The following is a 112295-nucleotide window of genomic DNA, read 5'->3' as shown; positions in this document are numbered from 1 at the left end:
TGGCCCGGCCGGTGACCTCCGCCTGGATGCCCTCCTCGGCGAGGCGGGCCTTGATGCGCTCCACGATCTGCTGGATGTGGCGCTCCCGCTCTGCCCGGCGCTCATCGATGGCCCGGGCGATCTCCCGGTATTTCTCCGGCTCCAGATAGCGGAAGGCCAGGTCCTCCAGCTCCCACTTCAGCTGCCAGATGCCCAGGCGGTTGGCCAGGGGGGCATAGATCTCCAGGGTCTCCCGGGCGATGCGCTTCTGCTTCTCCGGGGGCAAGGCTCCCAGGGTGCGCATGTTGTGCAGGCGGTCGGCCAGCTTGATCAGCACCACGCGGGGGTCCTCGACCATGGCGAAGAAGATCTTGCGGATGTTCTCCGCGCTCTGCTCGTCCCGCGTCGTGCGCCGGGCCTCCCCGTCCTCCGGCTGGGCCCGCAGCCGGTCGATGTATTTCAGCTTGGTGACCCCATCGACCAGGCGGGCGACCTCCTCCCCGAACTCGCGGCGGATCTCCTCCAGGGTCACCCCGGTGTCTTCCACCACATCGTGCAGCAGGGCGGCCGCGATCACCGGGGGGTCCATCCGCAGCTCGGCCAGGATGCCTGCCACGGCCAGGCAATGGTAAAGATAGGGTTCCCCGGAGGCGCGGGTCTGGCAGCTGTGGGCCCGCTCCGCCAGCGCATAGGCGCGCTCGATCAGCGCACGGTCCGAAGGGCTGAGGGGATCGCGGATCTGTTCCAGCAGGAACTCCAGGGTGGTCGGGTTCTGCACCCCTACCATGCCGCCACCGCCTTTCCGTCCCTTTCCCCAATTTTAGCACGGATCCGGCAAGGGAACCCACGGGGCTCCGTTACGGGTGTGTCCCAAAATCGTAGGACAACTGCTCGCAGTTGTCCTACAAAGCGGCCAGGCCCGACAAAATCGGGACACACCCTCCGTTACCCTTTGTGACGTCGCCGGTCGCTTCTGGCAGGGGGGCTTCCATCCCGAACCTCGGCCTTCGATGGCGCAACGGTTGCGGCGAAAGTCGCTCCGAAAATCCCGAACCGCTGGTTCTCGATGACGCAAAGGGTCGCGGCTAAAGCCGCTCCTACGAAAAAACGGTTTTGTAGGAGGGACTTTAGCCCCGACACCCTCTCTTCGATGACGCAATGGATGCCGAAATGAATTTCGGCCTACATAGGGGGCTTCAGCCCCGAACTACCAGGGCGCTCGGTCGCGGCGGAACCGCTCCTGGGGAAGGCGGATCAAGGCGGATCTGTTTTTCACGAGGATGGGAGCTCCTGCCAACCCGCCTGAGCGGCGGCCTCGGTCAGGGCGCGGCGGAGCAGCACCGCCACCATCTCCCGCCGATATTCGGGAGAGCCCCGGAAGTCCCCGGGCGGGTTCACCCGGGCCCGGGCTTTCTCTGCGGCCGTGGCGAAGCGCTCCGGATCCGGCGGCCGCCCCTCCAGGACCTGCTCGGCCTCGATCAGGCGCACCGGCCGCGGCGCGGCTCCTCCGGCGGCGATCCGCACCCCATAGCAGGCGCCATCCACCCCCCGGAACAACCGGACAGCGACCCCTACGATGGGGGCATCGGCAGGCGTGCGGGCGACCTTGTGGAAAGCAGTGCCCATAGGGGCAGCGGAAAGGGGGATCCGGACCTCCGCGACGATCATCCCCTCGCGCCGGAGGGCCTCCCGGTAGTCATAAAAGGCCTCCAGGCGCAGCGCCCGCGGGGCCTCCGGCTCCGTGAACACCACCAGCTCGGCGTCCAGGGCCAGCAACACCGTTGCCAGAGGTTGCTCCGGGGAGGCGCCGACCACCGCCCCGCCGACGGTGCGCTGGTTCCGTAACGGGAGGGGCGCGGTCTCCCGGGCGGCGAGGGCGAGGATGCCCCCGCCGAGGGATGCCGTCTCAGGCGTCTCCACCAGCGCTTGCAGCGGGGTGGTCGCCCCGATGCGCAGCCACATCCCTTCCTGTCGAACGAAGGACAGGCCCAGATCCTGGAGATCCACCACGGCCTCCACCTCCCGGGATCCCTCCGCCAGGACCTGGGTGCCCCCGCCGATGGGCACCGTGCGGATGCCGGGGCGTCGCAGCAACGCCAGGGCCTCCGCCAGGGTCTTCGGGCGATGGTATTCCCGCAGGTTCAGCCGCATCGTCCGCGCCTCCTTCGCCAGGGTCCTCATCCCGTCTCCTCCGGATACACGCGCCAGAAGGGCCGTTCGGCCTCGAAGGTCGCCTGGATTTCCGCCGGAACCTGAACCAGGATCGCCTCGGCCTCCGCGCACAGGGTGCCATCTTGCCGACGCAGCGACGCCTGCGCCCGGGCGACGCGGGATCCGATGCGGAGGGGGCGGGCGGTGAGGACCAGAGGCTGCCCCGTGGGGGCCGGACGATGGTAGCGCACCCGGAGCTGGGCGGTCACCATGAAGCGCATGGGATCCCCGATCATCAACGCCCGACCGGCCGCCTCGTCCAGCAGGGCGGCCACGATGCCACCGTGGGCCACACCCGGATAGCCCTGATAGACCTCGGGGATCACCACCTCCGCCCGCACCCCCTCGGCCCCTTCCTCGTAGAAGCGCACCTTCAGGCCGACCGGGTTCTGCATCCCGCAGACGAAACACATCCGGGAGTTCGGCTGGAGAGATGCGCGCATCGGCGCCCCTTACGCCTGGGCGAAGATGTCGATCATCAGCTTCACATCCCCCAGCGGGTAGAGGACCGGGCAGGTGCACCCGGCGGCGCGATATTCGTCCACCTTGCGGCGGACCTCCTCAGGCGACCCGCTGGCGGTGATCAGCTGGACGATATCGTCGGGGACCAGCTCCATGGCCCGCTCGATCTGCTCGGGGGTGGCCGGCCATGTGAGGACGCGCCCGATCTCGTCCAGCAGCTCCTGGGGCACCCCGCTGGCCTTCATGATGTGAGGCTGCTGGCCCAGATACTGGGTCACCAGCTTGCGGGCGCTGTCCAGCGCTTTCTTGCGGTCGTGGTCGACGGAGCACACCACCAGCTGCGGGCGGTCGATGTCCTCGATGCGGCGGCCGGCCCGCTTCGCCCCGATCTCCAGGTGATGGAGGGCCAGTTCGTTGTATTTCGGGGAGACCAGATAGTTGAGCAACACGCCGTCGGCGATCTCACCGGCCAGCTCCATCATCTGCATGCCGGTGGCCCCGATGTAGATGGGGACGTTGCGAGGCTCCCGGCGTCCATACACCACATCCAGCTCCACGTCGGTCAGATGGACGAACTCGCCGTGGAAGGTCACCCGCTTCATGGCCAGGAGGTCGCGCACCACGGTGACCACCTCGCGCATGGCCTTAAGGGGCTTCTCCCGCTTGATGCCGACCTTGGAGGCCAGGGGATCCCACCAGGCGCCGATGCCGAGGATGATGCGGTTGGGGGCGAGGTCATCCAGGGTGAGGAAGGTGGCGGCGATCAGGGCCGGGTTGCGGGTCCAGTTGTTGATCACGCCGGAGGCCACTTTGATCCGTTCGGTGACGGCGGCGTAGGCGGCCATGGGGACGATGGCGTCGCGGACCAGCCGGGATTCGGCCTGCCAGACGGCCTCGAAGCCGCGCTGTTCGGCGTATTGCACGTAGCGCATGGCCTCCCGCAGATCGTGGGCGTCCTGAAGGTAAAGGGCGACGCGCTCCGGCATGGGCGCCTCCGTGCGAGGTGTTTTCCCCCATTTTAACCGGAAGGCCGGGCGTTTGCCGGGATGGGCCATCGCTCCCCATATGGGTTTCAGGGTTCGAACGGAGGGAGGGGAGGGCAGAGAGATGGATCGCGCTCCGGGTCGGCAAGGCCGGGCGCGATGGGTGGCGCATGGGCCGATTCACCCCCGGCCGGGCGAGGCCATGGATGGCACCACTCAAGCGAAGAATTTCCCTAAGGCATCCATAGTCGAAGAGAAGCCGGGCCTCAGGGTGTGAGGGGGAATTCGACCGCGACCTGGCGTGGGAAGAAGGAGAAGGCATCCACGGGGTGGGCGGTGGGGGCGGGGGGTGCGTAGGACCAGATTCCCACCTCCCCTTCTGCGAAGGTGTCATCCTGGGCCTGGAGCACGGGCTGCCCGCCCACGGTCACCGTCATGGTGGTTCCCACGGCCTCCACCCCCAGGGTGAGCCAGGCGCCGGGGGTGAAGCCGGGCAGGGCCGTCTGGCCCAGGAGGGTCCAATCGCTCACCCGCCACAGCTGGACGGCGCCCTCGGGGCTGACCTCGGCCAGGTAGCCGCGGGTGGGCCGGCCCTCTTCCCCGTAGCCGCCGAGGCGGATGCCCAGGCCCAGGATGCCGGTGGATCCTTCCAGGCGGAGGCGGGCTGCTGCCCGACCGTCCCGGAAACGCCAGCCATTGAAGGTGAGGAGGTGTTCTCCGCTGGCGGTCTGGGGGAGGAGGGCGCCGTTCTGGCGGCCCCAGTCGCCCATCCGCTCCGTCCAGGCGGATCCGACGAAGGTTCCGGCTTCTCCCTCAAAATCATCGGTCTGGCAGAAGGCGAACATGTTCTCCGGGTCTTCGCAGGACCATTGGAGGGCTTCCCGGAGGAGGGGGTGGTTGCCCCAGCCGCCGCCGAAGTTGTCGATGGCGGCGTTGGCGAGCTCGAGGCCGATCCAGCCGCCGCGGCCGATGAAGAAGGGGGTGGTGGGAACGCGGCCGAGGCGCTGGTCGTTGTAGAAGACTTCGAGGGAGCCGTCGGCCCAGGCGCGGGCGCGGAGGCGATCGCCGGGTTGGGGGGAGAGGGGCCAAGCGGCGTGTTCGACCCATCCGGTTTGGGGGTGGAAGGATTGCACGTGCAGGCGGCCGGATTGGGGGTTCAGGTGGAGGGCGAGGGTGCCGGCGCCGGTCCAGTGGGGGCTTTGGGATTTGAGGAGGAGGTGGACGGAGGCGCCGGGGTCGAGGCGGGCGAGGGTGAGGCAGGCTTCCTGGTTGGCGGGGAGGGGGTCGGCGGTGCCGTGGGGGTTCCAGAAGGCCCAGCCGCCCTGGCGGGCGGTGAGGGTGCCGTGTTCGAGGGCCAGGTGGGTGGGGTGGGTGAGGCCGGACCAGTGGGGGCCGAGAGGGCCGTCGGGGCGGTTGAAGTCGTCGCGGGGGAGGCAGTCGAGGAAGCGGCGGGTGGCGAGGTCGAAGTAGAAGCGATCCTCCACCGGATGGCCAGGGTCGGTGTAGGGGTTGGGGGTGGTGATGGGCTGGAGGATGAGGATGGAGTTTTCCACATCGACGATGAAGACGGGCCCCACCGCCCGGGGGGTGGGGTAAGTGACCGCCTCCACGAGGGTCCCGCCATAGACGCTCTCAGGTTGGGAGGGGTCGTAGACGGTGACCACGAGGTGGAGCTGGCCCTGGGGGGAGGGGAGACGAGTGGTTGTAAGAGGATCCCGTTCCATTTCGGATCCGGCGAAGACGATGGTTTGGCGGCGGCCATCGGGGGAGACGGTGATCCATTCATTCTCGGGCCAGCCGCCGGCGAGCATGGCGATGGGGAGGCCGGTGAGGTTGAGGAAGCCCTTGCCCAGAGGGGTGCCGAAGACACGGAAAGAATAAGCGGGCGTGGGGCTGGGGCCGGGGGTGGGCCGCCAGACAGGGGTGGGGGAGGGATAGAGCCAGAATGGAATAGCGGTTTTGGTAGCAGCTAGGCGGGTGAGGGGGAAGACCTTGGTGGCGTCCGCTGGATGGAGGGTGGGTTCCTGGACGCTCTGGGCAGGGCCGGTGCGCCTGAGGTGAGGGGGCTGGGTCAGGAGCGCCCACAGTCCGATCCCCAGCATGAGGAGCAAGCCTCCCTGGAGGAGGGGAAGAAGCCATCGCCGTTTGGGGAAGGGAGAACGCGCCATCGCTCACCTCTCCCACGAGATGTCTGATGAAAAGCGAGGGTAGGCTTGCGATAGGATAGGATGAGATGACAGGATCCGATGCATCTGCAGGTAACCTTCCATGGGCTGGTTATCGATGCCCGCCCGCCTTTCCGTGGTTTGACATTGTTCATCCCTTGTCTCCTGACAGGCGGTCCTGGTGGTCAGCACACCGGTGAAGATCATCACGCGTTGATGGGTTTCCAGGCCGTAGCGGGCGACGTGGAACCATTGTTCTGCGTTCACTCCATTTGTGAGGTAAATTTCAGGGAACGGCTCCGCTGCCTCTGCGCCCCAGGAGATATACCAGAGATCCTCCAGGGTCCACCCATTGGAAGGCTGACAGGAAGGGCATCCCCGGAACGGGCAGCCATCGCAGGAGCCGAAGTTGAGCAGGTAGGAGCCGAGGTCGAGGAGGTCGGCGACCTCGGTATAGCCCTCCACCCACTCCCGGGTGGCCTGGGAAGAATTCCAGCCCGGCTCCGCATCGATGGCGCCCAGGACCCAGAAGCGCCCCAGCCAGTGGGGGTTATCCCAGACGTCCTGGTTAAGCCGGTTGATCATCTGCGCCCATGCTCGCCCGTGCGCCCGGGTCACGGCCTCGCTGGCATTGTTAACGCCCAAAGCCAGATAAAGCCGGGCGGTTCCATTACACTCCGCAAAGCCATCCAGAAAGCTTCGGGTCAGAGTGACGATGGTCGTAGTGGAAACAAAAGTGAAATCAACGAGGGTTGCTGCTCCATATTCTCCATTCTGCATCCGGGGATATCCGAAGTCCAGGATGACGGTGCCCCAGCCCCACGGGGGGAGGGATTCTCCTCGGGCGCAGCCCCAGGCCCGGAAGGTTTCGAGGGAGAGCTGATCTTTTCGCGCCACATAGCGGGAGAGGGTGGTGAGGGGATCGATCCACTGAAGGCGAACGGTGCCCCAGGAGGGATAGTTGTGATTGGCCGCGGGCAGGGTGGCGGTGTCCAGCACCACATTGAGGAAGTTGGGAGCCCAGGGCCTGGCCTCCAGGAACACTCGCTCGCTTCCCATCCGGGTTTCCAGGAAGCCGTCTCCGTAGGAGGTGCCGCCCCACAGGAAGCCCAGGCGCAGGGGGTCGTTGTCTCCCAGGGGATCGGAGAGTGGGAGGGCCCAGTAAGGGGCGTTGGAGAGGCTCACGGAGAACGAATCCCAATAACCGGTTCCACCGTTGTAAGGGGGGTTGGGGGTCCCCGGGGCGTTATAAGAATCCCAGGTGGCGAGGGTGAAGGTGAACGCCACCCGATAGCCCCAGGCGGGGGGCAGGGGGAGGGAGGCTCCGTGGATGCTGGTGTTCTGGCTGGCCCTTTCTGGAACCTGAGGGTGTCCCAGGTGCAGGATATTGGTTACGGCGGTCCCTCGCCAGAGGGGGGCGCCTGAGAAGGCGATTTCGGGCGGCTCCGGGCATGCGCTACAGGTTTGCCAGGTGAGGGGGGGTTCTGAGGTCTGGGCCTGGGCCAGGGCCTGGGTCAGGGCCAGGCTGCCCAGCGCGCCGAGCAGGAGCCATCGGAGCACCCCGCGTTTCCGGTTGTTCATATATTGTTTCCTCCGGATAGCGGGTTTGAGGAGGGGCTTTCTGAGTCCAATCATAGAGAGTTTGGGGGGCTGTGTCCAGCTCGGAGTGTTCATGTTTTTGACATGCGGGTGTTTCGATTTTTGACAACGGGCGGGTCTCCGGCGGCGCGGAGGAGGCGCCAGGCCTGGAGGGGAGGGGCCAGACGGGGGGCACCGGGAGGGCCCACCCAGATCCCGAGGACGAAGCCCCAGGAGCGTAAATCCATCAGGCTTGGTGCCCCCAGCCGCGCTGCGAGGCGGTGGAGATAACGGCTCACGCCAGCAAGGGAGAGACCCCAGCGGGCCGCCAGGGCCTTGAGGGGAAGCCCGGCGGCCAGATCCCGCCAGCGCCGCCAGTCCCGGGCGGAGAGGCGACGCAGCCGCCGGCCCCAGGCGCGGTCGAAAGCGATCGCTTGATCCACCAGGTCTGAGGACCAAGCCGCTTGGCCGCGGGCCAGATGGGAAAGGGTCTCCGCCCATTCTTCCGGGGTTCGGGTGAGATCCAAGATGCCGTTCAGGCTGATCTCCCAAGCGATCCAAATGGACAGAGGGGCGCATCGGCTCTCCAACAGGGCTATGGGCCGATATGGGTTTCGTTCTCGCAAGAAGGTGGCAAGGAGCCACCCGGAGGGGAAGATCCCCTCGCCGGCCAGCAGCAGGGGAAAGGCGTCGGAGCAGGCGTCCAGCTCCTCCACGGTGCAGAGCGGACGCAGGGTGGGAAAGAGAGTCCGGAGCGCTGCGCGGAGTAGCGAGGGTGCCCACAGGCCGATCCCATCTATCTGTTGAGCCCTCCTAATTCTTTGGACGGCCTAAGATTATCGTTCGCTTTCCCGAGGGTCAAGTTTTCAAGGCTCCCGGAAAGCAGGCGCGGAGGTTTCAGGGGGCCTCAAGCTCATCCGGTTCGCGTTCGACGAACCGCTCGATCACGCGGCCGACCGCTTCCAGGGTGGCCGGGGAGATCCGATCCAGGGTGTCCGCGGTGGTGTGCCAGGCCGGGTAGTCGAAGTCGATGATGTCCACGGCGGGGATGCCTCGCTGCAGGAAGGGGAGATGATCATCGATCAGCGCCCAGCGGGGCTCGGGGATGAACCAGGACCTATAGCCCAGCTCGGCCGCGATCCGCCACAGCTGCTCCCGCAGGGCGGGATCCGAGTGCTGTTCGTAGTAGAACTGGGGATCGGCATCCCCGACCATGTCCACCAGGATCATCGCCGTGGGGGTCACCGCCAGGGTGGCGGCGAAGTGGGTGGAGCCGAGGATCCAGGGCCGGCCCTCCAGGCCTCCCTGATCCTCGGCGTCGAAGAAGACCAGCCACACCTCCTGGCGCAGACGGGGACGGTCCAGGACCCGGGCCAGCTCCAGGAGCACGGCCACCCCGCTGGCCCCATCGTTGGCCCCCGGCACCGGATCATCGGGACGCTCGGGATCCCGATCCGCCCGGCGTCGGGTGTCGTAGTGGGCCCCGATCACGAGGACCGGCCCTCGACCGGCCCGGGCGATCAGGTTGCGGCCGGGGAGCCCCGCGGCGGCGAAAGGCTGAACCTCGAAGGCCCAGCCCTCGCGGGTTACGTGTTCCTCAATGTAACGCTGCACCGCTTCCCATCCCGGGCTTCCGGGATAGCGGGGACCCAGGGCCAGCTGGGCCTGCACGTGGCGGAAGGCCTCCCGGCCGTCGAAAGTCCGCCCCCCGGCCGGGGCGGAAGGACGGCAGGCCCCGATCAGAAGCAGGATCAGCAGCCCGAGCCGGGGCGATGATCCCCGAAGCATCTTCTTCCCTCACGCGCCCAGGCGGCTCAGGCGTCCGGCGTGGGCGAGGATCAGCGGCATCAGATCCGTGGCCATGAAGATCCCCAGCCCGCCGGTCCGGCACGCGCGCTCTCCGAAGCCGGGGGCTCCATCCGGCCGCGCCGTCCGCGGCGCCCACAGCAGCACCGGCACCGGATGCCAGGTGTGGGTGCGCAGGGCCGCCGGGGTGGAGTGATCCCCTGTGATCACCAGGACATCCGGGCCGCGCTCCAGCAGGATGGGAAGCGCGGCGTCCACCGCTTCGATGACCCGGACCTTGGCGGCGAAATCGCCGTCTTCCCCCCGGCTGTCCGTGGGCTTGATGTGGATGAAGAAGAAGTCGAAGTGCTCCCAGTGGGCCGCCGCTTCTTGAAAGAGCGCCTCGGGGCTCTCCCCGTGAACCTCCAGGACCTCCATCCCCACCAGACGGGCGACCCCGCGATACATCGGATAGGCGGCGATGGCGGCGGCCCGGAGCTTATACACCTCCGAAAAGGGAGGAAGATGCGGGGGACGGTCGAACCCCCGGAGGGTGACCATGTTGGCCGGGTGGGCGTCGGCCAGCAGCGCCCGCGCCTGCTCGATCCACCGGTTGACCAGGGCGGCGGTGCGCTCCGCCTCGGGCTGGAGGGGGCGGACCGGAAGGGGCGGCACACCGGTTTTGCCGGGGTCCGTCTCCGTGAGGGCCGGGGAGAGCCCTTCCCCACGCAGGACCAGGACGAAGCGGTGCTCCTTGACCGGCTCGATGCGCACCTCCACGCCCTCCAGCCGGATGGTCCGCAGCCGCTCTACGAGGCGGGCGTTCACCTCGGTGGGGATCCGGCCGGCCCGCCGGTCGACGATGCGGCCCTCCGCATCGACGGTGACGAAGTTGCCCCGCGCGGCGATGTCGTGAGGTTCCAGGGGGAAGCCGATCCCGAGGGCCTCCAGCACGCCCCGGCCCACGGGGTAGCGCAGCGGATCGTAGCCGAAGAGGGCGAGATGGGCGTAGCCGCTCCCCGGGGCCAGCCCCGGCCGCACCGGGATGTGCAGCCCCAGCGTCCCTTCCGCGGCGAGGCGGTCCATGTTCGGCGTGCGGGCGGCCTCCAGCTCCGTAGGCCCGCCCGGTTCCACCGGCATCCCGCCCAACCCATCCATCACCAGCAGGACGATCTTCGTCGTCCCCTCGGTCGCCAGCTCCGCGATGAGAGAGAGATCCGCCATGGGAACTTCCTCCGTGCTTCAGGGTAACGATTCCGGGAATAGGGGCACCGCTCATTCCTCTTGCAGCGCCTGGATCCGCTCTCGCAGCCTGCGGGCCAGCGGGAGCACCGCTTCCGGCGGCGCTTCAGCGGCCGTCAGCGCCTGGAGCTGTTCGAAATCCGCTCGCCCCTGTTGCACCTCCGCCGGGCGGGTGAGGGACAGGTGCCCGGCCGCCTGATCGAAAGCGGAGCGGGCCCGTTGCAGCGCTCCCCGAGCCTCGCCGGGGGCGGTCGGATACGTCTGCAGGAACAGGTCCAGCTGGTGGGTCGCCTCCCGCAGCGACCGACGGGCCAGCGCAGCGGTCTCCGCCTCCGCCCGTGGCCGCAGCGCCCAGGCCAGCCCGCCGATCAGACCGAGACCGGCGGCCGCCAGGGCCAGGGCCAGCGGCCATCGCGTCCGTTGCCATGGCATCATGGAACCTCCGGGGTCCTCAGGATCTCCGAGCCTTCATCTTAGCGGGACCGTGAGCGGGTGTCCAGCACCGTCCCGAGGTCGGGGATGACGTCGATCCCGAGCGGAGAGGGCGATGCGGCCGATCCATCTGCTCCTGCTTTCCTTTGCCCTCATCGGGGGGCTCTTTCAGCTTGCGACGCCGCTGTTTGAGACGCCCGATGAGCTGTGGCATGTGGGGATGGCGGCCCACCTGGCGCGAGGCGGGGGATTGCCGGTGCAGCGGCCCGGCGAGGAGACGCCCTGGCGACAGGAGGGCAGCCAGCCGCCGCTCTATTACGCGATGCTGGCGGCTTTCTCCCGCCTTCTCCGCTGGCCCCTGGAGGACCTGGAGGCCGTGCGCATAGAGAACCGGCATCCGTCCCCGGGGAACGCGGAACTGCCGGACAACAAGAACATGGCCCTGCACGGCTCCTGGGAGCGGTTCCCCTGGCGGGGGGCGGTGGGCACCCTGCATCGGTGGCGCTTTCTCTCCTTGCTCCTTGGGCTGATCACCGTGGAAGCGATCTACGCCGCGGTCCGGACGGTGGCTCCCGGCCGCCCGGGCTGGGCCCTGGGGGCGGCTGCGCTGACCGCATGGAATCCGATGTTCCCCTTTGTGATGAGCGCGGTCAACAACGACACGCTGATCAACGCCATGTCCGCCCTCGCCCTGTGGGCGCTGGCCCGCCTGTGGCGATACGGGATGACGTGGCCTCGCGCGATCCTCCTCGGGCTCCTGCTGGGGTTGGCCGCCCTGAGCAAACTCAGCGGCCTGGCCCTCTGGCTCTTCACCGCCGGCGTGCTCTTCGCCCTCGTCCGGGAAAGGCGCCTCCGTGCCCGTTCGCTGCTCTTCCACGGAATCCTGATCTATGCGATCGCCGGTCTCCTCTCCGGGTGGTGGTTCCTGCGGAACTGGATGCTGTATGGGGATCCCACCGGGCTGAACGCGATGCTGGAGATCTTCGGGCGCCGTTCGGTCACGCCGGCGCAGCTGCTCGCCGAGGCCCGGGGCCTCGTCTGGTCCTTCTGGGCGGTCTGGGGCTGGTTCAACATCCTGGCGGACCCGCCGGTGTATCTCTTCCTGGAAACCTGGCTGCTGCTGTCCGGGATCGGAGCGGCCTTCGCCATACACCAGGCATGGCAGAGGCTGGATCCGGAGGCCCGGGCCCTCTGGGCGGGCGCCCTGGGCTATACCGGCCTGATCTTCGCCGGGCTGGTGCGATGGACCTCCATGACCTCCGCCTCCCAGGGTCGGTTGATGTTCCCGGCCATCGGCCCTATCTCCTGGATGCTCTGGGTCGGCTGGGAGTCCATCGTGGAGCGCGGGATTCCCTGGGGGCGGACCGTCGGGCGATGGGCCCCGGCGGTGATCTGGATGGCGGTGGCCTGGATCGCGCCGATCCGCTACATCGCGCCGACCTATGCGGGCCCCACACCGATCCGCGAGCTCCCTCCGCAGGCCCGACGGGTGGAGGCCGTCTTCGGCGATCGCTTGCGCCTGCTGGGCTACCTCCCCGGCGCAGCAACGCCCGGCCGCGCGCTCCGCTTGACGTTGTTCTGGGAATGCCTGGAGTCCACCGCCCGGCCGTGGAGCGTCTTCCTGCATCCGGTTCGAACCCCTCTGGTTCAGGATGTCCGGCAGGTGGATCGCCATCCCGGCCGCGGCCTGTTCTCCACCACCGATTGCCGCCCCGGCTTCCGCTTCGCCGATCCATACTGGGTGCCCATCGGAACCGGCAACACCCCGCCGGCGGTGATCCGCCTGCATGTGGGGCTCTATGAGGCGGACACCGGCTGGATCGCCCCGGCGCGGGACGGCCGGGGACGGCCTGTCGAGCATGTGATCCTGGAGGCGGGGAAGCTGCAGGGGACCTCCGTGTTGTCCCCCGCGGCGCCCCTGAATGTGCGGGTCGGGCCCGCCCGCCTGATCGGCGTGGACCGGCCGGCGGAGGTCCGACGCGGGGAGGTGGTGACGGTGACCCTCTACTGGCAGGTCGAGGCGGTCCCTTCAACGGAATGGCGGGTCTTCCTCCATTTGGGGGATCCCGATCAGCCGCCCCGGGCTCAGCACGATGGCCCTCCGGCCCGGGGGGAGCTGCCCTCCACGTGGTGGGAGCCCGGCGATCGCTTCGCCGACCCGCATCCCCTCCCGATCCCAATGGATCTGCCGCCGGGTCTCTACGGCCTGCGCGCCGGCCTTTATCAGCCGGGCGGCGAGCGCGCGGAGGTCATCATGCCGGACGGCGAACGCCCGCCCCATCGGGCGGTGGAGCTGGGGGAGATTCGGGTCCTCCCCTAAGCCCGCAGGAGCGTGGTGTGGGAGATCGGGGATTCGGCTATAATTTGGGGCAACCGGACATCCTGGGAGAGGATCCGAAGCCTATGGATCTCACCGATCTGATCCTGTTGCCCATCGCCTTCCTGGGCGCGACCGTCGCCGCCTTCTGGCTGAGCATGGTGATCTGGACCTTCCGGGACATCCGGTCGCGCACCCGGGATCTGCCGACCCAGTTTCTGGCCACCCTGCTGGTGGCGGTGCTGAACGTCCCGGGCCTGTTGATTTACCTGATCCTGCGCCCTCGGGAGACGCTGGCGGAGGCCTATGAGCGGGCCCTGGAGGAGGAGCTGATCCTCCAGACCCTGGAGGAGATCGAACAGTGCCCGGCGTGCGGCCGCCGGGTGAAGGCTGAGTTCATCGTTTGCCCCTACTGCCACACTCGTCTGAAGCAGCGCTGCCCGCGGTGCCAGCGGCCGCTCCGCCTGGAGTGGACGCTCTGTCCCTACTGTGGGGTCAGCGTGAGCGGGGCCGCGCCCTCCCCGGCTCTCGCCGCCCCCGCCCGAGGAGGCTCCGCCGGCCCGGAGTGAACCGGATCGTCGATCGTTTCCGGAGGAGAAGAGGGGATGGGGCGATATCAGCCACCGGACGCGCTGGCTTTCCCGCGGTTTGCGGGGATCCGCACCTTCATGCGCCTGCCCCACGTTCAGAACCCTGAGGGGGTGGATGTGGCCATCCTGGGGCTCCCGTTCGACACCGGGGCGACGTTCCGGGTGGGCGCTCGCTTCGGCCCGGAGGCCATCCGCAGCGCCTCGGTCCTCCTGCGTCCCTATCATCCGTTTCTCCGGGTGAACCTCTTCGAACACCTCTCCGTGGTCGACGCCGGGGACGCTCCGGTGGCCCCCGGCTTCATTGAGGATTCCCTGCGGCGCATCGCGGAGTTCCTGACGCCGTGGGCCGCCGCCGGCGTGATCCTCATCGGGCTGGGCGGGGATCACTCGGTTCTTCTGGGGGAGCTGCGGGCAGTGGCCGCGGCTTACGGGCCGGTGGCCCTGGTTCAGCTCGACAGCCATCCCGATACCTGGGACGCTTATTTCGGGCATCGGTATACCCACGGCACGGTGGTGCGACGGGCCATCGAAGAGGGGCTGATCCTCCCCCAGCGGTCCATCCAGGTGGGACTGCGCGGGCCGATCTACAGCCCGGAGGACTGGGAGGCGGCCCGGGCCCTGGGCCTGGAGATCGTGACCGCCGGGGAGGCGCGCGCTTTGGGCCTGGAGGGCACCGCCCGCCGCATCCTCCAGCGGGTAGGAGATCATCCCGCGTTCCTTTCCGTGGACATCGATTTCTTCGATCCGGCTTATGCGCCGGGCACCGGCACGCCGGAGGTGGGCGGCTTCGCTTCGTGGGAGGGTTTGACCCTCCTGCGGGGTCTCATCGGCCTGCCGCTGGTGGGGATGGACGTGGTGGAGGTGCTGCCGGCCTATGATCCGGCAGGGATCACAGCCCTCCTGGCGGCCAACGTCGTCTACGAAGGCCTGGCGTTGCTGGCCGCCCGCCGGCGGGATGGCCTTCCCGCCGTCGCGTTGCTCGGCGCCCGGCCGGAGGGCATGTGAGGCCGGGATCGGATCCATCTTGGAAGGAGGGGCTTCCGGGATGGTTTACGCAGTAGAGCTGCGGGAGGTGAGCAAGCGCTTTGGAGAGGTGGAGGCCGTCCATCAGGTCTCCCTGCAGATCCGGGAAGGGGAGTTCTTCTCGCTGCTCGGCCCTTCAGGGTGCGGGAAAACCACCACCCTGCGCATGATCGCCGGCTTCGAGCGGCCGGATGCCGGCGAGATCCTGATCCGCGGCCAGCGTATGAATGAGGTTCCTCCGTTCCACCGCCCGGTGAACACCGTCTTCCAGCACTACGCCCTCTTCCCCCATATGACGGTCTTCGAGAACGTCGCCTTCGGCCTGGAGATGAAACGTCTCCCCCGGGAGGAGATCCGTCGTCGGGTGGCGGAGGCCCTGCGTCTGGTGCGCCTGACCGGGCTGGAGAACCGCTATCCTCGCCAGCTTTCCGGCGGCCAGCAGCAGCGGGTGGCCCTGGCCCGCGCCCTGGTCAACCGCCCGGCGGTCCTGCTCCTCGACGAGCCCCTGGGCGCCCTGGACCTCAAGCTGCGCAAGGAAATGCAGCTGGAATTGAAGAACCTCCAGCACCAGGTCGGCATCACGTTCATCTATGTCACCCATGATCAGGAAGAGGCCATGACCATGTCCGACCGCATCGCCGTGATGAATCAGGGGCGGGTGCTCCAGGTGGGCACGCCGGTGGAGATCTACGAGCGCCCCGCCACCCGCTTCGTGGCCGATTTCATCGGGGAGACCAATTTCCTGGAGGGTCGGCTGGTCGCCTTTGAGGAAGGATACGCCCGGGTGGAGGTGGAAGGATTCCCCCTCCTCGCCGCGCGGCCGGATGGGATCTCCCCGGGCCAGTCGGTCACGGTCGCCATCCGCCCCGAGCGGATCCATGTGAGCCTGGAGGAGCCCCTCGCGTTCCCCAATCGCTATCCCGGCCGGATCGAGGAGATGATTTACATCGGGACGGACACCCTCTTTCGGATCCGCTTGAACGAGCGCCTCGCCCTGCGGGCGCGCATGCAGAACCGGGAGGGCATCGCGCCCCTGGCCGGCTATGCGCCGGGGTCCGCGATCTGGGTCGCCTGGATCCCGGAGAGCGCCCGGGTGTTGCGGGAGTGAGGCGGGGGCGCCGGCAGGCGGAGCCATCGCGCGCCCGGACACCGTCGGACGAGGGCCGGAGGTCGTCGCATGGCAGGCGTGTTGCGTTTCGGAGGTCGAACAGGGACCGCGCTCGGCGTGTTCGGGGTCCTGGTGGGGAGCGGGGTGGCGCTCCTTCTCCTGGCCCAGAACACGGAGCCTCCTGGGCGGATGATCCTGGGCGGGCTGGGGCTGGTGGACGGGGTCCTGGCGGCCGTCTGGATCCTGGGTCTTCCGGGGGTCTCCTCCCTGATCCTCGCCCGCGCCGGGGCGGGGCTCGTCGGAGGGCTTGGGGCGATGTTCGCCCTGGGCCTGGAGCGAGGTCTGGTGATCGCTCTCCTTAGCATGGTCCTTCTCATCGCCGCGCTCCCCCGGGCCCGGCTTCCCATGCTCCTCATCCTCCCCGGGACCTTTTACCTGCTGGTCTTCTTCTCTTTCGCCGTCGGCATCATCGCCGTCATCAGCTTCATGAAACGGGGGCCTTATGGGGGGATCCGCTGGATTTTCACCCTGGAGAACTACCAGCGGGCCCTGGATCCCCTCTACATCCAGATCGTTCTGACCTCCCTCTGGATCGCTCTCGTCACCACGGTCCTCTGTCTGCTCATCGGCTATCCCGTCGCCTACGCCATGGCCCGGGCGCCGGCCCGCTGGCGCAACACCCTGCTGGTCCTGACGATGATCCCCTTCTGGACCAACTTCCTGGTGCGCACCCTGGCCCTGATGTTCGTGCTGCGCTCGGATGGTCCGATCAACGGTCTGCTGATGGCCATGGGCCTGATCCCGGAGCCTCTTCCTCTCCTGTTCACGCAAAACGCGGTGATCCTGGGCCTGGTATACGGGGAGCTGCCCTTTATGATCCTTCCCCTCTATGCCACCCTGGAGCGGTTCGATTTCTCCCTGGTGGAGGCGGCCCAGGACCTGGGGGCGAACGAATGGCATGCCTTCCGGCGGGTGATCTGGCCCCTCACCCTCCCGGGGGTCCTGGCCGGCTCCACTCTGGTCTTCATCCCCTCCGTGGGGGCCTTCATCACCCCGGATCTCCTGGGCGGGGCCAAAACGATCATGATCGGCAACGTCATTCAGTATCAGTTCCTCACGGTGCGCCACTGGCCCTTCGGGTCTGCCCTCTCTTTGATCTTGATGGCCATGGTCCTGGCGGCGACGATGATCTACCTGCGCGTCGGCGGAAGGGAGCGTGTGCTATGAGCGTCCCTGCGGTCACCCGGCCGGAGCGCGCGGCGGCGCGCGTGTGGCCGCCCCTGGTGCTGTATCTGGTGGAAGGGCTGGAGTGGACGGCCGTGGGCCTGGTGCTGCTGCATCTGGGGAGCGCCCTCGGGACCCTCATCCCCTGGCTGACCGGTCTGGGGGTGCTGGGCGACCTGCTCCGTCTGGCCCGGATGTGGACGGGCCCGGAGGGTCCCGGATGGGTTTCGCTGGCCAGCGGCTGGCTGGCCCTCTATGGCCTGCTGTTGCTGTGCGGCTACCTGTGGCGTCGCCCCGGCCGGATGGGGCGGATCCTGCGGCATCTGTTGACCTGGGGCTCTCTCACCCTGGTCTTCCTGTTCCTGGTCCTGCTGGATATCAACCGCGAGCATGTGCTGCGCCGCTTCCTGCGGGTGGAGCCCTGGCCGGTCCCTGTCTTCCGTTTCGCCGCTGAATGGCGGGCAGGGATGATCGGGCTGACCTTCTTGTTTCTGTATGTGCCGATCTTCATCCTTGTCCTCTTTTCCTTCAACGCCTCGCCGATCTCCACGGTCTGGCAGGGTTTTTCCACGGTCTGGTATCAGCGGGTGCTCCAGGATGAGCTGGTGCGAGGGGCGGCCGGGCGCAGCCTCCTCATCGCCTTCCTTGCCACGTTGATCTCCACCATCCTGGGCACGATGCTGGCCCTGGGGCTGGATCGCCATCGCTTCTTCGGAAAGGCCTTCCTCGAGGGCCTGCTCTATCTTCCCATCATCATCCCCGAGATCGTGATGGGGGTGGGACTGCTGCTCTTCTTCGTCCTGACCCGCACGCCTCTCGGTCTCTGGACCATCCTCATCGCCCACGTGGCCTTCTGCATCCCCTTCGTGTATGTGATCGTCCGCGCCCGGCTGGCCACTTATGATCGCACGCTGGAGGAGGCGGCTCAGGATCTGGGGGCGAACGAGTGGGAGACTTTCCGCCGGATCACCCTGCCTCTGCTGATGCCGGGGATCCTGGGCGGGGCGCTGATGGCCTTCACCCTCTCCATCGATGATTTCGTCATCACTTTCTTCGTCACCGGGCCCGGTTCGACCACTCTGCCGGTGTTGCTCTATTCCAAGGTGCGGCTCGGGATCACCCCGGAGCTCAACGCGGTCTCCTCTCTGCTCTTCGGCGCCTCCTTGACTTTTGTGGTGCTCTCCCTGATCGCTCAGCGTCGCTCGTGACGGCGGAAAATGAAAACACGGGAGATCCGCTCGGCTCCGAAAGGCCCCCATCGGCGCGCCCGACCGCCGATGGCCCTTCCTCGCCCGGAGCGCTCCGCTGGGCGGTCGAGGAGGGCCCTGCCCGGCCTCGGATGGATCGCCCTGCTGATCCTGGGCGCTCTCCTAAGCGGCCTGGGGATCGTCCGGGGCCTGCGGATCGTCCCCTTCGGCCCCGAACCCTACCTGGCGCCCCAGCCCGCCTCCTCCGCCCGAACCCCCCGGGTGGGTCTGGTGGCCGGACATCTGGGGCATGACAGCGGGGCGGTCTGCGCCGACGGGCTCACCGAGGTCGAGGTCAACACTGCCATTGCCCGGGAGGTGGCCCGCCGCCTGGAGGACCTGGGGTATTCGGTGGACATCCTGGAGGAGTTCGACGAGCGGCTGAACGGCTATCGGGCGGCGGCCTTGCTCTCCATCCACGCGGACTCCTGCGAATACATCAACGATGAGGCGACCGGCTTCAAGGTGGCCCGGGCCCAGGCCGACGCCGTTCCGGAGCAGAGCGATCGCCTGGTGGCTTGCCTGATCTCCGCCTACGGGCAGCGCACCGGGCTGCGCTTCCACGCAAACAGCATCACCTACGACATGACCGATTACCATGCCTTCCGGGAGATCGATCCCCGCACCCCCGCGGCCATCATCGAGACCGGGTTTCTCTACCTCGATCGGAGGATCCTCACCGAGGGGCGGGAGCGGGTGGTGGAGGGCATCGTGGAGGGTCTGCGTTGCTTTCTGGAAGGCCGGTAGGAGGGGGATCCGCCGGGGAGGCCATCTGGGGAAGGCCCCCCCGGCGTTTCCAAAGCGCATCGTTCTTACGGGACCGGCTGCTCCGCCGGCCGGCGGAACCACGTCCGCCACTCCCGTTTCTCCCAGACCACCAGGATAGGGGCCGCGTTGAAGATCGAGGAGTAGGTCCCGCTGATCATCCCGATCAGCAAGGTGGCGATGAACTGCCGGATCGTCGTCCCCCCGAAGAGGAGCAGGGCGACCAGGGTGAAGATCAGCGTCAGCTGGGTGTTGATCGAGCGGTCCAGGGTCTGCAGGATGCTGTGGTTCACGATCCGCTCATAGGGCTCGCCGCGGTAGCGGAGCAGGTTCTCCCGGATTCGGTCGAAGACCACGATGGAGTCGTGCACGGAGAAGCCGATGATGGTGAGCACGGCGGTGAGGAAGAGGGCGTCCACCTCCCACCCGAAGACTTTCCCGAAGATCGAGGCGGTGCCCACCACCACCGCCACATCGTGCAGCAGGGCCAGGACCGCGGCCACGCCGTAGCGGAAGGCGTGGGGGACCTGGCGGAAGGCGAAGGTGAGGTAGAGCATGATGGCCAGGGAGGCCATGGCCACCGCCACCAGGGCGCCTCGCGTGACCTCCGCCCCCACCGTGGGGCCCACGGATTCGAAGCGTTCCAGGACGACGTCGCCGTAGCGGGCGCGCAGGGCTTCCATCACCCGGGCCTGGGTCGCCGCATCCATCTCCCGGGTGCGGATGATCAGCGTCCCCTGCAGGGAGGGCTGGGCCCGGATGTCGGCCGTGGGGAAGCCGGTCGCCTGCCCCACGATCCGGATCACCTCCTCGCTGGAGGGCGCCGCCCCCGCGGGGAGACGGAGCTCCAGCATCGAGCCGCCGGTGTAATCGATGGCCAGGGGCAATCCGTAGAGGGCCAGGGAGATCAGGCCCGGCACGATGACCAGCAGGGAGAGGGCGAAATACCAGTATCGCTTGCCGATGATGTCGATCATCCCTTCGCCTCGCTGTCAGAAAAGTTCATTTTGGGCGTAACCTTGGTGTCTGTGCGAACGTTTCAGATCCCAAACCACCCCTGATGGACCCGTGCGCTGATCCGATCCAGCAGCGCATGCAGGAAAGTTCGGGTCACCCAGATGCCGGTGAACAGGCTGGCGGCCACCCCGATGGCCAGGGTCAGGGCGAACCCCCGCACCATGCTGGCCCCGAAGTTCAACCCGAAGATATAGAGGATGGCGCAGGTGATCAGGGTGGAGATGTTGGAATCCCGGATGGAGGGCCAGGCCCGCTCGAAGCCGTAATCGATCGCCATGGACAGATCCCGCCCGGCGCGGAGCTCCTCCTTCAGTCGCTCGAAGATCAGGATGTTGGCGTCCACCGCCATCCCGATGGAGAGCACAAACCCGGCGATCCCGGGCAGGGTCAGGGTCACCGGGAGCAGCTTGAAGATGGCGAAAACCAGGGCGGTGTAGAGGCTGAGGGCCAGCACCGCCAGCACCCCGGGGACGCGGTAGTAGAGGATCATGAACAGGGCGACGGTGGAGAACCCGATGATGCCGGCGATCAGGCTGCGACGGATGGACTCCTGCCCCAGCGTCGGGCCGATGTTGCGGGTATCCACGATCTTGAGCGGCACCGGAAGAGCCCCGTAGCGCAGGGTCACCGCCAGAGCCTCCGCGTCTGCCAGCGTGCTCCTGGAGCCCATCCGGATCACCCCCTGGCCCTGGGTGATCGGCTCCTGGATCACCGGGCAGGAGATGACTTTCTTGTCCAGCACGATGCAAAGGTAGCGCCCCACGTTCCGGGAGGTGTATTCGGCGAAGAGCCGGGTGCCCTCCGCGTCCAGGGTGAAGGCCACCTCCGGCTGCCGGAACTGATCCAGCTGGGGCCGGGCGCTGCGCAGGTTCCGGCCGGTCATGATCGTCCGGTAAATCGGCTCCGTCGGGCTGAGGGGCGCCGTTCCGGTCACCTCCGCTGTTCCGGTCAGGGAAGGGGTGGGGGCAAGGGACGGCGTGGCGGTAACCGGCGCGGTCCCGGTGATCGGAAGGTCCAGGCTGGTGCGGATGGTGGTGCCCTCCGGGATCGGGGTTGCGCCGGCGTCCACGAACTCCAGCAAGCCGGTCTGCTTGATCGTGTTCACGGCTTGCTCCAGGTTCGTCACCCCGGGCAGCTCCACCACGATCCGACGCGTCCCCGCGATCTGGACGACGGGCTCGGAGACGCCCAGGGCGTTCACCCGGTTCTCGATGATCCGGCGCGTGTCCTCCAGGTTGCCCCGGTCCACGGGCTGGTTCGGCGGGACGTCCGCCTCCAGGAGGATCTGGATGCCTCCCTGGAGGTCCAGGCCGAGCACGGTGCGGATCTCCCGCTGCAGCCCCAGGAAACCGATCTCAATCCGGGTTTCCGTGAAGTCCACCCAAAGGGCGAGGACGGCCAGCAGGCCGATCAACGCCAGCCAGAGATTCCGGTTGCGCATCGGGAAATTCACCCTCGGATCAGGTTGACCTTGTTCAGGCGACAGGAGGATGCGGCGGGTTTTCGCCCTTTCCTCCCGGCTCTCCCGGTGATCGGGCTTGGGGAGCGGTTCGATTATATGAATCCAGAGGAGGGAAAGCAAGCACCCACACCGTCCGAGGTTGCTCCTTCCTTCGATGGGATGTTCACACGGCGTTCACAGAGGACGGGTAGATGAGGGGAGGATCCTTCATCGAGGAGGCGCGAATGCTGGGACAGGGTTTGACGTCCTCTTCGTGGAAATGGTGGGCGGTGATCGGCGGCCTCGTGGCGCTTCCCATGTGTCTCTGGGCGTTCTGTATGGTCAGCGGCCTGGGCGTCGCGCTGCTGGGGACCGTCGGCTTGATGGCGGGAGAGGTCCGGCCGGCCCGGGAGGTCGCGGAGCAGTTCCTCTCCGCCTTGCGGGATGAACGGTGGGAGGACGCCTACGCCCGTTGCGCTCCGTCCTTTCAGGGGCAGCTGGGCGGGCCGGAGGAGCTGGCCCGGCGGCATGGGGGCGATCGCCTGCCGGTCGAGTGGTCTTTCTCCCGCTGGAGCGTGGAAGTGAAGAATGGGGTCCGACAGGCCCATCTGGAAGGAACTCTCACGACGGCGAGCGGGGAGAAATACGCCTTCTCCATCGAGTTGCGCACGCGCGCGGTCGGGTCCGGCGAGGCGTGGGAGATCCACGCGTTCACGATGGACTAAAGAGGGACGTCGAGGGCTTAAGGGGCCTGAGGGGATGGGGACAGGCTCCCTGCCCCGGCAGCTCGGCCGGAAGGTATGTCCCAAAATCGTAGGACAACTGCGAGTCGTTGTCCTACAAAGCGGCCGGGCCTGACAAAATTAGGACATATACGCTGCCCGAAGTTGCTCCTTCCTTTTCAAGAGGGCGGGTAGGTCCGGGGAGGATCCTTCATCAAGGAGCAGGAGTGTGGAAGGCATGGCGAATTGACCCATATGGGCTGGCGGGGTGTTGCGGAGTGCGGCGATCCCAGGCTTTGTGTTGTGGGTGGACGAACTGTGGCAAAGGGAGCGGCTCATCCCCATCCGGGAAGCCCTTGCCCGAATCAAAGCTCAGAAGGGACGGCCTTTGGGATGAGCGGATGCGGGCCGCCGGATTGGGGGCGGCCCGGATGTGTCAGGCCAGGTAATCCTTCAGCTTGCGGCTGAACTGGGGATGGCGGAGCCGGCGCAGGGCCTTGCTCTCGATCTGGCGGATCCGCTCCCGGGTCAGCCCGAACATCTGCCCGACCTCGTCCAGGGTCCGCCACTGGCCGTCCTTCAGGCCGAAGCGAACCTCCAGCACCTGCCGCTCCCGCTCGGGCAGGGTGTCCAGGATCTCCCGCAGCTGCTCCCGCAGCATCTTCAGGTGGGCCTCCTCCAGCGGGCTGAGGGTCCCGTGATCCTCGATGAAGTCCCCCAGCTCGCTGTCCTCCTCCTCGCCCACCGGCGTCTCCAACGACATGGGCTCAGCGGCCCAGCGCAGCGCCTGCTCCACCTTCCGGGTGGCCTCCCGGAGGCGGCGGGCCAGATAAGGGGGCAGGGGCTGGTTGGCGTTCCACGCGGCCTGGATCTCCAGCACCTCCTGCGGGGACAGCAGATCCAGCTCCAGGGCCAGCTCCTCCGGGGTGGGGTCCCGCCCCAGGGTCTGCTGGAGCTTCTGCTGAGCGCGCAGCACCCGGCTGAGGAACTCCGCCAGATGCACCGGGATCCGGATGGTACGAGCCTGATCGGCGATGGCCCGGGTGATGGCCTGACGGATCCACCAGGTGGCGTAGGTCGAGAATTTAAAGCCCCGCCCGGGATCGAATTTCTCCACCGCCCGCAACAGCCCCAGGTTCCCCTCCTGGATCAGGTCCAGGAAGGAGACGCCCCGGCCCAGGTATTTCTTGGCCACGCTGACCACCAGGCGCAGGTTGGCGCGGATCAGATAGGAGCGGGCCTCCGCCGCCTGATCCCGCACGTGCTGCCACCATCGGCTCAGCCGCTCCTCCGAAGGCAGATGGGCCCGGAGGGCCCGCTCCCCCGGCCACTGGACCGCGGGCGAGCGCCCGGAGCCGGGTCGGGCGGGATCCGAAGCCGCGTGCTCCGCGAGATACGAGAGCACTTCGGGAGGCAGCAGCAGCAGGTCGGCGTAGATCCGGACGAGCAGGCGCAGCAGCTCGGCCAGGCGGCGGCCGCCCCGCTGGCGCTCCAGGTAGGGCTCCAGGGAGGTGGCCCGCGCCTCCGGGATCGGGCGGCTGAGGTCGGCGATGAGGTCGGTCAGGCGCGGCATCGGGCGGTGAAGACGGGCCGCCGTCGCTTCCGCCTGGGCCCAGGTGGCCACCAGGTCCCGGTAAACCGCCAGGGCCAGATCGGCCTGGGAGGGCTTGCGGAGCGAACTGCGGAGGGCGTCGAGGACCCGGGGGGCCTGGAGGCGGATGGCCAGATCCAGCTCCTGGGTGGGCTCCAGCAGGGGAACCCGGCTGATCTCCCGCAGATACATCCGCACCGGGTCCTCGGCCAGCTCCGGACCCCACCATTCGCCCAGGGCCTCGATCTCCTCCTCGATGGGTTCGCTCTCGATCTCCTCCAGCTCCGTTTCCTCGGGCTCCTCCGGGAGTGGCTCCTCAGGGATCCCCTCTTCCTCTTCTTCCAGGATCCCCTCCTCTTCCTCCAGCCACTCCTCCTCGAGGCCCCGCGGCTCTTCGTTCTCCCACGATGGCTGAGTCATTCGCATCCGCTCCCTTCCCATAGCCTCAGACAAACGGGCGGTGGTCGCGACCCCTGCAGTCGAGCACCTTAGAAAGGTGCTACACGAATCATTCATGGAGTGCCTTAACAACAGGCCCTTCGAGGGCGAGCCCTGCGGGCCTGCATCGCTGGATTCCCGATCAACGCTCCGTTGTGGACAGTCGATCCTCCGGGATCGCGCGCCGGTAGCGGAAGCGCTGGATCTGATTCAACGCCTCCGTCAACCGTTGCCATTTTGCCATGAATTCCTCTTGAGGCCAATCGGGCGCGGAGTCGGCCAGGGCGTGCAGATCCGTGAGAAGCTCCTTCAGGCGCTGCTCGCGGACCCAGAGGGCGAGGCGCAGCGTCTCCTCCGCCCATCGTTCGTCCTCCGGGTCGAAGCCCTGCAGCAGGGCCCTGCGGCGCTCCAGCAGCCTCGCCCAGGCCGCCCGCAGGAACGGCTCCCCTTCCTCCTCCGGCCACTCCTCCACGGGCCCGAGCTCCGCGATGTTTCGGAACAGCGCGCGGAAGGTGGAGTCCATGAAATCCTCTTCGGAAAGGGGATCCAGCCCCAGCTCGGCGAAGCGGACGTGCAGGTAGGGCAGGAGATCTGGGGCCAGGCCCAGCATGACCAGGAGCGTCGCCTCCGCCTCCGCCCCTCCGCCCCGCTCCTTCTGCGGCGCGAGGGAGGGCGCAGGGGCTTTGCGGAGGCGCCGTTCCGTCTCCTCCATCCGGCGGCTGGTCACCTGTTCCAGCAGCACCCGCTCGTTGAGCCGGGCCATGCGGGCGGCCTGCTGGATGTAAACGTCCCGCTCCACCGGATCGGGGATGGCGGCCAGGATGGGCACCACCTCGCGGACGAAGGCCGCCTTCCCTTTGGGATCCTCCAGGGGGAAGCGGGCAGCCAGGTAGTCCAGCAGGAAGGCGATGACCGGGCGGGCTGTCTCCACTGCTCGGGCCCAGGCCTGGGGGTCGCGACGGATCAGCTCGTCAGGATCCATCCCTTCGGGCAGGGTCAGCACCCGCAGGTCCACTCCGAGCTGGCCGCTCAGGCGGATCAGCCCTCGCGGCCCGAGCTCCAGGGAGGTCTCGGCGAAAGCCTCGCGGGCGGAGGCGAGCCCCCGCAGCACCGCATGCATCCCCGCCGGGTCGGCGTCCAGGGCCAGCACCAGGCGCTGGAGTCCACGGTGCAGCTGCCGCAGCTGCGCCTCGCTCAGGCTGGTCCCCAGGGCGGCCACCACGTTGGTGAAGCCGGCCTGATGGGCCATGATGGCGTCGAAGTAGCCCTCCACGATCACCGCCACCCCTGTCCGCCGGATCTCCGCCCGGGCCAGGTCCAGGGCGAAGAGCACCGCGCTTTTGTCGAAGAGGGGGGTCTGGGGGGAGTTCAGATACTTGGGCTCCTCGCCGGAGAGGGCGCGGGCCCCGAAGCCGATCACGTGGCCCTGGGGATCCCGGATGGGGATCATCAGGCGTCCCCGGAAGCGATCGAAAGCCGTTCCGTCCTCCCGCACCACGATGAGCCCGGCGGCCTGGAGCTCCTCCGTGGAGAAGCCGCGGCCCTTCAGGTAATCCAGCAGGGCATGCCAGGCCCCGGGGCTGTAGCCCAGGCCGAAGCGCTCGATGGTCTCCGGGGTCAACCCCCGGGCGGCCAGATACGCCCGCGCTGGCTCCGCCTCCGGCAGCTGGCGGAGCTGGCTCTGGTAAAAGAGGGCGGCGGCCGCCAGCGCCTCCCGCAGGCGGGCGCGCTCCCGCTCCCGGGCCTCCATCTCGGGCGTCTTCGGCGTGAGGGGGACACCGGCCCGCTCCGCCAGAACCCGCAGGGCTTCGGAGAACGACAGGCCGTCCCGCTTCATCACGAACTGGAAAACATCCCCACCGGTGTTGCACGCCCCGAAGCACCGCCAGGTCTGGGTGTCCGGGAAGACCACGAAGGCCGGCGTGCGCACGTTGTGGTGGAAGGGGCAGAACCCGATGTAGTTCTTCCCCGACCGCCGCAACGGGACGGTCTCCCCGACGATCTCCACGATGTCCAGTCGGGACTTGATCTCCTCGATCACGGAATGGCCGGGCGGGACGTTTCGGGTCATCGGCACCGTTCCTTCCGGGACGTCCGCGCAAGGGGCTTCCGCTCCGCCCCCTCTCCCTCGCGCGCAGGAGCCGCGACAGGGGATAGGCCTGTGTTCGCCCGATGGTGATTTCCACCATAATTGGAGGAGGGTCGGCTGTCAAATCCACGCGGAAGCCTGGAGGAACCGATGCGCCTGGTGGTCTTATCCGGAGGCGTCGGCGGAGCCCGCATGGCGGATGGGTTCGCCCGCATCCTCCCGCCGGAGTCGCTCGCGGTGGTGGTGAACACCGGCGACGATTTCGAGTGGCACGGCCTGCGGGTGTGCCCGGACCTGGACACGGTGATGTATACCCTGGCTGGGATCGCCAACCCGGAGACCGGGTGGGGGATCGCCGGGGACACCTGGGGAGCCCTGGAGATGCTGGGGCGATACGGCGGGGAAACCTGGTTCCGGGTCGGGGATCGGGATCTGGCCACCCACGTCTACCGCACGTTCCTGCTGGGGCAGGGCCTGCGGCTGAGCGAGGTCACCGCTCGCCTCTGCCACGCCCTGGGGGTGCGCGTCGCCGTCTGGCCGATGAGCGACGAGCCGGTGCGCACCATCGTGGACACGGAGGAGGGGCCGTTGCCGTTCCAGGAGTATTTCGTGCGCCGGGGATGCCAGCCCCGCGTGCGAGGGTTTCGCTGGGAGGGTCTGGAGCGGGCGCGCCTGGCTCCGGAGGCCCGGGCGGCCCTGGAGCAGGCGGACCTGGTGGTGATCGCCCCCTCGAATCCGTATGTCAGCATCGGCCCGATCCTGGCCCTCCCGGGCGTTCCGGAGCTCTTGAAGGAACGGACGGTGGTGGCCGTCTCGCCGATCCTCGGGGGGCGAGCGCTGAAGGGGCCGGCGGCGAAGATGATGGCCGAGCTGGGGGAAGCTCCTTCCGCCCTCGCCGTCGCCCGGCGCTATCAGGCCTTCCTGGACGGCTTCGTGCTGGACCGGACGGATGCGGCGCTGGCCCCGGCCGTGGCGGCGATGGGGATCCGCCCGCTGGTGACGGACACGGTGATCCTGGATCCGGAGGCGCGGGCTCGCTTGGCCCGGGAGATCCTGCAGTGGGTCGCCGCCGGCCTCCCCGCCGAAGGTTGAGGCGCTTCATGATTCGGTGGGGCGCCTGAGCAGGATCCCTACGCTGACGCGCTCCCGCCCGCGCCGGCCTGCGCGGCGCGGGCGCGGAGCTCCGCCCGCAGCGCCATGATGTCCCGGGGAGCGGACCAGATGGCCAGGGCGAAGAGGAAGCCGCACAGGAGCCAGGTCCCCACGCAGATCGTCAGGATGGCGGTGTGCAGCGAGGTCCGCACAGCCAGCAGGCCGGTGAGGAAGGGGGCCAGGGAGGCCCCGCTGCCCTCGATGAAGGACTCCAGGGCATGGGCCGAGCCCCGGATCTCCGGCGGGCTGATGTCGAAGACCGTGGCCAGGACGTTGGGGGCGGCCAGGGGGATGGTGAAGGCGGTGAGGATCACCATCGCCCAGAAGGCCCCGAAGGCCTGCGGCGGGATGGACATGGTGATCGCCAGCAGGACCGCGCCGGCCAGCACCCCAGCCATGGAGACAATGAGCCGTCCCCGCAGGGTGCGTCGGAACAGCCAGTCGCCCATCGCCCCGCCGGCCAGATACCCCAGGGACATCACGATCACCGCGGAGGCCATGACCACGAAGATCTGGGCGTTGCTGTAGCCCCGCTCCACCTCCAGGTAGCGGAAGAACCAGAAAGAGATCACGTTCCAGGGGAAGACCCCGAAGAACCCCTGGGTGACCAGAAAGAGGAAGGTGGGCTTGCGCAACAGGGCGCGGACCTCGTTGAGGTTGAAGCGGTAGGCGGGGATCTCGGCCAGGGCGGCCAGCTCCGGCTCGCTGCGCCCCCGGGGGACCTCGCGGACGGTCCGCCAGATCAGCAAGGCCATGACCAGGCCCAGGGAGCCGGTGATCAGATAGATGGCGCGCCAGCCGATGAGGTCCTTGAGGCCGAGGGCCAGGGCCACGCCCATGAGGTAGCCCACGGGGCCGGTCATCTGCAGGAAGCCGTAGATGCGGCTGCGGAGCTGGGGCCCGAAGTAGTCGGAGATCAGGCTGTAGAGGCTGGGGTAGGCGTTGTCATCGATCCCGGTGGAGGCGCGGGTGAGCAGGAAGAGGGGATAAGTGGGGGCGATGGCGCTGAGCCAGGTGGTGGCCCCCCAGATGAAGGAGGCCAGGGCGATGAGGGCAGGCCGGGCGAAGCGATCGGCCAGGTAGCCCCACAGCGGATAGAGGAAGAGGCCCACCAGCAGCGCCGCCGTGGAGGCCAGCCCCATGAGATCTTCCCCGATATGGAAGGTGTTCATGATCTCCGTGGTCAGAGGGCCCAGCAGGAGCTTGTCCGTCTGATGCAGCAGCATGAAGGCGAACAGCACCGCCACCACCGCCCACGGCCCGCCCATGGTTTCCTCCAAGGCGAAGGATCGTGTTTGCCGCCATTGTAACGCGAGGATGCGAATGAGGGGGATGGCCTCCTCCCCCTCGGCCCTCAGCGCCCTTTGTAGCGGGCGGCCCACTGGGCGGTGAGCTGCAGGTAGAGATCGCCGAAGCGGACGCTGGGCTCGATGTAGGAGCCCTCCACCCACTCGTTGAAAGAGTGGATCAGGATGAAGTCGGGTCGCGTGGGCAGCACCGCCTCCCACGTCCGCGCGTAATACGCCCCGTTCTCCCGGTCCCGGGCGAAGGGAGCGCTGCTCACCCGCAGGTCGGCGCATTGGGGCTGGGCGGAGTTCAGGTCGTCCCATCCGGGCATCACCGTGCCCACCCACAGCTTGGGCCGGCCGGTCCGCCGCTCCCAGTCCCGCACCCATCCGGCCCAGCGGGAGGCCCCCCGGTAGGCGTTGGGGCAGCAGGCGTGGTCGATCTTGTAGACATAGAGCCCGTCGAAGACGGAGAGATAATCCGGCTGCAGGCCCTCCGCGATCCACCAGGCCGTGTGGTTCGGATCCACCGCCTCCCGGATCGCCGCCCAGCGGGCCACGGCGGTGGCCACGTCCTTATCGGAGGCGGGGCGGTTGCCGGCGGGATCCGGGACCCGATACATGTCGCTGAACAGGATCACCGGCCGCCCGGCGATGCGGAGGAAGCGGGGATGGGCGGCGTAGCGGCCCATCACGTAGCGCAGGGCATCGATGACCCCCTGCTGATTCGCCCCGGGAAGGATGTGATAGAGAAAAGTGATGGTGGATTGGAAGCCTTCGGGGGAGAGGTTCAGGACCTTCTCGAAGTTGGCGTCGGTGCGGTTGCCGGGGGCGAACCAGTGGACGGCGAAGCCGTCGATGCCGGCGGCGCGGGCCTGGCCGATGTGGCGGGCGATCACGCCGGGATCGTCGGAATGATACACCCCGTCCCGCGGCTGATCGCTGTCCGACGTGCAGCCGGTGGACCAGGTCCCCGGATCATACCAGGGGAAATAGTTGGCCAGGACCATCGGGGGGACCGCAGGGTGGATCCCCGAAGCTCCCGCGGCGGGCGTCCGGGTGGGCGCGGGAGTGGGGGATGGGCGCGGCGTGGCCACGGGCCCGGGCGTTCGGGTGGGGCGCGGCGTCTTCGTTGGGCCGGGGGTGCGGGTCGGGCCCGCGGTGGGCGTGGGACGCGCAAGGGTTGGCGTGGGAGAATACGCCCGCGTCGGCGAAGGCGTCGCCGAAGGAGAAACGGTCGACGAGGGGATCGGCGCCGCTTCTCTGTGGAGCGGGAGCGGAGGGGTCGCCGTTCCGGGCGGCGTGCTCGTGGATCCCCCCTCGCGGAAGGGGAACGATGGAAAACAACCCGCCAGAAGGATCAGGATCAGCGTCCCCCACAGGCCTCTGCGCATGGACGATCCCTCCGGATTCAGAGTCGGCACGCTCGGCGGATCAGCGCTCGTGGTCGTCCCTCCGGGTTGGGTGAATTATACCCTGGCGAGCCCGGAGAGAAGCAGGGCCCTTCGAAAGAGGACCCGGCAAGGCGGCTGGCCGCCGGCCATCGTTGTGAGGAAAATGGGAAGAGATGATGGGCCCAGCGTTCGGGATGGCCTCCGGCGAGTCTGCGGATGGAGGGGAAGCGATGACGCTGCCTGCCACGGCGGACGTGGTGATCGCGGGGGGTGGGGTGATGGGCCTGAGCACGGTCTATCATCTCCTCAAGAAACAGCCCGGCCTCCGCGTGGTCGTCCTGGAGAAAGGCCCCTTCTTCGGCTGCGGCTCCACCAGCAAAGCCGCCGGCGGCTTCCGCCATCAGTTCGCCACGGAGATCAACATCCGCCTCTCCCTCCTGAGCGTCGCGATGATGGAGCGCTTCGCCGAGGACCCCGGGGCGCCGCTGGCGATGCGTTTCTGCGGCTATCTCTTCCTGCTCACCCGGGAGGAGGATGTGGCGGTCTTCCGGGATCAGGTGGCCCTCCAGCGCCGCCTGGGGGTGCCCACGGAGTGGCTGGATGGCGAGGAGATCCGCCGCCGCCTTCCGATGATGCGCCTGGATGACGTGATCGCCGGGACGTTCTGCCCTCGGGATGGGCTGCTCAGCCCGATGGATCTGGTGAACGGCTACGCCGCGGGGATCCGCCGCCTGGGGGGGATCCTGCGGACGGACACGCCGGTGACGGGCGTGCGGCTGCAGGGCGGGCGCATCGCCGGGGTGATCACTCCTCTGGGGGAGATCGCGGCGCCGGTCCTGGTCAACGCCGCTGGGGCCTGGGCGGCGCAGATCGGCGAGATGGTGGGCATCTCTCTTCCGATCCGCCCCTATCGGCGTCAGTATCTGATCACCACGCCCATTCCGGAGATCCCGGAGGACTTCCCCATGGTCATCGACTTCGCCCGCAGCCTTTATTTCCATCGGGAGGGGGAGGGGATCCTGACCGGGATGTCCAATCGGGACGAGCCTCCGGGCTTCCGGGAGCAGCCGGATCCGGAGTGGGAGCTGATCCATATGGAGGCGGCGGTGGCACGGATGCCGTTGCTGGAGCGGGCGGGGGTGCGGGCCCGGGTGGCTGGCCTCTACGAGGTGACCCCGGACGCGCATCCCATCCTCGGGCGCATCCCGGGGGTGGAGGGCTTCTATGTGGTGGCGGGTTTCAGCGGGCATGGGGTGATGCACGGTCCCATCGCCGGTCTGCTGATGGCGGAGGAGATCCTGGACGGCCGGGCCCACACCCTGGACATCGCCCCGCTGCGTTACGAGCGGTTCCTGGCCTCCCCTCCTCCTGCGGAATACAATGTGATTTGACAAAGCCACAAGAAATCCGGGGCCATCACATCCTTATTAAAGCGAAAAATAAGCCATCTGTTAGGAGCTAATGGGGGTGAAGAGAAGTTTATTGACAGACAGTGGGTCGAAAGATCAAGGAAAGAGCTGTCCTTTAAACCACTCTACCAGCCGAGGGTGGATTCGAAGAGGGCTGTTTGCGAGTTTGTCCACTGCTTCTTCTGCCTCTCTCCGTGAGAGGAGGCCCGCGTGGTAAGCGGCCAACAGTATTCCTAAGGTTCCTTTTACCTGGAGTCCCAGGGCGCGGGCGAATTTTCTACCCAGCCTCTCGTCCATCACCACCCAATCGGCCTTGACTTCTTGAGCCAGCAAGATCACATCCACCTCGCCTTGATCCAGACCAAGGAGCATAGGAGGAAGGGGCAGGCTTCTTTCAGGCTCCCGGACCACCAGCCAGCCTGCTTGCCTAACCTCCTCCTCGCCCGGTCGCCCATGTCCCTGAGCGACCACCTCCTGGTAGACGGAGGCAGGGACGATCACTTCATCAAAGAGGGCCTTCAGGAGATCGAGACGTCCGATGAAAGAAAGCGCGATCAGAGGAGTGCTGTCTACAACGATCCGGATCACCGTGAACGGATCCTTTCTGCGAGCTGGCGGCTGGTTTCCGCCTCCTGTTCCAGATCCTCAGGAGGATAATCGATCACCGCGAAACCGTTCTCGGAGAGAAGCCGGTAGAATTCCCAGCGCGCACAACCCAGGATCTGAGCGCCCAGCCCTCCGGAGATCTGTCCTGTTTCATAGAGCTTGCCGAGCGTATAAACCAGGGCCTGCTTCCGAAAAGTCTCAGGCTCCATCTTGAGCGCGATCAGCAATTCTTCCGGGAAGACCACATTGATCCCCATTGCGATCCCTCCAATCCTTGCGATCACCAAACATCATATTCCTGGACCATGCATGCGTCAATTTCAGACCAGAGGTCTTCCATCGCCTCCCAATGATGTGCCGGGACAACGTGATCGCCGGGACGTTCTATCCTGGGGAGAGGCGAGAGCCCCGCTGGACTTCGTTCGGCGCGAACAGGCTCGGGAGATCCAGCGGAGAATCCAGGCGGGTTGGGCGGAGGCGATGGACGCCTGCCCAACCCGCTGTTTGAAGGTCGGGTTGTCGCTTATCGGCCCCGGGCCTTCTGGAGCAGCTCGTTGGTGAAGACCCGCTCGAGCTCCACGGGTTTCGTGATGGCGTTGTAGCGCCGCAGGACCTCATACAGGGCTTCCCACTGCTCCCGGGTCTGCCAGCCCAGGCCGTGGGCCCGCGTCACCTCCGACTCCGCATCCTTGAGCTCCGTCTCCAGCATGAAGCGCATGTGGCCCCGGTCCGCCTGAGGCGCGTATCGGAGCACGATGTCCACCGCCTCCTCCGGGTTCGCCCGCGCGTCCTCAATCCCCTTCAACGCCGCCCGCAGGAAGCGGACCAGCAGGTCCGGATCCTGCCGGATCTGCTCCTCGCTGGTCACGTAGGTCAACCCCAGGGTCGGCACCCCATAGTCCGCGGCGTCCCAGATCACCAGCTCGTAGCCCATCTGCCGCAGCAGATAGGGCTCATTGGACTTAAAGAGGGGATACACATCCACCAGCCCCTGGACCAGCACCCGCGGGTCGAAGCCGACGTTGACCAGCTCCACCCGATTTCGATCCACCCCGGCCGCCTCCATGATGGCGAACAGGTCGGGGGGAGGCGTCCCCTTGTAACCCACCTTCTTGCCCTCCCAATCCTTAGGGGTCCGCATCCCCGAGGACTTCAGGGCGGCGAAGGCCTGCTGCCCCCGCTGGCCGATGAGGGCGATAGAGACCAGAGGGAGCCCCGGGTCCGCCCGCCGCTGGAGCAACACCGCCGCGTCCTGGGTGGTCACCTGAACGCCCCCGGCCATCAGCAGCTGGAGATGCTCCCCGCGGCCGGTGGAATGCTGGATCTCGACGTCCAGCCCTTCCGCGGCGAAGTAGCCTTTCTCCTTCGCCACATACACGCCGACGAAGGGCAGGTTGGCCTGGGGCTTATAGCCGGCCATGAAGACCATGTGCCGGAGGGCCGGGGTGGGGGTCGCCGGCGGCGCCGGCGTGGCGCACCCCGCCATCAGGATCAGCCACAGAACGAACCCCGCGCGAAGCCGTGTGCCGATGGAACCGTTGAAGAACCGCATCGCCACCTCCGGGATGAATGGGATGAAAGGCATCGGGCCTTTGCGCGCAAGGTGCCACGCGGATCATCCGTGGAGCGCCTTTTGAAGGCCCGAGGACGCGCGGCTTTAGAGGCGGGCCTCCTCCGGGCTCCACCAGCGGGCGCGCCGCTCCAGGAGGGCGGCCCCGCTGTAGCCCGCCAGGCTGACCGCCGCCAGGATCATGGCGGCGGCGAACAGGCGGGGCATGTCCAGGTTGGTCTGGGCCAGCCACATGGCCCGCCCCAGCCCGCCCGAGGCCCCGGTCCATTCGGCCACCACCGCCCCGATCAGAGCCAGGGGAACGGCGGTCTTCAGGGCGGCGAAGGCGTAGGGCCATGCCGAGGGCCATCGCAGATGGACGAAGATCTCCCACGCCGAGGCATCCCACGCCCGCAGCAGCTCCAGCGCCGCCGGGTCCACCGCCCGCAGCCCGGTCATCAACGGGACGAGCGCCGGATAAAAGGTCAGCAGGGCGGTCATCAGCACCTTGGGGAGCGGCCCGAAGCCGAACCACAGCGTGAGAATGGGGGCGATGGCCACCAGCGGGATGGCCTTCAGCAGCAGCACCAGGGGCATGATCGCCCGCTCCAGGGGCGGCCAGAAGGCCGTGGCGACGGACAGGGCCAGGGCGACGCCCATCCCCAGCGCCAGGCCGGCGGCGGCCTCCCCCAGGGTCACTCCCGTCGCCTGGAGATACAGCCCCCGCTCGGCCCAGAGCGTGGCCAGGATGCGGGAGGGGGCGGGAACCAGATACACCGGCACCCGGGCCTCGCGGACGATCAGCTCCCACCCCGCCAGGGCCAGTGGGAGGGCGAGGAGGGGCACCCATGGGGCCAGCCGCGCCCCCGAACGCAGGCGAGGAAGCTCCATTCCCATCGGGCTCATCCGGCGCCTCCCATCAGGGCTGCTCGAACGCGCTCCACCCACTCCCCAATCCGTCGCTCGTCCGTCCGCGGACGCGGATCCGGGAGGGGGATGCGGGCTCGGATCCGGGCCGGTCGGCCGGCGAGGACCACCACCTCATCCCCCAGGCGGACCGCCTCATGGAGGTCATGGGTCACCCAGAGGACGGTGGCGCCGAAGGCGCGCCACAGCCACTCCACCTCCTCCAGCAGCTGCGCTCGGGTCAGGGCATCCAGGGCCGCGAAGGGCTCATCCATCAACCAGACAGCGGGGCCGGCGGCCAGGGTGCGGGCCAGGGCGACCCGCTGCTGCATGCCCCCCGAGAGCATCCGGGGGTAAGCCCGCTCGAACCCCTTCAGGCCGACCATCGCGATGAGCTCCTCTACCGTAAGGGGCGGCCGGAGGGCGCGGCCGTTTACCTCCAGGGCGAGGCGGATGTTGCCTTCCACCGTGCGCCAGGGCAGCAGCGCCGGCTGCTGGCCCATCCAGCCGATGCGGCGGGCCGCCCGGGCCTGGGCGGGGGAAAGGTCCCCGATGCGGATCCGACCGGCGGTGGGCGTCAGCAGGCCGGCCGCCAGGCGGAGCAGGGTGGACTTGCCGCATCCGCTGGGGCCCACGATCACGGTGAAGGAGCCCGGGCGGACCTCCAGGTTCAGATCCTCGAAGATCACCCAGCGGCCCGAGGGGGCCGGGAAGGCATGGTGAACGCGTTCCATCCGGATCTCCAGCATCCCGGGCCCCCTATCGATCGGCGGGAGGGATCACGCCGCGGCGGCCTTCCATCCGTTCCGGGAGGATGCGGAAGATCTCCCGAAGCCCGGGGGGCGGGCTTTCGAGCCGGTAGCGGGCGGCCAGCCGCGCGGCCAGGCCGTCGGGGCCTTCCGGGAAGATATCGGGGACGGCCCGGCCTTCCACCCGGACCCGTCGCAGGGGCGGCCAGGGCTCATCGATGAGCAACGTGACCTGGGGGTGAGCCCGGATGTAGCCCGGCCATCGGGAGCCCGGGAGGGCGGCGATCCAGAGCGCCGGGCGCTCCCAGAGATACCACACCGGAACCGCATACGGCCGGCCGTCCGCTCGCAGGCCGACCAGCCGGGCGATCCATGGCCCTTCCAGGAAAGCGGCGATCTCCTCGGGGCGAAGCCGCCGCAGGGAGAGCCCTTCCGGCTCGGCGGCGTAGGGCTGATACGCGGGGGCGCCCAGCCGGAGGGAGAGGCGGGCGGCCGCCGCCCGCAGGGCCTCATAGAGGGCCGGGCGGGCCCGGGAGGCGGGCAGACGGACCGCCAGGGCGGCGACCGGGTGGCGGCCGTCGGGGCAGATGGGGACAGCCGCTTCGATCAGCGCGCCCAGGCGCCGGCGGGCGATCCCCTCCCGTCGGATCCGCCCCCAGCGGGGGCCGGTTCGATGGGCAGCCAGGAAAATCCATCCGGGGGCGCTCCCCTCAAGGGGAAGGCGGTCCCCCACGGCCCAGCGGCCCACCAGGGGATAGGCGCCCAGGGCGGCTTCCAGGACCACCACCTCCCCTCCGGCCGGGCGCAGCAGCGCGAGGCTCTCGGCGAACCCGCGGGCCTCGGCCCGGAACAGCTCCCGCAGCGCCTGTTCGGGATGCGCTTGGGCGGCCAGCGCCCACCATCGGGGGCCCAGGCGGTAGGGCCCGCGAGGGCCGGCCTGCTCCAGGTAACCGTGGGCCTTCAGGGTGTTCAGCAGCGCGAAGAGCCCGGTGCGGGAGAACCCGAAGCGTGCCTGCAGCGCCGCAGGGGAAACCCCCTCCGGCCGGTCGGCGATCCACTCCAGGATCCGCAGCGCCCGCTCCACCGCCGGCACCCGATGGATATAGGCCAAGGGACCCTCCGGTTCATTAAAGAAAACTATGATTTACTATAGCAGATTTCGAGGATCCGTCAAGCCCGCATGGTCCGGGGAGGCGGGAAAGCCCTGGGGGGTTGGGGCGTGCTTCAGGGCGGATCGATCGGGGGGAAGAGGATCAGGGTCAGGCGGACCTCTGCCTGACCCTGATCGCCCTTCGGTGCCCCTGAGGGGCTCAGGACGGGTGGGATGGGCTGACGATGGGGATCAGGCGGTAGGCGGCCAGGAAGATCAAGGCGGCGGCGGAGACGATGCCAACGGCCAGCAGCCATTCGGTGAGGGTGGGGAAGTAATCGAAGCTCAAGCCCGGGCCAGTGAAGGCAAGGCGCAGGGCTTCGAACTCAGGCACCACCAGCGCGGGGATCACCAGGTTCAGCTTGGCGCTGAGGCTGGTGAAGGCCACGAGCCCGCCGGCGGCCGCCAGGACGGCAGGCCGAGCCCCGGGCAGGAGCAGCAGGATCAGCGGAAGGACCAGCCCCAAGGCGATCTCGAAGATCCAGAAGACCCAGGAGAACGGCCCGAAGAGGATCAGGCGCAGGGCCTCCACCCGGCTCGGGACCCCCGCGTAGAGGGTGGTGGAGTATTCCGCCCAAAGCAGCACGAGGGTGAACAGGAGCAGACCCAGCACCAGGCCTCGCAGGAAGCGGAGGGCTTCGGCGTCGGCGTGGCCCAGGAGGATCGAGAGGAAGAGAACCAGGGCCGCTCCGCCCAATGCGCCATCGGCCAGGAAGCGGATGGGAACCAGAGCGGATTCCCACAGGCCCTGGGCGCTGACCACTCCGAAGAGCGCCCCCTCAGCGCCTCCCATGATCACGGCCAGGAGCAGACCGAGGCCGAACAGCGGCCGGATGGCCGGGCTCTCCGGCTGGGCCTTCTTGAGATAAATCAGAGCCAGGAGGAGAAGCCCGTAGATCAGGTAGAACCAGGCCATCCAGGCCATAAGCGAAGCGGGCTGGGTCGAAAGGTAAAGCTTCCAGAAGCGGAGAGGATGGCCGAGATCGAGCCAGATGGCCAGCAACCCTCCGGCCAGGGCGGCCAGGGCGGCGAAGAGGGCGATCCCGCTCAGGGGCTGCAAGGCTTTCACCCGGAAACTTTCTCCGAGAGCAGCGACGGCGAAGGCCCCGATGGAGATCCCGGCCAGGGTCGTGTAAACGGCCACCCACAGCCCCCAGGGGACGTAGGTGTTATAGGCAGCGACCGTGTGCCCGCCGGTGAGGCGCTGAATCAGGCCCACCGCGCCGGCCACCAAGCCAGCGATGGCGATCCCCCACAGGATCCTCTCGACAGCGCTCATCCCCCGCGTGATCTTCTCCGCTCGGCTCATGAGGACCTCCCGGTGCGTTCGTCGGATGGCAGCGAATCAGAGTGCTCTGCAAGGACAGCGTCCAGCCATTCCAGATCCAGCCGGACGGCCTCGTGGGTGAAGGCGGCCAGCCCGATGAAGAAGGGATCGGTGGTGCTGGAGGCCAGGGCTTCGCAGAAGCGCGGCAGCCATGGTAAGACGTGGCGGCGGAGGAACTCCCGGCTGGCCTGCAGGATCCGCCAGCGCTCCGCGTCATGGGTTGCCTCAGCAGCCCGTCGAGCCAGGTAGGCCAGGAAACCCAGCTCCAGGGCGATGTGGTCGGGCGGGATCCGCCATTCCGTCTCCGGCATGGCGGACCACTGCAGGTAGAAGCGACGGGCGGCCGCCGCCGCGGGGCCCATCAGCCGCTCCCCGTGCAGATAGAACGAGGCGAAAGGGGGGGCGGGGACGCGGCCGGGGCCTTCCATCAGCCGGGTCATCTCAACGTTGAGAGCCTCGACCAGAGCCCGGCCGTCGACGGCCTCCCGGATGCGCTGCTGCAGCTGCCGGAGCCCTGGGGCCATGGGCGAGCCTGGCTCCAGGGCCAGGCTCGCCACCGCGCCCAAGACCGTTTCGGTTAAGGGATAGGAGAAGAGGGCCCGCAGCAGGCTGTAGAGACCTTCGCGTTCTTTCAGCTCACGCTCCATCACCGGCTCTCCTTAGCCGATCTTGCGGACCTTGACGATCACATCGCAATAAGCGGGCTGCCCCATGATGGGCGACAGGTTCTCGGGATCCACCAGGGCGTTTTGGTTCGGTGTGATGTCATGGAAGGCCCACGTCTTGCCCAGGCCAGGGCTGAAACGCCCGCCCCCGCCAAACGGCAGCCGCAGCACGCCGGGCCGGATGGTCTCCACCAGGACGACCTTCCCGCGCGTCTTGAACCCCTGCGGCGTCTCCAGCTCCACCAGATCCCCGGTCTTCAGCCCAAGGCGCTCCCCATCGGCGCGGTTCATCTGGATCACGCCGATGGACCAGGTTCCGCGGGGGATGCGCACGCGGCGGCCGGTCGGCGTAGGCCCGTTCTCCCCGATGATCACCTCCTCCACCACCCGTTCGTCGTTCAGCGGCATCCAGAGGTCCTCCGTGGGCAGCCGTCCCAGCCAGTCCACCATCTGGGTGCCGGACATGGCGTGGTGGATGCGGCCGGAGATCACCTGGAAGGGATACTCCTCCCGATACTTGGCGTAATCCGGGTTGGTGTAGGGGTTCCAGCGGGTTTCGAACCAGTAGAAGGTGGAGGGATACTTCTGCCAGCCGAGGCGCGCGATGCCGGGCGGCGTCTCGCCGGCCTCCTCGATCAGCTTGTTGTATTTGGCGTAACGGCCTTTGCGCTGCACCTGGCCGTCTTTCTCCACCGTGTAATCCCAGACGAACTCCACCTTCTTGCTGTCGGTCTGGAGCACCCCGCCGCCGTGGAACCGCTTCCAGCTCATGGGCCACACCGCCACGCCGTGGTGCTCCCGCAGCCACTGGACGGTGAGCGGCTCCCCGCGGATCTCCTTCTTCTCGTCATCGATCTGCACGCGGCCGGCCTCCAGGGAGTCCGGTGTGCCGAGGAGCTTGTAGCCTTTGGGCAGGTTGGGGTAGGGGAGCGGCTCTCCGGTGTTGGGCCGCCCGGGGGCCACCCGCAGGGCTTCGTTCCAGAAGTCTTCCTCGGTGGGGTATTTCTCCCAGAAGTCCTTCGGCTGGATGTCGGGATCACCCTTTTCGTGGAGTTTGCGGGCCAGCGCCCAGCAGATCTCATACTGGGTCTTGGATTCATACATCGGGCGGATGACGAAGTCGCGCAGGTAGAGCACGGGATGGACCGGATAGATGTCCGAGAGGCTCATGCGCTCCATATAACTGGCCTCGGGGAGGACCACATCGGCGTAGAGCCCCGTCTCGAGGAAGACTGTATCGATGTAGACCACCAGCTCCACCTTGTAGTTCCCCGTCTCGTCCTTCGCCGTCAGGGCCTCGATCCATTTCCGGGTGTTGGAGCCGGTGATCACCGGGTTCCCGGTGCGGATGAAGTAGGCTTTGATGGGATAGCGGTGGCCGCGGAACGGGCCGTAGCGCAGGGTGACCCCTTCGATGAAGCGGCGCGGGTAGTCGCCCACCACGTCATCCCACGCCGCCGGCCAGTCCCCGTAGCCGTCCATGTGGAGCTCCTCGATCTTCCCCTTGACCTCCCGGCCGTTGACGATGCGGGTGACCTCGCGCTTGAGGAAGTCCCCGCCGGAGGCCTTGCCGCCCTTGCTGCTCTTGACCAGCTCCGTGTCGATGGCCCCGCCCGGGACCTCCATGTTCCCGGTGATGACGTTGAGGGCGGTGCCCAGGATGGAGGCCACGTAGCCGTTGTAGTGGTGGCCGATGCCGTTCATCCCCCACACCAGGGCCGCCGGCTTGGTGATCCCGAAGGTGTGGGCCAGCTCGGCGATGGTCTGGGCGTCGATGCCGGTCCGCTCCGCGGCCCACTCCAGGGAGAAGTAGGGCAGCCCGTTGAGGGGATCCTTGCGGTCCCACCAGCTTCGGAAGGCGGCCTCGAACTCCTCCCAGCCCTGGCTGTATTCCTTGAAGGACCAGTCGATGTAGCGGCGGAACGGATCATCGTCCCGGTGGTTCTCCAGGATGTAGCGCAGCATCGCCGCGAAGAGGTCGGCGTCCGTCCCGGGCCGGATGGGGATCCAGCGATCCGCCTTGGTGGCGGTGTTGGAGAAGGCGGGGTCGATGACGATGATGCGGGCTCCGGCCAGCCTGGCCTCCACCGTTCCCCGGGATTCGTAGTTGATTCGAGTGGCGGTGAAGGGGTTCCAGCCGACGTAGATGATCAGCCGGGTGCGGTAGCTGTAATCGTTCTTCAGGCTTCCGTCCGGCTGGCGAACCAGCACCGGGCGCATGATGTCGGGCTCGATGCGCTTGCCCCCGAACATGAGCTTGGGCCCGTGGCGGCGCGGGGTGTCGCAGATCGAACCGTGCTCCACGGTGTGAGGCGTGCCGAAGGCGCGGAAGAGATAGTAGTAAGGATCACGATCGGTCACGTCCCCGCAGTCCATGATCACGGACTCGGCTCCGTATTTCTGCTTGATCTCGATCAGCTTCGTGGCGATGTAATCCAGGGCCTCCTCCCATGAGACCCGCTTGAATTTGCCCTCTCCTCGCTCGCCCACCCGGATCATCGGGTATTTGATCCGGTTGACGTTGTAGACCAGTTGCAGGCCAGCCACCCCTTTGGCGCACACGGTCCCCGAGTTATAGGGGACGTGGATGTTGCCGTAGATGTTGGAGATCACGCCGTTCTCGACCTCGACAGCGAGGCCGCACTCGGCGGGGCACATCACGCAGGCGGTGTAGACCACCCGCTTGCCGGCCTCCTGTTGCTGTCGGGCCTCGCTGGCGCTGAGGGTTTTGAAGCCGTGGCCCAGGGCGGCCATGGCCGCCAGGCCTCCGGCGGAGGCCCCGGCCAGTTTCAGGAAATCCCGACGGGAGATAGCTTTGGTCGCGATCATCCCGGACCTCCCTCAAACCAGGTAAAAGACCTTGGGCTCCGTGCCCAGCTCCTCTTTCAGACGGATGACGTTGGGCTGGCTGACCAGCTCCGCGACCAGGCTCTGGGGATCGTTCAGATCCCCGAAGTAAGTGGCCCTCCCCATGCAGGAGAGCACGCACGCGGGCAGCTGCCCTCGCTCGATGCGATGGAGGCAGAAGTGACACTTCCGCACGTTGCCGATGGGAGAGGCGTCCCGGCGTCGGACGCGGCCCTGGCCGTATTCTGGGGAGGGGAGCAGCTCATAGGGTTGTGGCTGGCCGCCCTCAAAATCGCTGTAGAAGTATCCGGCGTCGAAGGAGCGGGCTGCGTAGGGGCATGCGGTGATGCAATAGCGGCATCCGATGCACTGGTCATAGTTGATCACCACGATCCCATCGGCCCGCTTCCACGTCGCCCCCACCGGGCACACGGAAACGCAGGGCGGGTTTTCGCACTGCATGCACGGCCGCGGGATGAAGCGCCGGGAGACGTGCGGATAGGTCCCCCGGGTCTCCGTCAGCACGGGCCGATAGGCGATGCCGGGCGGCAGCTTGTTCTCCGAGATGCAGGCCACCGTGCAGGCATAGCATCCCACGCATTTGCGCAGGTCGATGACCATCGCCCAGCGCCGCTGTTCCACCGGTTTCTGCAGCGCCCGCCGGAGATCCTCCATCATGCGCACCACGGGGTGTTGCCCGCTCATCGCCTCCGGGAGCTCAGGGGGTGGCTCCAGCTCCCCCACCGGGGCGCCCGGTGGAGCCGCCTCGACCTGATCCAGGATCCCCTGTGCGGCAGCAGGGGCGATCAGGGAGGCGAAGATCCCGCTGGCGAACCGCGCCAGGAACGCCCTCCGCGTCGCCAGGTCCGGCTTTCGAGTGCGGGTTTCTTGAACCATCGCATGCGCTCCCGAGCGAAGCTTTCCTTCGATTTCGAGCATAAAGGACCTGTGCCCTCCATGGGCCTGGGGCTCCTCCGGAAAGGAGACCTGGGGATTTTCCCAGTTCCGGACCCGGAAGGATCCTGGGACGTAGCCACTCATCTTCATCCCCGTTACAATGGAAACGGGGCCAGGGCGCATAGCGTCTGATCCTGCGGAGGCTCTGATGCGGGGGATGCCCTGGCAGATCTTCCTGGTCTTCGTGCTGGTTGCCTGTCAGAGGGAGCCTGCCATCCCGGTTCGCCTCTCCGAATCCCTCCTCCCTTCGACGGCCCTCCGCGTCTCCCTGGAGGAGGACGGACCATGGATCTGGGGCTTCGATCGGCGGCTGGAGCCCAAGGAGGACATCCGGATGAACGCCTCCCTCCTCCGCTGGCTGGAGAGGCAGACGGGGCTCCGCTTCCGCCTTCGGATCGCGCCGCGGGGGCAGAGCGTGGCGGATGAGATCTGCGCAGGCCGGGTGCACTTCGGGATCGTCGGCACGGTCACCTACCTGCAGGCGTATCACCGGTGCGGGGCGCGGATCCTGGTGCGGGGCCGCAACCGGGAGGGTCAGGATACTTACCGGGCGGCCATCGTGGTCCCGCCGGATAGCCCGGTCCGGGATCTTGCGGATCTGCGAGGGCGGTCCTTCGCCTTCGGCTCCCCGAACTCGACCCAGGGTCATTTAATCCCTCGCCTTATGTTGCAGCGCGCAGGCCTCACCTTGCGCGACCTCCGCGCGTATGCCTTCCATGACTCCCACGCGGCCACCGCCAACGCGGTGATCAGCGGCCGCTACGACGCGGGGGGGCTGCAGGACACCCTGGCGCTGGCCCTCGCCGAACGGGGGCTGGTGCGCATCCTGGCCCTCTCAGAGCCGTATCCGTCCAGCGGCATCATCGCAGGGCCCGGGGTGCCGGAGAAGACAGCCCAGATGGTTCGGGAGGCGCTTCTGACCCTGGATCCCGGGGGGCGCGATCGGGCCTTCCTGTATCACTGGGAGCGGTCCGAGATGCCCATGGGATTCGCCCCGGCTCGGGATGAGGAATACGCGGATCTGTATTGGATCGCCCGGGAGATCGGCTTGCTGGAGCCATGAGATGAGTCGTTTCTGGTTGTGGCTGGACCGCTATCTGCCCCGGCGCCTGACCACGCGTCTCATCCTGGCGCTGGTGATCCTGGTGGTGTCGGCGGGGGTCATCACCACGGGCATCATCCACGCGCTGCTCACCCGCGCCCTGCGGGCGGAGCTGATCCGCAGCGGACAGTCCCTGACGCGGGCGCTGGGGGAGAACCTGGCCAACGCCCTGGCGGAGATGGATCTGGTTACGGTCCAGGAGCTCCTGAACGCCGTCGTCCGGGAGAACGGCGATGTGATCTACGCCTTCGCCGTCGCCCCGGATGGGCGGGTGGTGCACACGTTCCCGAATGGCTTCCCGGCCGATTTGCTGCGGCTGATCCCCGCTCGCCCCGAGTCGGCCGGTGAAGGCCTCTTGTTGGAGACGGAACGCGGCCTGGTGCGGGACTTCGCCTACCGGCCGCTGGACGGGATCCCGGCGGAGATCCATGTGGGCCTCAGCGAGGCGCGCATCGTCGCGTTGCAGGCCTGGGTGACCCGCTTTCTGGTTGGGTTGACCGCGCTCGGCTGTCTGATCGCAGCCGGGATGGCCTACGGTTTCGGCCGCGTGGTGGTTTCTCCCCTGGTGGAGCTGGCCCGTCAGGCTCAGCGCCTGGGCCAGGGTCACCTCGATGAGCGGGTCCGTCTGCCGCCCGGGGGGGAGATCGGGGATCTCGCCTGCGCCTTCAACCAGATGGCCGATGAGATCCAGCAGGCGATCCGTCGGCTGCAGGATTCCGAGGCGGGCTATCGTAACCTCTTGATGGCGGCCAGCGCGGTGGGCGAGGGCATCGCCCTGATCGGGGCGGAGGGCCCGGAGGAGGGGAAGCTGCTCTTCGTCAATGAGGCCTTCGCCCGCCAGCTGGGCTGCCGGCCGGAGGAGCTCCTCGGGTTGAACGCGGCCAGCATCCTGCCTCCCCGTTCGGTGGGGATCGCCTCCCGGCTCTGGCAGAGCCTCCGCCAGGGGCAGCCCGTCGCCCCGGTCGAGCTGGTGGTGACCGACCGGGAGGGTCGATCTCGTGTCCTGGAGACCATGGGGACCCGCATTCGCTATCAAGGCCGATGGGTCCTGGTCTGGTTCGCTCGGGACATCACCGAGCGCAAGGCGCGGGAGGAGGCCCTCCGCCGCCGGAACCGCGAGCTGATGGCGCTGAACGCGGTGGCCCTGGCCATGGGGGAGTCCCTCCCGCCGGACCGCCTTCTGCGGCGCGTCCTGCAACAGGTTCTGAACGCCCTGGAGCTCCAGGTCGGCTGGATCTGCATGCTGGGGGAAGGGGATCGGCCCTATCTGGCGGTCTGGCACGGCCCGGAGTTGCCGGTATCCCTTTCCGTGGAGTCGTTGTTCAGCTTCCCGGAGTGCCGTTGCGGCCAGGTGTTAAGGGATGGGCAGCCGGCGGTGGTGAGGGCCTCGGAGTCCAGCTGCGCCATCTATCGCATCCGTTCGCTTCTCGGGATGCCCCTGATCTGCCACGCTGCGGTGCCGATCCCGATCGGAGGACGCGTCCGCGGGGTTCTGGGGGTGGCCGCAGGGGATCCGGAGGCGTTCAATGAGGCGGAGATGGCGCTGCTGGTGACCGTGGGGCAGCAGATCGGCCTGGCCCTGGAGAACGCCCAGCTCTGGGAGGAGCTGCGCCGCAAGGAGAGGATCCGCGGGGAGCTGCTGGCCCGCCTGATGCGCGCCCAGGAGGAGGAACGCCTCCGCATCGCCCGCGAGCTTCACGATGGGATCGGCCAGTCCCTGAGCGCGCTGGTCTTCGGGCTGAACACGGTCAGCCTGGCCATCACCCAGGCGCCCTCGGAGGTGCCCCGGTTGCTGGATCGTCTGAAGATCTCCGCCAGCGAGACCATCCGGGAGCTTCAGACGATCATCTACGATCTGCGCCCCACGCTTCTGGACGACCTGGGCCTGATCCAGGCCCTGAAATGGTATACCCGGGAGCGCCTTGAGGCGCGCGACGTCCGCGTGATCTTCGAGATCCCGGAGCACGTTCCGCGCCTCCCCCCTGAGATCGAAACGGCGCTCTTCCGGATCGCCCAGGAGGCCATCACGAACATCTGCAAGCACGCGGAGGCGACCGAGGCGCGCATCCGCCTCGCCCTGCAGCCGGAATGGGTCGAGCTCGAGATCGCGGACAATGGGATCGGCTTCATCTGGTCGGAGGTCCAGAAAGGGAACGGCGCCCGCCGAGGGTGGGGGTTGCTCGGGATCCAGGAACGGGTGGAGCTGCTGGGCGGGGAGATGAAGATCGAAAGCGCGCCCGGGCAGGGGACACGCCTCTGGGTTCGTCTGCCGATCGGAGGGTAAGAGATGGGGATCCGCATTCTGATCGTCGATGACCACGCGATCGTGCGCGCCGGCATCCGGGCGCTGCTCCAGCTGTATCCGGATTTCGAGGTCGTGGGCGAGGCGGCGGATGGCCATGAGGCCATCCTTCAGACGCGCCGGCTGCAGCCGGACATCGTCCTGATGGACATCGGGATGCCGGGGATGGATGGCCTGGCGGCGACCCGCGAGATCGTCCGCGTTGCCCCCCGCACCCGGGTGCTGATCCTGAGCCAGCATGAGAACCGGGAGTATGTGATGCCGGCGCTGCGAGCGGGGGCCTCTGGCTATGTGCTCAAGCGGGCCCCGGATGAGACCCTGATCCGGGCGATCCGAGCGGTCTACGCCGGTGAAACCTACATGGATCCTCGCCTGACGGACCTCCTGGTGGAGGAGGTGCGGCGCTCCGGGGAGGGGCCGACAGATCCCCTGGAGACCCTCAGCGAGCGGGAGCGGGAGATCCTGGTCCTCCTGGCCCAGGGGAAGAGCTATCAGGAGATCGCCCAGACGCTGTTCATCAGCGTGAAGACGGTGGATTTCCACCGGGCGAACCTGATGCGCAAGCTCGGCCTGAAGAACCGCGCGGAGCTCGTCCAGTTTGCCATGCGCCGGGGCTTGATTTAGGCGGCCCGTCCGGGATGTCGGCTTCCCAACGGGCCGGTCAGGGCGACCCCTGGCAGCGCTGGAAGTTCCGGAGGTGTTCCTCCTGGGTGCGGGCGAACCAGTGGCTCCCGTCTTTCTTGAGGCAGTCAGCCATGAAGTAGAGATAATCCGTCTGCGCCGGGTTGAGGACCGCCTCGATGGACGCCAGGCCCGGGTTGGCGATGGGCCCGGGAGGCAGCCCCGGATAGCGATAGGTGTTATACGGGGAATCCACCTGCAGGTCGTCTAAGGTGAGGGGGCTCTTCCACCACGTTTTCTGATCCGCCTGATACCCCAGGGCATACTGCACCGTGGGATCGGCGTCCAGCTTCATCCCGATGGCCAGCCGGTTGAGGTAGACGCTGGCGATGAGGGGACGCTCCGCGGGGAGGACGGCCTCTCGCTCCACGATGGAGGCCAGGGTGACGACCTGATGGAGGGTGAGCCCCCGGGTCCGGGCGGCGGCGATCCGCTCCGGCGTCACCTTGCGCCCGAAGTTCTCCAGCATCCGCGCGATCAGATCCTCCGCCGTGGCGTCCCGGGCCAGCCGGTAGGTGTCGGGGAACAGATAGCCTTCCAGCGTCGCCCCGGGCGGCAGGTCGGCGAGGAAGGCGAAGCGGGCGCGCCAGCGCATCCCATCCCGCGCGGCGGACAGGACGGCGGAGGCCGAAAGATGGGTCTGGGCGGCGACGGCCTCGGCCACCTCCTCCAGGCGCAGGCCCTCCCGGATGCGCACCGTCCATTCCGACTTGCGGCCGGCGCGGAGGGCTTCGGCGACCTGCGGGATGGTCATCGTTTTGCGGAGCGTGTATTCCCCCGCCTGGATCTCCCGATCCAGGCCGTGGTAGCGCACATAGGCCCGGAAGAGGAAGGCGTCCCGGATCAGGCCGGCCTCCTCCAGGGCCTGGGCGACCTCGGTCACAGACTGGCCGGGCTGGATGACGAAGGTCACCGGGGTGGGATCGTTGCCGGCGGGCTGTTGCAGGTCGTCCCGGCGCAGGAACAGGTAAAGGCCCAGCCCCCAATCCAGGGGAGAGCCCGAGAGGGTCGGACCGGCGCCCGCGTCCGGGCGTCCGAGGCGGGGGAGGAGGACGGCCCCCAGGGCGCCGCAGAAGAAGACCACGGTCCCGATCATCAGGACCCATCGCCAGAGCGAGCGGGAGGCGCGTCGTCGGGCCATGCGGCTTCACTCCGATGGGAGATCTTCGCGGGGCGCGGGGGCCCGCTGCGCTTCCAGATAGTCCTGAAGGATCACCGCCGCCGCCTCGGCGTCCAGAGGATCCCGGCGTCGGGCGCCCCGCAGGGCGCGATAGGCGGCGGCGGTGACCGTGGAGAGGCGTTCGTCCCACAGCACCACCGGGACCGGCAGCTGGCGGGCCAGGGCTTCGGCTTCCCGACGGACCCACCGGGCCTGGGGTCCCTCCGCGCCCGAGAGGCTGCGGGGGAGGCCGATGACGATCTCTTCCACCTCATGCTCGGCGATCAGGCGGCGCAGAGCTTCCACCACGGCCCGCCGGGAGGCGCGCGGGAGGATGGTCAGGGGGCGGGCGATGGTGCGGGTGGGGTCGCTGAGGGCGACCCCGATGCGCTTCTCCCCGAGATCCAGGGCCATCACCCGTCCCATCCGGCCGGCTCCATGGGCAGGGGAGGCTGGGCGGCCTCGCCAGGGTAGGGGAGGCCCAGGTGCTCGTAGGCGCGGCGGGTGAGCACCCGGCCGCGGGGCGTGCGATCCAGGAAGCCCAGCTGCAGCAGGTAGGGCTCCACCACATCCATGATCGTGTCCGGCTCCTCAGAGAGGGCCGCGGCCAGGGTCTCCAGGCCGACCGGGCCGCCGCCGAACTTCTCCGCCATGGTGCGCATCAGCCGGCGGTCCAGCTCATCCAGCCCCAGGGGATCCACGTCCATCAGCCGGAGGGCCTCGGCGGCCACGGCGCCGGTGATGACGCCGTCGGCGCGGACCTGGGCGTAGTCGCGGACGCGGCGGAGGAGGCGAATGGCCACGCGGGGGGTGCCGCGGGCGCGGCGGGCGATCTCCCGCACGCCCTCCGCGTCGATCTCCACCCCCAGCACCCGGGCGGCGCGGCGGACGATGGTTTCCATCGCCGGCAGGTCGTAGAAGTCCAGGCGGAAGATGGCGCCGAAGCGGGCGCGCAGCGGGGCGGTGAGCAGGGCCAGGCGAGTGGTGGCGCCGATGACGGTGAAGCGGGGGAGGCTCAGGCGGATGCTGCGGGCGGCCGGCCCCTTCCCGATGACGATGTCCAGGGCGAAGTCCTCCATCGCCGGGTAGAGGATCTCCTCCACGGCCCGGGGGAGGCGATGGATCTCATCGATGAAGAGGATCTCGCCGGCCCGCAGGTTGGTGAGGATGGCGGCCAGGTCCCCCGCCCGCTCGATGGCGGGGCCGGAGGTGATGCGGATGGGGACGCCCATCTCGGCGGCGATGACGGTGGCCAGGGTGGTTTTGCCCAGGCCGGGGGGGCCGTAAAAGAGCAGGTGATCGAGGGGCTCCCCGCGGGCCCGGGCGGCCTCGATCAGGATGCGCAGGTTCTCCTTCACCCGCTCCTGGCCGATGAACTCCTCCAGCCGCTGGGGCCGGAGGGCGAGCTCGATCGCCTGCTCCTCCGGGCGGCGATAGGGAGCGATCGTCCGCTCCGGCTGGGCCGGCTCGGACGCGGGCGGATGCTCCGGCGATGGGCGATCCACCGTCTCCTTCCGACGCGCCACTTCGCGCCTCCTGAGCGGCGGGTCTGGGCATCCCGACCGCTCCCGGATTCGATTATACCCCCCGCCAGGGCCTCCCGGCCCTCCTTCGCACCGGGCTTGCGCGTCGAAGGAATTCGCCCTGGGGAGGTCTATGGCCGACGGTCGGCCATGTGTGCCGAATGAATTCGGCCTGTGGAGGCCTTCGGCCGGCGGTTGGCCTGCGCCGACCGAAGGGATGGTCTTTGCGTCGGCGGAGGCCGACGCCTGGCGCGGAGCGCCTTGGAAGGCCGATTTCGATCGGCGTGGAGGCCTTCGGCCGGCGGTTGGCCTGCGCCGACCGAAGGGATGGCCTTTGCGTCGGCGGAGGCCGACGCCTGGCGTGCAGCGCCTCTGAAGGCCGATTTCAATCGGCGTGGAGGCCTTCGGCCGATGGTCGGCCTGCGCCGACCGGGAGGTGTCTTTTGCGTCGGCGGAGGCCGACGCCTGGCGCGGAGCGCCTCTGAAGGCCGATTTCAATCGGCGTGGAGGCCTTCGGCCATGTGTGTCGAATGAATTCGGCCTGTGGAGGCCTTCGGCCGGTGGTCGGCCTGCGCCGACCGGGAGGGGGTCTTTTGCGTCGGCGGAGGCCGACGCCTGGCGCGTAAGCGCCTCAGAAGGCCGATTTCCAATCGGCGTGGAGGCCTTCGGCCGACGGTCGGCCTGCGCCGACCGAAGGGGCAGCTTTTGCGTCGGCGGAGGCCGACGCCTGGCGCGGAGCGCTGATCCGGGCGAGGGCGGACAGGCGATTCAGGTATTCGGGCCCGGATTCGCAGATGGTTTCTGTCCCCTGTAACGGAGGATTCGGGCAGGTCATGATCGAGGTTATAATCCCAAGGGGAATCGGTGATCATCGTTGGGGCCACGGATCCTCATGAGGGATCGATAAGGCAAACGAATCTCCGGTGGGGGGAAGATCATGAAGACGCTGGAGGAAATCCGGGCGATCCTGATTGAACACCGGCAGATCCTCCGAGAGCGCTACGGAGTTCGAGATCTGGCGATCTTTGGCTCTTATGCCCGGGGAGAGCAAACGGGGATGAGCGATGTGGATCTTCTGGTGCGGCTGAAGCGGCCGATTGGGCTGAAGTTCTTCGAACTGTGGGATTATCTGGAGGAGATCCTGGGTTTGAAGGTGGATCTTCTGACCTCTGGAGCACTTCCGCAGAAGCCCGACCTCTGGAAGCACGTTCGGGAGGATCTCCTTTATGCTTGGGATTAAGTGATTGGGGGGATCTGCAGGAAGTGTCAGACAAGTGAAATTTCGGCCTCCCTGGGTTCGGGGCGAATCGGCCTGGCATGCCTGAGGGTGGGAAAGATCCGGGATGGCCTGAGCGATGAGTCAGAGAGGGATCCTGAGGGGGCTCACCCCGGCGCGTCTGCTGGCGTTCACGGTGCTGGTGGGGATCTTCGTCTTCCTCAACACCCACCCCATCCGCCCCCACGATTTCTGGTGGCATCTGGCCGTCGGCCGCGAGATCGTGCGGACCGGGCGCATCCCGCTCGTGGACACGTTCTCCTACACGCGGGCGGGGACGCCGTATCCCTCCTACGCGATATTCTGGCTGGCGGAGGTCCTCTACTACGGGCTTTACGCCGCCGGCGGCCCTGCCCTCATCGTGTTCTTCCACAGCTTGCTGATCACAACGGCCTACGGGCTGATCCTGTGGGCGGCGTGGGAGGCGGGTGGGCCGCGGGCGGCAGCGGCCGGGACGTTGCTGGCGGCGGCCCTGGGGATCGACGACTGGAACGTGCGGCCGCAGGCCTTCGGATTCCTGGCCGGTGCCATGTTCCTGCGGGCGCTCTCGGGGCTGGGGCGCTCCCCGCGCTGGCGGTGGGCTTTCCCCCTCGGGATGCTCCTCTGGGTGAACACCCACGGCTCCTTCCCCATCGGGTTGTTGATGGCCGGCCTTGCCGTGGCGGAGGCAGCATGGCGGGTGTTCCGCAAGGAAGCGGGGAAAGAGGCCCTGGGGCTGCGGGCGCAGGCCTTCGCGCTGGCCCTGCTCAGCACGGGGCTGAACCCGCGGGGCTTCGGCGTCTATGAATACCTGGCGATGATGGCCCGCAATCCGATGCTCCGGAGCCTGGTGCCGGAGTGGGCGCCGCCGGGGCTGGACCGCCACGGGCTGCTGTTCTACATCGGTCTGGCAGGGGTGGGGGCGTTGCTGCTCCTGCCGCCCCGCCGGACGGATCCGGGCCTTCTGTTGCGGCTCGGCCCCTTCGCCGCCTTAGGGCTCTGGACCTCCCGGGGGATTGTGTGGTTCGGGATGGTCGCCGCGCCGGCCGTGGCGGAGCGGCTGGCGGGGTGGCTTCGGGGGCGGGCGGGGGCGGGGATCCCGTGGATGAACGGAGTGTTCGTGGGGGTGCTGGGGGTGATGGCGGCGGCCTCCCTGCCGTGGTGGAAGGGGATGTGGCCGCTGCCCCCGGCCAAGGCGGGGCTGATCTCCGCCGAGACGCCGGTGGCGGCGACGGCGTTCCTGTTGCGGGAGCGGCCGCCGGGTCCGCTCTTCCACGCCCTTTCCTTCGGGAGCTATCTGATCTGGGCGGCCCAGCCGGACTATCCGGTGTTCGTGGACCCGCGGCTGGAGCTGTATCCGATGGCGATCTGGGAGGATTACCTGGCCATCAGTGGGGCGGCGCCGGATTGGGAGGCGCGCCTGGCGCGCTACGGCGTCCGGCTGCTGATGCTCAGCCCGGCGGAACAGCCGGCTCTGATGGCCGCCGTGGCCGGCTCCCCCCGCTGGGAGCGGATCTACCGGGACGACGCCGCCGAGATCTGGCGGAGGCGGTGAAGCCGAACTGTTGGGCTATTTCTTCTCCCGCACCAGGAGGCTCAGGCCGAAGCTGACGATGGAGAGCAGGATGGCGCCGATGAGGGCCTGGAGGAAGCCGCCGACCTCCAGAGGGGTGAGGGCGGCGACCAGATAGAGGATGAGGGCGTTGACGACGAAGGTGAACAGCCCCAGGGTGAGAAGGTTCAGGGGGAAAGTGAAGAAAAGCAGGAGGGGACGGATCAGGGCGTTGGCCAGGCCCAGCACCAGCCCGGCCAGCAGGATGCCCTCCAGCCCGGCATCCGGCCGGAAGGACACCCCGGGGTAGATCCGGGAGACCACCCACAGGGCCACCGAGTTCAGCGCCCAGCGGATCAGAAAGCGTTGCATCGAACACCCCCCGGCGATGGAATTCCGCGAGCCTCAACATCTGCTTGGCGACCGACCGACTCATCCTTCCGGCTTCTCCTGCGGGCCAGGTCCTTCCATCGGGTTCCCCCCGGTTAACCGCTCCATCAAATCCACAGCCAGGGAACGAAAGCGATCCTTCAGGCGCTTCGGCTCGAAGGGCCGGACCATCCGGACCGGCCATCGTTGGGGATCGTCCGGGAATCCCTCGGCCCGGCTCAAGGCCACGGCAAACCCGTAACGGTCAAACCCCGGATCCTTCCGAGCAGCCAGCTCCATCAAATGTTCCAGGGAATGCTCTTCAAGCAGAAAGTAAAGGTCGACCGCATCCCGAGGTTCTGCGCGTCCGTAATAGGCCAGGGTTTTTTCCGCTTTTAAGTCCTCCCAAGCGTTGACCAGAACCCCGTATTCTGATAGAAGAGGGGGAGCGAATCGAAAGGGAGCATCCAATGCCAGATCCAGACGGATCTCCTCCCCGGCTTTCTCCAGGAGCATCTCCACGAACGTGGCGAAGCGCCGGATGATTTTCACCCCCCCATTCCTTTTCCCGGAATCGCCTTTCCAGCACTTGGGAGAAAGGCCCCACCAGGCCTTCTTGCGTGGTGAACAGATCCAAATCAAACGAAATCCGATGTCCGAGATAGAACTCCGCAAGGGCCGTTCCGCCCGTCAAATAAAAGTGCTCCTGGTCGGGCAGGGTGGCCAGGAGGATGAGCGCTTCCTTCTGGGCCGGGGTGAGGAGACCTTTATCTTTTAACAAGACCCTTCCTCTCCAGAAACATCTCCCAGAGGCGGTGGAGCGGAGATGGCAGGTTCAGCTCCTCGAGGATCTCCGCCACTTCTTTCAGGTCCAGCGTCCAGAGGTCCTCCTCCCGGCCGTGAAGGAGGACTTGGCGGATATACCATTTGCGCTGGAAGGGATCCCGGAGGTCCAGGCGGTCTGTGCTCCAGACCAGGTGGCGCGGGGGCCGTCCGGGCTCCGCGGGCTCCGCCTCCGCCCCGGATCCTTCGGGAAGCTCCTCCGCAGGTTCTTCGATCCTCATCGGTCCCTCCCGCATCGGATTCGAAGGCTGCGCGGCCCTTCTCTGATTTTCGCAGATTCAGGGATTCGGGGCCAGCGGCCGCTGTCCGAAGGAGGGCTTTCCAGTTTTTCGGAACGTAGGGCAACTGCTTGCAGTTGCCCTACGTATCCTGTGGCCGAGAGGGATCACCTGCCCACAAACTTAGAAGGCCTCGCACCCCACCATCTCCTCAAGGCCTTCTGCTCAGGAAGAGAAGGGCCTAAGCTCAGAAAACTGGAAAGCCCTATGTCCGAAGGAGGGGGATCGGATGAGGGGCGCGGGAAGGCGCCGGCCTGGAGCGGCGCTTCAGCCTGAAGGATCCTCCGCCTGAAGAGGAAGGGAAAGCGAAGGCTCCACGCCCAGATCCTGGCGCATGCGGCGGCGGAAGCGCTCCAGGGTGCGGAGGGCCAGGGCGCGGCGCCCTAAGGCCCACCAGGCCTGGACCAGCAGCTCGCAAGCGGCCTCGTGATAGGGATCCCGCTCCAGGAGGGCCTGGGCCAGGGCGGCCACGTCTGCCCAGGCCCCTCGCTCGGCCAGGAGGCGGGCGGCCCGCTCGGCGGCGTTCAGGTAGAGGGCGAGCAGCCGCTCCCGCTCCGGGGCAGCCCACTCCTCATAGCGACATTCCTCCAGGAACTCCCCCTGATAGAGGGCCAGCGCCTGGCGGAGCCATCCCAGGGCGAGCTCCGGCCTCTCCGCGATCTGTTGCTGGGCCCGGTCGATCAGGCTCGTGAAGAGATCGGCATCGATGTGGAAGGAGGCCTGGGGGTTCAGGCGAAGGAACTCCCCCTCCCGGATCACATAAAACGGCGGCTCCCCCGGCTGCCGGGTGGGCTCCAGGGCCCGGTGGAGGGCATGGAGGGTCACCCGGAGCTCCAGGGCGGCGCTGGAGGGATCGCGCCCCGGCCAGAGGGCCTCCATCACCTCCTCCCGGTGCACCGGGCGCCGGCGGTGGGCGATGAGGAACTGGAGGAGGCGGCGGGCGGGTTTGCGCTCCCATGCCTCCGGCGGGATCTCATACAACCCCCGCCAGACCCGGAAGGGGCCCAGGGTTTGCACGTAGAGGGGCGGATGGCGCCCCCGGCTCCCCTCGGGGACCGCCCAGGGGCCGAAGGGCACCCCCGAGGCAGTGGCCTGGAGAACCCGGGGGAAGAGGGCCTGCAGATAAGCGGGGAACAGCCCGGCGGAGAGCGCCGTCTGCAACAGGGCCATCCGCGACCCGGCGTCGTGGAAGCCCAGGAAGGGGGTTCCGGCGAGCATGAAATCATAGCCTTCCGCCTGGACGACCCGGAGCGCCTCCTCCAGCCACGGCCGCGCGGCCTCCGGATCTCCCTGGCGAAGCCACGCCCATGCCCGCCAGAGCCGTCCCAGGGTGCACAGATAACGCTCCCCACAGCGGATGCCCATCCGGATCGCCTCTTCCAGCCAGCTCGGGCCCCGGGGATCCTCGTTCTGGACGGCCGCGATCCCCTGGGCCAGCCGCATGGCGGCGGTCAGGTAGGCATCCCCTGCCTCTTGCAGGATCCGCGCGCCCTCCTCGGCGTGGGCGTACGCCAGCCCGGGCCGCCCCTTCATGCCCTCCACCCGGGTGAGGCCGAGATGGGCCTCCGCTTCGAAGCGGGGGACCCGGATCTTGCGGGCCACCTCTAAGGAGGCCCGATACGCCTCCTCCGCCCGACGGAGATCGTAATCGGGGCCGGAGAGCCAGCCGTGGCCCAGGCGGGCCAGCGCGACGCACTCCACGATCGGCGAGCGGAGCTCCCGGCCCAGCTGCAGGCCGTGCTCGGCGTAGCGACGGGCCGCTTCCCCTTCTCCCGTCATGGCGCAGATCCAGGCGAGCAGGACGGTGGCCTCCCGATGGGAACGAGGGATCCGCTGCCGATCCGGTCCCCAGGGGGCGGTTTGCAGGAGGCCCTCGACGAGGAGGCGGGCCTGGGCCAGCCGGCCCTGGCGGATCCGCAGCCGGGGCTCGACATCCGGGAAGAGGGCGCCGGGATCGTGCTGGCGCACCCGCTCCAGGAGGAGGTCCGCTCGCCTCAGCCGTCCGGCGTTCAGGAGGTTCTCCACCATCAGCCCGAGCAGGCGGATCCGTTCGCCCGGATGCGGACGGATCCGACGCCAGGCCTCATGCAGGAGAGGGGCGGCCCGGGCGGGCTGGACGGTGTCGAGGAAGACCATGACTTGGCCGATGAGGGCCTGGACCTCGGCGGCGGCGTCGCCCCGGCGGGCGGCCTCATGGCGGGCCCGGGCGTAGCCCATCAGGGCCTCGTCGAAGCGGCTGAGGAGACGGGCGGCATCGGCCCGGGCGATCCGGAGGCGAGGGTGCGCCGCCAGGACCGAATCCGGCAGGCGATCCACCCACTCGGCCAGCTGAAGATATCGGCCCTGCCGGATCATACGGTCCGCCAAGGTCTCCAGACGGCCTGCGGCTTCTTCGAAGGCGCCGGCCATCAGCAGGTGGGCGATGGCGGCCTCGAGCTCCCCGTGTTGCTGGTAACAATCGGCGGCCCGCCGATGGAGCGGCCGCAGATCCCCCAGGCGGAGCTGGGCCTGGCGTTGCAGGAACTCCTGGAAGAGGTGATGGTAACGCCAGCGGCCCTCGCCGGCGCTGATCAGGAAAAGCCCCCGCCGCTCCAGCTGGGGAAGCAGGCGCCCGGCCTCCGGGTCCTCCAGCATGGCCGCGCAGATGGATGGGGTCAGCTCGTGGAGGATGCTGGTTCGCACCAGGAAGCGCTGGACCGGCTCGGGCTGGCGGTCCAGGACTTCCTCAGCCAGATACGCGAACAGATCGGGCAGGGCCTCCGGCAGGCGATCGAGCAGGACCTCCACCGCCTGGGGTCCGCTCTCCCGCAGGTGGTGCAGGATCATCCACAAGGCGATGATCCAGCCCTCGGTCTCCTCGGCCAGCCGGCGGGCGGCCTCCGGGCTCAGCGGGAGCCCCTGGGCGGCGAACAGCTCCCGCACCTCCTCTGGGGCGAAGGCGAGGTCGGCGGCGGTGATCTCCCGGAGCTCTCCGTGCGCCCGGGCCCGCGCGGCGCCCCGCAGCTCGGGATCGCGCCGGGTGATGAGGACCAGGCGAAGGGCCGGGGGGAGCTGCTCCAGCCATCGCTCGAGCAGGGCCCGGATCTCCGGGCTGTCCGCGAGATGATAGTCGTCCAGGACCAGGACGACCTCCCGGGGGAGGCGATCCACCAGCTCGTTGGCGAGGGCATCCAGGGCGGCGAAGCCCCCGGGTTCATGGAGCCGCTCGGCCGCGGAGCGACCCAGCCGGGGGTCCAGGGAGCGGAACGCGTAGATCCAGTGGGCGAGGAAGCGCTGGGGGTCGCGATCGGCTTCCGTCAGGCTATACCAGAGGTAGGGCCAGGGGCCGTGATGGAGCGTCTGGGCCACGGCGGTGCTCTTGCCGTAACCCGGCTCGGCCTTCACCACCACCACGGGGGCCTCCAGGGCCTCCCGAAGGCGGGCCTCCACCCGGGGACGGCGCACCCAGGTGGGCCGGGGGCGAGGCGGGATCAGCCGGCTGCGCGCGATCCGATCTTCCAGGGCCATCGCCGGAGGCAGGGTGGGCCCCGGCCCGGCCGGGGCCCACCCCGGGATGGATCACCAATCTCCCTCCCGAGTATAAAGATAGCACCAGAGGGCCACCTGCATGATGACCGACTTGGTCCAGGCCTGGTGCATCTTCTCCACATCCTCCGGGGAGTGGCCCTTCTTGGCCAGGAAGGGCTTGATGGTGGCGGTGATGGGGTAGATGAAGGCGACGAGATACCGCATCGGGATGTGGGGGACGGAGCGGACCCCGTCGGTCTGGTTCTTCTTGGTCCGGTGGTGGCGCAGGCCGATCTCGTGCTGGTAGTTCAGCCAGTCCCGGTCGTAGGGGCGGTTGCAGGTGTCCAGGATCCACTGGCCGAAACGCCGGCGGACGGCCTGGAGGTAGTTCATGTCGGGCTGCCCATCGGGCCCCGAGAAGTAGTAGACCAGGTGCGGCTGGGAGCCCACCCAGCCATACCAGAGGTCCAGGATGTCCTCCACCTGGTCGGCCAGGACCTCCCCGGCCATCCGCAGGTAGCGGACGTCCTCCTCGGTGAACATGGTGGCCTTCTGGAGGTCGGCGAACTCCTCCATCGAGACGGGGGAGCGGGCCGCTTCGGCCGTCCCATAGGTATAACCGGGGATGGTCTGCACGGACATGGCGGACCTCCTTTTGGGATTTGGGATCGGATTCGTGAAAGGGGAGCTTTGAGGCTCCCCCCTATCCGACTTATGGGATCACGTTGAGCGTGCCGCGCAGGTGGATGTTCTGGGGGTGCAGCTGGCACCAGATCGTGAAGGCGCCGATCTTGTCCGCCTTGAAGGTGATGGTTTTCGTCTCCCCGGGCTTGATCACCTCCCGGATGTTGAAGGGGTCGATGGAGAAGCCCTCGCTAATAGGGGACTTGTTGGTCACCCGGAGGGTGACCTCGCTCCCTGCCGGGATCACGATGTCGCTGGGGGAGTTGATCACATTGAAGGCGCGGACGTTCTTGATGGTGACGCCTTCGATGGTGGCCTCAGGGATTGTGGTATCGAAGGCTTCGATCACGATGTCGTAGCTTAAGGATCGCGGGCGGCTGGCGCTGGGGGCGCATGCGGCAAAGAACATCGCCCCAAAGGCCAGCGCAGTGAGAAGGCCAGCGCTGAACTCCCAGACAGCGCGTCGCATAGGTTTCCCTCCTTCCCTGAGGTTAGGGGGCTGAGCAACTGCTTCCCTGCAGCAGATCCCCTTTCCAGATCACCTGAGCCTGTCGTTCGACCAGCGGCATGGCGTTCTCCTCTTTTTGAAGATCTCATGGCGAGCGGATCGGGATCTCATATCCGGCCCGTCGCAGGGCCTCGTCCAGCTGCTCCACGGTGGGCTCCACGATGTAGAAGGCCTCGTCCCCGAACACGATGGTGGGGGTGCTGCGGAAGCCGCGGTTGAGGCGCTCCACGTAGCGGGCGGCCTCCTCATCCTCGTCGATGTTGATCTCGATGAAAGGGATGCCCAGGGCCCGCAGCCGTTCGCGGGCGAGCTCGCTGTCCTCGCAATCCGGTCGGGCATACATCCGGATGGGCAAGGGGCCTCCATGGGTCATGCCGGCACCTCCTCGCGGGGGATGAAGTCCGGGCATTCGGTGTAGGTGTCCGCGTCCCGCAGCGGGGCGTCCATGAAGGCGCAGTGGTGCGGGGCGGCGGGGTTCTCCGGGTGGGCGTAGGGGCGGAAGAAGGCGCAGCCCCAGCACATCTCGTAGACCACGATGGCGCCGGAGGCGGCCAGGCGGCGGACGATCTGCTGCAGGGCGCGGTGAAGGGCCTCCTGATCGGAAGGGGAGAGGGCTTCCACCGCCTCCTCCAGATCATCCAGCAGGCGCTCGAGGGCGGCCACCCGCCGCCGGCCGGCGACGGTGAGGCGGAGGGTCACCGTGCGGCGGTCCTCGGGGAGGGGCTCCCGGGCCACCAGGCCCTTGCGCTCCAGGGCGTCGGCGACCTCGCTGGCGGTGGCCATGGTGGCCTGCAGGCGTTGGGCCAGCCCGCCGATGGTGCGCACCCCCGGCCGGGCATAGGCCAGGAAGAGGAGGGCCTGGACCTGGGCCGGGGAGAGGCCGTGGGCCTGGCCGGCCCGGCGCAGCATGAGCTGGATGGCCTGGGCGATGCGGTAGAGGGCGATGGCGATCTGCCCGGACGTCCGCTCCGATCGCACGCGCGGGTTGAAGGGAGACATCGGCGTCGCTCCATTGCTTAGGAGTCCGAAGTAATTATAGCGAGGGCGCGGGGATCTGTCAAGGGGGTGGGGGAGCGCGGGGGCCAACCGGCGATCCATCGGTTGTGGACGCTTCGCCTCGAGGGGGCGGCCCGGCCCGCGCGCCGCCTCCCTCGGCCCCAGCCGCCGAACCGCGGTGGACCCCTCTTTCTGTAACCCGGCTGTAACGTCCCCGGAACGGTCTTCCGGGAAGACATGGCCAAAGCCTGGCGGATGGGCGGCGTTTCCGACAGGCGGGAGGATCGGGGGGCCAGGATGGATCTGTTGATCCGGTATCTGGCGGGAGGGCTTTCGGCGGGGGCCCTGTATGGGCTGATGGCCCTGGGGCTGGTGCTGATCTATCGGGCGTCGGAGGTGGTGAACTTCGGCCACGGGGATCTGGCGATGGTCAGCACCTTTGCGGCCTACACCCTGCTCCGCGCCCATGCCCCGCTCCCCCTGGCGCTGGGAGGCGCTGTTCTCTTCGGCGCGGCGCTGGGCGCCCTGGCGGAGCGAGGGCTCCTGCGGCCCGCGCGCCGCCGGCGGGCCACCCCCCTCACCCTGGTGGTTCTCACCCTGGGCCTGGCGCTGGTCCTCAACGGGCTGGCGGGTCTGTTATGGGGCCATGAGATCCGCACCTTCCCGGGGCTGGTCTCCGGCCCTCCGCTGCGGCTGGGGCCGGCGGTGATCACCCGGGAGCAGCTCTTCAACCTCGCGGTGGGGTTGCTGCTCGCCCTGGCCCTTTACGCCTTCCTCCGGTTCACCCGCACCGGCCTGGCCCTCCGGGCGGTCACCCAGAACCCCGAAGTTGCCCGGCTGATGGGCATCCCGGTGGACCGCATCCTGATCCTGGCCTGGGGGGTGGGGGTCGGGCTGGGGGCCATCGCCGGGATCCTGGCGGCGCCGCTGATCTATCTGGAGCCGAACGCCATGCTGCCGCTCCTGATCAAGGGCTTCGCCGCTGCGGTGCTGGGCGGGATGACCAGCCTGCCCGGCGCGGTGATCGGCGGGTGGCTCCTGGGGATCCTGGAGAACCTGGCGGCCGGATACATCGCCACCGAGCTCAAGACGCCCCTCGCCTTCGCCCTCATCGTGGCCGTCCTGGTGGTGCGGCCGGCCGGGCTGTTGGGCCGACCGATCTCTCATCGGGTGTAGCCGGGGAGGGCGGGCGATGGCGCGGCGGATCGTCTGGGGGGCGCTCATCGCGGGGATCCTCGGGGTCACCGCTTTCACGCTGCCGAGCTATTTCCTCTACATCCTCAGTCTGGCCGGGATCTGGGCGATCGCGGCCATCGGGCTGGATCTCCTGACAGGCGTGGCGGGCCAGATCTCCATTGGCCACGCCGGCTTTATGGCCATCGGCGCGTATACGGTGGCCCTGCTGAGCCTGCGCCTGGAGGTCCCCTTCTGGCTCGCCTTGCCGGCGGCGGGCCTCCTGAACGCCCTGATCGGGCTGGCGCTGGGGCTACCGGCCCTTCGCCTGAGCGGGCCGTATCTGGCCATCGCGACCCTGGGGTTCGGCGTGGCCGTGGTGGAGATCCTGCGGCGCTGGGAGCCGGTCACCGGCGGCTTCATGGGGCTGAAAGTTCCGCCGCCGGCCCTGGGCCCCTGGAGCCTGCGCAGCGACGCCGCCCAATATCTCCTGATCGGGACCCTCCTGGTCCTCCTCGCTGGGATCGCCATCCGGCTGATCCGGAGCCCGTTCGGCCGGGCCTGGATCGCCCTGCGGGATCGGGAGGCGGCGGCCCAGGCGGCCGGGATCTCCCTGGCCCATTACCGGACCCTGGCCTTTGCCGTCAGCGCCTTTTACGCCGGGGTCGCCGGCGGGCTCCTGGCCTACCGGGTCGGCCGCGTGGACCCGGATGGGCTGACCCTCACGCACTCGATCTTCCTGGTCAGCGCCCTGATCGTGGGCGGCCTGGCCTCGGTGCCCGGCGCCATCCTGGGGGCCGTCTCCTTAACGGTCCTGTTCCATCTGCTCAGCGGCCTGGGGACCGCGCTGGGCTGGCGGACGGAGGTGGGAGATGTCCGCAACGTGCTGTATGGGGCCGCCCTGATCCTGACGGCGATGTTCCTCCCCGGGGGCCTATGGCGTCTCCCGATGCACATGCGCGGACGCCGATGGATCCCCATGCCCTCCAGGGCCCCGGCGGGGGAGGAAGGATGGGAGCGCCCCCTGGTCTCCGTGCCCCAGATCCGCCTGGGGAGCACCGCAGGCGGGCGGCTGGAGGTGGTGGAGGTCTCCAAGCGCTTCGGGGGGCTTCAGGCCCTTGACCGGGTGAGCTTCACCGTGGAGCCCGGGGAGATCGTGGGGCTGATCGGGCCCAACGGGGCCGGGAAGACCACGATGCTGAACCTCATCAGCCGCTTCTACGACCCGGACGCCGGCGCCATTCGCTTTGAGGGCCATGATCTCCTGCGCCGTCGACCCCACGAGATCGTCCGGCTGGGGATCGCCCGCACCTTCCAGAACGTAGAGATCTTCCCCGCCCTGACGGTCCGGGAGAACCTGCTGGTGGGCCAGCATCCTCAGACGCGGGCGGGTCTGATCGCCGTGGCGGCGGGCTGGCCCTCGGTGAGGCGGGAGGAAGCGCGTCTGCGGGAGCGGGCGGAGGAGGTGCTGGAATGGCTCGGGCTGTCGGCCCTGGCGGATCGCCCGGCGGGGAGCCTGGCCTTCGGCCAGCGCAAGTGGGTGGAGCTGGGCCGGGCGCTGGTGGCCCGGCCGCGCCTGCTCCTCCTCGACGAGCCGGCGGCCGGCCTGCATCCCGCGGAGCGTCAAGCCCTGCAGGCGCTGCTGCGCGGGATCCGGGAAGCGTTGGGCTGCTCCATCCTGCTGATCGAACACGACATGAACCTGGTGATGGGGCTGTGCGATCGGGTTGTCGTGTTGAACTTCGGTCGGGTGATCGCCCAGGGGACCCCCGCCGAGGTGGCGGAGAACCCGCTGGTGATCGAGGCCTATCTGGGGGAGCGGGAAGAGGAGGATGCGCAGCCGACGGCGCTCCAGAGCGGGGAGGGCAGGGCATGAGCGTGGTCCTCTCCCTTTCGGCGGTCACCGCCGGATACGGCCCGATCCTCGCCCTCCGGGAGGTCTCCCTGGAGGTCCGGGAGGGGGAGGTGGTGGCCTTGCTGGGGGCGAACGGGGCGGGGAAGACGACCACCCTGCGGGTGATCGCCGGCCTCTTGCCGCCCCTGGCCGGTTCCATCGCCTTTGAAGGGCGTCCCCTTCATCCCCTGCCGCCCGAGGAGCGGGTGGCGCGGGGGATCGTGCTGGTGCCGGAGGGCCGGGGGATCTTCCCGGAGCTCACGGTGGAGGAGAACCTGTGGCTGGGAGCGTGGCGCCGTCGGGATCTGCGGGCGGCGCGGGCGGATCTGGAGCAGGTCTTCCACCTGTTCCCGATCCTCCGGGAGCGCCGGAGGCAGCTCGCCGGCACCCTTTCGGGCGGGGAGCAGCAGATGCTCGCCATCGGGCGGGCCCTGATGGCCCGGCCGCGCCTGTTGTTGCTCGACGAGCCCTCCCTGGGGCTGGCGCCGCTGGTGGTCCGTCACATCTTTGAGGTCCTGCGGGCCATCCACGAGGCCGGGACCCCGTTGCTGATCGCCGAGCAGAACGCGCATCTGGCCCTGACCCTGGCCCATCGGGCCTACATCCTCCAGAACGGAGAGATCCGTCTCCAGGGAGAAGCCCGCGTCCTCCGGGAGAACCCCGAGGTCAAAGCGCTGTACCTCGGCCGTTAAAAGCGAAAAAGCGGTTTCCGAAATCTTTCAGGAAAGGAGGTGCGCGATGAAAGGTTTCCGCCTGCTGTGGATCGTGGCATTCGTGCTGGCGGCCTGCGCGCCGGCGGCGACCCCCACGCCCACCGCCGCGCCCTCTCCGACGCCGGCGCCGGCCACGCCGACGCCCCCGCCGCCCGCCCCCACCCCCACTCCGACCCCCAAGGTTCCCGGGGTCACCGCCGATACCATCCGGCTGGGAATGATCTGCGCCCTCTCGGGTCCGGTCTCCACCATCGGCAAGCCGCTGGCGCGGGGGATGGAGGCTTACTTCCGCTGGGTGAACGATCAGGGAGGCATCCACGGGCGCAAGATCGACCTGCGGATCGAGGACGATCAATACAACCCGGCCAACACCGTGGCGGCCGCCAAGAAGCTGGTGGAGCAGGACGAGGTCTTCGCCATCGTCCGACCTCTGGGCACCGCCACCACCGCCGCCATCCTGGATTACACCATCGAGAAGGGCGTCCCGGTGGTGGGCGTGGCCTCCGGCTCCTCCCTGTGGTCGAAGCCGTTCAAGAAGACGGTCTTCGGCATCCAGCCTACCTATGAGCTGGAGGGGCGGCTGATGGCCAAATACGCGGTGGAGGAGCTGAAGGCGAAGCGCATCGCCGTCTTCTACCAGAACGACGCCTTCGGCAAGGAGGGGGCGGAGAGCTTCGTGGCGGCCCTGAAGGCCCGGGGGATCGAGCCGGTGGCCATGGTCCCCTATGAGGTGACGGAGAAGGATTTCAGCGCCCACGCCCTCAAGCTCCAGCAGGCCAACCCGGATCTCGTCTTCGTCTACGCCATCCAGGTGCCGGCGGCCAGCCTGCTGAAGGAGGCCCAGAAGATCGGCTTCAAGCCCAAGTGGCTGATGACCTACGTGCTGGCCGATCCCATCCTGCTGGCCCTGGCCGGCGACGCGGCGGAGGGGGTCTACGCGGGGGCCTGGCTGGTGGATCCGGAGAACGCCCCGGAGGCGGCGAAATACCGGGAGGTGCTGACCAAATACTTCCCGGACGAGAAACCCGGCGGCTACAGCATCTCCTCCTACGCGGTGGCGGAGATCATCGTCGAGGCCCTGAAGCGGGCCGGGCCGGACCTCACCCGGGAGAAGTTCATCGCCGCCCTGGAGTCGTTGAAGAACTTCACCACCGGCCTCACCCCGCCTTTCAGCTACAGCGAGACCGAACACCAGGGCATCAAGCAGATCGCCATCGTCCAGGTCCAGAAAGGGCGCTGGGTGCCCGTCACCGGCTTCTTCGGCGAGTGAGGGCCAACCCGGTGGGGGAGATCCGGATCTCCCCCACCGGGATCCTACGTTACTCCGGGAAAGGAGGGAGCCATGCCGTTCGTGGAGCTGAAGACGGGGATCCGGATGCATTACCGGGACGGGGGGAGGGGCAAGCCCATCCTCTTCGTCCCCGGCTACAGCGCCACCGTGGACACCTGGAACTACGCGGTGCTGGATCTCCACGATCGCTACCGGTGCATCTGCGTGGATCTCCGGGGCCACGGGGATTCGGACAAGCCGTATTCCGAATACACCTACGATGAGATGTGCATGGACCTCCAGGCCTTCATGGAGGCCCTTGACCTGCGGGATGTGACCTTCGTGGGCTGGTCCATGGGGGCGGGGGTGGGCCTCAAATACGTGACCCGCTTCAACGGGGACCGGCGGGTGACGCGGCTGGTGATGGTGGCCCCGGCCACCCCGCGCTTCGTGCGCACCGACTCCGAGCCCTACGGGATGACCCCCGAGGAGGCCCAGGCCGCCCTGGAGGGGATCCGCCGGGGGCTGCCGGAGGTGATGGCGGCCTTCGCCGACAACAACTTCAAGCGAACCGACATGCAGGCCACCAAAACCTGGTTCCTCTATTCGCACTGGCTGCGGATGCCCGCTTATGTGGGCTACAAGTATTTCAAGACCCTGATCACCGAGGACCTGCGGGACCTCCTGGACCAGGTGGACCTCCCCGTGCTGATCTGCCACAGCCGGGACGACAAGGTCTGCCACTGGGGCTGGGTGGAGTATATGGCGAAGCGCCTGAAGAACTGCCGGGTGGTGTGGTTCGAAAACAGCGGCCATGCCCTCATGGTGGAGGAGCCGGACAAGTTCTCTCAAGTGCTGGCCGAATTCATCGGGTGAAGACAAGCAGGATCGGGCGAGGCACCTTCCTGGCCTTGTTCGATCCCCTGCCTGCTCCTTAAGGAGGTCCTCTAATGCCTTTCGTGTCTTTGAGGGATGGGCGGATGCATTATGTGGACCGGGGGGCCGGCGAGGAGGTGGTCCTCTTCGTTCACGGGTGGCTGAGCAGCCACCGCTGGTGGCTGCCGGTCCTGGACCGGCTGCCTTCGGGCGTTCGCGGCTACGCCGTCGACCTGCGCGGGGCCGGGGAGTCGGAGCCGGCCCCCGGCGGGCATACCCTGGCCGGCTACGCGGCGGATCTCCACGCCTTCGCCGAGGCCCTCGGGCTGCCTCCCTTCTTTCTCGTGGGCCACTCAATGGGAGGCGGCGTCGCCCTGCGCTACGCCCTGGATCACCCGGAGCGTGTAAAGGGCCTCATGCTGGTCAACCCTCTGGCCCCCTTCGGCACCCGCACGGATCCCCAGATGGACGCCTGGGTGCGGGCGCAGCAGGGCAACCCGGAGGGGATCCGGGCGATGGTCCAGCTGGCCTTCGCCACCCCGCCGGCCCCGGAGGTGATGGAGGCCCTGGTGGCCGACGCCCTGCGCTGGGGGCCGGCCGCCTACTTCGACACCCTGGATGATATGGCCCGTTTCCACGTGGTGGATCTCCTCCCGGGGCTGAAGGTGCCCACCCTGGTGCTGTGGGGGGATCGGGACGTGGTGATCCCCTTCGAGGGGATTGTGGAGCTGTTCACCCGCATCCCGGGCTGCGGGCTGGAGATCTGGCACGGCGTCGGCCACTCCCCGGTCATGGAACGCCCTGACGCCTTCATCGCCCTGCTGGAGCGGTTCCTCCGGGAGGTGAAGGAGAAGCAATGATGCAGCGCAGGTTCTGAGTCATCTCCGCATCCTATGGGATGCGAGGGCTATGGCTCAGGGGGAGGCCTGGCTGCGTTGAAGCTCGGCGCACGGGAGGGATGATGGTTCGCGCGGACTTTGTGGTGCGAGGGGGCCGGATCTACACCCTGGATCCCGTGAACCCGCGGGCGGAGGCCCTGGCGGCCTGGCGCGGGCGCATCCTGGCCGTCGGGCGCGCGGCGGAGATCGAGGGCCTGATCGGCCCGGGCACCCGCGTCCTGGACGCCCGGGGGGCGACGGTGCTCCCCGGCTTCCACGACGCCCACTGCCATATCCTCCTGTTCGGGCTGAGCCTGGTGGAGGTCAACTTGCGGGAGGCGACCCGCATCGCCGAGGTCGTGGAGGCGGTGGCGGCCCACGCCGCCCGGATCCCCCCCGGCCGCTGGATCCGCGGCGGCGGCTACAACGAGAACAAGCTGGCCGAGCGCCGCCATCCCACCCGCTACGATCTGGACCCGGTTTCTCCGCATCACCCGGTCTGGCTCTCCCACATCTCGGGCCATATGGGGGTGGCCAACTCCCTGGCCCTGGAGCGGGCCGGGATCACCCGCGAGACCCCGGATCCCCCCGGCGGCCGAATCGTCCGGGACGAGGGCGGCGAGCCGACGGGGGTGCTCCTGGAGACGGCCCAGGAGCTCATCAAGCGGGTCCTTCCCCCTTACACTCTGGAGGAGGTGAAGGCGGCCCTGACCGCGGCCGGCCGCCGCATGGCCGCCGAGGGGATCACCGCCGCCCAGGACGCGTGGGCGGGATGGATCGCCCCGGAGGAGTTCCGGGCCTACCAGGAGGCGGTGGCCGAGGGGCTGCTCCCCCAGCGGGTGTGGCTCTTAGTGGACGTGGAGCGCCTGCGGGTGCAGGACGAGCGCTTCGACTTCGCCTTCGGCCTCCACACCGGGTTCGGGGGCGACCGCCTGCGGCTGGGGGCCATCAAGATCTTCATCGACGGCTCCCTCATCGGCCGGACTGCCGCCCTGCGTCAGCCCTACGCCGATCCCCCCGGCGTCTCCGGAATGCTGGTGCAGGAGCCCCAAGGGCTCGTGGAGCGGGTGCGCCGGGCCCACGCGGGCGGGTGGCAGGTGGCCATGCACGCCATCGGCGACCGCGCCATCGAGGCGGCTTTGGACGCCATCGAGGAAGTGATGGGGCCGGAGGCGGCCCGGTTCCGTCCCCGCATTGAACACTGCGGCGTCGTGCCGCCCGACTTGCTCCACCGCCTCCGCCGCCTGCGGCCGATAGTGGTCACCCAGCCCCGCTTCCTTTACGAGCTCGGAGAGGGGTTTCGGGCCGCCCTGGGGGAGGAGCGGATGGCCTGGACCTATCCCCTGGCTTCCCTTCGGGGCGTGCCGCTGGCGTTGAGCTCCGATCGCCCCGTGGTGGACGGCGCGCCCCTCCGGGGCCTCCAGGCCGCCGTCACCCGGCGGACGCGGGAGGGCTGGGCGCTGGCGCCTCAGGAGGCGTTGACCCTGGAGGAAGCCCTGCGGGCCTACACCATAGGAGCCGCCTACGCCGCCTTCGCCGAGGCCGAGCTGGGCACCCTCGAGCCGGGCAAATGGGCCGATTTGGTCGTCCTCGGCGCGGATCCCTTCGAAACCGATCCGGAGGCCCTGGAGGCGATCCCCATCTGGGCCACCGTAGTCGGAGGGCAGGTGGTGTATGAGGGCAGGTGAAGAAGGGACGGATCCGGCCTCTCCCGGGGTGGCGAACGCCCGAGGGGCCGCCCTGGAGGGTCCTCTCGTGCGGAGCAGGACGGTTCGCATGCCTCAGGACAGCGCCCAACCCGCCTTGTGAAGCTCTGAGGAAAGGAGGGGAACCATGTGTCCGAGTCGCTGGTTGCGGAGCGGAGTGATCCTGGCCTTTCTGATGGGGGCGTGCGCCCCAGCGGCCACGCCGACCCCCACGCCGCCTCCGGCACCGCCCACGCCGACGGCGGCGGCTCCTGCGCCGAGCCCCACCCCGGTGCCGGCCGGCCCGACCCCGACGGCGGCACCCCCCACGCCGACCCCCGCCGTCCCCGGGGCCCCGGCCGCCCTCAAGATCGGCATCGTGACCTTCCTCTCCGGCCCGGCGGCCTCGCCCTTCGGGGTGCCCGCCCGCAACGCCGCGGAGGTCCTGATCGAGAACCTCAACGCCGGCAAGGCGCCCAAGCCTTACGACCAGAAGGGGATCGGCGGCGTGCCCATCCGGGCGATCTACATAGACGAAGCCGGCGGCGCGGAGAAGCAGGTGGCGGAGTTCCGCCGTCTGGTGCTGGAGGAGAAGGTGGACCTGGTCATCGGCTACATCTCCAGCGCCGACTGCCTGGCGGTGGCCCCGGTGGCCGAGGAGCTCAAGACCCTCACCGTGCTCTTTGACTGCGGCACCAACCAGATCTTCGAGGAACGGGATTACCGCTACGTCTTCCGGACCCACGCCCATCAGGTGATCGAGAACGTCGGCGCCGCCCGCTACATCCTGCGGATGAAGCCGAACCTCCGCAGCATCGCAGGGATCAATCAGAACTACGCCTGGGGGCAGGACTCCTGGGCCGCCTTCCGCGATTCCGTCCGCAAGCTCAAGCCGGATGTGCAGGTGGTCGGGGAGCACTTCCCCAAGCTGTATGCCGGCGAGTATTCGACGGAGCTCTCCGCCCTGCTCGCCGCCCGCCCCGAGGTGGTCCACTCCAGCTTCTGGGGCGGTGATCTCGAGGCCTTTGTGATCCAGGCCGCCCCTCGCGGCTTCTTCCAGCAGACGATGGCCATCCTGACCACCGGGGACACCATCCTCCCCCGCCTGGGCCGGGATGTCACGAAGGGCATCGTGATCGCCGCCCGGGGCCCCCACGGGGCCCTGGCCCCGAAGACGCCCCTCAACGACTGGTTCGTGAAGATCTACAAGGACCGCTATGTGGTCCGCCCGGTCTATCCCTCCTACCACATCGCCCAGGCCATCCTGGGCGTGAAGGCGGCCTATGAGAAGGCCATCGCCGCCAACGGCGGGAAGTGGCCGACGGTGGATCAGGTGATCGCCGCCTTCGAGCATCTGGAGTTCGAGACCCCCAGCGGGATCATCCGCATGGCCCTGGGGAAGGGCCATCAGGCGGTGGAGCCCGTGGTCCTGGGGATCACCGGGGACTTCGATCCGGCGACCGGGGAGGTGAAGCTCACGGATGTCGTGGAGTTCCCCGCGGAGTGCGTGAACCCGCCCGACGGGATGAAGACCCCCGACTGGATCGCCCAGGGGTTCCCCGGGGCGAAGTGCCCGTAATTCAGCCAGTAAGGGAGGGAGGCGAGGGGGCAGGCCCTGCCTCCCTCCCGACGCGGAGGGGAGCGGATGGAGACGGCGCTGATCATCCTGACGGATGGGCTGGTGTATGCCTCGTGGCTCTTTCTGATCTCCGCGGGGCTCACCCTGATCTACGGGGTGCTGCGGATCCTGAACCTGGCCCATGGCAGCCTTTACGCGCTGGGGGCCTACGCGGCCGCCTCCGTGGTGCTCCTTTACTTTGACCGGGGGCTTTGGCCCATGGGGAGCTATCTGGCCCTGCTGGGGGCCGCCCTGCTGGTGGGAGCGGTCGCCGGCCCCCTCATCGAGCGAGGGCTGTTGCGGTGGATTTACGGACGCGATCCCGTCTACCAGCTCCTGGCCACCTACGCCCTCTTCCTGATCCTGGAAGATCTCATGAAGCTCGTGTGGGGGGTGAACCCCTATTACGCCTACAAGCCCTACGGGTTGCTGGGGATCATCCGGCTGGGGGGCATCCCGTATCCGGGCTACAGCTTCCTGTTGCTCGGGGTCGCGTTGCTGGCCGGCGGATCGCTTTATTTCTTCATCCGCGGCACCCGCATCGGCCGGCTGGTGGTGGCGATGATCCACGATCCTGAGATCAGCGCCGCGATGGGTGTGAATGTCCCCCGGGTTTCCTTGCTCACCTTCACCCTGGGGGCTGTCCTGGCCGCCTTAGGGGGCGCCTTCACCGCCCCGATGATCTCCGTGGTCCCCGGCCTCTCCGTAGAGGTGATTGTCCTCGCCTTCGCGGTGGTGGTGATCGGGGGGCTGGGGAGCCTGGAAGGCTCGGCGGTCGGCGCCCTCCTGGTGGGGCTGGTCCGCTCCCTGATGGTGCACCGGATCCCGGAGCTGGAGCTCTTCGCCATCTATCTCGTTATGGCGATGGTGCTGCTCCTTCGGCCGCACGGCCTGTTCGGGATGGAGGAGGTGCGACGGGTATGAAGCTCCGCCGCTTCGGAGGGCTGATCCTGATCGCGGGGATGGCCGGACTGGGGCTCCTCCTGCCCGGCTGGAGCCGGTTCCTGCTCACCCTGGCCCTGGCCCGAGGGCTGCTGGTGCTGGGGGTGGCGCTGCTGATGCAGGCGGGGCTGGTCTCCTTCGGGCAGGGGCTCTTCTTCGCCGCCGGGGCCTATGCGGTGGGGTTCGCCGCGCGGGACCTGGGGATCCGGGATGCAGGGCTGGGGGTGGCCCTGGGGGCCGGAGCGGGCCTGGGGATCGCGGCCCTCACCGGGCCCCTGCTGGCCCGCTACCGGGGGATCTTCTTCGCCATGCTCACCCTGGCCTTCTCCATGATCCTCTACGGGATCCTGGTGAAGGCCTACCGGATCACCGGCGGCACCGACGGGCTGCGCATTCCCCCTCCGACCTTTCTGGGCTGGAGCCTCCCCGAGGAGCACCTGGGCTCCGGCCTCTACCTGCTCACCCTCGCCTGCACGGCGGTGATGGTCTTCCTGATCTTCCGGTATCTCCGATCCCCCCTGGGCTACACCGTGCGGGCCATTCGGGACAACGAGGTGCGAGTGGAATACCTGGGGCTTTCGGTGAGCCGCGCCCTCTACATCACGGTGCTTCTCGTGGGGGCCATGGGCGGGCTGGGCGGGGCCCTGAGCGCGATGAGCGTGGGCCACGTTGACCCGAACCTGGCTTACTGGACCACCTCGGGGGAGTTCGTCTTCGTCGCTCTGCTCGGGGGGACGGGGAACGTCTTCGCCCCGCTGGCGGGATCCATCGTCTTCGAGTTCCTCCGGACCTACGCCTACAAATACATCCCTTACACCTGGCAGATGGGCCTGGGTCTGGTCATGCTGGCCATCGTGGGGTTCGCCCCCGGAGGGCTCTGGTCCCTCTACGAGCTCATCGCACGGAGGATGTCCGGATGGACGTGGTCCTGGAAACGCGGGGTCTGACCCGAACCTTCGGCCGGGTGGTGGCCGCGGACGACGTGAACGTGCAGATCCGCTCCGGGGAGCGGGTGGGCCTGGTGGGGCCCAACGGGGCCGGCAAGACCACGTTCCTCAACCTGATCACCGGCTACGTGCGCCCGAACCGGGGCCGCATCCTGTATCGGGGGACGGACATCACCGGGCTCCCGCCTCGGGTCATCACCCGCATGGGCATCGTGCGCTCCTTCCAGATCCCCCAGCTTTATCCCGGGCTGACCGTTCTGGAGAACCTCCTGCTGGCCATCGCCGCCCGCTCCGGTCGCGGGCTGGACTTCTGGGGGCCGCTGGGGCGGGAACACGCGGTGGCCGAGGCGATGGAGCTTCTGGGTGCCTTCCAGCTCGCCGACTATGCGTGGCGGCCGGTGGGGGAGTTGCCGGAAGGGGGGCGGAAGCTCCTGGACGTGGCCATGGCGCTGGCCCTGCGGCCGACGGTGCTGCTGATGGACGAGCCCACCAGCGGGGTGAGCACCCAGGACAAATTCGGGGTCATGGAGGTCCTGATGGAAGTCCTGGGGCGCGCCGGGGTGACGACCCTCTTCGTGGAGCACGACATGGAGGTGGTGTATCGCTACGCCGAGCGGGTGCTGGTTTTCCATAACGGCCGCGTGGTGGCGGACGGCGATCCGCAGGCCCTTTTCGCCGACGCCCAGATCCGCCGCGCGGTGCTGGGATGGGAGTAAGCCCTATGCTGGAGCTCGAGGACGTGCGCGTCTCCCTGCAGGGCTTCCCGATCCTGCGGGGCGTGAGCCTGCAGGCCCTCCCGGGCCAGATCACGGGCCTGGTGGGCCGCAACGGGGCCGGCAAAACCACCACCCTGCGGACCATCATGGGGCTGGTCCCGCTCCAGGGCGGGAGCCTCCGCCTGGGGGGACAGGATCTCCGTCCCCTCCCTGCCCATCGACGGGCCGCCCTGGGGATCGGCTACATGCCGGAGGACCGCCGGCTGATCGGGCCGCTGACGGTGGAGGAGAACCTGTTGCTGCCGGCGTGGGCCATCGGCCTCCCTGGGGCTCCGGAGCGCCTCCGCTGGGTCTATGAACGGATGCCGGAGGTGGCGGAGCTGGCCGGGCGGCGGGCCGCTCAGCTCAGCGGGGGCCAGCAGAAGCTGGTGGCCCTGGCCCGGGCGCTGATGCATGGGACCCGCCTGCTGCTCCTGGACGAGCCCTTTGAGGGGCTGGCGCCCGCTATGGCCCTTCGTCTGAGGGAGATCCTGCGGGGCCTGCGGACGGAGGGCATGGCCATCCTGGTGGCCGAGTCCGACCTCCACCGGGTCAGCGCCCTGGCAGAGCGCATCTACACTATTGAGCGGGGGGAGATCCAGGATCCCGGCGGGGGAGGGGAGTGAGATGGGCCTCTCGGAGCGAGCCATCCGCATCGGCGCCCTGTATGCCCTCTCCGGGGCGGCCGCCGCCTATGGGGCCTCCGCGCGGCAGGGCCTGGAGCTGGCGGCGGAGGAGATCAACGCCGCCGGCGGCCTCCTGGGGCGGCCGGTGGAGCTGCTCATCGAGGACGAGAAAAACCCCGCCCACGCCGTGGAGGTCGTCCGCCGCATGGCCCGAGAGCTCGGGGTCCGCCTGTTCATCGGCATCGACTCCAGCGCCGTCGCCGAGGCGGTGGTCCCCTTGCTCCCGGAGCTCCGGTGCGTGCTGATGGTCACGCATGCCGCCAGCCCTCGCATCACCGGCGAGCTCTTCAACCCCTATGTGTTCCGCTGCAGCATCAATGTGGCCCAGAACGCCCGGGCGGGCGCCCTTCTGGTGGCCCCTTTGCCGTATGCCACATGGACCACTCTGGGCCCGGATTATTCCTTCGGTTACTTCTCCTGGGCCTATTTCTCTCGCTTCCTGCGGGAGCTCAAACCGGAGGCCGAGCTCCTCCCCGAAGGGATCTTCCATCCGCCGGGGGCGGAAGACCTCACCCCCTGGATCCGGCAGGCGATGCGCTCGGGGGCGGAGGCCCTCTGGATCTCCTCGTGGGGCGGCGACCTGGTCCGCCTGATCCGCCAGGGGCAGGCCCTGGGGCTGTTCCGGCGCTGCGCGGTCTTTATGGAGCTGGGGGCCGCTCTGGAGGTGCTGGAGGCCCTGGGGAACGAGATGCCCCAGGGGCTGTGGGTGGGCACGCGTTACTGGTTTCGGTGGCCGGACACCCCGGAGAACCGGCGCTTCGTCGAGGCTTACTTCCGGCGCTACGGCCGCTATCCCAGCTACAACGCCCAGAACGCCTACCTGGGCCTCCGCCTGCTGGCCGGGGCGATCCGGCGGGCCGGGACGCTGGAGCCGGAAGGCCTGATCCCTTACCTGGAGGGGATCGGCTACGAGGCCCCCATGGGTCGGATCATGCTGCGCCGGGAGGACCATCAGGTGGTGGCGGATGTGGTCTGGGGGGAGACCAAGTCCCATCCGGACTATCCCTTTCGCATCCTGGATCCCATCTGGACGTTCCCGGGCGAGGCCATCACCCCGCCCCCGGAGGTGGGGATCTTTTGAGCCGTCGGGCTCAGGGCTTTCCGGATCCATGGTAACCTGAAGAAGCGGAGGCCCTGCGCGATGGGATCCTATTCCAAACGAGGAGGCGCGCCATGGTGCGGGAGCGTGTGACCTTCGGCCCGGCCCGGCTCTTCATCGGGGGCCAGTGGGTGGATGGAGGGGCGCCGATCCCGGTGCGGGACAAATACACCGGCGAGGTGATCGGGGAGGTGCCCGAGGCGCGGCGGGAAGACGTGGAGGCGGCGGTGGCCGCGGCCCAGGAGGGCGCCAAGGCCATGGCCGCCCTGCCGGCCTGGCGGCGGGCGGAGATCCTGCTGCGGGCGGCGGGGATGATCCGCGAGCGGAAGGAGGAGTTCGCCCGGCTGATCGCCGCGGAGGCGGGGAAGGCGCTGAAGTGGGCCCGCGCGGAGGTGGAGCGGGCCATCTGGACCTTCACCATCGCCGCGGAGGAGGCCCGGCGGATCGAGGGGGAGGTGATCCCCCTGGACGCGGTGCCCGCGGGGGAGGGATATTTCGGGTTCTACGTGCGGCGGCCGGTGGGCGTGGTGGCCGCCATCTCGCCTTTCAACTTCCCCCTCAACCTGGTGGCCCACAAAGTTGCCCCGGCCCTGGCGGCGGGGAACGCCGTAGTGCTCAAGCCGGCCAGCGCCACCCCCCTCACCGCTGTCCTGCTCGCCCGTGTCCTGGAGGCCGCCGGGGTGCCGGCCGGAGGCTTCAACCTGATCTTCGGGCCCGGGGGCACCGTCGGGGAGTGGCTGGCGGCCCATCCAGGGGTGGGGAAGGTGAGTTTCACCGGGAGCCGCGCCGTCGGGGAGCGCCTGACCCGGGTGGTGGGGATCAAGAAGCTGACCCTGGAGCTGGGCAACACCACCCCCGTCATCGTCGCTGAGGACGTCCAGGATCTGGATTGGGTGGCGCGGCGGCTGGCGGTGGGGGCCTTCTACAACTCCGGCCAGGTGTGCATCTCGGTGCAGCGGATCTACGGGGTGCGCCGGATCTATGAGCCGCTGGTGGAGACCTTCAGCCGCGCCGCTGCCGAGATGGTGGTAGGGGATCCCCTGGACGAGCGGGTGGATGTGGGGCCGCTCATCGACGAGCGAGAGGCCATGCGGGTGGAGGGATGGATCCAGGAGGCCCTGGGCGGCGGCGCCCAGGCCGTCACCGGGGGCCGGCGGGAGGGGCCGGTGGTGTGGCCCACCGTCCTGATCCGGGTGCGGCCCGAGATGCGGGTGGTGCGGGAGGAGGTCTTCGGGCCGGTGGCTTCGGTGCTGGAGGCCCATGACTTCGAGGAGGCCATCGCCGCCGCCAACGCCACCGAATACGGGCTCCAGGTAGCCGTCTTCACCCGGGATATCAACCGGGTGCTGCGGGCGGTCCAGGGGCTCGATTTCGGCGGCATCATCATCAACGACACCCCCAGCTTCCGGGCGGACCATATGCCCTACGGCGGGGTGAAGGGAAGCGGACTGGGGCGGGAAGGGGTGCGCTATGCCATCGAGGAGATGACCCACGTCCACATGGTGGTCATCCGCCCCGCCCCGTGATCAGGAGGTGAGGGATGAAAACGCTGGCAGCGGTCCTTTACGAGATGGGGCGGCCGGCGCCCTATCGCGAATCCCGGCCGCTTTCCGTGGAGGAGGTGGAGCTGGAGGGGCCGGGGCCCGGGGAGGTGCTGGTGGAGGTGGCGGCCGCCGGCCTGTGCCATTCGGACCTCTCGGTGATCGATGGCTCCCGGCCGCGGCCCATGCCGATGGTCCTGGGCCACGAGGCCGCCGGGATCGTGCGGGAGGTCGGCCCGGGCGTCCATGAGTTGCGGCCGGGGGACCACGTGGTCTTCTCCTTCGTCCCCATGTGCGGCCGGTGCTTCTACTGCGCCATTGGCCGCCCCGTCCTGTGCGAGAACGGCAACCGGGCGAACGCGGCCGGAACGCTGCTCAGCGGAGCGCGGCGCTTCCGGAACGCCGCGGGGGAGCCCCTCCACCATCATCTGGGCGTCTCCGCCTTCTCCCGTTTCACCGTGGCCGCCCAGGAATCCCTGATCCGAATCGATCCGGAGATCCCCCTGGAGAAGGCGGCCCTGTTCGGATGCGCGGTGATGACCGGGGTGGGGGCGGTGGTGAACACCGCGCGGGTGGAGCCCGGGATGAGCGTGGCGGTCTTCGGGCTGGGCGGCGTGGGCCTCAGCGTCGTGATGGGCGCTCACCTGGCCGGCGCCTATCCCATCATCGCGGTGGACGTCCGGCCTGAAAAGCTGGAGCTGGCCCGGAAAGCGGGAGCGACCCACGGGGTGAACGCGCAGGAGACCGATCCGGTCGCCGCGATTCGGGATCTCACCGGGGGAGGGGTCCACTACGCCTTCGAGAGCGTCGGCAGCGAGCGGGTGCTGATCCAGGCTTACCAGGCCACCCGCCGCGGGGGCACCACCATCCCCATCGGTCTCCCGCATCCCGAGCGCATGTTCAGCGTCCCGGCGGTGAGCATCGTGGGCGAGGAGCGAACCATCAAGGGTTCCTATATGGGCTCGGCGGTTCCCCGTCGGGATCTCCCGCGGTTCCTGACCCTCTATCAGGCGGGCCGGCTCCCGGTGGACCTGCTCCTAAGCCGCCTGATCCGCCTGGAGGAGATCAATGAGGGGTTTGATGCTCTGGCCCGCGGCGAGGTGGTGCGCCAGGTGGTGCGGCTGGGGGCCGCGTAACGGATTCCGAGGAAGAGAGGATAAGTGGGGGAGGACCTGCGCGGATCCTCCCTCACTTTTTTCTGACAGTAGCGGCCTCTGAGAGCGGAGGATTGGTTCCGTAGGAGGAGCTTTAGCCCCGACTTCCGTCTTCCGTCGCGGCTGAAGCCGCTCCCACTTCCGGTAGGTGGCTTCCGCCCCGATTTCTCCAATCCCGAAAATCCCCGGCGCCGGCTCTGCTCTCGGGGGTCTGGCAGATCGAAGGATCTCTAGTGTATGATGGGAAGAAACCGCGGAAGGAGCGGGCGGGATGGATCTGGGCGTGCCGGTGGCGATGACCCTGGCCGTGGTGGTGGTCGGGTGGTTCTTCCTGGGGATGCAGTGGAACGTGCACAAGGGCCAGCGCCTCCTGCGCTGGATGCGCGAGGGGCTTCCTCTCCTCAGCGAGCGGACCACCCTGCAGTGGGTGGGAACCTCCCTGGTCCGCCTGGGGATGCGGGAGGCGAAGCCCCCGTTCCGGGAGGTGGAGATCCTGCTGGTCTTCGAGCCCCGGGATGTGCCGTTCCTCTGGCTGTTCTCCCGCTGGCGGGGGCGCCGGGATCTGATGATCCTGCGGGCGCGCCTGCGCCAGCCGCCGGCTTTCGAAGGGGAATGGGGCAACCCCACGATGTGGACGGGCCGGGAGATCCTTCAGCGCATCGTCTGGCGGGATTGGGAGGCCATGGATCTGGCCGGCGGGCGCCTGGCTTATCATGGGCCGCACGCGCCCCGTGTGATCACCGAGTGCCTGAACGACCTCGCCCGCTTCTGCCCCTATGTCGCCCGGCTCTCGGTGCGGCGCAACGAGCCCCATCACCTGCAGATCCACATCGGCTTCCCCATGGACCGTCAGTTCCCCGCGCGGGAGGTCTTCCAGCAGCTCCGCCGCATCGCCGAGCGGGTCGTCCGAAGCCCGGAAGAGTGAGCGGGGACGCCGAATGCGCTTCCCCCTGGCGGCCCTCAGCGTGTTCTTGCTGGCCTTCGGGCTCTCCGCCGCGCTGTCGCCGCTGGCGGAGCGCTTCGGCCGCCGCCTGGGGATGATCGACCGCCCGGGCGGACGCCGACGCCATCGCGGGGAGATCCCCCGGTCCGGAGGCCTGGCTCTTTGGCTGGCCTTCACCCTAACGGTCCTCTTCGCCCAGCTGTTGCCGATCCCCCGTTTCGATCCGAAAGAGGTCATCCGCCTGACCGGGCTGCTGCTGGGGGGGACCCTGAGCCTGATCCTGGGGCTGATCGACGACCGTCGGGAGCTCCCCCCGGGGCCCCAGTTCCTCGGCCAGGCCCTCATCGCCCTGCTGGCCCTCCCTTTCCTCATCTTCATCGAATACGTGAACAATCCCCTGACCGGCCGGCCGCTTTATTTCCCGCCTCCGGTGGTGGTGCTGCTCACAGTCTTCTGGCTGATAGGGATGATGAACACGGTGAACTGGCTGGACGGGGTGGACGGGCTGGCCGGGGGGGTGGTGGCCATCGTGGCGGCGGTGCTCTTCCTGCACGCCGGATACCGGCTGGACCCGCCCCAGCACAGCGTGGCGCTCCTGCCCGCCGCCCTGGCGGGCGCCTGCCTGGGGTTCCTCCTCTTCAACCGGCCGCCCGCCCGCCTGTTCCTGGGGTCCTCCGGCGCCCTCTTCCTGGGATACGTCCTGGGGGTCCTGGCCATCATCGGGGGGGCGAAGGTGGCCACCGTGGTGATGGCGATGGCCCTGCCCATCGCCGACGTGGCCTGGCTGATCGCCTACCGATGGCGCCGGGGGCGACGGCCCACCCAGGGCGGACGAGATCACCTGCACTTCCGCCTGCTGGACGCCGGATGGTCCCCCGGGCGTATCCTCTTGACCTACTACAGCTTTGCCGCCATAGCCGGCGGGATCGCGCTCTTGATCCCCTCCGCCCTCTACAAGGCCCTCGCCCTCCTGCTGCTGGCGGGCCTCCTCCTGTGGGTCCTCCGCCAGGCCCCCCCGGAGAGCCCGGTGTAACGTCCCCGCGTTTCCGGACGGTTTCCTTTAAGGTAAGGTTGCTCTTGCCAGAGACCGGGAAGTCGGGATAAACTGGAGCCATCATCGCCGGCGCATCGCGGCCGATCCTCCGGAAGAGGAGGCGGCGATGGCGACCACGGGGAGCCTGCGGGAGATCCCGCTGGCCGCGCTGATCGAAACCGGGTGTCGCTCCCGGGCCGCGGCCCGGCTCCGGCTCCGCCACGGGGACCTGGAGGGCGAGCTCTACTTCTCCGACGGCGAGCTCGTCCATGCGGTGTGCGGGGAGCTGAAAGGGGAGCCGGCGTTGTGGAGATTGCTGCGCTGGACCGATGGGCAGTTCACCCTCGAGGATGAAGTCCGCAGCCCCGAGCGCACCCTCTATCGCCCCTGGCAGGATCTGCTCCTGGAAGGGATGCAGCGAGCCGCCGCTCCGGAGCCCACAGGCCCGCGCTCGCTCCCCCCCGGGGAGATGGTCTCCCGCCTGAAAGCCATCGAGGGCGTCATGGGGGTGGTGGTGGCCGGCCCGGATGGCGTGGTGCTGGCGGCAGATGTCCCGGAAGGGAAGGGGGAAGCGGAAGGCGCCCTCACGGTCTACCTGGCCGCCGCGGCCGAAACCCTGGCCGGGTTCCTCCCGATGGGGGCCTTCGAGCACGCGGTGGTCGCGGAGCCTCAGCGCCGGTTGCTGATCTTCCGCCATCCCCCTTTCATCGTCGGCCTGGTGCTTTCCCCCCAGGCCTCCCCGGCGCTGGTGCTCGCCGAGCTCCCCGGCCGGCTCTCGTGAGCCCTGAGGGCGGACTTCTCGTGTGGGGAAAGGGGGCAGAGGATGGGAGTGGAGGAGGCGTTGCAGGAGGTGAACGCCATCCCGGGCGTGGAGGGCGGGATCCTGTTCACGGAGGAGGGGACGATCCTGGCCCACACGCTCCCGGAGCGTTACGCCCCGGAGGCCCTGGCCTCCGCGGTGCGCATCGCCGCCCGGACCATGGAGGCCCTGGAGACCTCCCGACGGCGCATCCAGGAGGTGGACCTGGTGTTCGCCGCAGGCCGCCTGATCCTCCGGCGGTTGCCCGGCGGCTTCCTGGCCCTCTGCTGCGCTCGTTCCGTGAACCTTCCGCTGTTGAACCTGGCCCTGGGCCCGGTGATCCGCTCGCTGACCGCGGCGTTGAAGGAGCGCTCAGAGCGGCCGGCCGCTCCCCGCCGGCCTCGCCCTGCCGTCCCGCGGGTCTCCCCGGTGATCCAGGATCTGGTTCAGGAGGGCCGGCGTCTGGTGGAGGCCGCCCGAGCGCAGGGGATCACCCTGCGGCTGCTGGGGAGCGTGGGGGTCGCCCATCACTGCCCCTCCGCCCTCCAGCGCCTGCCGGTCCCCGCCTTCGTCGGGCTGGAGCTGGCGGGGTCCTCCCGCGAGCGGCGGGCCGTGGAAGCCTTCCTGCAGGATCAGGGGTATGAGCCCTTCGTCCGGTTCAACGCCTTCTACGGCGCCCGGCGCCTGCACTTCCGCAAGCCGGAGACCGGATGGCCGGTGGACGTCTTCCTGGACGCCTACGAGATGTATCATCGCCTGGAGTTCGCCTCCGTCCTGACCCGGGAGGAGGTTACGCTGCCCCCGGCGTATCTCCTGCTCTCCCGCCTGCAGGCCGTGGAGGCTGGAGAGGCGGACCTCCTGGAGATCGCCGTCCTCCTGCTGGACCATGAGGTCGTGGAGGGGGAACAGGCGGAGGCGGTGGACCTGCGGGCCATCGTCGCGCTTTGCGCGGACGACTGGGGCTGGTATCGCACCGTGACCATGAACCTGGAGCGGACGGCCCGGGCCGTCGCCGGCTGGGAGGAGGCGGCGCGGGAGCCGGTCCAGCGACGGTTGGAGCGGATCCGCCAGGCGATCGAGGCGGCCCCCAAGAGCCTGGGCTGGCAGATGCGGGCCCGCCTGGGGGAGGCGGCGCGCTGGTATCAGACGCCCCTCCGGGTGGAGGAGGGACCGCGGCCGGACTTGGCCATGGGGTGAACCGTGGAATCTGCGCGGAAGGGAGGGCTGGGCGATGACGGTGGCATGGGATCCGGTGCGGCGTCTGGGGCGGGCCATCGGGGAGATCCTTTACGGGATGGCGCTGCACGACATGGTGCGGGCGCACATCCGACAGCGGGGATCCATGGAGCATCTCTTCCTGCTCATCACCTTTGGGGATCTGGTCGGCGTCCCCATCATCCCGCCCTATTACTGCATGCGCCTGCTCCCCTTCATCGTGCCCCAGATCCACGCGTGGCGCCGGCGTCTGCTCCGCGAGCGGGATCTCACGGATCTGCTGTTCTGAGGGCGCGGGATGGCGGAACCCGGCGGTCGGATCCTGGTGGTGATCCGGGAGGCGGAACCCCTCGGGCTGGCAGACCTCCTGGAGGCCCTGTCGCCGGAGTGGGAGGTGCTGACCTGCTCCCCCGAGGAGGCGGACTCCCTCGCCCTCCCCGAAGGCTCCCTCGCCGCTGTCCTGGTTGCCGCGGAGGAGATGTCGGAGGCATGGGCGGCTCAGTGGAAGCAGCGCCCAAGGCCCCCGCTGGTGATCCGGGTGAGCCCTCAAGCGGCCCGGGCGGAATCGATCCCGGAAGGGCCTTGGGACTGGGTCCTCCCTGCTTCGTTCCCATGGCCCCGGCTCCGGGAGCTGCTCTCGCACCGGTCGATGGATTCAAAGCCTGCGGTTCCGGTGCGCAAGGTGCTGCTGGCCGGCGAGGCCACCGTCGGCAAGACCTCTCTGGTTCACTGCTACCTGCACGGGGCCTTCGAGCCCCGCCGCCGGATGACCGTGGGGGTGGACATCCACGTGTGCCCGGTGGAGGTGGAAGGGATGGCGGTCCGGCTGGTGGTCTGGGATGTGGGGGGACAGCGGCGCTTCGCGGCTTTCCGGGATCTCTTCTATCGGGGCGCGGCGGCCGGCGCGCTGGTGTTCGATCTGAGCAACCGCCTCTCGTTCTATCAGCTGATCCGCTGGTGGCAGGAGCTCCGCGCCCACGCGGGGTCCATCCCGCTGCTCCTGGTGGGGAACAAAGCGGATCTGCCACGGGAGGTCTCCCGCCGGGAGGCCGAGGCCCTGGCGCAGGCCTGGGGCACCCCCTACGTGGAGACCTCGTGCGTAACCGGGATCGGGGTGGCGGAGCTCTTCCGAACCCTGGCCGGCGCCGCCCTGCAAGCCACCCGCCCCGAACCCGAATAGATGGAGGACGCGAATGCATCCGCGAAGCGGTAGGGGCGACCGGCCGGTCGCCCCTACCGTTCAGGCGATCCATCCCTGCTGGCGGGCGAAGGCGGTCACCACCGGGATCTCGAAGTAATAGCCCTGGTAGGCCTGGATGGCGTAGTAGATGAAGAGCGCGAAGGCGGCCAGGCCGAGCAGCGGCGCGATGCAGCCGATGATGGGGATCAGCCCCAGGGCGAAGAAGATCACCGTGAGGGCCACCTGAGCCACTAAGGCCTGAACGGCGTGATACCGCTGGAAGGGACGGTTCTTCATGTCGGTGAGCAGGATGATCAGGGGGACGATGATCCCGATGAGGTAAGCCAGCAGGGCCATCAAACGGTCCGGATCCCCCGCTTCCTCTGCCGATGCCTTCCGAGGATTGATCAGCATGGAACCCTCCGGATAAGATTTTTTCTCCCTTTCCATTTTATAGACAGAAATCTTTCCCGCAAGGGGGTTTACAGTTTTATAACTTTCATTTTGCGTTCTGTGCGCAGGCGTGATGGGCGACTCTCTCGGATTCGTGGAGAAGGGCTCCGGGGACGAGGGATTCGGAGGGCCCTGGGGCGCGCCTTGACGGAGAATAGGGGCGGATTTATGGTAATGGGGAACGAGATCCGCGCGTCGGGGTGAGAGCGGGATGCTGGACATCGAGCGCATTCGACGGAATCCGGAGGAGATCCGGGAGGCGTTGCGTCATCGGGGGGAGTCGCCGGAGCGGGTGGATCGCTTCCTGGAGCTGGACGAAGCCTATCGGGCGATGCTGCAGGAGGTGGAACGGCTGCGGGCGGTGCGCAACCAGGTCTCCCGGGAGATCGCCAAGATGCCTCCCGGACCCGAGCGGGAAGCTCGCATCGCCGAGATGCGGGCGCTGGGGGAGCGCCTGACGGAGGCCGAGGCCCGGCTGCGGGATCTGGAGGCCCGACGGGAGGAGCTGTTGCTCTGGTTCCCCAACATCCCCCATCCCAGCGTCCCGGTGGGCCCCGACGAATCCGCCAACCGGGTGGTGCGGGTGGAGGGGGAGCTGCCGGAGTTCGACTTCACGCCGCTGCCGCACTGGGAGCTGGGGCCTCGCCTGGGCCTCATCGACTTCGAGCGCGGGGTCAAGCTGGCGGGCAGCCGGTTCTACGTGCTGTGGGGGCTGGGCGCCCGCCTGGAGCGCGCCCTGATCAGCTGGCTCCTGGACCTCCACACCCAGGTCCACGGCTACACGGAGGTCTATGTCCCCTTCGTGGTCAAGCGCGAGGCCCTGGTGGGCGCCGGACAGCTTCCTAAATTCGAGGACAATCTCTACCACGATGTGGAGGACGACCTCTGGCTGGTCCCCACGGCCGAGGTGCCCCTCACCAACCTGCATCGGGATGAGATCCTGGAGGCCGACCAGCTGCCCCTTTACTACGTGGCCTACACGCCCTGCTTCCGTCGGGAGCGGATGTCGGCCGGGCGCGACGTGCGGGGGATCAAGCGCGGGCATCAGTTCGACAAGGTGGAGCTTTACAAGTTCACCACGCCGGAGACCTCCTATCTGGAGCTGGAGAAGATGGTGGAGGACGTGGTGGACACGTGCCGGCGCCTGGGGCTGCCCACCCGGGTGGTGGAGATCTGCACGGGCGATCTGGGGTTCGCCGCGGCGAAGACCTACGACGTGGAGGTCTACGCCGCCGGGTGCGGGGAGTGGCTGGAGGTGAGCTCGGTGAGCAACACCGAGGACTTCCAGGCCCGGCGAGCCAACCTCCGCTACCGCCCCCGTCCCGGGGCCCGGCCCCGCTACGTGCACACCCTCAACGGCTCCGGGCTGGGCCTGCCCCGCACGGTGATCGCCATCATGGAGAACTACCAGCAACGGGACGGCAGCATCGTCGTCCCGGAGGTCCTCCGGCCGTATATGGGCGTGGAAGTGCTGCGCGGCCCGAAGTGAGGCAGGGGAAGAGCTAAAGATGGTGGATTCGATCCGGGAGCGCATGCCCGTGGAATCCCTCGAGGCGCGCTGGCGGCGGCTTCGCGGCCGGCCCTCTCCGACAGAGGGACGCTCTGTCCCCCCTGACACGGGGATCCGGCTGTGGGAGGAAACCCTGTCGCTGTTCACATGGCATGGGGACCTTCCCCTGGAGGCCTGGCGGACCGCCCCCCGGGGGGCGGTGGCCACCCTGGCCGGCCATCCGGACTGGCTGGACATCCCGGCGGAGGGCGTGCTCTTTCTGGACACGGAGACCACCGGTCTGGTGGGCGGGGCGGGGACGATGATCTTTCTCCTCGGCTTCGCCCGGATCGAAGGCGAGGCCCTGGTCTTCCGCCAGCTCTTCCTCGCGGATCCGGCGGCGGAGCCCGCCTTCTGGCAGGCGTTTCTCGGGTTGACCGCTGGGGTTCAGGGCCTGGTGACCTTCAACGGCCGGGGCTTCGATCTCCCGCTGATCGAGATGCGCCTGAACCGCTATGGGCTCCGATGGGGGGGCCTGGATGCGCCGCACTGGGATCTGCTGCCGACCGCCCGTCGGCTCTGGCGGCGCCGGTTGCCTTCCCGCGCCCTGATGGCCCTGGAGGAAGCCGTCCTGGGGCTGGAACGCTCCCCGGATGACGTGCCGGGCGCCGAGATCCCTTCCCGTTACTGGGCCTATCTGCAGCGCCGGGATCCGGATCTGCTGGAGGGGGTGTTCCTCCACAACCGTCAGGACGTCCTCTCGATGGTGACCCTGGCCGCCCGCCTGGCCCATCTGTTCGAGAACCCGGAGCGGGATCCGGCGGTGCAGGGGTGGGACTGGGTGCAGCTGGGCCGGTGGTATCAGGAGAGCGGCCGCTGGGAGGCGGCGGAACGGGCCTTCCGGCGGGCTCTGGAGGAGGAGGCTGGGGATCCGGAGCTGCGACGGACCGCGTGGCATGCCCTGGGGAACCTGTTGCGCCGGATGGGCCGCCTGGAGGAGGCGGCCCGGGTCTGGCAGGCATGGGCCCTGGAGTTCCCCGGGGAGGTGTTGCCGGCGGTCCGCCTAGCTCGCTACTACGAGCGGACCCGTCGGGATCCGCGGGAGGCCCAGCGCTGGGCGCGCATCGCCCTGGCTCGCATCGATGCCCAGGGTGACCCTGACCGCTGGGCATCCCTCCGGCAAAGCCTCACCCGCCGCCTCGCTCAATGGCCGGGCTCGCTATGGGGCGTGGATCCCGGAAGGCGTCCGGGGTTGGTGGAATAAGTCTGATTGCGCACTCACCGCAGCAAGAATCCATCACGGAGTGGATCATCAGGTGCCAGCACGAACTCATGCCGGCCGGTGATCCAGGCTCGGCCGGAGACTTCGGGGATCACCGCGGGGAAGCCTCCAAAGTTCACCTCGTCCACAATGGTAACAGTGAAGGTAGTGCCCAGGATGCTCTCGATCGTGAAAGGCTGACCCGGCCGCAAGCGTCCACATGCATATTCAAGGGCCGCACGTCCGCTTACCCCCGTGCTGGTAGGCGAACGATCCACCTCGCCCTCTGCAAAGATGCATACGTTGCGGGCTTGATGAGCGGAGTCGCGCGGCGGTCCGCTGATGATCGTGCCGTATAGAAAGCTCAGATCCGGCTCGAAGGGATGACGGATCTCCCGCGTCGCCATGACCGCACGCTTGATGGCCATGCCGACTTCGATTAGGGCGTGATAATTTCCGGCCTCCAGCTCCAATCCGATCTCAGCGGCGTCCACATAGGCGTAGAAGGCGCCCCCGAAGGCGAGGTCGTAGCGCACGCGGCCCAGGCCGGGCACGTCGACCACCTGGTCGAGGGCGTAAGCGAACGAAGGCACGTTGCGGAAAGTTACGCGGGCAACACGCTGACCGTCAGGCGCCAAAGTGGCTCGCGCGATGACCTGGCCGGCCGGCGCATCGATGCGTAGCTCGCCCTTCGCTTCCAGACGCTCATAATCCAGGCTGGGGAAAGTAGACGGCCTCAAGCGCGTCTCCAGCAAGCAGGTGACCAGGGCGATGATGCCGTGGCCACACATGGTGCTCCAGCCCTCGTTATGCATAAAGAGCACGCCCAGGTCACTATCAGGCGAGGCGGGTTCGGTGATGATCGCGCCATACATATCGGCATGGCCACGCGGCTCTAAGATCAGCGCACGGCGCAGCCCGTCCAGATGCTGTTGGGCGTAGCGGCGCTTATCGAGGATAGTGGGGCCGGGGATCGGGTCAAGGCCGGTGGTCAGCACGCGCAGCGGCTCGCCCTCAGCGTGCAGATCTATGGTGGTGAAGCGTTGCCAGTCGGGAGGAGGCGACCAGGTTGTGCTTTCAAAAGCGCGCATCTTTATGCAGCCTTTCCGGGCTCAGCGATTTACCGAGGAGCGGAAGCTGTCCAGCCAACGACACTTTCCATCAAGCCATCCGCCCCTGAGCCCAAGTGCCGCTTTGTTTTTCAATAGGAGCGATGGGGTTGACCAGGTCTCTCTTTCCGCGCCTGTCATAATACCCCTCGAGCAAAGGTCCGTCAAGGCAAGAGCGCACTGTGCCAGGAGACCGCTTCTTGAGGGCGCAGCAGCTGGCCAGGGGGCGTTGGATCCGGACTGGGCCTCTTGAGGGCTCAACCGGGCCGGCCCCTCACCGCGGGGGCTGATAACTGGTCTCCCAGATCCGCCGGTAGCGCGCCACCTCCTGGGCCCAGCGGGTGTCTTCCCAACCCAGCATGGCCTGCAGGCGGGCGCGGTGACGCCGCAGGAACGGGAGGCCTCCCTCCGGCAGGCATAGCCCCAGCCGGGTCCGGCGCAGGAGCAGATCGTCCAGATGGACCACCCCTTCGAGCCGGGCCGCCCAGCGCACCTCCGCCCAGAGGATCTCTGTCCCCGGGATCCGCTCGCGGTCTTCCGGGGGGATATCCGCCCATCGGCTCAGGATGCCCGGCCCATAACGACCGACCAGACGGACCGCCACCGCCGGGTCCAGGTCGGCCGGGGGCTCCGGCACAGGTTCCGGCTCCTCCGGCGCAGGGGGATAGGCCGGCGCGGGCAGACGCCGACGGAGGGCCCGCAGGGCGTCCCGGGCCATCGCCCGGAAGGTGGTGAGCTTCCCCCCGGTCACCGTGAGGATCCCTTCGTCCCATACGACGTGGTCCCGCGGCTCCCGCGATGGGGGCTGGCGTCCGGTTCCCACCACCGCCCGCACCCCGGCGAAGGTCGCGACGACGTCCCGTTCGCTGAGATCCAGATCTGGAAAGGCCCGGCGCAGGGCCGTCAGCAGATACGCGAACTCCTCGGGATGGATGCGGGGCTCCGCGTCGAGATCCTCGGCGTGATCCACATCGGTGGTGCCCACCAGGACCATGCCTTCCCAGGGGAGGACGTAGAGGGGCCGGTGATCCTGCGGGTGGAGAAGGATCACCCCCTGGGCGAGAGGAAGCCGCCATCCGGGCAGCACCAGGTGGCTGCCCCGCAGGAGCCGCAGCCGCGGCGGCCTTCCGAGCTGCCCGCGCAGCCGATCCGCCCAGGCGCCGGTGGCGTTCACCACCGCCCGGGCCCGGACTTCCGCCTCCCGGCCGGTCAGGACATCGCGGACGAGGACGCCCTCGACAGCGCCCGTCCGGGTTTGTCGAACGCCTTCCACCCGGGCGTAGTTCAGGGCGAGGGCTCCCCGGCCCACGGCCGCCCCGATCTCCCGCAGCACCAGCCGTGCGTCGTCGGTGACGGCGTCCAGATAGCGATAGCCCCCGCGGAGGCCTTCAGGGTTCAAGTGGGGAACGTAGACCCGGAGGGCGTCCGGCTTGAGATACCGATGGGCCCGGCGCCCGGCGAAGGCGTCGTAGATCCACAGCCCGAAGGCGGCGGCCAGGCGCCCGATGGGATCCCCCGCGTAGAGAGGCCACAGGAAGCCCAGGGGCCGGATCAGGCCCGGCAGCGCCCGCAGGAGGCGCTCCCGCTCCTTCACGGAAAGCCAGGTGGTGCGGACCTGCCCCTGGCGCAGGTAGCGCAGCCCGCCGTGGACCATCTTGCCGGAGCGGCTGGAGGTGCCCCACGCGAAGTCCCGTTGCTCCAGGAGCACCGCCCGAAACCCCAGGCGGGCCGCCTCATGGAGCAGCCCCGCCCCGGTGATCCCGCCCCCGACGATCACCAGATCCCAGGGCTCCGCCAATCGTTCCCAGACTTCGTTGCGATCCGGGATCATGGGGTTTCCCTGCGGGAAGGGAAGGTTCAGGCCGGATCGGACCCCTCACCGGCTGGGCCCTCGATCAGTTTCCCCGGGTTCATGATCTCTTCGGGATCCACGACCCGCAACATCGCCCGCAGGATCGCCAGCCCCAGAGGGCCTTTCTCCGCCTCCATGTAGGGGAGATGATCCACTCCTACCCCGTGCTGATGGCTGATGGTCCCTCCCAGGCGCAGGATCGCCGCGCTGGCCGCTCGCTTCAGACGTTGCCAGCGCCTCAGGCTTTCCTCCGGGTCCGGGGCCAGACGAAAGAGGAAAGTGGTGTAGACGTTGGCCCCGTGGGGGTAGACGTGGGAGACGTGGCTGAAAGCGTAGACCCGCTCCCCCTGGTCCGCCAGCCCGTTGCGAAGGGCCTCCTCGATGGCCGCGACCATCGCCGGCACCCGGGCCCAGATCACCGCGGTCTCCAGGGTGTCCACCGCGTAGCCCATCGCCCACAGCGTGTTGCGCAGGTAGGGCGAGCGGAAGCGCTGGCGCAGCCACTCCCGGGCCAGGCGGCTTCCCAGCGATCGGCCGTGATGCCGGCTGGCGATGTGGAAGGCCTCGGCGAGGGCGGCGTGGACCACGCGGCGGGTCCCCGCGGCGGCGAGGAGGAGCATGCAGGGCGCGTCCCCGAGCCCGCGCAGCCGAAGCCACCCCCGGAGCAGGCGGACCCATCCTTCGCGGCCGGACAGCAGCAGGGTCATCCGGGTCTCCTCGGCAGTGCTCAGCCGGAGCATCATCAGGGGGATCCCGGCCTGGACCATCGCCCGGACCGCCGCGAGGCCATGGTCGAAGTCCGGGAAGAAGAACGTCCCGAGGGCCTCGGCTTCCGGCAGGGGGCGAACCCGCAGGACGGCCTCGGTGAGGATCCCCAGGCGGCCCTCCGAGCCGAGGACCAGGTGCCGCAGGTCAGGGCCGGCCGCCGAGGGCGGAAGCGACGGCAAGATCAGGGGGCCTTGCGGGGTCTCCACCCGTCCGCCGACGAAGAGCTCCTCGATGCGGCCGTAGCCCAGGGCGAACTGGCCCACGGAACGGGTCGCGATCCAGCCTCCCAGCGTGGAATACTCAAAGGACTGCGGGAAGTGCCCCAGGGTGAAGCCGTGGGCCCGCAGGGCCGCCTCCAGGTCCGGCCCCCGGATCCCGGTCTGGAATGTGGCGAGGCCGCTGAGGCGGTCCAGGGCGAGGAGGCGGTTCATCCGACCCAGGTCGATCGCCAGGGCCGGGCGGGGATCCGGGAGCACCCGGAGGTGCCCCACCACGCTGGTGCCGCCGCCATAGGGGATGACCCGGGCGCCCACCGCCCGGGCGTAGGCGAGGAGCGCCCGGACGTCCTCGTTGGTCTCCGGGAACGCGACGCCATCGGGGGCCTGGATCCGGCCGCTGCGGGCGGCGATCCAGTCCGGAAGCCCCTGGCCGACGGCGTGGCGCAGGCGGAGCTCGGGATCGGTGTGAACCTGCGGGTGGTCCGGGAGGCGAGAGGGCGGGATGCGAGCCAGGGCTTCCTCCAGCGAACAGTCCCGGGGCGGCGTCCCGGGCCCCAGCCGGTCCTCCAGGAAGGCCCGGGCGCGGAGCGGCAACGGGACCTCCACGGTCGCTTCGCCCCATCCGTTCCAGCGACGCAAGGTGATCCTCCTCCGGTTATGGGGTTCGGTTGAGGAAGAGCCAGTCATAATTCCACCGGGTGTGGGGTGGAAGCAGCCAGACGGGTTGACGGGCGAGGCGGTGGGGGCCGTAGCGGACCTCCAGCCAGGCCAGGCCGGGGGGTGGGGTCTGGAGCGCGAGGTGCCAGACGTCGCGGATCCATCCGGGTCCGGTCAGGGGGCCGGGGGGAATCGGCATCTGGCGGGCGAAGGGGAGGGTCTGGCCGTTGGGGAGGGTCAGGGTGACCTGGAGGGCGGCAGGGTCCACGGGGCCCGGCAGGGGCTGCCAGTTCAGGATGGTCCACAGGTGGATAGTCTCCGGCTGGTCTGCCCGGGGGCGGACGAGAAGGCGAGGGGGTTCGAGCTGGAGCGCGAGGGCATACCGGGTGCCCCAGCGGGGGGGACGGAGGAGGGGGAGGATGTCGACGGTGCCGATGGGGAGGGCATCCCCCTGGGGGTGTTGGAGGGGGAGGCGGGGGGTGCCGGTGGAGCCGGTGGGATACCAGCCGAGGGCGAGGGTGTAGCGGCCGGCGGGGAGGTTCATGGGGAGGCGGAGGCCGTGCCAGTAGGTGATGGGCATCCCGGGGGTCCAGGCGGGGGTAGGGGGATTGGGTTCGGCGTCCCAGCCGGCGAGCCAGCGGCCCTGGGGGTCGAGGAGGTGGAGGAAGAGGGTCCAGCGGTCGGGGATGGGACGGTCGGTGTGGAGGCGGAGGCCGACCCGGAGGGAGGAGCCGGGGAGGAGGTGGGAGTCGGGGAGGGCGATGGCGGTGAGGGTGAGGCCGTTTTGCCAGCGGGCGGCAGTGGGCTGCCAGGGGGCGGTTTGGGGCTTGCGGACCAGGTGGAAGAGGCTGGCGCCGTATTCCGGGGTGGGGTGGGGGTAGGTGGCGGCGAAATCGATAAAGTGGGTGGCCTGCAGACTCTCCAGCCACGAACGCCAAAAATCCTGATAAATTGTCACCCCTACGAACCAAAAAGAAGAAGAGTTCTCTATAATAGCTGTTCTTTGTGCTGGATCCGGCCATTCATACCATTTATAATTATAAAATAGGTGAGCCAGATCGGTATATCGGTAAAACAATCCGGCCGCGTCGATGTGCCAGCGGGCCTGGGCCAGGATGGGATCGGAGCGGTTCAGGCCGGCCAGAGCCGGACCCAGATCGTCGAAGCCTGAGAGCCCCAGTGGCTGCGCGGCCATGATGGGGAAGCGGGAGAGGCCGATCAGGCCGAGGATGAGGATCATTGGGATCCAGGCCCGAAGGCGGAGGCGGTGGAGGGCGGCGGCGAGGGCGACGGCTCCGGGAACGGTGAGCATGGCAAAGTAGCGGGCGGCGAAGAAGGGCCAGCGGAGGGCCATCAGGGTGCCCAGCAGAAGGGGAAGGCCCACCCAGACGGCGAGCTCGCCTCCCCCGGATGAGAGCCTCCTGAGGCGGGGGCGACGGACCAGGAGGGCGAGGAAGAGGCCCAGGGCGAGGGCCAGGGAGGCCGCGCGGGCGAAAGCCCCATCGACGAAGGGACCCATCAGGGCGGTGGCCCCATAATGCCACACCACCTCCACGGGCCCCGGGCGGACTGGGATGCGGGAGAGCTGCTGCACGGTGTGCTCGATGGATCCCGCGTAGGCCTGGCGGAGCCAGAGGGCGAAGAGGGCAGCGGCCGGGGTGGATGCGAGAAGGCCCTGGGGCCAGCCGCGGGGGCGGCGGCGCAGCAGGGTCAGCCAGAGGGCGGCGATCAGCAGAGTCCCGTAGTAATGGGTGAACAGCAGCAGGCCCTGGGCCAGGGTCCAGGCTGCCCAGCGACGGGGAGTAGGGCGGTCCAGCAACCTGAGGACGATCCAGACGCCCCAGGCGCCCAGCGTCGCGGTCAGGCCATACATCCGGATCAGGATGAGGAGGAAGAGGAACCAGGGGTTGAGGGCGAGGAGGACGAGGGCGGAGAGGCCAAGGCGGAGCCCGCCGAGGCGGCGCCCGATCTGGAAAGCCAGGGGGAGAGCGGGCAGGCCGAGGAAGAGGGAGAGAACGCGAAAAGCCCACGGATGATCAAACCCTCCCAAGGCCAGCCATCCCTGCGCCAGCAGATAGTAGAGAGGCGGGTGGCTGTCCCGCATCAGGTTGCGGATCACCCCGGCGGGCGGATAAGAGGCGATCTGCCAGAGGACGTGGTCCTCGTCGGCGAGGGCCAGCTCCGCCGGCATCAGGGCGAGGGCGGCTGCCGCAGTGAGCCCGATCATGAGGACAGCCGCCGAGCGCGGTCCCCCCCATGGGCGGGTTCGCCGCGCAAGAGCCCGCTCCGTCTGGATCAAAAGGTCGGTTCGAGCCTGTCCGGAGTGGAACGACGCCTTTCCCTCCATGGGCCACATCGGGTATCCTTCATCGGATTGCCGGGTGTTGTCTCCCAATAATTCTACAGGAAAGAAGCGAAGAAATCCCGGAGCTCCTCCAGATCCCCCAGTCCGTGCTGGAGAACTTCATACACGATGCGGCGGTCGAGATCCAGATACTCGTGGACGAGGATGTTCCGGAACCCGAACATCCGGATCCATCGGTCCCGAAGCTCCGGGGACAGCCCACCGCGTTCCGCCGGGATCGTTGGGATATCGCTATACCACGGAACGGTTCCGAGATCCAGGTCCGCGATCACGTGGTTGCCCATGTCCAGCAGGGCCTCGATGGCCAGCTGGAGGAAGCGTTCCGCGCTGCCGTAGCGTTCGGGGTCAGCGACGAACTCGTCGTAGGAGTAACGCTGCAGGCGGCGCAGGATGGCGAGATATCCTCCAGTTTACGGAGGCGGCGTTGCAGGATCTCGACCCGGACCATGGAGAACCCTCCGTCGGTAAGCCTCCCGGTGAATCCGAAGGTAAGGTGCGAAATCCAGATACTGACGCACGACGCGGGAGAAGAACTCGCCCCGATCGAATCCTTCCGCGGCGTAGAGGAGCCGGTTCCGGCGCACCGCCTCGAACTTCAGCAGGATGTCCTCGGTGTCCAGGAAGATCAGATCCACCCGGCAGAACCCATGGCGGGCGAGGTCGGCGAGCAGGTCCAGCGGGTTCGGCCGGGGGGCGCCCCGCCGGGGCAGGACGGCGAGGTCCAGATCGCTTTCCGCGTGGAGGCGGCCCTCGGCGGCCGAGCCGAAGAGGTAAACCGCCTCGATCTCCGGATATCGCCGGAACACCTCAGCCAGCCGGCTCAGATCCGGGAAGGGCACCGTTTGTGCCATCGATCCCCCCGGGTCTTTCTGCGCACCGAATTATAGCCCGATCGGACCGGATTTTGCTGAAGGGGCGATGGCCTGGGATGCTCCAGGCGGATGGACAACGCAGAGGGATGGGCTTTCGGCATCGTTAGGGACAGGCTGGCCCATTAACGGCCAGCGCAGGGGGATTATCGCCTGGATGCCCCCGGGCGGTCGAGACCCCACCAGGTTACGCAAAAGCCGCTGTCGCCCTTCGATCGTAGCCAGGTCCAGGTCCGGCCTCAGGATCTCCGCGGTGAGCCGGCGCTGGAAAGCGGCCTTGGCCGCCACGGCCGGATGCTCCTCCAGGCCCAACACGCGCTCCCGATCCACGGGTAGTGTCTTGATCACATATTCGGAGGCCATGGCGTGGTTGGCCTCCTCCCAGGCCTGGCGGGCGAGATAGAGACGAACTTCGGGAGCGGTGAGATGGGGATAGAGGGCCAGCAGCAGGTTGCTGGTGACCAGGGATTCCATTCCCGCCACCTTGCCGGCTTGCCGCTCATGATATCCGGCGGTGGCCGAGTGTCAGATCCGCGCTACGTCGTCCTGCGGCGGGCGCGTGAGTAGGTCGCCCGTCGCCCCTGCCGGACCTCGCGGATTGCTTCCAGGAGGTCCTCGCGGCGGATGCGCAAGGTCTGGTAGCGCTCCAGCTCCAGCTCGGAGATCGGGATCCCCTGGGAGGCCGCGAAGGCCTCCAGAGCGAGGTAGACGGCGCGGGCGCAGACGGCTGCGATCTCCGCGCCGCTGAACCCGCGGGTCTTCGCCGCCAGCTCCGCCAGGGAGACCGCCGGGTCCAGGGGCCGGCGACGCAGATGGACCCGGAAGATCTCCTCACGCGCCTTCCGATCGAGGAAGGGGATCACAATCTTGCGGTCGAAGCGTCCGGGCCGCTATTCCATCACCAGGAAAGGATTGAGGGAGGTGTCGACGTCAAAGACGTCCACCCCCTCCCAACGCTTGAGGGCCTGGGCCAGGGCGGCGGAGAGGGGCGAGGCCAGGAACTCGTAGAGGATCTTGGCCCCGGAGTGGGTGGGGATCATCGCCAGCAGCGCCCCGGGCGGGACCACGCCCAGGAAAGCCATGGTGAGGAACACGGCGCTGTCCAGGGTCTCCCCCACCACGGTGCTGACCCAGAACCGCGGCAGCATCCACCGTCCCCGGGTGCGGACCTTCATCCTGGCCAGGACGGCCGCGTTGGCGAACTCCCCGACCAGATAGGCGGTGAAGGAGGCCAGCAGCAGCCGGGGGGCGAAGCCCAGGATCTCCTGGTAGGCGGCCTGGCCTTTCCAGAAGGGCGCGGGGGGCAGAAGCCCGCCGGCGGCCGCGGCCAGGACGGCGAGGAGGTTCCCGGCGAAGCCCGTCCAGATCATCCGGCGGGCGACACGGTAGCCGTAGACCTCGGTGACCACGTCGCCGATGATGTAGGTGACCGGGAAGACGATCACCGCCGCGGGCAGGGTGAGGGGGCCGAAGGCGAAGAGCTTGACGGCGATGATGTTGGAGATCACCAGGCCCGCCACGAAAAGCCCCACGAGCAGCGTGAGGGGGAACGAGGGGATCGCCGGATTCGAGCGCATGGTTTCCCTCCGGGAGCGGTTCGCCCCGCCGCGGGCGGAGCTACAGGGCTTGCGAATCGCTGTCGGGCGAGGGGCGCGGGGCCTCCCGCCGGGCCACAGCGGTGATGGTGATCCCCCCACGGGCCTTCTGGACCACGGTCACCTCGCACCAGGCGGGGCGGATGGTGCGGAAGACGTCCTCGGCGATCTTGTCCGCCAGGCTCTCGCAGAAGATCCCCTCCTCGCGGAAGTGCCAGAGGTAGAGTTTGAGGCTCTTGGACTCGATGCTCCAACCCCGGGGCTCGAAGGCGATGGTCACCGTGTAGTAGTCCGGCTGGCCGGTGATCGGACAGAGGGCCGTCACCTCATCGCTGGTCATCACCACCCGGGTGACCGTCGGCGGGCATGGGACCGTGTCCAGCTCCGTGATGGGATGGCGCACCGGCTTGCCCAGCACCAGGAACTCTTTCTTCTCCATCAAAAACCTCCCGCTGAGGGCTCCAGGTTCCAATTCGAAGGAGAGGACTCATGGTTCAGCATGCCACAAGCGGGGCATTCGTCAAGAGTAGGAGCGTATGGAGGGAGAAGCCTGCCCGGTGTGGGAGCAGGGAAGATCTCGGGCGGCGAGGGTGGCAAGAAGGAACAATGGTCTTCCCCCCCGCCGCCCGCTTCGGCCCGGAGGACTCAGGGGTGGGTGGTTCCGTGGAACTGTTCGGCTTCTGTGGAGCCGGCGAGGGCGACCGTGGCGGATGCCCCGCGGGTGACGGCCAGCACCACGGCGTCGAAGTAGCCGGTCCCCACCTCCCGCTGGTGGCGGACCGCCGTGTATCCCTCCGCCTCCCGGGCGAACTCGGCCTCCTGGAGGCGGACGTAAGCCGACATCCCTTCCTGGCGGTAAGAGCGGGCCAGCTCGAAGGTGTGCAGGTTGAGCAGATGCCAGCCGGCCAGGGTGATGAACTGGAACTTGTAGCCCATGGCAGCGAGCTCCCGCTGGAAGCGGGCGATGGCGGCGTCATCCAGGTGGCGTTTCCAGTTGAAAGAGGGCGAGCAATTGTAGGCCAGGAGCTTGCCCGGGAACGTCGCGTGGATGGCCTCAGCGAACCGCCGGGCCTCCTCCAGGTCCGGCCGGGAGGTCTCAAACCAGAGCAGATCCGCGTAGGGGGCGTAGGCGAGAGTGCGGGCGATGGCGCTCTCCAGCCCGCCCCGCACGACGAAATACCCCTCCGGGGTCCGCTCCCCGGTCAGGAAGGGACGGTCGCGCTCGTCGATGTCGCTGGTGAGGAGGGTGGCACTCCGCGCATCGGTGCGGGCGATGAGCAGGGTGGGCACATCCAGGACGTCGGCGGCCAGCCGGGCGGCGTTCAGGATGCGGATGAACTGGCCGGTGGGGATCAGGACCTTCCCCCCCAGGTGGCCGCATTTCTTCTCGGCCGCCAGCTGGTCCTCGAAGTGCACCCCGGCTGCCCCCGCCTCGATCATCGCCTTCATCAGCTCGAAAGCGTGGATGATCCCTCCGAACCCGGCCTCCGCGTCGGCGACGATGGGGACCAGCCAGTCGCGCTCCCGGCGTCCCTCCACCCAATCGATCTGATCGGCGCGCAACAGGGCGTTCTGGATCCGACGGACCAGGGCGGGGACGCTGTTGACGGGATAGAGGCTCTGATCCGGGTAGGTCTGCCCGGCGAGGTTGGCGTCGGCAGCCACCTGCCAGCCGCTCACGTAGATCGCTTTCAGCCCGGCGCGGACCATCTGCACGGCCTGAGCTCCGGTCAGGGCGCCGAAGGTGGCGACGTAGGGCTCCGTGTGCAGGAGTTGCCAGAGCCGCTCCGCCCCGCGGCGGGCCAGCGTGTATTCGATCCGCACGGATCCCCGCAACCGGATGACGTCGAGGGCCGTGTAATCGCGACGGATGCCCTTCCAGCGCGGATCCGTTGCCCAGCGCTGCTCCAGCGCCTCCGCTTCCGCCATCCACAGCGTGCCGTCGCGGGCCATCGCTTCCCTCCTGTCCGGATGTTCACACGTGGGACGAGACCGGTTCCTCGAGATAAGCCATCCCCGGTTCGGTGAGGAAAGGGATGAAGCGCTCCGCTTCCACCAGGAGGTCCAGCAGCGCCTGAGCTTCCCGGAGGCGGAGGCCTTCCTCACGGTTTGCCTCCTCCAGGGCCGCGATTTCCTGGTCCCGGAGGGTGCGGTAAAGGGTTCCATCCACCGGGCGTCCGTCGTCCAGGCGGGCGCCGTGGCGGCGCCACTGCCAGATTTGGGACCGGGCGATCTCAGCGGTAGCGGTGTCCTCCATTCGGTTGAAGATGGCCACAGCGCCGCGCCCGGCCAGCCAGGCCCCCAGGTATTGCAGCGCGACGGAGATGTTGTTCCGTAGCCCTTCTTCCGTGATCGGACCCTCTGGGACCTGCAGCAACATCTCCGGCGTCACCTCGCCCTCCGGGAGGCGATGGAGCTGGTCCGGCCCCTGCAGGGCCTCCCGGAAGATCTCCCGGACCACCGGGACGAGGCCCGGATGGGCGACCCAGGCGCCGTCGAAGCCCATCCCGACCTCCCAGGTTTTATCTGCCCGCACCTCCGCGAAGGCCCGCTCGTTGGCAGCGGGGTCCCGGCGGGGGATGTAAGCGGACATCCCGCCGATGGCATGGGCGCCCCGCCGATGGGCGACCTGCACCAGCCGTTGGGCGGCGGCCCGGAGGAAGGGGGTGGCGGGCACGGTGAGCCGGTTGCGATCAGGGAGGACCATCGCCGGATCGTGGGCGAAGACCTTGATCATGCTGAAGATGTAGTCCCACCGGCCCAGGTTCAGCGCCGTGATCCGCTCCCGCAGCTCATACAGGATCTCCTCCATCTCGAAGGCCGCCAGGATATGTTCGATGAGGACGGAGACGCGGATGGCCCCACGGGGCAGATCCAACCGGTCCTCCGCGGCCTCGCAGACCTGGTTCCAGAAACGGGCCTCGTGGTAGCCCTCCATCTTGGGCAGATAGAGGTAGGGGCCGCTTCCCCGGCTCAGAAGCTCCCGGGCGTTGTGGAAGAGGAAAAGCCCGAGGTCGAACAGTGCCCCGGCGACCGGCCGGCCGTCCACGAGCATGCGGGGTTCGCTCAAATGCAGCCCGCGCGGGCGCACCATCAGCGTGGCCGTCTCCTCCGTCAGGCGGTATTCCCGTCCGTCGGGCGCGACGTAACGGATGGTCCGCCGCACCGCCTCCCGAAGGTTCCATTGCCCATAAAGCATGTTCGTCCAGGTTGGGGCGTTGGCGTCCTCGAAATCCGCCATGAAGACCTGGGCCCCGGAGTTGAGGGCGTTGATCACCATCTTGCGATCCGTCGGCCCGGTGATCTCCACCCATCGGCAGCGCAGATCCTTCGGAGGCGGGGCCACTCGCCAGTCTGCCGTGCGGATCGCCTGCGTCTCCGGGGGAAAGTCGGGGCGTTCCCCGGCTGCCAGACGGGCGTAACGCTCCCGGCGTCGGGCCAGCAGACGCTGCCGCTCTTCCTCGAAGGCTCGGGCCAGCTCGGCGACGAAGGCGACCGCCTCCGGGGTCAGGATCTCCGTGAAGGGCTCTTCCACAGGTCCACGGATCTCGATCCTCTCCCGCGCGGTGTGCATCCGGGCTTCCTCCGGGTGGGATGCCGCCGCCCTTTGCGGCGGTTGTCCTCATCGTATCCGCCCGGGTCGGTCCTCACAACGGTCTTTCGAGGGGTCGAGCCGCGCCGGCAGGAGGGCGGCCCCCGCCGACCTAAGGAGAGAGGCCTCCCCCGCCGAAAGGTGAGGATCGGGCCCGTCTTGGGAAGGGTGGGGGTGGGTCGGAAAGCCGGAGACGTTTAGGAGGATTGCTCTGGAGGAATCCGGCCGGAGCGGGCGGTGAGGTAGAAGCGGGCGGCCTCCGTCCGATTGCGCACGCCCAGCTTCTGGAAGATGTTCTGCAGGTGGAACTTCACTGTGGCCACCCGGACGCCGAGGCGTCGGGCGATCTGGGCGTTGCTCAGACCCTCCGCTACCAGAGCCAGGATCTCGCGCTCGCGTGCGGTGAGGGCCCCCAGCCCTTCCGGGATCCGCCGGCTGAGCCAGCGGCGCGCGGCCTGGGGGAAGACCAGATGGCCCTGGGCGACCTGCCGGATGGCTGTGAGGGTCTGCTGGGGCGGCTCCGTCTTCAACACGAAGCCATCGGCTTCGCGCTCGATGGCCATCTGGATGAACTCCCCGTCCCCGAAGGCGGTGAGAATGAGCACCCGGGTTCCGGGGCTGGCCCGGCGGATGGCCTCCAGACAATCCCATCCCGAGAGGCCGGGCATCTGGAGATCCAGCACCACCACATCCGGGCGATGGCGCTCCACGATGGGGATCAGCTCCGCCCCATCGGTCACCGCCGCAACGACTTCCATGTCCTCCTCGGCCCGGAGCATGGCGCGCAAGCCCTCCAGGACGAGGGGGTGATCGTCGGCCAGCACGACCCGGATCCGACGGGGAAGCCCGCTCTTCCCTTTCAGCATGGCAGCCACACCCGGATGGAGGTTCCGCGGCCCGGGGCGCTCTCGATCTCGAACCGTCCGCCCAGCAGCTCCGCCCGATCCCGCATGCCCCGCAGCCCGAAGTGGCGCATGGCCTCGGGGGAGGGGTTCTCCAAATAGCGACCCGGATCGAACCCCTGGCCTTCATCGCGCACCTCCAGCCAGAGCCCGTGGGGCTCGCCGCGCAAGCGGACGGTGTAGCGGGAGACACCGGCGTAGCGGGCCGCGTTGTTCAACGCCTCCTGGAGCAGCCGGTAGAGGGCGATCTTGACCGGGAGCGGGGGCGCGGGGAGATTCCCTTCCACCTCCAGATGGACCTCGTGGCCGGTGAGGACTTCGTGCTGGAGGATCAGGCCGTGGACCATCGCCAGCAGCGGGCGGTGTTCGAACTCCGGGGGGCGGAAGGCCCCGATGAAGGTGCGGATCTCGGTGAGGGAGCGCTCCAGAAGCCGGGCCGCCTGCTCCAGGCGACGGCGCGTCGCCCGACCCCGTGGTCCGGCGCGCAGCAGCAGCTGGATCTGGGAGAGAGCGGCGAAGATATCCTGGACCGGGCCGTCGTGGATGTCCAGGACGATGCGGCAGAGCTCCTGCTCCTGGACGTGAAGCAGGCGACGGGAGGCCTGCTGCTCCCGCGCCAGCCGAAGGAGGGCCGCCGCCGTTCGAAGGAGGGCGGGCATGGCAGAAGCATCGGGTTCCGGGTTCGGCTCCCGGGTCCAGATCAGCCCCAGCTCGCCGATCTCCACACCCTCCTCCTTGAGCGGGAACCGGCGGACGAAACAGGCCCCGGCCGCCTCAGGCTCCCTCGCTCCCGCCAGGAGCGTTTCCGCCGCTCCCAGCCAGCCGGGATGAGCAGCGATCCAGCCGCGCTCCGCGCCGAGCCATGCGATCGCCAGCCGGAGCAGCTCCCGGGCCGCCACCCGCACCGGCTCTCCCGGCTCGATGGTCTCCCCTGAGCGCATCGCGTTTCTCCTCCCAGTTCAGACCTTCAGGTCCATGTCGGACCGATTCGGCTGCTCCGGGATTTCGGCGAAGGGGGATGGCCCTTTCTTCTAATGATAATAATGGGCTTCCCTTGCGCGAGCAGATCCACAGCGTGCCCCCTTGCTTTCCCTAAGGCCTCCGGAAGCAGGGACCCCAGGGCTTGACAAAATCCGCTGTCCCCAATAATATGATATATGATTCACCTGTCATATTCCAGAGGAGGGGATGGCGCGAGCGCCGGTGACGGTTCGGGGAGAGCAGACCCGCCGCCGGTTGCTGGAGGCGGCGGAGGAAGTCTTCGGGGAGCTGGGGTTCCGCCGAGCCTCGATCGCTGAGATCGTCCGGCGCGCCGGGGTGGCCCAAGGCACCTTTTACCTCTATTTCGATTCCAAAGAGGAGATCTTCCGCGCTCTGGTCCGCCATATGAGCCATGAGCTCCGCAAGTTCATCGCGATGGCCGTGGCGGGCCTCCAGGATCGTCTGGAGATCGAGCGCGAGGGTTATCGGGCCTTTTTCCGCTTTGTCCTCCAGCACCGCTTTCTCTACCGCATCGTCCTGGAGAGCCAGTTCGTGGATGAGGAGGTGTATCGGGAATACTACCGGCGCCTGGCGGAGGGATATGCCCGGGGTCTGGCCCGAGCCATGGAGGCCGGTCAGATCCGCCGGATGGATCCGGAGACGCTGGCGTATTGCCTGATGGGGATCGCACATCTGCTGGGGATGCGCTGGGTGCTGTGGGAGAACCGGGAGCCCCCTGAGGAGGTGATCGAGGCCGCGATGGACTTCATCCGCCATGGCATTGCCCTTCCTCCGAAAGGAGCAGCGGATGCCTCACGTGAGGGTGAATGACCTCCAGCTGTTCTATGTGGAGCAGGGCCGTGGGGAAGCAGTGGTCTTCATCCCCGGCCTGGGCGGCGACCATCATCTCTGGCATCACCAGTTGCCCGCTTTCGCCCAGCACTTCCGGGCCATCGCCCTTGACCCGCGGGGCGCGGGCCAGTCGGACAAACCCGACCTCCCTTACACCATTGAGGAGATGGCGGATGATGTGGCGGGGTTGCTGGAGGCCCTGGGGATCGAGAGGGCCCATGTCGTCGGCGCTTCCATGGGCGGCTTTATCGCCCAGATGTTCGCCCTGCGTCACCCGCATCGGCTCGGCCGGCTGATCCTCTGTTGCACCTCCTTCGGCGGCCCGAACGTGGTCCCCATGCCGCCTGAGAGCCTCGCCGTCTTCACCCAACGGACCGGCGATCCGGCGACAGACTTGCGGCGCTTGTGGGCGGTCTCTGTGACAGAACGATTCCTCCGTGAGCATCCTGAGGTCTTGGAGGAATATGTGGCCTGGCGGGTTGCTCATCCTCAGCCGCTTTATGCCTACCAGCGCCAGCTGGCCGCCGCCCTCGCCTTTCATGTGGAAAGCCGCATCCACGAGATCCAAGCCCCCGTCCTCATCGCCCATGGGATGGAAGATCGTGTGGTCCCGGTGGAGAACGCCCGACGGTTGCACGCGCGCATCCCGGGCAGCCGTCTGGTCCTCTTTCCGGAGGCGGGTCATCTCTTCTTCATTGAGCGGGCGGAGGAGTTCAACCGCGTGGCCATTGCCTTCCTAAAAGGAGAGGAGCCTTCAGGATGATCCCGGCGGTTGATTGGCTGGCGAAACGGGCACGGCTCTCTCCCAGCCGGATGGCGTTGATGGAGGCATCCACCGGAAGGTGGATCTCGTATGCGGAGTGGAACCGGCGGGTCAACCGGGCAGCGAACGCCCTGGGCGCCCTGGGGCTGCGCAAAGGAGACATCCTCGCGGTCCTTTCCACGAATCGGCTGGAATATCTCGATCTGCTCTTCGCATGCAACAAGACCGGCGTGATCCTGCAGGCCCTTAACACGAGGCTGGCTGTCCCGGAGCTACAGGCTCTCTTGCAGGACATTCCTCCTCGCGCCCTGATCTACAGCGGGGATCTTTCCGAGAAAGCAGCCACGCTGGAGGATGCAGCCTCGGTGATGATCGCCCTGGACGAGCCCGTCCGAGGCGGGCATCGCGTGTGGGAGGAGCTGCTCAAGCAGGCCTCGGACCGGCCGCCGGATCCGGTTCCGCTGGATCTGGAGGATCCATGGGTGCTATGCTACACCGGTGGGACCACCGGGCTGCCGAAGGCGGCGATCCTCACTTACGGCACGATCACCTGGAACGCTGTCAACACGGTGATGAGCTGGGGACTTCGGCCCGACGACGTGGCTATCCTGAACGCCCCCCTTTTCCACACCGGCGGCCTTAATGTCTTCACCACCCCTCTGGTTCATATCGGTGGTGCCTCCATCCTCTGCGCAGCCTTCGATCCGGACCAGGTGTTCGATCTGCTGGAGCGGGAGCGGGTCACCCTTTTCTTCGGCGTGCCCACCATGTTCATCCGCCTGCAGCAGCATCCCCGGTGGGAACGGGCGGATTTCTCCCGCTGCCGTATTGTGATCAGCGGCGGTGCCCCGTGTCCGATGCCGGTTTTCGAGCGCTTTTTCGAGAAAGGGGTGCCCTTCAAGACCGGATACGGCCTGACCGAGGCCGGACCGAACAACTTCTGGTTGCCGGACGAGAAGGTCCGTCACAAGCCGGGCTCCGTTGGAAGCCCGCTCTTCCACGTCGAGGTCCGGGTGGTTCGGGACGGCCGGGAAGTCGGACCGGGTGAGGTGGGGGAGCTGTGGATCCGGGGCCCCCATGTAATCCCGGGCTACTGGAACCGGCCGGAGGAGACCGCGCGAACCATCGTGGGGGGCTGGTTGCGGACGGGGGATCTGGCCATGGTGGATGAGGAAGGAGATTTCTACATCGTCGGCCGGATCAAGGATGTGATCATCTCGGGAGGGGAGAACATCTACCCGGCGGAGGTGGAGAGCGTCATGCTGGGCCACCCCGAGGTGATCGAGGCCGCTCTCATCGGGGTGCCGGACCCGGAGTGGGGAGAGGTGGGACGGGCCATCGTGGTGCGCCGGCCGGGAAGCGCCCTGACGGAGGAAGCGCTCTTGGCCTATCTGCGCTCCCAGCTGGCAGGCTATAAGATCCCGAAATCCGTGGTCTTTGTGGAGGAGCTGCCGAAAACCGGTGCGGGGAAGATCGACAAGAATGCCCTCCGGCAACGATATGGAGGATAGCCGGCAGGTCAATTTTAAGGAGGGGCCGATGGGGCGGGTGGCCGTGGTGACCGGGGCGGCGAGCGGGATCGGGCGGGCCATCGCCGAGCGGCTGGCCCGGGGTGGGGATCAGGTGGTGGTCGCCGACATCCAGGCGGAGCGCGGGCAGGCGGTGGCCCGCTCCATCGGGGGTCTTTTCCTCTGCCTCGACTTGCGCCGCCGCGAGGATTGCCGCCGCCTCATCGCGGAGACTCTGGAGCGCTTCGGAGCCCTGCACATCCTGATCAACAACGCGGGCTTCCAGCACATCGACCCCATCGAGGCGTTCCCAGAGGAGATTTGGGAGGCCATGCTGGCCGTGATGCTGACCGCCCCCTTCCTGCTCATCAAATATGCCTGGCCGGCTATGAAAGCTCAGCGCTGGGGGCGGATCGTGAACATCGCCTCGATCCACGGCCTGGTGGCCTCGCCCTTCAAGAGCGCCTATGTGGCCGCCAAACACGGCCTGATCGGCCTCACCCGTGTGGCGGCCCTGGAGGGAGGACCTTACGGCATCACGGCGAACGCGATCTGCCCCGCCTACGTGCGCACCCCCTTGGTGGAGAACCAGATTCAGGATCAGGCACGGATGCGAGGGCTTCCCCCCGAAGAGGTGGTGGAGAAGATCATGCTGGAGCCGGCGGCCATCCGTCGCCTGATCGAGCCTGAGGAGGTGGCCGCCCTGGTCGCCTATCTGTGCTCCGAGGAGGCCTCGGCGGTCACCGGGGCCGCCTGGACCATCGACCTGGGCTGGACAGCTCGTTGAAGGGAGAGAGGGGGAGTTTTATTCCGACTCAGGGAGGGAGCGATGCGAATGCCCCATCTGGAAGGGATCCGTTGTGAGCAGATCCATACCCCGCGCTTGACCTTCCACGTTCTCTTCGCTGGTCCGCCGGATGGCGAGCCGGTGGTCTTCCTCCACGGCAATGTCTCCTCCGCGACCTTCTGGGAGGAAACGATGCTCGCCCTGCCGCCCGACTTCCAGGCCATCGCCCCCGACCTGCGGGGCTATGGGGAATCGGAGCGGCGGCCGGTGGACGCCACGCGCGGGCTTCGGGATTTCAGCGACGACGTGCATGCGCTGGTAGAGACCATGGGCCTGGCGCGTTTCCATCTGGTCGGCCACTCAATGGGTGGGGGAATCGCCATGCAATACGCCATCGATCACGCCGAGCGGATCTTCTCCCTCACGCTGGTTGACCCGCTCTCGCCCTATGGGTTCGGCGGCACGAAGGATCCGGAGGGCACGCCGTGCTGGCCGGACTATGCGGGCTCGGGGGGTGGGACGGCGAACCCGGAGTTCGTGCGCCGGCTGGCGGCAGGGGATCGAAGCGATGAGAGCGATTTCTCCCCACGTCGCGTGCTCCGCGCCTTCTATGGGAAAGCGCCCTTCCTTCATCCCCGGGAGGACATCCTGGTGGAATCGATGGTGCGCACCGCTGTGGGCGAGGAGAACTATCCCGGCGATTTCCAGATCTCCGCTAACTGGCCGGGAATCGCTCCCGGAACCCGCGGGGTGAACAACGCCATGAGCCCGAAGTATTGCAACCTGAGCGCCCTGGCGGCGATCGACCCCAAGCCGCCTATCCTCTGGATCCGGGGGGCGGAGGATGTCATCGTCTCGGATCATTCCCTGTTTGATTTCGGCTACCTTGGATCCATCGGCCTCGTCCCCGGCTGGCCCGGAGAGGCAATCTATCCCCCTCAGCCGATGGTCGCCCAGACCCGCCGGGTGCTGGAGCGGTATGAGGCGGCCGGAGGCCGATATCAGGAGGAAGAGATCCCCGAGGCTGGCCACACCCCTTATCTGGAGCGCCCGGAGGTCTTCCAGGAGATCCTCCACGCTTGGTTGAGGAGGTGAAGCCATTATGTATGGCGTTGGCTACTGGATTTATAAGCATGCCCATCTTCATCCCAATCGGGAGGCATTGGTTACGCCAACCAGCCGTTATACCTATGGAGCGCTGAATCGTGAGGCGAATCGCGCAGCGCATGCGTTGCAAGCCATGGGTCTGCGGGAAGGGGATCGAATAGGAATACTCTCCATGAACGATCCCCGTTTCCTGTTCTTGCTTTTCGGTGCCGCCAAGATCGGGCTGATCGTGGTTCCGCTGAACTACCGTTTGGCTGTCCCAGAGCTTCTCTATCAGATCCAGGATGCAGGAGTGCGCATTCTGTTTGTGGGGCTCGAACAGGCTTCAATGATTGAGCCGCTTCGTGCTCAGGGCTCTCTGGAAGAAGTTGTCGTGCTTGCTGAAGAGCCGGTAGAAGGAGCTCTGCCTTATGTTTCCTGGGTCGCAGGCCACCCAGAGCATGAGCCTGGGAATCCTCTCTCCTGGGATCTTCCCCTTCTGATCGTCTACACCTCCGGAACCACGGGGCGTCCCAAAGGGGCGGTGTTGACACATGCTAACCAATTCTGGAACGCGATGAACGATATCATCGCCCTCCGTATCACAGCGGAGGACACAACCCTCACCCTTCTCCCTTTAGTTCATGTTGGAGGTATCGGCCTCTTCACTTTACCCACCTTGCTGGTGGGCGGACGTGTGGTGATGCCTCGGCGTTTTGATCCTGATGAGGCCCTTCGGTTGATCGAGCAGGAAAGGGTGACCATCGTGATGGGCGTGCCCACAATCTTTCAGATGCTACTCAGTTCGCCCCTCTTCGATCGAACGGATTTGTCCAGTGTGCGTGCTTTCTACAACGGCGGTGATCGCTGTCCGCTAGAGGTTGTGGAGGCCTTTCGAAAGCGGGGTTTGCCTTTCGGGGGTGGCTATGGGCTGACCGAGACGTCACCGACAGCGTTCATGCTGGAGCCGGAGGAATTCGAACATGGAACCCGGTCCCTGGGCTTCATCGGCAAGCCAGCCTTCTTCACCGAAGCTCGCATCGTAACCCCTGAAGGTCATGAAGCGAAGCCGGGCGAAGTCGGGGAGCTCTGGTTGCGTGGTCCCAACATCTTTTCTGGATACTGGAACCTCCCGGAAGCGACCATGGATGCTCTCCGGGATGGCTGGTTTCGGACAGGAGATCTGGCTTACCGTGATGAGAAGGGATTTACCTACATTGTTGGGCGTCTGAAAGAGATGTTTAAGAGCGGGGGTCTCAATGTATATCCAGCGGAGGTAGAAGCAGTGCTGGCGCAGCATCCTGCTGTTCAAGAGGTATGCGTCATTGGGGTGCCGGATCCGAAATGGGGAGAGGTGGGGCGGGCTGTGGTGGTTTTGCGTCCGGGTTGGAAAGTGGAGCCGGAGGAGTTGTTGGCCTGGTGTGAGGGGCGCCTGGCTCGTTATAAGATCCCCAGGTCCGTGGTTTTCGTTGAGGCTCTTCCTCGGAATGCACTGGGGAAAATCGTGCGTTCCGAAGTGAAGGCTCTTTATGGGGAGGCGTCATGACCGTGATCGGCATCGCCGGGCTGGGCGTTTATCTTCCGGAACGGGTGATGACCGCGAGGGAACTGGCTGCGGCCTCTGGCATACCCGAGGAGGTCATCCGCGCCAAGTTCGGTTTGAACCAGAAGCATATCGCGGATGTGTCGGGAAAGGGGGAGACGGTCTCCATGATGGCCGCCGAGGCCGGCCGACGCGCCCTCCAGGACGCCGGGATTTCACCGGAGGAGGTGGATGCCCTGATCTACTTCGGGAGCATGCACAAGGATTACTACGTGTGGCTGGCCGCGCCTCGCATCCAGGCGCTGCTGGGGGCCCGCCGGGCCTATGCCTTCGAGATCTGCGGGACCTCGGCCGGGCTCCCTTTCGCCATGAAGGCGGCTCGAAGCATGATGCTGGCCGATCCCTCCCTGCGCCACGTCCTGCTGGTAGCGGCCTCTAACGAGTCCATGCTCCTGGATTACACCAATCACCGCGCCCGCTTTATGTTCAACTTCGGCGACGGGGCGGCGGCCTGTTTGCTCCGGCGGGATCACCCCTTCAACGTGGTGCTGGAATCCGCATTGCGCACCGACGGCCGTTTCGCCGAGTTCGTGCGGGTCCCGGCGGGCGGCTCCGTGCTCCCGCCCAGCCATGAGACCGTGGAGCGGCGCCTGCATTATTTCGATGTCACGGATCCGGTCCAGATGAAGGCCATGCTGGATCCCATCACCCTCGATCATTTCGTAGGAGTGGTACGGGAGGCCATCGCTCGGAGCGGATGTCACGGCCCCGATTTCCTGATCCCGCTGCACACCAAGCGCTCCCTCTTCGAGGCCCTGCTCTCTACTCTGGGTTTAGCGGAATCCCAGGCGATCTACCTTTCGGATTACGGGCATCTTTCCGCAGCGGATCCCCTGCTCGGTCTTTACCTGGCGCGAGAGGCGGGCCGCCTGCGGAACGGCGATGTGGTGGTGCTGCTGAGCGCCGGCACGGGATACTCTTGGGGTGCCACCGTGCTCCGGTGGGGAGGTCCTCATGGTTGAGCTGCGGGTTGGTGCCACCGCCTCGCGGACGAAGACGGTCACTCGCGCGGATGTAGAGGCCTTCGCTGCGCTGACCGGGGACGATAATCCGTTGCATCTGGATGAGGAGTTCGCCCGAAACACCCGCTTCGGCCGGCCCATCGCCCACGGGATGCTGGTGGCGGGGCTGATCTCCGCCGTCCTGGGGCGGATATTGCCGGGTCCGGGGACGATCTACCTCCGCCAGACTTTGGAGTTCCTCCGGCCGGTCTACCTCGGTGACACGGTCACCGCGGTGGTGGAGGTGGTCCGAATCCGAGAGGACAAGCCGGTGATCACCCTGGCGACACGCTGCCTCAACCAGCACGGCGAGGAGGTGCTGCGCGGGGAAGCGGTCGTTCTGGCTCCGGGAGGCGATCCTCGGCGTCCTGCCGATGATCAGCGAACCTGAACAGAAGGAGGTGGGAGATGAAGTGTTACCGTCTGGTAGGATGGATGGTTCTTCTGTTGCTGGCTGGGGCCTGCGCAGCGCCGGCGGTGCCCTCGCCGACGCCCACCGCGGCGCCTGCCCCGGCCACGCCCACGGTGGCCCCCACTCCATCCCCAACACCGGGCAAGCCGTTGAAGATCGGCCTGCTCACCGACCGCTCCGGCTCTCTGGCGCTCTATGGACCCATGCTGGAGAACGGCTTCATGCTGGGCCTGGAATACGCCACCGGCGGGACGATGGCGGTGGCGGGCCGCCCCATCCAGGTGATCATCCGCGACAATGCCAGCGACCCGGAGAAAGGGGTGGCCCAAGCCCGCGAGCTCATCGAGGCCGAGGGCGTGGAGATCTTAGTGGGAGCCCCCAGCTCCGGCGTCACCCTGGCCGTCCAGAAGGTGGCCGAGGAGCACAAAGTCATCCTGATCGCGGAGCCGGCGGCCAGCCCGGACATCACCGGCAAGAACTTCAATCCCTATACTTTCCGGACCAGCCGGACCAGCGTGCAGGATGCCCTGACGATGGGCAAGGCCCTGATCGAGATGGGCAAGACCTTTGTGCAGATCGCCCCGGATTACGCTTTCGGCCACGGCTCTGCCCGTGCTTTTTACAATGTGGTGAAAAGCCTGGGCGGCCGCTTCACCATCAATGACACCCCTGAGGGCGCAGGGACGATCTTCATCCCTCTGGAGACCACGGATTTCACCCCTTACCTCCAGCGGGTGCTGGATGCCAACGCGGAGGTCCTCATCGTGACCTGGGCCGGCGCAGGGTTTGTGCCGCTCTTTCAGCAGATGCAGGACCTGGGGATCTTCCAGAAGATGACGGTGGCCACCGGGATGGGGGACAACCAGAGCATCGCCTCTGGCTATATCTCCGCGGTGGGAGCGGTCGGCGTGAGTGTCTATCACTACACGTTGCCTAAGAACCCGGTCAACGACTGGCTGGTGAAACGTCACCAGGAGAAGTTCGGGACGCCGCCCGATCTCTTCACCGCGGGCGGCATGGCCGCGGCGATCATGGTCGTCGAGGGACTGAAGAAAACCAACGGCGATGCCCGGGCGGAGGCCCTGATCCCCGTCTTTGAGGGCATGACCTTCCAGGGCCCAAAGGGCACTTACATCATCCGTCCCTACGACCATGTCGCTCTGCAGCCGATGTATCTGGTCCGCCTGAAGGATCCCAAGGATCCCCAGTTCCGGTTCTTCGAGCTGATCAAGGAGTTCTCGCCGGAGGAGACAGCGCCGCCGTGCATGCTGGAGGGTCCCTATCAGGAGCGCTGTCCCAAACCGTAGGCGGTGAGGGGCGGGCAGCTGAGGGGCACGGGGCGCTGCCCGCCCTCACCGGGGCGAACCCTTCTCGAGGATAAAGGCGAAGGGAGGATCCGGCAAGCGGAGGCGGCCGGCCAAGGTCCAGGGAGGGGAGGGATGCCAGGGGAGATTCTTCTGGAGACCCGGGAATTGACAAAGGATTTCGGAGGGTTGCGGGCGGTGGATCGGGTGAATCTGCGGGTAGAGGCGGGCGCCATCCATGCCCTCATCGGGCCGAACGGAGCCGGCAAGTCCACGCTCTTCAACCTGATCGGAGGTGCATTGCGTCCCAGCGCCGGCCGTATCTTCTACCGGGGCCAGGACATCACGGATCTCCCTCCTTACCGTCGGGCGCATCTGGGGATCGGCCGCGCCTATCAGCTTATTCATGTCTTCCCTAACCTGAGCGTCCTGGAGAACGTGCGATTGGCCGCCCAGGCCCTGGGGCCCGATAACTTCCGCTTCTGGGTCCCGGCCGGCCGGCTCCATCGGTATCTGGATCGGGCCTGGGCGGTGCTGCACGAGATCGGCATGGCGGAGCTGGCTGATCTCCCGGCTCGTATTCTCTCCCACGGACATCGGCGATGGCTGGAGATCGCGATGCTCCTGGCTCAGGAGCCGGAGCTCATGCTGCTGGACGAGCCGGCGTCCGGGATGGCTCTCGAGCAGATCCCTCGCTTGATCCGCCTCATCGAGGAGATCCATCAGCGGCGAGGGCGGACCATCCTCCTGATCGAGCACAAGATCGACCTGGTGATGCGCTTGGCCCATCGGGTAACCGTCCTCCATCACGGGCGCGTGCTGGCGGAAGGCACTCCGGAGGAGATCGCCCGCGATGAGGAAGTCCAACGCGCATACTTGGGGGAACGGACATGGATGCCGTCCTCGAATTGAAGGAGGTTCATACGTTCGTTGGGTCCTTTCACATCCTGAAGGGGGTTTCTTTCGCGGTGAAGGCAGGAAGCCTGACTGTCCTGCTGGGCCGAAACGGGGTGGGAAAGACCACCACCCTGCGCACCATCATGGGCCTCTGGCCGGCCACCCAGGGAAGCATATGGTTCCTGGGGGAGGAACTCCGGGGGCGTCCCACCGATGAGATCGCGCGGCGGGGCATCGGCTACGTGCCGGAGCATCGGGCGATCTTTCGGGGCCTTACGGTGGAAGAAAACCTGAAGCTGGCAGAGCGACGCCGAGGGGATCTGGCCCGAAGGGCGGATTGGATCTTCCATCTTTTCCCGGATCTGAAGGCAGCGCTGAAAAAGCCCGCCGGCCTTTTATCCGGTGGCCAGCAGCAGATGCTGGCCATCGCCCGCGCTCTGGTCCCAGAGAACCGCCTTCTCCTCATCGATGAACCCAGCGAGGGCTTAGCCCCGATGCTGGTGGAGCAGGTTATGGGTGCCATCCACCAGCTGCGCGGGGAGGTGTCGATCCTCCTGGTGGAGCAGAACTTTCACGCCGTCCAGCATGTGGCGGACCATTACCTCCTGATGGAGGACGGGCGGGTGGTGCGAAGCGGACCGATGGCGGAGTTGCGGGAAAACCGAGGATGGCTCGAGCGCTATTTGGGAGTAACCCTATGAAGGGAACATGGGTGATCGCTCTGGTCCTCCTGGCTCTCGTGGGGCTCCCTGCCCTCTTCCTCCCTTCTCCGGTCTGGGCCTCTGTGGTGCTCTCCGGCCTCACCCTGGCCTCCTTGTTCTTCTTGGTCGCCTCCGGCCTCTCTCTGATCTTCGGGATGATGGATGTGATCAATTTTGCGCACGGCACGCTGTTTATGCTGGGAGCTTACATTGGCTGGACTGCTTACCAGAACCCGCGCCTGTTGCTCAATGTGATCCCGTTATGGCTGGCCCTGGGGGCTGGGATCGTGATAGGGCAGGCTACAGGGGGCCGACTGCCGGTGTCCCGATCCCTCTACGGGTTGGGGATGGTTGGGCTGGGAGCCCTCGCTTTCTGGAACTACAACCTCGGGAAGCTGGTCGCCTTCGGGAGCACGGTGCCCGGCGGCTCGATCCCCACCCCGCTTGCCCAGGAGCCGTTGGGGATCGTCTTCGCCCGCATGGTGGCCATGGGGCTGGCAGGTCTGTGCGGCGGGTGGCTGTTGGGGCGTCGCGCCACGTCTTTGCGTCGCGCGGGGGCCCTTTCCGCCGGCCTGTTGGGGCTGGGCATCCTGATGCTGATCGGCCGGGAGCCCTTGGAGCGCTGGATCCTGGGAAGTCCGGCGGATCTCCGTTTCCTCATAGCGCTTTTCGCCGGGACCCTGGCTGGCGGCGCCCTGGGCGCTGGAATAGAGGCTACGCTGATTCGTCCTCTTTACGCCCGCCCCATCTATCAGGTCCTCCTGACCCTGGGCTTGTCCTACGTGGGGACGGAATTGGTGCGGGTGGTCTGGGGACCCGCGAACTATGCCCCGCTGCCGCGTCCCTCTCTCTTCGCCGCGCCGTGCCTGGCCTCATCCATCGGGGAGTGGCTGAGTCAAGGATGTGCCTCCTTGGACGTGCTGGGGCGTCCTTTCCCTACCTATCGGCTGCTAATCATTGGCGTGGGGATCGCGATGTGGGCCGGGATCGGCCTGTGGTTGCGATGGACCCGCGTCGGCATGGCGGTGCGGGCCGCCGTGGAGGATCGGGAGATGGTGGAAGCCCTGGGGATCCCGGTGCGGCGGCTGTTCACCGGGATGTTCGCCATGGGCTCCGCCCTGGCGGCGTTGGGCGGCGTGGTGGCCACCCCGTTCCTGGGCCTGAGCCCGGCGATGGGGCTGGAGTTCCTGCTCCAGGCCTTCATCGCGGTGATCATCGGCGGCATGGGGCACTACGGGGGTGCCGCGGCGGGAGCGATGCTGGTGGGTCTGGCCCGGGCTTTCGGGGACTACCTGGTCACAGTGGGGATCGCGCTCCCGGGCATGGCGGAGGCCCTCCGCTTCTCCCCGGCCGTTGCCCGGGCCTCCACCGTGCTGATCATGGCAGTGGTTCTCTTGATCCGACCGGGCGGCCTGTTCGGTCAGAAAACCAGCTCACCAACCTGATAATGAGCGGCCGGGTCATCCTTGGAATGCTGGGGTGAGGAAATCCCAGGAGGCAGCGCGGATGGAGCGAATCGGAGGACGGTGGGTGAGCCTTTCGCCGCTTCAAGTGCTCCGGCGATGGATCCAACCGCACAGGGGCTGGCTGATCGGCCTGGGCATCCTGGTCGCGTTGCCCTTCCTACTCAGCGGGGTCTTCCGCGAGCCCGTGGAAGCCGGATGGCCCCGCTTCCTCCAGGGCCTGTTGATCCGCGTCTACGTG

General features: G+C 67.9%; 103 protein-coding genes and 1 pseudogene (2 of these 104 only partly in view). 51 read left to right on the top strand and 53 right to left on the bottom strand.

The features are described 5' to 3' along the window. The 10 genes from KNN16_RS08030 to KNN16_RS07985 form a co-directional block, all read right to left on the bottom strand. Positions 1–766 carry the 5' end (the start) of a bifunctional (p)ppGpp synthetase/guanosine-3',5'-bis(diphosphate) 3'-pyrophosphohydrolase gene (locus KNN16_RS08030; protein ID WP_299287227.1) on the bottom strand. Its footprint begins 1439 nt before the window's first position, so only the first 766 of its 2205 coding nucleotides appear in the window; the start codon lies at positions 764–766; its stop codon lies beyond the left edge, outside the window. A gap of 485 nt (positions 767–1251) precedes the next feature. Next, positions 1252–2160 carry a xanthine dehydrogenase family protein subunit M gene (locus tag KNN16_RS08025; protein ID WP_303896245.1) on the bottom strand — a complete coding sequence of 303 codons (909 nt, stop codon included), beginning with the start codon at positions 2158–2160 and terminating at the stop codon, positions 1252–1254. Continuing rightward, on the bottom strand, positions 2157–2633 hold the full coding sequence (locus tag KNN16_RS08020) for a PaaI family thioesterase (protein WP_299287222.1): 477 nt from the start codon (positions 2631–2633) through the stop codon (positions 2157–2159). The genes KNN16_RS08025 and KNN16_RS08020 overlap by 4 nt, the downstream gene beginning before the upstream one ends. Before the next feature lie 9 nt (positions 2634–2642). Continuing rightward, a complete protein-coding gene (locus tag KNN16_RS08015; RefSeq protein WP_299287219.1) occupies positions 2643–3638 on the bottom strand; it encodes an LLM class flavin-dependent oxidoreductase in 996 nt (331 codons plus the stop codon). A 263-nt stretch (positions 3639–3901) separates the two neighbouring features. Beyond that, on the bottom strand, positions 3902–5803 hold the full coding sequence (locus KNN16_RS08010; RefSeq protein WP_303896241.1) for a hypothetical protein: 1902 nt from the start codon (positions 5801–5803) through the stop codon (positions 3902–3904). Positions 5804–5806: 3 nt separating this feature from the next. Beyond that, positions 5807–7381 (bottom strand): hypothetical protein, encoded by a 1575-nt coding sequence (locus KNN16_RS08005; RefSeq protein ID WP_303896239.1) that lies wholly within the window; start codon positions 7379–7381, stop codon positions 5807–5809. A gap of 89 nt (positions 7382–7470) precedes the next feature. Continuing rightward, the gene (locus KNN16_RS08000) at positions 7471–7905 is read right to left on the bottom strand and encodes a hypothetical protein (RefSeq protein WP_303896237.1); all 435 of its coding nucleotides are present in this window, start codon (positions 7903–7905) and stop codon (positions 7471–7473) included. Between the two features lie 370 nt (positions 7906–8275). Then, a complete protein-coding gene (locus KNN16_RS07995) occupies positions 8276–9166 on the bottom strand; it encodes a M28 family peptidase (protein WP_299283891.1) in 891 nt (296 codons plus the stop codon). Positions 9167–9175: 9 nt separating this feature from the next. Then, positions 9176–10387 carry a 2,3-bisphosphoglycerate-independent phosphoglycerate mutase gene (locus KNN16_RS07990; protein WP_299283889.1) on the bottom strand — a complete coding sequence of 404 codons (1212 nt, stop codon included), beginning with the start codon at positions 10385–10387 and terminating at the stop codon, positions 9176–9178. A gap of 51 nt (positions 10388–10438) precedes the next feature. After that, positions 10439–10840, bottom strand: coding sequence for a hypothetical protein (locus KNN16_RS07985; protein ID WP_299283887.1), 402 nt, complete (start codon positions 10838–10840; stop codon positions 10439–10441). A gap of 112 nt (positions 10841–10952) precedes the next feature. Between KNN16_RS07985 and KNN16_RS07980 the strand changes: the two genes are divergently transcribed. The 7 genes from KNN16_RS07980 (at position 10953) to KNN16_RS07950 (ending at position 19093) form a co-directional block, all read left to right on the top strand. Beyond that, a complete protein-coding gene (locus KNN16_RS07980; RefSeq protein WP_303896233.1) occupies positions 10953–13157 on the top strand; it encodes a hypothetical protein in 2205 nt (734 codons plus the stop codon). Between the two features lie 17 nt (positions 13158–13174). Further along, positions 13175–13723: a zinc ribbon domain-containing protein gene (locus tag KNN16_RS07975; RefSeq protein WP_303896231.1), complete on the top strand. Its 549-nt coding sequence runs from the start codon at positions 13175–13177 to the stop codon at positions 13721–13723. A 36-nt stretch (positions 13724–13759) separates the two neighbouring features. Beyond that, the gene (speB, locus tag KNN16_RS07970) at positions 13760–14749 is read left to right on the top strand and encodes an agmatinase (protein WP_303896229.1); all 990 of its coding nucleotides are present in this window, start codon (positions 13760–13762) and stop codon (positions 14747–14749) included. A 40-nt stretch (positions 14750–14789) separates the two neighbouring features. Next, positions 14790–15875 (top strand): ABC transporter ATP-binding protein, encoded by a 1086-nt coding sequence (locus KNN16_RS07965; protein ID WP_303896227.1) that lies wholly within the window; start codon positions 14790–14792, stop codon positions 15873–15875. A gap of 69 nt (positions 15876–15944) precedes the next feature. Further along, positions 15945–17102 (top strand): ABC transporter permease, encoded by a 1158-nt coding sequence (locus KNN16_RS07960; protein ID WP_303896225.1) that lies wholly within the window; start codon positions 15945–15947, stop codon positions 17100–17102. Beyond that, positions 17099–18307 (top strand): ABC transporter permease, encoded by a 1209-nt coding sequence (locus KNN16_RS07955; protein WP_303896223.1) that lies wholly within the window; start codon positions 17099–17101, stop codon positions 18305–18307. Before KNN16_RS07960 ends, KNN16_RS07955 begins: the two co-directional genes overlap by 4 nt. A 9-nt stretch (positions 18308–18316) precedes the next feature. Further along, a complete protein-coding gene (locus KNN16_RS07950; protein ID WP_303896222.1) occupies positions 18317–19093 on the top strand; it encodes an N-acetylmuramoyl-L-alanine amidase in 777 nt (258 codons plus the stop codon). 65 nt (positions 19094–19158) lie between these two features. Here the strand turns inward: KNN16_RS07950 and secF are convergent, their stop codons facing one another. Beyond that, positions 19159–20088, bottom strand: a complete 930-nt coding sequence (gene secF / locus KNN16_RS07945) for a protein translocase subunit SecF (RefSeq protein ID WP_299283869.1) — start codon at positions 20086–20088, stop codon at positions 19159–19161. A gap of 62 nt (positions 20089–20150) precedes the next feature. Beyond that, positions 20151–21569, bottom strand: coding sequence for a protein translocase subunit SecD (gene secD, locus KNN16_RS07940; RefSeq protein WP_303896221.1), 1419 nt, complete (start codon positions 21567–21569; stop codon positions 20151–20153). Between the two features lie 245 nt (positions 21570–21814). Between secD and KNN16_RS07935 the strand changes: the two genes are divergently transcribed. Continuing rightward, positions 21815–22294, top strand: a complete 480-nt coding sequence (locus tag KNN16_RS07935; RefSeq protein ID WP_303896219.1) for a hypothetical protein — start codon at positions 21815–21817, stop codon at positions 22292–22294. Positions 22295–22727: 433 nt separating this feature from the next. On the opposite strand, the gene KNN16_RS07930 is transcribed toward KNN16_RS07935, so the two are convergent. After that, positions 22728–24308: a sigma-70 family RNA polymerase sigma factor gene (locus KNN16_RS07930; RefSeq protein ID WP_303896218.1), complete on the bottom strand. Its 1581-nt coding sequence runs from the start codon at positions 24306–24308 to the stop codon at positions 22728–22730. A 154-nt stretch (positions 24309–24462) separates the two neighbouring features. Continuing rightward, positions 24463–26391, bottom strand: coding sequence for a DNA primase (gene dnaG, locus KNN16_RS07925; protein WP_303900608.1), 1929 nt, complete (start codon positions 26389–26391; stop codon positions 24463–24465). Positions 26392–26559: 168 nt separating this feature from the next. On the opposite strand from dnaG, the gene cofD reads away from it, so the two are divergent. Further along, positions 26560–27501 carry a 2-phospho-L-lactate transferase gene (cofD, locus tag KNN16_RS07920; RefSeq protein WP_303896215.1) on the top strand — a complete coding sequence of 314 codons (942 nt, stop codon included), beginning with the start codon at positions 26560–26562 and terminating at the stop codon, positions 27499–27501. Positions 27502–27539: 38 nt separating this feature from the next. Here cofD and KNN16_RS07915 read toward each other — a convergent pair whose 3' ends face one another. Next, the gene (locus tag KNN16_RS07915) at positions 27540–28829 is read right to left on the bottom strand and encodes an MFS transporter (RefSeq protein ID WP_303896213.1); all 1290 of its coding nucleotides are present in this window, start codon (positions 28827–28829) and stop codon (positions 27540–27542) included. Positions 28830–28915: 86 nt separating this feature from the next. Beyond that, a complete protein-coding gene (locus KNN16_RS07910; RefSeq protein ID WP_303896211.1) occupies positions 28916–30241 on the bottom strand; it encodes a glycoside hydrolase family 99-like domain-containing protein in 1326 nt (441 codons plus the stop codon). 230 nt (positions 30242–30471) lie between these two features. Between KNN16_RS07910 and KNN16_RS07905 the strand changes: the two genes are divergently transcribed. Then, positions 30472–31632: an FAD-binding oxidoreductase gene (locus tag KNN16_RS07905; RefSeq protein WP_303896209.1), complete on the top strand. Its 1161-nt coding sequence runs from the start codon at positions 30472–30474 to the stop codon at positions 31630–31632. A gap of 114 nt (positions 31633–31746) precedes the next feature. Here KNN16_RS07905 and KNN16_RS07900 read toward each other — a convergent pair whose 3' ends face one another. The 10 genes from KNN16_RS07900 to KNN16_RS07855 all read right to left on the bottom strand — a co-directional run bounded on the left by KNN16_RS07900 (position 31747) and on the right by KNN16_RS07855 (position 42346). Then, on the bottom strand, positions 31747–32238 hold the full coding sequence (locus tag KNN16_RS07900) for a DUF3368 domain-containing protein (protein WP_303896207.1): 492 nt from the start codon (positions 32236–32238) through the stop codon (positions 31747–31749). Next, positions 32235–32513, bottom strand: a complete 279-nt coding sequence (locus KNN16_RS07895) for a UPF0175 family protein (protein WP_299283844.1) — start codon at positions 32511–32513, stop codon at positions 32235–32237. Before KNN16_RS07895 ends, KNN16_RS07900 begins: the two co-directional genes overlap by 4 nt. Positions 32514–32779: 266 nt before the next feature. After that, on the bottom strand, positions 32780–33808 hold the full coding sequence (locus KNN16_RS07890) for an ABC transporter substrate-binding protein (protein ID WP_303896204.1): 1029 nt from the start codon (positions 33806–33808) through the stop codon (positions 32780–32782). A gap of 105 nt (positions 33809–33913) precedes the next feature. Further along, a complete protein-coding gene (locus KNN16_RS07885; RefSeq protein WP_303896201.1) occupies positions 33914–34711 on the bottom strand; it encodes an ABC transporter permease in 798 nt (265 codons plus the stop codon). Further along, the gene (locus tag KNN16_RS07880) at positions 34708–35460 is read right to left on the bottom strand and encodes an ABC transporter ATP-binding protein (protein ID WP_303896200.1); all 753 of its coding nucleotides are present in this window, start codon (positions 35458–35460) and stop codon (positions 34708–34710) included. The genes KNN16_RS07885 and KNN16_RS07880 overlap by 4 nt, the downstream gene beginning before the upstream one ends. A gap of 10 nt (positions 35461–35470) precedes the next feature. Continuing rightward, positions 35471–36571, bottom strand: a complete 1101-nt coding sequence (locus KNN16_RS07875) for a helix-turn-helix domain-containing protein (protein ID WP_299285092.1) — start codon at positions 36569–36571, stop codon at positions 35471–35473. A 199-nt stretch (positions 36572–36770) separates the two neighbouring features. Further along, complete coding sequence (nrfD, locus tag KNN16_RS07870; RefSeq protein WP_303896198.1) at positions 36771–37919, bottom strand: NrfD/PsrC family molybdoenzyme membrane anchor subunit; 1149 nt, start codon at positions 37917–37919, stop codon at positions 36771–36773. Continuing rightward, on the bottom strand, positions 37916–38584 hold the full coding sequence (locus KNN16_RS07865; RefSeq protein ID WP_303896196.1) for a molecular chaperone: 669 nt from the start codon (positions 38582–38584) through the stop codon (positions 37916–37918). Before KNN16_RS07865 ends, nrfD begins: the two co-directional genes overlap by 4 nt. 12 nt (positions 38585–38596) lie before the next feature. Next, positions 38597–41431, bottom strand: coding sequence for a molybdopterin-dependent oxidoreductase (locus KNN16_RS07860; RefSeq protein ID WP_303896195.1), 2835 nt, complete (start codon positions 41429–41431; stop codon positions 38597–38599). A gap of 12 nt (positions 41432–41443) precedes the next feature. Next, positions 41444–42346, bottom strand: a complete 903-nt coding sequence (locus tag KNN16_RS07855; RefSeq protein ID WP_303896194.1) for a 4Fe-4S dicluster domain-containing protein — start codon at positions 42344–42346, stop codon at positions 41444–41446. A 208-nt stretch (positions 42347–42554) separates the two neighbouring features. On the opposite strand from KNN16_RS07855, the gene KNN16_RS07850 reads away from it, so the two are divergent. From KNN16_RS07850 to KNN16_RS07840, 3 genes are read left to right on the top strand one after another with little or no spacing between them, the layout of a single operon-like run. Next, positions 42555–43469 carry a PhnD/SsuA/transferrin family substrate-binding protein gene (locus KNN16_RS07850; RefSeq protein WP_303896193.1) on the top strand — a complete coding sequence of 305 codons (915 nt, stop codon included), beginning with the start codon at positions 42555–42557 and terminating at the stop codon, positions 43467–43469. Between the two features lies 1 nt (position 43470). Then, entirely contained in the window at positions 43471–45792 is a 2322-nt protein-coding gene (locus KNN16_RS07845) for a GAF domain-containing protein (RefSeq protein ID WP_299285072.1), read from the top strand. Positions 45793–45795: 3 nt separating this feature from the next. After that, positions 45796–46434, top strand: coding sequence for a response regulator (locus tag KNN16_RS07840; protein WP_369685855.1), 639 nt, complete (start codon positions 45796–45798; stop codon positions 46432–46434). A 37-nt stretch (positions 46435–46471) separates the two neighbouring features. Here KNN16_RS07840 and mltG read toward each other — a convergent pair whose 3' ends face one another. The 3 genes from mltG to ruvB are packed head-to-tail and all read right to left on the bottom strand — an operon-like array spanning position 46472 to position 49095. Further along, entirely contained in the window at positions 46472–47632 is a 1161-nt protein-coding gene (gene mltG / locus KNN16_RS07835) for an endolytic transglycosylase MltG (RefSeq protein ID WP_303896191.1), read from the bottom strand. A gap of 6 nt (positions 47633–47638) precedes the next feature. Beyond that, positions 47639–48076, bottom strand: coding sequence for a Holliday junction resolvase RuvX (ruvX, locus tag KNN16_RS07830; RefSeq protein WP_299285063.1), 438 nt, complete (start codon positions 48074–48076; stop codon positions 47639–47641). Continuing rightward, the gene (ruvB, locus tag KNN16_RS07825) at positions 48064–49095 is read right to left on the bottom strand and encodes a Holliday junction branch migration DNA helicase RuvB (protein ID WP_369685892.1); all 1032 of its coding nucleotides are present in this window, start codon (positions 49093–49095) and stop codon (positions 48064–48066) included. Before ruvB ends, ruvX begins: the two co-directional genes overlap by 13 nt. 1015 nt (positions 49096–50110) lie before the next feature. Here ruvB and KNN16_RS07820 point away from each other — a divergent pair. Then, positions 50111–50413, top strand: a complete 303-nt coding sequence (locus KNN16_RS07820) for a nucleotidyltransferase family protein (RefSeq protein WP_303896188.1) — start codon at positions 50111–50113, stop codon at positions 50411–50413. A 115-nt stretch (positions 50414–50528) separates the two neighbouring features. After that, positions 50529–51983, top strand: coding sequence for a hypothetical protein (locus KNN16_RS07815; protein WP_303896187.1), 1455 nt, complete (start codon positions 50529–50531; stop codon positions 51981–51983). A 15-nt stretch (positions 51984–51998) separates the two neighbouring features. Here the strand turns inward: KNN16_RS07815 and KNN16_RS07810 are convergent, their stop codons facing one another. The 9 genes and pseudogenes from KNN16_RS07810 to KNN16_RS07775 form a co-directional block, all read right to left on the bottom strand. Continuing rightward, positions 51999–52352 carry a phage holin family protein gene (locus KNN16_RS07810; protein WP_303896186.1) on the bottom strand — a complete coding sequence of 118 codons (354 nt, stop codon included), beginning with the start codon at positions 52350–52352 and terminating at the stop codon, positions 51999–52001. A gap of 60 nt (positions 52353–52412) precedes the next feature. Next, the gene (locus KNN16_RS07805; RefSeq protein ID WP_303896185.1) at positions 52413–52901 is read right to left on the bottom strand and encodes a nucleotidyl transferase AbiEii/AbiGii toxin family protein; all 489 of its coding nucleotides are present in this window, start codon (positions 52899–52901) and stop codon (positions 52413–52415) included. Between the two features lie 40 nt (positions 52902–52941). Beyond that, a pseudogene (locus tag KNN16_RS15165) lies at positions 52942–53130 on the bottom strand (nucleotidyl transferase AbiEii/AbiGii toxin family protein); the annotation flags it as partial. After that, positions 53117–53413, bottom strand: coding sequence for a hypothetical protein (locus tag KNN16_RS07800; protein WP_303896183.1), 297 nt, complete (start codon positions 53411–53413; stop codon positions 53117–53119). The pseudogene KNN16_RS15165 and the gene KNN16_RS07800, both read right to left, overlap by 14 nt. Positions 53414–53737: 324 nt before the next feature. Beyond that, entirely contained in the window at positions 53738–56977 is a 3240-nt protein-coding gene (locus KNN16_RS07795) for a BTAD domain-containing putative transcriptional regulator (protein WP_303896181.1), read from the bottom strand. A gap of 51 nt (positions 56978–57028) precedes the next feature. Then, a complete protein-coding gene (locus KNN16_RS07790) occupies positions 57029–57619 on the bottom strand; it encodes a protoglobin domain-containing protein (RefSeq protein WP_303896180.1) in 591 nt (196 codons plus the stop codon). 70 nt (positions 57620–57689) lie between these two features. Then, positions 57690–58130, bottom strand: coding sequence for a nitrosocyanin (locus KNN16_RS07785; protein ID WP_303896178.1), 441 nt, complete (start codon positions 58128–58130; stop codon positions 57690–57692). Between the two features lie 124 nt (positions 58131–58254). Continuing rightward, positions 58255–58542: a glutaredoxin family protein gene (locus KNN16_RS07780; RefSeq protein ID WP_303896177.1), complete on the bottom strand. Its 288-nt coding sequence runs from the start codon at positions 58540–58542 to the stop codon at positions 58255–58257. Further along, positions 58539–59168, bottom strand: a complete 630-nt coding sequence (locus KNN16_RS07775) for a MarR family winged helix-turn-helix transcriptional regulator (protein ID WP_303896175.1) — start codon at positions 59166–59168, stop codon at positions 58539–58541. Before KNN16_RS07775 ends, KNN16_RS07780 begins: the two co-directional genes overlap by 4 nt. Before the next feature lie 294 nt (positions 59169–59462). Between KNN16_RS07775 and KNN16_RS07770 the strand changes: the two genes are divergently transcribed. The 21 genes from KNN16_RS07770 (at position 59463) to KNN16_RS07670 (ending at position 81566) form a co-directional block, all read left to right on the top strand. Beyond that, positions 59463–60341: a branched-chain amino acid ABC transporter permease gene (locus KNN16_RS07770; RefSeq protein ID WP_303896173.1), complete on the top strand. Its 879-nt coding sequence runs from the start codon at positions 59463–59465 to the stop codon at positions 60339–60341. A 16-nt stretch (positions 60342–60357) separates the two neighbouring features. Beyond that, the gene (locus tag KNN16_RS07765) at positions 60358–62214 is read left to right on the top strand and encodes a branched-chain amino acid ABC transporter ATP-binding protein/permease (RefSeq protein ID WP_303896172.1); all 1857 of its coding nucleotides are present in this window, start codon (positions 60358–60360) and stop codon (positions 62212–62214) included. Then, entirely contained in the window at positions 62211–62924 is a 714-nt protein-coding gene (locus tag KNN16_RS07760) for an ABC transporter ATP-binding protein (protein WP_303896170.1), read from the top strand. The genes KNN16_RS07765 and KNN16_RS07760 overlap by 4 nt, the downstream gene beginning before the upstream one ends. A 46-nt stretch (positions 62925–62970) precedes the next feature. Then, positions 62971–64215 (top strand): ABC transporter substrate-binding protein, encoded by a 1245-nt coding sequence (locus KNN16_RS07755; RefSeq protein WP_303896167.1) that lies wholly within the window; start codon positions 62971–62973, stop codon positions 64213–64215. A gap of 72 nt (positions 64216–64287) precedes the next feature. Continuing rightward, entirely contained in the window at positions 64288–65091 is an 804-nt protein-coding gene (locus tag KNN16_RS07750; RefSeq protein WP_303896164.1) for an alpha/beta fold hydrolase, read from the top strand. Between the two features lie 104 nt (positions 65092–65195). Then, on the top strand, positions 65196–65951 hold the full coding sequence (locus KNN16_RS07745; RefSeq protein ID WP_303896161.1) for an alpha/beta fold hydrolase: 756 nt from the start codon (positions 65196–65198) through the stop codon (positions 65949–65951). Between the two features lie 101 nt (positions 65952–66052). After that, positions 66053–67657: an amidohydrolase gene (locus KNN16_RS07740; RefSeq protein ID WP_303896158.1), complete on the top strand. Its 1605-nt coding sequence runs from the start codon at positions 66053–66055 to the stop codon at positions 67655–67657. Between the two features lie 145 nt (positions 67658–67802). Beyond that, complete coding sequence (locus KNN16_RS07735; protein ID WP_303896155.1) at positions 67803–69233, top strand: ABC transporter substrate-binding protein; 1431 nt, start codon at positions 67803–67805, stop codon at positions 69231–69233. A gap of 66 nt (positions 69234–69299) precedes the next feature. Next, positions 69300–70196, top strand: a complete 897-nt coding sequence (locus KNN16_RS07730) for a branched-chain amino acid ABC transporter permease (protein ID WP_303896153.1) — start codon at positions 69300–69302, stop codon at positions 70194–70196. After that, positions 70193–71161, top strand: a complete 969-nt coding sequence (locus KNN16_RS07725) for a branched-chain amino acid ABC transporter permease (protein WP_303896150.1) — start codon at positions 70193–70195, stop codon at positions 71159–71161. The genes KNN16_RS07730 and KNN16_RS07725 overlap by 4 nt, the downstream gene beginning before the upstream one ends. Then, positions 71131–71877 (top strand): ABC transporter ATP-binding protein, encoded by a 747-nt coding sequence (locus KNN16_RS07720; protein ID WP_303896149.1) that lies wholly within the window; start codon positions 71131–71133, stop codon positions 71875–71877. Before KNN16_RS07725 ends, KNN16_RS07720 begins: the two co-directional genes overlap by 31 nt. A gap of 5 nt (positions 71878–71882) precedes the next feature. After that, positions 71883–72542, top strand: a complete 660-nt coding sequence (locus KNN16_RS07715) for an ABC transporter ATP-binding protein (protein WP_303896147.1) — start codon at positions 71883–71885, stop codon at positions 72540–72542. Position 72543: 1 nt separating this feature from the next. Continuing rightward, positions 72544–73683: an ABC transporter substrate-binding protein gene (locus tag KNN16_RS07710; RefSeq protein WP_303896145.1), complete on the top strand. Its 1140-nt coding sequence runs from the start codon at positions 72544–72546 to the stop codon at positions 73681–73683. A 92-nt stretch (positions 73684–73775) separates the two neighbouring features. Beyond that, complete coding sequence (locus tag KNN16_RS07705) at positions 73776–75227, top strand: aldehyde dehydrogenase family protein (RefSeq protein ID WP_303896142.1); 1452 nt, start codon at positions 73776–73778, stop codon at positions 75225–75227. A gap of 14 nt (positions 75228–75241) precedes the next feature. After that, the gene (locus tag KNN16_RS07700) at positions 75242–76378 is read left to right on the top strand and encodes a zinc-dependent alcohol dehydrogenase family protein (RefSeq protein WP_303896141.1); all 1137 of its coding nucleotides are present in this window, start codon (positions 75242–75244) and stop codon (positions 76376–76378) included. Between the two features lie 289 nt (positions 76379–76667). Further along, positions 76668–77321, top strand: coding sequence for a hypothetical protein (locus tag KNN16_RS07695; protein WP_303896140.1), 654 nt, complete (start codon positions 76668–76670; stop codon positions 77319–77321). A gap of 13 nt (positions 77322–77334) precedes the next feature. Beyond that, positions 77335–78372: a glycosyltransferase family 4 protein gene (locus KNN16_RS07690; protein ID WP_303896138.1), complete on the top strand. Its 1038-nt coding sequence runs from the start codon at positions 77335–77337 to the stop codon at positions 78370–78372. 127 nt (positions 78373–78499) lie between these two features. Beyond that, entirely contained in the window at positions 78500–79153 is a 654-nt protein-coding gene (locus KNN16_RS07685) for a DUF4388 domain-containing protein (RefSeq protein WP_303896137.1), read from the top strand. Positions 79154–79195: 42 nt separating this feature from the next. Next, on the top strand, positions 79196–80368 hold the full coding sequence (locus KNN16_RS07680; RefSeq protein WP_303896135.1) for a roadblock/LC7 domain-containing protein: 1173 nt from the start codon (positions 79196–79198) through the stop codon (positions 80366–80368). A gap of 34 nt (positions 80369–80402) precedes the next feature. Further along, the gene (locus KNN16_RS07675; RefSeq protein ID WP_299289063.1) at positions 80403–80675 is read left to right on the top strand and encodes a hypothetical protein; all 273 of its coding nucleotides are present in this window, start codon (positions 80403–80405) and stop codon (positions 80673–80675) included. A gap of 9 nt (positions 80676–80684) precedes the next feature. Further along, positions 80685–81566, top strand: a complete 882-nt coding sequence (locus KNN16_RS07670) for a Rab family GTPase (protein ID WP_303896131.1) — start codon at positions 80685–80687, stop codon at positions 81564–81566. Between the two features lie 60 nt (positions 81567–81626). On the opposite strand, the gene KNN16_RS07665 is transcribed toward KNN16_RS07670, so the two are convergent. Then, a complete protein-coding gene (locus KNN16_RS07665; RefSeq protein ID WP_303896129.1) occupies positions 81627–81980 on the bottom strand; it encodes a DUF4870 domain-containing protein in 354 nt (117 codons plus the stop codon). Between the two features lie 250 nt (positions 81981–82230). Here KNN16_RS07665 and serS point away from each other — a divergent pair, with 250 nt between their 5' ends. Then, the gene (gene serS / locus KNN16_RS07660; protein ID WP_303896127.1) at positions 82231–83508 is read left to right on the top strand and encodes a serine--tRNA ligase; all 1278 of its coding nucleotides are present in this window, start codon (positions 82231–82233) and stop codon (positions 83506–83508) included. A gap of 19 nt (positions 83509–83527) precedes the next feature. Continuing rightward, positions 83528–84772 carry a ribonuclease H-like domain-containing protein gene (locus tag KNN16_RS07655; protein WP_303896125.1) on the top strand — a complete coding sequence of 415 codons (1245 nt, stop codon included), beginning with the start codon at positions 83528–83530 and terminating at the stop codon, positions 84770–84772. Positions 84773–84786: 14 nt separating this feature from the next. Here KNN16_RS07655 and KNN16_RS07650 read toward each other — a convergent pair whose 3' ends face one another. From KNN16_RS07650 to KNN16_RS07585, 14 genes are all read right to left on the bottom strand, one after another. Then, positions 84787–85860, bottom strand: coding sequence for a proline racemase family protein (locus KNN16_RS07650; RefSeq protein WP_303896123.1), 1074 nt, complete (start codon positions 85858–85860; stop codon positions 84787–84789). 292 nt (positions 85861–86152) lie between these two features. Beyond that, a complete protein-coding gene (locus KNN16_RS07645; protein WP_303896119.1) occupies positions 86153–87709 on the bottom strand; it encodes a glycerol-3-phosphate dehydrogenase/oxidase in 1557 nt (518 codons plus the stop codon). 26 nt (positions 87710–87735) lie between these two features. Beyond that, a complete protein-coding gene (locus KNN16_RS07640; protein ID WP_303896117.1) occupies positions 87736–89355 on the bottom strand; it encodes an FAD-binding oxidoreductase in 1620 nt (539 codons plus the stop codon). Between the two features lie 16 nt (positions 89356–89371). Further along, positions 89372–91600, bottom strand: a complete 2229-nt coding sequence (locus KNN16_RS07635; RefSeq protein ID WP_303896115.1) for a glycosyltransferase family 39 protein — start codon at positions 91598–91600, stop codon at positions 89372–89374. A gap of 173 nt (positions 91601–91773) precedes the next feature. After that, positions 91774–92118 carry a DUF86 domain-containing protein gene (locus tag KNN16_RS07630; protein ID WP_369685891.1) on the bottom strand — a complete coding sequence of 115 codons (345 nt, stop codon included), beginning with the start codon at positions 92116–92118 and terminating at the stop codon, positions 91774–91776. Between the two features lie 30 nt (positions 92119–92148). Continuing rightward, positions 92149–92589 (bottom strand): nucleotidyltransferase domain-containing protein, encoded by a 441-nt coding sequence (locus KNN16_RS07625; RefSeq protein WP_303896112.1) that lies wholly within the window; start codon positions 92587–92589, stop codon positions 92149–92151. A 30-nt stretch (positions 92590–92619) separates the two neighbouring features. Continuing rightward, positions 92620–93081: a ribonucleotide-diphosphate reductase subunit beta gene (locus KNN16_RS07620; protein WP_303896109.1), complete on the bottom strand. Its 462-nt coding sequence runs from the start codon at positions 93079–93081 to the stop codon at positions 92620–92622. A gap of 62 nt (positions 93082–93143) precedes the next feature. Beyond that, on the bottom strand, positions 93144–93470 hold the full coding sequence (locus KNN16_RS07615; RefSeq protein ID WP_303896107.1) for a hypothetical protein: 327 nt from the start codon (positions 93468–93470) through the stop codon (positions 93144–93146). Between the two features lie 27 nt (positions 93471–93497). Further along, positions 93498–94184 (bottom strand): queuosine precursor transporter, encoded by a 687-nt coding sequence (locus KNN16_RS07610; protein ID WP_303896104.1) that lies wholly within the window; start codon positions 94182–94184, stop codon positions 93498–93500. 40 nt (positions 94185–94224) lie between these two features. Further along, positions 94225–94641 carry a preQ(1) synthase gene (queF, locus tag KNN16_RS07605; RefSeq protein WP_303896102.1) on the bottom strand — a complete coding sequence of 139 codons (417 nt, stop codon included), beginning with the start codon at positions 94639–94641 and terminating at the stop codon, positions 94225–94227. A 206-nt stretch (positions 94642–94847) separates the two neighbouring features. After that, positions 94848–96155, bottom strand: coding sequence for an isocitrate lyase (aceA, locus tag KNN16_RS07600; protein WP_303896100.1), 1308 nt, complete (start codon positions 96153–96155; stop codon positions 94848–94850). 22 nt (positions 96156–96177) lie between these two features. Next, positions 96178–97776 carry a malate synthase A gene (gene aceB / locus KNN16_RS07595; RefSeq protein WP_303900573.1) on the bottom strand — a complete coding sequence of 533 codons (1599 nt, stop codon included), beginning with the start codon at positions 97774–97776 and terminating at the stop codon, positions 96178–96180. 215 nt (positions 97777–97991) lie between these two features. Beyond that, on the bottom strand, positions 97992–98660 hold the full coding sequence (locus tag KNN16_RS07590) for a response regulator transcription factor (RefSeq protein WP_299285284.1): 669 nt from the start codon (positions 98658–98660) through the stop codon (positions 97992–97994). Beyond that, positions 98654–99637, bottom strand: coding sequence for a sensor histidine kinase (locus tag KNN16_RS07585; protein WP_303900572.1), 984 nt, complete (start codon positions 99635–99637; stop codon positions 98654–98656). Before KNN16_RS07585 ends, KNN16_RS07590 begins: the two co-directional genes overlap by 7 nt. A 247-nt stretch (positions 99638–99884) precedes the next feature. Between KNN16_RS07585 and KNN16_RS07580 the strand changes: the two genes are divergently transcribed. The 13 genes from KNN16_RS07580 to KNN16_RS07520 all read left to right on the top strand — a co-directional run. After that, positions 99885–100508 carry a TetR/AcrR family transcriptional regulator gene (locus tag KNN16_RS07580; RefSeq protein ID WP_303900571.1) on the top strand — a complete coding sequence of 208 codons (624 nt, stop codon included), beginning with the start codon at positions 99885–99887 and terminating at the stop codon, positions 100506–100508. After that, positions 100486–101292: an alpha/beta fold hydrolase gene (locus tag KNN16_RS07575; protein ID WP_303900569.1), complete on the top strand. Its 807-nt coding sequence runs from the start codon at positions 100486–100488 to the stop codon at positions 101290–101292. Before KNN16_RS07580 ends, KNN16_RS07575 begins: the two co-directional genes overlap by 23 nt. Then, positions 101289–102803, top strand: coding sequence for a long-chain fatty acid--CoA ligase (locus KNN16_RS07570; protein WP_303900568.1), 1515 nt, complete (start codon positions 101289–101291; stop codon positions 102801–102803). The genes KNN16_RS07575 and KNN16_RS07570 overlap by 4 nt, the downstream gene beginning before the upstream one ends. Before the next feature lie 28 nt (positions 102804–102831). Then, the gene (locus KNN16_RS07565) at positions 102832–103587 is read left to right on the top strand and encodes a 3-hydroxybutyrate dehydrogenase (protein WP_303900567.1); all 756 of its coding nucleotides are present in this window, start codon (positions 102832–102834) and stop codon (positions 103585–103587) included. 42 nt (positions 103588–103629) lie between these two features. Beyond that, positions 103630–104682, top strand: coding sequence for an alpha/beta fold hydrolase (locus tag KNN16_RS07560; RefSeq protein WP_303900565.1), 1053 nt, complete (start codon positions 103630–103632; stop codon positions 104680–104682). A gap of 7 nt (positions 104683–104689) precedes the next feature. After that, positions 104690–106219, top strand: coding sequence for a long-chain-fatty-acid--CoA ligase (locus KNN16_RS07555; RefSeq protein ID WP_303900563.1), 1530 nt, complete (start codon positions 104690–104692; stop codon positions 106217–106219). Beyond that, positions 106216–107238, top strand: a complete 1023-nt coding sequence (locus tag KNN16_RS07550) for a 3-oxoacyl-ACP synthase (protein ID WP_303900561.1) — start codon at positions 106216–106218, stop codon at positions 107236–107238. Before KNN16_RS07555 ends, KNN16_RS07550 begins: the two co-directional genes overlap by 4 nt. Next, on the top strand, positions 107231–107668 hold the full coding sequence (locus KNN16_RS07545) for a MaoC family dehydratase (RefSeq protein ID WP_303900559.1): 438 nt from the start codon (positions 107231–107233) through the stop codon (positions 107666–107668). The genes KNN16_RS07550 and KNN16_RS07545 overlap by 8 nt, the downstream gene beginning before the upstream one ends. 17 nt (positions 107669–107685) lie before the next feature. Next, on the top strand, positions 107686–108996 hold the full coding sequence (locus KNN16_RS07540; RefSeq protein WP_303900557.1) for a substrate-binding domain-containing protein: 1311 nt from the start codon (positions 107686–107688) through the stop codon (positions 108994–108996). Between the two features lie 132 nt (positions 108997–109128). Beyond that, a complete protein-coding gene (locus KNN16_RS07535) occupies positions 109129–109905 on the top strand; it encodes an ABC transporter ATP-binding protein (protein WP_303900554.1) in 777 nt (258 codons plus the stop codon). After that, positions 109884–110591 (top strand): ABC transporter ATP-binding protein, encoded by a 708-nt coding sequence (locus KNN16_RS07530; RefSeq protein WP_303900551.1) that lies wholly within the window; start codon positions 109884–109886, stop codon positions 110589–110591. Before KNN16_RS07535 ends, KNN16_RS07530 begins: the two co-directional genes overlap by 22 nt. Then, positions 110588–112036: a branched-chain amino acid ABC transporter permease gene (locus tag KNN16_RS07525; RefSeq protein ID WP_303900550.1), complete on the top strand. Its 1449-nt coding sequence runs from the start codon at positions 110588–110590 to the stop codon at positions 112034–112036. The genes KNN16_RS07530 and KNN16_RS07525 overlap by 4 nt, the downstream gene beginning before the upstream one ends. 61 nt (positions 112037–112097) lie before the next feature. Beyond that, positions 112098–112295: the start of a branched-chain amino acid ABC transporter permease gene (locus tag KNN16_RS07520; RefSeq protein ID WP_303900548.1), read on the top strand. The gene runs 876 nt beyond the window's last position; only the first 198 of its 1074 coding nucleotides appear in the window; its start codon is at positions 112098–112100; its stop codon lies off the right edge, out of view.

Source organism: Thermoflexus hugenholtzii, assembly GCF_018771565.1.
Classification (GTDB): domain Bacteria; phylum Chloroflexota; class Anaerolineae; order Thermoflexales; family Thermoflexaceae; genus Thermoflexus; species Thermoflexus hugenholtzii_A.
Note: the sequence above shows the minus strand (reverse complement) of the source record. Positions and strands in the feature narration are given on the sequence as shown.

What these genes read in the sequence shown, in the direction of transcription:
- KNN16_RS07960 (WP_303896225.1), top strand. Translation starts at nt 15,945, where the DNA reads ATGGCAGGCGTGTTGCGTTTCGGAGGTCGAACAGGGACCGCGCTCGGC.
- KNN16_RS07855 (WP_303896194.1), bottom strand. Translation starts at nt 42,346, where the DNA reads ATGGTTCAAGAAACCCGCACTCGAAAGCCGGACCTGGCGACGCGGAGG.
- KNN16_RS07965 (WP_303896227.1), top strand. Translation starts at nt 14,790, where the DNA reads ATGGTTTACGCAGTAGAGCTGCGGGAGGTGAGCAAGCGCTTTGGAGAG.
- KNN16_RS07755 (WP_303896167.1), top strand. Translation starts at nt 62,971, where the DNA reads ATGAAAGGTTTCCGCCTGCTGTGGATCGTGGCATTCGTGCTGGCGGCC.
- ruvX (WP_299285063.1), bottom strand. Translation starts at nt 48,076, where the DNA reads ATGGGACGGGTGATGGCCCTGGATCTCGGGGAGAAGCGCATCGGGGTC.
- speB (WP_303896229.1), top strand. Translation starts at nt 13,760, where the DNA reads ATGGGGCGATATCAGCCACCGGACGCGCTGGCTTTCCCGCGGTTTGCG.
- KNN16_RS07950 (WP_303896222.1), top strand. Translation starts at nt 18,317, where the DNA reads ATGAAAACACGGGAGATCCGCTCGGCTCCGAAAGGCCCCCATCGGCGC.
- KNN16_RS07545 (WP_303900559.1), top strand. Translation starts at nt 107,231, where the DNA reads ATGGTTGAGCTGCGGGTTGGTGCCACCGCCTCGCGGACGAAGACGGTC.
- KNN16_RS07560 (WP_303900565.1), top strand. Translation starts at nt 103,630, where the DNA reads ATGCGAATGCCCCATCTGGAAGGGATCCGTTGTGAGCAGATCCATACC.
- KNN16_RS07840 (WP_369685855.1), top strand. Translation starts at nt 45,796, where the DNA reads ATGGGGATCCGCATTCTGATCGTCGATGACCACGCGATCGTGCGCGCC.
- secD (WP_303896221.1), bottom strand. Translation starts at nt 21,569, where the DNA reads ATGCGCAACCGGAATCTCTGGCTGGCGTTGATCGGCCTGCTGGCCGTC.
- KNN16_RS07785 (WP_303896178.1), bottom strand. Translation starts at nt 58,130, where the DNA reads ATGCGACGCGCTGTCTGGGAGTTCAGCGCTGGCCTTCTCACTGCGCTG.
- KNN16_RS08010 (WP_303896241.1), bottom strand. Translation starts at nt 5,803, where the DNA reads ATGGCGCGTTCTCCCTTCCCCAAACGGCGATGGCTTCTTCCCCTCCTC.
- KNN16_RS07765 (WP_303896172.1), top strand. Translation starts at nt 60,358, where the DNA reads ATGGCGCGGCGGATCGTCTGGGGGGCGCTCATCGCGGGGATCCTCGGG.
- KNN16_RS07725 (WP_303896150.1), top strand. Translation starts at nt 70,193, where the DNA reads ATGAAGCTCCGCCGCTTCGGAGGGCTGATCCTGATCGCGGGGATGGCC.
- KNN16_RS07585 (WP_303900572.1), bottom strand. Translation starts at nt 99,637, where the DNA reads ATGCGCTCAGGGGAGACCATCGAGCCGGGAGAGCCGGTGCGGGTGGCG.
- KNN16_RS07815 (WP_303896187.1), top strand. Translation starts at nt 50,529, where the DNA reads ATGAGTCAGAGAGGGATCCTGAGGGGGCTCACCCCGGCGCGTCTGCTG.
- KNN16_RS07720 (WP_303896149.1), top strand. Translation starts at nt 71,131, where the DNA reads ATGGACGTGGTCCTGGAAACGCGGGGTCTGACCCGAACCTTCGGCCGG.
- secF (WP_299283869.1), bottom strand. Translation starts at nt 20,088, where the DNA reads ATGATCGACATCATCGGCAAGCGATACTGGTATTTCGCCCTCTCCCTG.
- KNN16_RS07770 (WP_303896173.1), top strand. Translation starts at nt 59,463, where the DNA reads ATGGATCTGTTGATCCGGTATCTGGCGGGAGGGCTTTCGGCGGGGGCC.
- KNN16_RS07905 (WP_303896209.1), top strand. Translation starts at nt 30,472, where the DNA reads ATGACGCTGCCTGCCACGGCGGACGTGGTGATCGCGGGGGGTGGGGTG.
- KNN16_RS07915 (WP_303896213.1), bottom strand. Translation starts at nt 28,829, where the DNA reads ATGGGCGGGCCGTGGGCGGTGGTGGCGGTGCTGTTCGCCTTCATGCTG.
- KNN16_RS07820 (WP_303896188.1), top strand. Translation starts at nt 50,111, where the DNA reads ATGAAGACGCTGGAGGAAATCCGGGCGATCCTGATTGAACACCGGCAG.
- KNN16_RS07810 (WP_303896186.1), bottom strand. Translation starts at nt 52,352, where the DNA reads ATGCAACGCTTTCTGATCCGCTGGGCGCTGAACTCGGTGGCCCTGTGG.
- KNN16_RS07650 (WP_303896123.1), bottom strand. Translation starts at nt 85,860, where the DNA reads ATGCGCGCTTTTGAAAGCACAACCTGGTCGCCTCCTCCCGACTGGCAA.
- KNN16_RS07580 (WP_303900571.1), top strand. Translation starts at nt 99,885, where the DNA reads ATGGCGCGAGCGCCGGTGACGGTTCGGGGAGAGCAGACCCGCCGCCGG.
- KNN16_RS07910 (WP_303896211.1), bottom strand. Translation starts at nt 30,241, where the DNA reads ATGCGCAGAGGCCTGTGGGGGACGCTGATCCTGATCCTTCTGGCGGGT.
- KNN16_RS07775 (WP_303896175.1), bottom strand. Translation starts at nt 59,168, where the DNA reads ATGTCTCCCTTCAACCCGCGCGTGCGATCGGAGCGGACGTCCGGGCAG.
- KNN16_RS07570 (WP_303900568.1), top strand. Translation starts at nt 101,289, where the DNA reads ATGATCCCGGCGGTTGATTGGCTGGCGAAACGGGCACGGCTCTCTCCC.
- KNN16_RS07845 (WP_299285072.1), top strand. Translation starts at nt 43,471, where the DNA reads ATGAGTCGTTTCTGGTTGTGGCTGGACCGCTATCTGCCCCGGCGCCTG.
- KNN16_RS07745 (WP_303896161.1), top strand. Translation starts at nt 65,196, where the DNA reads ATGCATTATGTGGACCGGGGGGCCGGCGAGGAGGTGGTCCTCTTCGTT.
- KNN16_RS08025 (WP_303896245.1), bottom strand. Translation starts at nt 2,160, where the DNA reads ATGAGGACCCTGGCGAAGGAGGCGCGGACGATGCGGCTGAACCTGCGG.
- KNN16_RS07700 (WP_303896141.1), top strand. Translation starts at nt 75,242, where the DNA reads ATGAAAACGCTGGCAGCGGTCCTTTACGAGATGGGGCGGCCGGCGCCC.
- KNN16_RS07895 (WP_299283844.1), bottom strand. Translation starts at nt 32,513, where the DNA reads ATGGGGATCAATGTGGTCTTCCCGGAAGAATTGCTGATCGCGCTCAAG.
- queF (WP_303896102.1), bottom strand. Translation starts at nt 94,641, where the DNA reads ATGGAGAAGAAAGAGTTCCTGGTGCTGGGCAAGCCGGTGCGCCATCCC.
- KNN16_RS07550 (WP_303900561.1), top strand. Translation starts at nt 106,216, where the DNA reads ATGACCGTGATCGGCATCGCCGGGCTGGGCGTTTATCTTCCGGAACGG.
- KNN16_RS07800 (WP_303896183.1), bottom strand. Translation starts at nt 53,413, where the DNA reads ATGAGGATCGAAGAACCTGCGGAGGAGCTTCCCGAAGGATCCGGGGCG.
- KNN16_RS07710 (WP_303896145.1), top strand. Translation starts at nt 72,544, where the DNA reads ATGGGCCTCTCGGAGCGAGCCATCCGCATCGGCGCCCTGTATGCCCTC.
- KNN16_RS07790 (WP_303896180.1), bottom strand. Translation starts at nt 57,619, where the DNA reads ATGTCCGTGCAGACCATCCCCGGTTATACCTATGGGACGGCCGAAGCG.
- KNN16_RS07655 (WP_303896125.1), top strand. Translation starts at nt 83,528, where the DNA reads ATGGTGGATTCGATCCGGGAGCGCATGCCCGTGGAATCCCTCGAGGCG.
- KNN16_RS07705 (WP_303896142.1), top strand. Translation starts at nt 73,776, where the DNA reads ATGGTGCGGGAGCGTGTGACCTTCGGCCCGGCCCGGCTCTTCATCGGG.
- KNN16_RS07575 (WP_303900569.1), top strand. Translation starts at nt 100,486, where the DNA reads ATGCCTCACGTGAGGGTGAATGACCTCCAGCTGTTCTATGTGGAGCAG.
- KNN16_RS07680 (WP_303896135.1), top strand. Translation starts at nt 79,196, where the DNA reads ATGGGAGTGGAGGAGGCGTTGCAGGAGGTGAACGCCATCCCGGGCGTG.
- KNN16_RS07535 (WP_303900554.1), top strand. Translation starts at nt 109,129, where the DNA reads ATGCCAGGGGAGATTCTTCTGGAGACCCGGGAATTGACAAAGGATTTC.
- KNN16_RS07610 (WP_303896104.1), bottom strand. Translation starts at nt 94,184, where the DNA reads ATGCGCTCGAATCCGGCGATCCCCTCGTTCCCCCTCACGCTGCTCGTG.
- KNN16_RS07530 (WP_303900551.1), top strand. Translation starts at nt 109,884, where the DNA reads ATGGATGCCGTCCTCGAATTGAAGGAGGTTCATACGTTCGTTGGGTCC.
- KNN16_RS07635 (WP_303896115.1), bottom strand. Translation starts at nt 91,600, where the DNA reads ATGATCGGGCTCACTGCGGCAGCCGCCCTCGCCCTGATGCCGGCGGAG.
- KNN16_RS07985 (WP_299283887.1), bottom strand. Translation starts at nt 10,840, where the DNA reads ATGATGCCATGGCAACGGACGCGATGGCCGCTGGCCCTGGCCCTGGCG.
- KNN16_RS07685 (WP_303896137.1), top strand. Translation starts at nt 78,500, where the DNA reads ATGGCGACCACGGGGAGCCTGCGGGAGATCCCGCTGGCCGCGCTGATC.
- KNN16_RS07715 (WP_303896147.1), top strand. Translation starts at nt 71,883, where the DNA reads ATGCTGGAGCTCGAGGACGTGCGCGTCTCCCTGCAGGGCTTCCCGATC.
- KNN16_RS07955 (WP_303896223.1), top strand. Translation starts at nt 17,099, where the DNA reads ATGAGCGTCCCTGCGGTCACCCGGCCGGAGCGCGCGGCGGCGCGCGTG.
- KNN16_RS07625 (WP_303896112.1), bottom strand. Translation starts at nt 92,589, where the DNA reads ATGGCACAAACGGTGCCCTTCCCGGATCTGAGCCGGCTGGCTGAGGTG.
- KNN16_RS07740 (WP_303896158.1), top strand. Translation starts at nt 66,053, where the DNA reads ATGGTTCGCGCGGACTTTGTGGTGCGAGGGGGCCGGATCTACACCCTG.
- KNN16_RS07735 (WP_303896155.1), top strand. Translation starts at nt 67,803, where the DNA reads ATGTGTCCGAGTCGCTGGTTGCGGAGCGGAGTGATCCTGGCCTTTCTG.
- KNN16_RS07645 (WP_303896119.1), bottom strand. Translation starts at nt 87,709, where the DNA reads ATGATCCCGGATCGCAACGAAGTCTGGGAACGATTGGCGGAGCCCTGG.
- KNN16_RS07880 (WP_303896200.1), bottom strand. Translation starts at nt 35,460, where the DNA reads ATGCTGGAGATCCGGATGGAACGCGTTCACCATGCCTTCCCGGCCCCC.
- KNN16_RS07750 (WP_303896164.1), top strand. Translation starts at nt 64,288, where the DNA reads ATGCCGTTCGTGGAGCTGAAGACGGGGATCCGGATGCATTACCGGGAC.
- KNN16_RS07695 (WP_303896140.1), top strand. Translation starts at nt 76,668, where the DNA reads ATGGATCTGGGCGTGCCGGTGGCGATGACCCTGGCCGTGGTGGTGGTC.
- serS (WP_303896127.1), top strand. Translation starts at nt 82,231, where the DNA reads ATGCTGGACATCGAGCGCATTCGACGGAATCCGGAGGAGATCCGGGAG.
- KNN16_RS07860 (WP_303896195.1), bottom strand. Translation starts at nt 41,431, where the DNA reads ATGATCGCGACCAAAGCTATCTCCCGTCGGGATTTCCTGAAACTGGCC.
- KNN16_RS07935 (WP_303896219.1), top strand. Translation starts at nt 21,815, where the DNA reads ATGCTGGGACAGGGTTTGACGTCCTCTTCGTGGAAATGGTGGGCGGTG.
- KNN16_RS07780 (WP_303896177.1), bottom strand. Translation starts at nt 58,542, where the DNA reads ATGACCCATGGAGGCCCCTTGCCCATCCGGATGTATGCCCGACCGGAT.
- KNN16_RS08005 (WP_303896239.1), bottom strand. Translation starts at nt 7,381, where the DNA reads ATGAACAACCGGAAACGCGGGGTGCTCCGATGGCTCCTGCTCGGCGCG.
- cofD (WP_303896215.1), top strand. Translation starts at nt 26,560, where the DNA reads ATGCGCCTGGTGGTCTTATCCGGAGGCGTCGGCGGAGCCCGCATGGCG.
- KNN16_RS07565 (WP_303900567.1), top strand. Translation starts at nt 102,832, where the DNA reads ATGGGGCGGGTGGCCGTGGTGACCGGGGCGGCGAGCGGGATCGGGCGG.
- KNN16_RS07590 (WP_299285284.1), bottom strand. Translation starts at nt 98,660, where the DNA reads ATGCTGAAAGGGAAGAGCGGGCTTCCCCGTCGGATCCGGGTCGTGCTG.
- KNN16_RS07885 (WP_303896201.1), bottom strand. Translation starts at nt 34,711, where the DNA reads ATGAGCCCGATGGGAATGGAGCTTCCTCGCCTGCGTTCGGGGGCGCGG.
- KNN16_RS07730 (WP_303896153.1), top strand. Translation starts at nt 69,300, where the DNA reads ATGGAGACGGCGCTGATCATCCTGACGGATGGGCTGGTGTATGCCTCG.
- nrfD (WP_303896198.1), bottom strand. Translation starts at nt 37,919, where the DNA reads ATGAGCCGAGCGGAGAAGATCACGCGGGGGATGAGCGCTGTCGAGAGG.
- aceA (WP_303896100.1), bottom strand. Translation starts at nt 96,155, where the DNA reads ATGGCCCGCGACGGCACGCTGTGGATGGCGGAAGCGGAGGCGCTGGAG.
- KNN16_RS07795 (WP_303896181.1), bottom strand. Translation starts at nt 56,977, where the DNA reads ATGGCCCTGGAAGATCGGATCGCGCGCAGCCGGCTGATCCCGCCTCGC.
- KNN16_RS07675 (WP_299289063.1), top strand. Translation starts at nt 80,403, where the DNA reads ATGACGGTGGCATGGGATCCGGTGCGGCGTCTGGGGCGGGCCATCGGG.
- KNN16_RS08020 (WP_299287222.1), bottom strand. Translation starts at nt 2,633, where the DNA reads ATGCGCGCATCTCTCCAGCCGAACTCCCGGATGTGTTTCGTCTGCGGG.
- KNN16_RS07690 (WP_303896138.1), top strand. Translation starts at nt 77,335, where the DNA reads ATGCGCTTCCCCCTGGCGGCCCTCAGCGTGTTCTTGCTGGCCTTCGGG.
- KNN16_RS07670 (WP_303896131.1), top strand. Translation starts at nt 80,685, where the DNA reads ATGGCGGAACCCGGCGGTCGGATCCTGGTGGTGATCCGGGAGGCGGAA.
- KNN16_RS07995 (WP_299283891.1), bottom strand. Translation starts at nt 9,166, where the DNA reads ATGCTTCGGGGATCATCGCCCCGGCTCGGGCTGCTGATCCTGCTTCTG.
- KNN16_RS07980 (WP_303896233.1), top strand. Translation starts at nt 10,953, where the DNA reads ATGCGGCCGATCCATCTGCTCCTGCTTTCCTTTGCCCTCATCGGGGGG.
- dnaG (WP_303900608.1), bottom strand. Translation starts at nt 26,391, where the DNA reads ATGACCCGAAACGTCCCGCCCGGCCATTCCGTGATCGAGGAGATCAAG.
- KNN16_RS07525 (WP_303900550.1), top strand. Translation starts at nt 110,588, where the DNA reads ATGAAGGGAACATGGGTGATCGCTCTGGTCCTCCTGGCTCTCGTGGGG.
- KNN16_RS07555 (WP_303900563.1), top strand. Translation starts at nt 104,690, where the DNA reads ATGTATGGCGTTGGCTACTGGATTTATAAGCATGCCCATCTTCATCCC.
- KNN16_RS08015 (WP_299287219.1), bottom strand. Translation starts at nt 3,638, where the DNA reads ATGCCGGAGCGCGTCGCCCTTTACCTTCAGGACGCCCACGATCTGCGG.
- KNN16_RS07540 (WP_303900557.1), top strand. Translation starts at nt 107,686, where the DNA reads ATGAAGTGTTACCGTCTGGTAGGATGGATGGTTCTTCTGTTGCTGGCT.
- KNN16_RS07665 (WP_303896129.1), bottom strand. Translation starts at nt 81,980, where the DNA reads ATGCTGATCAATCCTCGGAAGGCATCGGCAGAGGAAGCGGGGGATCCG.
- KNN16_RS07990 (WP_299283889.1), bottom strand. Translation starts at nt 10,387, where the DNA reads ATGGCGGATCTCTCTCTCATCGCGGAGCTGGCGACCGAGGGGACGACG.
- KNN16_RS07850 (WP_303896193.1), top strand. Translation starts at nt 42,555, where the DNA reads ATGCGGGGGATGCCCTGGCAGATCTTCCTGGTCTTCGTGCTGGTTGCC.
- KNN16_RS07890 (WP_303896204.1), bottom strand. Translation starts at nt 33,808, where the DNA reads ATGCGGTTCTTCAACGGTTCCATCGGCACACGGCTTCGCGCGGGGTTC.
- KNN16_RS07760 (WP_303896170.1), top strand. Translation starts at nt 62,211, where the DNA reads ATGAGCGTGGTCCTCTCCCTTTCGGCGGTCACCGCCGGATACGGCCCG.
- KNN16_RS07865 (WP_303896196.1), bottom strand. Translation starts at nt 38,584, where the DNA reads ATGGAGCGTGAGCTGAAAGAACGCGAAGGTCTCTACAGCCTGCTGCGG.
- aceB (WP_303900573.1), bottom strand. Translation starts at nt 97,776, where the DNA reads ATGCACACCGCGCGGGAGAGGATCGAGATCCGTGGACCTGTGGAAGAG.
- KNN16_RS07620 (WP_303896109.1), bottom strand. Translation starts at nt 93,081, where the DNA reads ATGGAATCCCTGGTCACCAGCAACCTGCTGCTGGCCCTCTATCCCCAT.
- KNN16_RS07930 (WP_303896218.1), bottom strand. Translation starts at nt 24,308, where the DNA reads ATGCGAATGACTCAGCCATCGTGGGAGAACGAAGAGCCGCGGGGCCTC.
- mltG (WP_303896191.1), bottom strand. Translation starts at nt 47,632, where the DNA reads ATGGCCCGACGACGCGCCTCCCGCTCGCTCTGGCGATGGGTCCTGATG.